We start from the raw sequence: 115,343 nt of genomic DNA, 5'->3' as shown, positions 1-115,343 counted from the left end.
GGTGCATATCTTAATCCACCAACTCTTAATAACAATTCTTTAAACTCTTTTGAACCATGACTATGTCTTCTAAGCCCAGAATAGTACAAATGATAGTGAACTAGTTCGTGCTTAATAATTCCCACTAAAGTATTTTCATTATATTTTTCAACAACCGCTGGATTTATATCAATATGTCCATCCTTTAAATGAAATCGACCACCAGTTGTTTTTAATCTAGCATTAAATTTGGCAACATTCTCAAATTCTTTGCCAAAATATACCGATGAAATTTCCTTAACAAGATCAGTTAATTCTTTATCAGTCATTATCCTTGAAAAATCTTTTGAATATATTTAGAGATTTTATCCGTAGCTTCTTCTTGCTTTAATTCAGCATTATTAAAAGCTTCAATATCCACATCCCTATTGTCTTTCATGCTATCAACCATATCTTGACAAGCAGCAGCATATTCGTCATATGTAACAGCTAAATTATGTTGAATTCCCATTAATCTTGCTGGAGCTTTTACTTCATGCATTACTTTAGCAATTTTTTTATATTCATCTGTTCCCTTTTGAAAATCGCCTTGTATTTCAAGATAATCAGATGACTTCATGTCTTTTAATTTATTGTTGTCGATTGCTTTTTTAATTTCTTCAAATTTAGGATTGAGTCGTTCTTGCACTTCTTGTGTTTTTTGAATCATGTCATTGATTGTGTTGGCATATGCCATTGCTTTTTTTTGCATTTGATTCATTAATCTTACACTCTCTTTCTTTGAAACATTTTAACTAATTCTACAACTAGAACCATAATTATGCCACCTGATAATACAGTTATCCATTGTATAAAATTCAATTCAGTCACATGAAAAACTCCGTTTAATCCAGGAACCATAATAGTTACTGCTAATGAAATCACTGAAATAATAATTGACCAATTAAACACTCTATTTTCAAATGGATTATTTGTGAATAACGATCCATGAATATATTTGACATTAAAAGCCTGAAACAATTGTATCAAACCTAACGTTGCATAAGCCATTGTTAAAGCATCTGCATGTATTAAATCATTTCCTGCATGAAAAGGATATGTTATTCCAATAAAATATACTCCCAAGGTAATCACTCCCTCAAGAATTCCTTGATATATTATTGAAAGCCCTACTCCATTAGAAAAGAAGTTAGAATCCCTTCCTCTTGGCTTTTGTTTCATAATATCTTTTTCACTTGGTTCTACTCCAAGAGCAATAGCTGGTAAAGTATCTGTAACTAAATTTATCCATAATAATTGAACTGGTTTTAATATATCCCAACTAAGTAAAGTCATCATAAACAATGTCAAAACCTCACCCAAATTAGCAGATAATAAATATTGAATAGATTTTTGAATATTACTAAATACTTTTCTACCTTCTTTAATAGCATTAACAATAGTAGCAAAGTTATCATCAGCTAAAATCATATCGCTTGCTCCCTTAGAAACTTCAGTACCAGTAATACCCATACCAATTCCAATATCTGCTGTTTTCAAGGCTGGCGCATCATTTACTCCATCTCCAGTCATTGCTACTACCTTGTTTTTTTTCTGCCAAGCTTTCACTATCCTGACCTTATGTTCAGGAGAAACTCTTGCATAAACTGAATATTTTTCTATATTTTGATCAAATGTTTCTTCATCAATTTTATCCAGTTCATCACCAGTTAGCACTATTTCATCATTAGTAGAATCTATTATACCTAATCTTTTAGCGATAGCTTTTGCAGTAATAGGATGATCCCCAGTTATCATTATTGGTTTTATTCCCGCTGATTTTGCCTCTTGCACTGCTATTTTTGCTTCTGGACGTTCTGGATCTATCATTCCAACTAATCCTACAAAAATTAAATCTTTTTCAATATTTTCACTATCTACAACATCTACAAGATCATCGATTTCTTTATATGCAAAAGCTAAAACTCGCATTGCCTTTTGGGCAAGTTTTTCATTTTCTTGTAATATTTGTTTTACGTCAATTTCATTGATACTTCTTATTTTGCCATTATTATTAATTCTAGTAACTCTTTTTAACAATTGATCTGGTGCACCTTTGGTGGATATCATATAAGTGTTTTCAAACTCATTAACCGTACTCATTAGCTTTCTATCTGAATCAAAGGGTACTTCTTGAACTCGTTTATGAATATCCAAAAAGTCATCCACATCGATGTTTTTATCTAATGCAAATTGAATTAAGGCCGTTTCGGTTGGATCTCCTAGTAACGAATTATTTGCTCTTTTTGTGTCATTAGCTAGCATCATTATTTGAAGTAGTTTGTTATTTTCATCAGCTAAAACCTTTTTGTCAAATAACTCCATATTATCAAGTATATATTCAACAGTCATTTTATTAACAGTAAGAGTTCCTGTCTTATCAGATGCAATTATATCAGTGCTACCTAACGTTTCCACAGCTGGTAATTTTCTAATTAGTGATTTGTATTTAGCCATTTTCTGCGTTCCTAATGCTAAAATTATGGTCACTATTGCCGGTAATCCTTCTGGAATTGCAGCAACTGCAAGAGATATTGACGTTAATAACATCTCACTGATTCTTTGTAAGATTGGTAATTTGTCCGGATTATTAATTATTCCAACCGCAAATATTATTACAGCAATAATTAAAATTAATACAGTTATTATTTTGCCAAGTGATTTGAGATTATCTTGCAGTGGTGTATTAATTTCTTTAGATTGATTTAACATCCCAGCAATTTTTCCAACTTCAGTATCCATCCCAGTAGCAACAACAATTCCACTACCTCTACCATAAGTTACATTAGTATTCATAAAAGCCATATTAGTTCTATCACCTAGTGGAACCTCACCACTTAATTGTTGTGTAATCTTATCAGTTGGTACAGATTCACCGGTTAAACTAGATTCTTCAATTTTTAGAGATTGGCTATCAAGAATCCTTAAATCAGCAGCTACAATATCTCCAGCTTCTAAAAGTACAATATCACCAACGACTAATTTTGAACTAGATATTTTTTCTATCTTCCCATCTCTCAATACCGTCGCTTTGGGTGTAGTCATTTTCTGCAATTCATCAATAGCGTTTTCCGCCTTGGATTCTTGAATTATTCCCATTAACGCATTTAATATAACTACAACTAAAATAATTAGTGCATCAGTCCATTCTTTAAGTAAAAGTCCTGAAACTATAGCGGCGATGATCAAAATAATAATCATAAAATCTTTAAATTGATTTATAAATTTCTCAATTAAAGTCGATTTTCTTTTTTCTTGAAGTTTATTCTCACCATTTTTGTTTAAAATTTCTTCTGCTTGAATTTCACTAATTCCATACTTACTGGAATTAAATTTTTCAATCACTCGTTCTTTTTCTAAGTTATAAATATTCTTTTTCATCTTCTTTCCTCCATGAATGTATAAAAAAAGACCTACACACAAAATAAAGTGTGTAAGTCTCACAATTTAATACAAATCCAGATTCATTCTTGTTGATGGATTTGTAACACTAGGGCCTGTTACTCCCTTACAATTATAGTATATCATATAGAATCAAAAACTGTATAAGGTAAACGTCTTTTATGCTCAGTTTTTATAAACCAATTTTCAATTTTCTCAGCTGAATCTTCAGAAATTTCTTTTCCTTCTAAATAGTCATCAATTTCTTCATATGTTACTCCTAATGCTTTCTCATCAGGAAGAGAAGGTCGATCTTCTTCTAGATCTGCAGTAGGAATTTTTTCAAATAAATGTGAAGGCGCACCAAGTTTTTTTAACATTAATCTTCCTTGACGCTTATTCAGTCTAAATAACGGCGTAATATCAGCAGCTCCATCACCAAATTTTGTATAAAATCCAGTTATATTTTCTGCAGAATGATCTGTTCCTACAACAATTCCATTATTATCACCAGCAATTCCAAACTGTACCGTCATTCTTACTCGAGCTTTTATATTACCTTTATTAAAATCTGTTATTTTAATATCATTATTTTGAATTGCTTTAACCAATTCATCAACAGAATTTTTGATGTTCACCGTGAAAATTTCGTCTGCATTCATCCATTTGATTGCTTCTTGTGCATCTTTTTCATCTGCTTGAGTTCCATAGGGCAATCTTACTGCTATAAATTTATATTCTTTATTCCCAGTTTCTTCTCTTAATTCGTTAATTGCCATTTGCGAAAGTTTTCCTGCTAAAGTTGAATCTTGTCCACCAGAAATTCCAAGTACCAGTGTTTTTAAAAACGGACGATTTAATAAATATGATTTTATAAAATTTATAGAACGTCGAATTTCCTCTTCAGGATTAATGAAAGGTTTTGTCATTTCAAAATCAATAATTTTTTTTTGCAATTCTCTCATTGTTATTCTCCATAGTGTAGCCCATTAACATAGTTTCTTACTTCAGCAATATATTCCATTTTATGGTCATATAATTTTTGTGATAAATCCACTGGGTATATTTGTGGGTTCAAATCTCTTTTATATTCTTCCCACAATGAGCTTAAGTTATTAATTGCATTATCACGTGCTTGTGTTGCTGTTGGTAAGTCGTATACTAATTCACCGTTTACAAAAATATCTTTTAATAATGGAATAGCTGTAAAGTTCTTCACAGTCTTGTTGATATAAGTATATTGAGGATGGAACATATAGAGCTCGCTTTTTTTTCTAGGATCATCGTCAAAAAGCGTTACATAATCACCTTCGGATTTTCCATTTTTATCATCATTAGTAATTCGCCAAACTTGTTTCTTGCCTGGAGTTGTAACTTTTTCGGCGTTACTTGATAATTTGATGGTATCATCCATTTGTCCATCATTATTTTCGATAGATACTAATTTATAAACAGCTCCTAGAGCTGGTTGATCGTAAGCTGTAATTACTTTAGTACCTATACCCCAAATATCAATTTTTGCATCTTGCATTTTAAGATTTAAGATAGTTTTTTCATCTAAATCATTTGATGCATATATTTTGGCATTCACAAATCCTGCATCATCCAATTGTTTTCTTACACGTTTAGAAATGTAAGCCATATCACCTGAATCAATCCGCACACCTTGAAAGTTTATTTTATCGCCAAATTCTTTAGCAACTTTTATAGCTGAAGGAACTCCACTTCTTAAGGTGTCATATGTATCAACAAGAAACACACAATCTTTGTGTGTTTGTGCATAGGCTTTGAATGCTTCATAGTCATTTTTATATGCTTGAACAAGAGAATGAGCATGTGTTCCACTTACTGGAATTCCAAAAATTTTTGCAGCACGAACGTTACTTGTCGCATCAAATCCGCCTATATAAGCTGCGCGAGTGCCCCAAATAGCAGCCTCCATTTCCTGAGCCCTTCTAGTACCAAATTCTAAAAGCAAATCTCCATTAGCTACTGACTTAATTCTAGCAGCTTTTGTTGCAATTAAAATTTGATAATTTAAAATGTTTAAAATTGCAGTCTCAACAAGCTGACATTGAGCTAGAGGACCTTCAATTTGCATGATTGGTTCATTAGCAAAAACTAAGTCTCCCTCATATGCAGAGCGTACAGTTAGTTCCGATTTAAAGTTTTTTAAATATTTTAAAAAGTCTTCTGGGTAGCCAACTTCATCTCTTAAATATTGAATATCAGTTTCTGAAAATTGTAAATTATTTAAATAATTTACAACATGCTCAAGCCCAGCAAAAATAGCATATCCATTTTCAAAAGGAAGATTTCTAAAAAAACATTCAAATATAGCTTTTTTATTATGAATTCCTTTTTTGAAATAAGTTAACATCATATTTAACTGATATAAGTCTGTATGCAATAACAAACTATCATCAGCATATTGATTTTTCATGATTACCCCTCGTGTAATTAATATTAATAAGAAAACTATATCATAAATATAAAAAAAAGGGGAAGCGCTTAGAAAAAACGCCATCCCCATTTATTAAAATATTGAAACATGGATTTTATGAAGACTTTAAATCCCTTCAAACTTCTATGAGATTCCATCCCGTAATAATGAGTTACAATTGCAGAAGGAATATAATAAATTTTATTTCCATTTTCTCTAATTCGGTCACACAAATCATTATCTTCAAAATACATAAAGAATCTTTCATCAAATCCTTTAATATCCCTAATTACTTTTGTTCTTAAAAACATAAAAGCACCTGAACCATAATTTATACTTTGAATATTATCTTTTAAATTGCGACACTCATATTTACTTAAGCGTTTATCAAATATTCTTTTTATAAATTTAAACGGAATAAATCTCAACATATAATCAAATACATCTAATTTTTCTCTAATTAGATATTGTGTTTTACCATCTGGTCCAACAATTTTAGGTGTCAACATGCCTATTTTAAAATCTTGTGAATTCAAAAAACTATACATTTTTTCAAATGATTCTTTAGTTATCAAAATATCTGGATTACAAATAATAAAAAAATCTGTAGAAATTTGATTGAGAACATTATTATGCCCATGACCGAAGCCTTCGTTAGGACCTTTTAAAATCCTGACATCCTTATTTTCATAAGCTTCAAGCTTTTCTATATACTCAGCTTCAGAACCGTTATCATGCACAATAATATCAATATCATAATTGGGTCTAACATTATCAATCCAACTATCTAAAGTTTTAAAAATGTAGGGACTATTATAAGTGACAATACTAACAGTAACACTTGGTTTCATATATTTATCCTAATCAATTTCTTCCATAAATTTAGATAGCGCTTCTTGCCATGTAGGAATTTTAAATCCTGTTGATTTTGCTTTACTTAGATCCATAATTGAATGTTTTGGCCTATATGCTTTTTGTGGAAATTCTTCAGAAGTAACTGGCTTAACTTCAACATTTTTATTTCTTAAAATCTCAGATGCAAATTCGTACCATGTACACGAGTTATCATTAGATAATTGATACAATCCATATTCAACTTCATTTTCTACAACATAAGTCATAAACTCTGCTAATGTCCTTGTCCACGTTGGCCTTCCAACTTGATCATTAACAACTGTCAACCGACTATGATTTTCTGCTAATTTCAACATTGTATATACAAAGTTTTTGCCAAATTCACCAAAAACCCACGATGTGCGAATAATGTAATACTTATCCAATATTGATGAAACCAATTGTTCCCCGGCTAATTTAGTTTTTCCATACTCATTTTTTGGATTTGCTGGAGAGTCTTCTGTATACATTTTTTCATTTTTTCCATCAAAAACATAATCAGTACTTACATAAATCAAAGTAGCTCCTACATTTTGCGCAGCTTGAGCAATATTTTTGGTTCCTTCAATATTAACCTTTTCGTTAATTAATTTTCCTGGCTCCTCTTCGGCAGCATCAACAGCTGTATATGCGGCACAATGATAAACTATTTCAGGTTTATTTTCTAAGAAATAGTTATTGACTGCTTGTTCATTGGTAATATCTAATTCTTTAGAATCAGTAGCTGTATATATTTCATTTTTTTCATCTAGTAATTTTTTCAATTCTGTTCCTAGTTGCCCATTACCACCTGTTATTAAAGTTTTCATACATTATACTTCTCTTTCTAATATTCATTATTCTTTGAAATAGTTAATAATTTGCTTTTTGCTTTGTTATGTATAAAAGGAATTTTAAAAAGAATTTTCCCTATTACATCTTCAATCGTAAAATATTTTTTTATATTATTCAATTGTGTATTATTAATTTTATTCTGTTCAAACAATAAATAAGTAATAATTACTTTTTTTATATCACTTAAAAATATTTTAAAAGATTTTACATTATATTTTATCTTCACCATACCTCGAATTAAAACTTCATAATACATCATTTTTGCAGTGTCACTCATTGTATTTTCGCCAGTTATATATACACTACACCCCACCTGCTCATCAATAAACCATTTAAACTTTTCTTTATAAAATAGCTCTATCCAAAACAACCAGTCTTCATCGTATTCAATAGTTTTATCAAATCTTAGTTTATTTGCTTTGAACACAAATGAATTTATTGGAAAAACATTATGTTCAAGCAACTCATCTTTATACCTAATAGTAGGAGTATATTTTCTTTTTTTATTTTCTTTTACATACTCTGCTGACATAGCATAGGCATCAATTTTTTTGTTTTGTATAAAAAAATTAATTGACTTCTCTATTTTATCTATACTTAATGTATCATCAGCATCTAAAAATTGTATATATTTTCCCTTTGCAGTATCTAATCCATAATTACGGGCATTACTCCTACCCTTTTTTTCTAGTCTCACTAAAATGATCCTATCATCTTCTTTAGCTAAATCACTAACTTGTTTATTAGTTTTATCAATTGACCCATTATCTACTACAATAATTTCTATATCTTTATAGGTTTGAGATTGACATGATTTAACAGCTCTTCTAATAGTTTCTTCGTTATTATAAGTGGGGATAATTATTGAAACTTTAATGTCGTTATTCATATCTTCTCCTAATTAGATTTGTAAATATTTATATTTATTAATTCCAAATAATCCATCAATGTAATATTTCAAAAATCGAATTCCATTTTTTTTAGTAAAAATACTTTTAATGCAGAACAATAAAAAATATGTATTAAATATTAGTTTATTTTTCACGGTACCATTTTTTTTAATAAAAATCACAAGATTTCTATACATAAAATATTCCGATAAACCTGTAATTTGATTAATAGTATGAGATCCTCGATGCCAAACAATTATATTAGTAATACATCTTACTTTATATTTTTTCTTTCTTGCATTCATACACCACTCATTTTCCTCATAAAATAAAAAATATTCTTCAGGAATATACCCTACATCTTCTACTATTTCCTTCTTAAAAAAGAGACATGATCCGCTAACATAATCACAGTCAACATACTTACTTGTTAGACTGGCTATATCCATACCCTTATATAGTTCTTCAGCCCTACCATAGTTCATATTCACTTTTGATCCTGCTGATTGAATTAAATTTCTTTTATCATAGTCACAAACAACAGGTCCGGCAATTCCCAATTCATTTTCAGTTGTAAAAGCCGATACAAAATCTAATATTAAATTCGGAGTTATATCAACATCATTATTTAATACACAAATATAATCACTATTAATTTCTAGTGCATATTTAATACCTAAATTATTTCCTTTTGCGTAACCACCATTTACTGGCGACTTTATTAAATATTCTTTATCAATAGCTTTTTCTATTTTGCTTAAAGATTCATCTGTAGAATGATTATCGACAACAATAACTTTATAATTTTTGTAATTGATTTTTCTTAACTTTTTTAAACAATTTATTGTATCCAAAGCATTATTATAATTTAAAACTATTATACTAACTTTAGGATCTTGCATGTTTATACCTTACCTTTTTAAAAAGTTTTTCCCTCTATTAATTATCTCATATAAAATTGGCGTCTTAAATATTATCAGTACTGTAAAATATATCACTGCTCCTACTAAAACTTCAATTATCAAGTGAACTATTGATATAGATAGTATGTGATTCATAATAAACAAAAGAATAAACATTATTAACCCTGATATTACATATCGATAACATCCTTTAAATAATTGGAAAACTGAAAAATCCTTGTTAACGTAATACAACTGAATAGCAGTTACTATAAACTCAGACAATATTGTAGATAAAGCGGCTCCAATTGCTCCTAAATAGACAATTAGAGGAATATTTAATATAAGATTAAATATTGCACCAATAATAACTGAGGACGTATACTCTTTATTATGATTTGTTGGTAATAAATATTGATTACCTGTTATACTTGCCCACGCTATTAATGGAATTACTAGTGATTCTACAAGTAATATATTACCAACACTACTAAATTTTGGACCAAAAAATAATATTGAAAACTCTTGAGAAACACCTGCAATTCCAAACATAAGAGGAATAGAAACAAATGATATATAATCAAAACTTTTTGTTAATAGTTTTTTTACCTGTTGATGGTTACCATTCATAAAATTACTAGCAACTCTCGGCATTACGACAGTTGCTAATGAGGTTAACAGTGCAACTAGTAGTTTAATAATTTTATCTGAACTATCAAAAAATCCTGCACTTTCTACAGAACTAAATATCTTTAACATAGGCTTATTCAGTACAGAATAAATATTAATAGCTATCTGTGGAATAAACAAGGCAATTGCAGGTAATAAATGCCTTGTAGGATGTAATTCTTTTATCTGAATCATATCTACTTTACCTTTTAGATATGGCCAAAGTGTTATATTACCGAACAATACAGATAATGAAGTAATTAATATATAAATAAATAGATCGTTTTTACTTTTCACAAAAATAAATATACAAGCTAATGAAATAGCTTTAACTAAGATATTTCTAGTAACTGTTACTTTAAAATTTTCTAAGCCCATAAAAAACCATGAAATATCAAAAGCTACTGCTACAATAGAAATCCCTTGTGCGAGATAGTAAGAATGATACTCTCGATTTATATTAATAAATATAAGAAACAATACTGTTGACATTATGACTGTCATAATAAGTAAAGATTCAATTTCCCAAAATGTTTTACTTAACTTTTTTTTATTATCTCGCCTATATGCAATTTCTCTACCACCATATAGATTGACTCCAAGAGTTGCTAACAAAATAAAATATTGTGTAATTGCATAAGTATACGTATTAATTCCAATGCCTGTTGGTCCAATCACTCTGGAAATATAAGGTATGGTAACCAAAGGAATAATTAAAATAAATACTTGATACAACATATTATATAGATAATTAAATATCAAAAGTAGTTCCTCACAATTCTGAATACATATAAAGGCAATGCATAATTGCATTGCCTAATAAATTATTACTGACCATTTTTTGAATAAGTTTCTTCAACCAATTCCTTATCCTTTTTCCACCAGTCTTGATTTTCTGTATACCATTTTATTGTGCTCTCTAAGCCACTTCTAAAATCAGTAAACTGTGGTTTCCAACCTAGTTCTTCTCGTAATTTTGTAGAATCTATTGCATATCTTAAATCATGTCCAGGACGGTCTTTTACAACATCATATGCATCACTTGGTTGACCCATTAATTCTAATATTAATTCTAATACGTCTTTATTATTTTGTTCCCCATCTGCACCAATTAAATACGTCTCTCCAATCTTACCCTTAGTTAAGATTGTCCAAACTGCACTTGAATGATCTTCAGTATGAATCCAATCACGCACATTTTTACCAGTTCCGTATAACTTAGGTTTTATTCCACTTAATACATTAGTTATCTGTCTTGGAATAAACTTTTCAATATATTGATATGGCCCATAATTATTAGAACAATTAGAAATTGTAGCTTGCAAGTTAAATGATCTAACCCATGCCTTGACTAATAAATCAGAACTTGCCTTTGACGATGAATAAGGGCTACTTGGATTATATCTACTTTCAGACGTAAACTTTTCACCAATACCCTCTCCATGCCCTGGTAAGTCCTCTCTCAACGGTAAATCACCATATACTTCATCAGTGGATACATGATGAAAACGTACGTTATATTTACGACATGCTTCTATTAATGTATATGTACCTATGATATTAGTTTGAATAAATGGTGAGGGATCTTTTAATGAATTATCATTATGACTTTCAGCTGCATAGTGAACCACAGCATCAGCGTCTTTTACTAATTCATTAACTAGTTTTTCATCAGCTATATCTCCAACAACAAGTTCTACTTGACTCTTGTCAAGTCCAGCAAGGTTTTCTTTATTACCAGCATAAGTTAACTTATCTAGTACAGTTATATGAACTTCGGGATGATTTTTAGCAACATAGTGAACAAAGTTAGATCCAATAAAACCCGCTCCACCAGTTACAATAATGTTTTTATATTCCATACTTATCACCTATATTTCTCCATAAACAAATGGATTGTCTTTTTCAAACTCTGTTAGTGTAGGTTGTTTAGCATCTTTTTCAGATGTAATAGCAGTTTCAAAATCTATTGGCCAATTAATATCTAATTCAGGTGTCTTAAATGATATTCCACCGTCCGCTTGTGCATCATAGTAGTTATCACATTTATATAAAAAGTTAACATTATCAGTTAGTGTGACAAAGCCATGTGCAAAACCCTTAGGTACTAAAAGTTGACGATGGTTACTTTCTGAAAGAATGTAGCCTTCCCATTGTTTGTAAGTGGGAGAACCTTTTCTTAAATCAACTATTACATCTAAAACAGCTCCTGTTACAACCCTAATAAGTTTTGTTTGAGCAGCTTTTCCACGTTGAAAATGCAACCCTCTCAATACACCAGCTTGTGTAGAAAGTGAGTGATTATCTTGTATAAATTCGTAATCAATACCAGCATCTTTAAAATCTTTATCTGAGTAAGATTCAGTAAAAAATCCTCTATGATCTCCAAATACAGCAGGTTCAATTATTTTAACATCTTGTAGTTTTGTTGTTGTTACCTTTAATTTGCCCAATAGTTCTTACCTAATCCTTTTCCACTAATCTTAATAGATACTGACCATAATCATTCTTTTTTAATGGCTGAGCTAACTTAATAACATCTTCTTTAGAAATATAACCCATTCTATATGAGATTTCTTCTAAGCAAGCGACTTTAAGATTTTGGTTCTTTTGTATAGCTGATATAAAACTCCCCGCCTCTTGTAATGACTCGTGTGTACCTGTATCTAACCAAGCAAAGCCTCGACGCATGATTTCAACATCAAGTTGATTATTTTTTAAATAAGCTTTATTGATATCTGTTATTTCTAATTCGCCTCTATCAGATGGTTTAATATTTTTAGCAATATCAACAACTTGATTATCATAAAAATATAGACCAGTAACAGCATAATTACTTGCAGGATTTTCTGGTTTTTCCACAATTGATTTTGCATGCATATTCTCATCAAAGTCAACAACTCCAAACCTCTCTGGATCGTTCACATGATATCCAAATACTGTTGCTCCTGATTCTTTATTTGAAGCACGTTGAAGCATTTCTGATAAGCCACTTCCATAAAAAATATTGTCACCTAAAACTAAACATACTGAATCATCACCAATAAAATCTTCACCGATAATAAAAGCTTCAGCAAGTCCATTAGGTTTATCCTGTACAGCATATGAAATATCAAGTCCTAAATCATGTCCGTTTCCAAACAATTCTTCAAATCTTGGAGTATCACTTGGTGTTGAAATAATTAAAATATCTTTTATTCCCGCTAACATCAAAACAGACATTGGATAGTAAATCATTGGTTTATCATAAACTGGAATTAGTTGTTTTGATACTGCTTTTGTAATCGGATATAGTCTAGTTCCTGATCCTCCGGCTAAAATTATTCCTTTCATATTTCACCTCGTTTTTTAATTATTATATAATACTTTTTTCCTTAATAAATGAATATCTATTACTTTAATTTAATAATATATTTTATAAGTTCTACTATTAACTTAAATCTATCTGTAAACATTGGTATAAATTTTCTCTTGGACATACCCGTAACATTATTCCCATGGCGCACATATTTCATTAAAGGCTTATTTATAATTGATATTTTAAATTTTTTCATTTTTGCTACATCAAAAATCCATTGATCATGCATAGGAATATTATTAGGAAACGGGATAGCTGCATCTAGTAAGTCTCTACTAATTGCCATCATAGCCCCAGTATAGCTATTACTAACTATATTTCCAAATATTCCTTGATTTAAATTGTTCTTATTATAATGATTCCAAGAATTATCTATTACATTAAAATGACCATCAACTACTTCACTATCATGTACAACTAATTTAGCACCTGTCTTAAATTCATTCATAACTTCATGTACCTTTGTAGGTAACCACATGTCATCTTGATCAGAAAAAAATATATATTCTCCACTAGAATTTTCCATGCTTTTTTCAAAGCTTTTAATTGGGCCTAAATTTCTATTATTTTTTATTATTTTAAAATTGATTTTTGATTTATTTGAAATAGATTCAATGATTTCTAAAGTATTATCACTGGACATATCGTCCACTATTACTATTTCATCTTCAGATGAAAGTTGTTGTAAAATTGAATTCAATTGGTTAAAGATTGTATTCTTTCCATTATAAGTTGCCATACATACAGAAATCATATTACAATTTCCCTTTTTTTAATTTTAGATAACTACTGAGTGTTAATTTCCAAAATGTTCTATTTTTAACAAAAATAAATTGTTTAAAACTTCTCAGTAATAGATTTTTAACGAAGTTATCTAGTTGATCCTTATTATATTCTGTATAAAATAATATTTCAGAATTTAAAATGCTCTCATATCTACTGTAAGATACTGAATTAATGTTTTGAACTGACAAGCTATGCATTATTTGCTCGGGAACAATAATATATTTCTTGCTTTTAATTTTATTAAATTCCCAAAATAACCAATGGTCTAAAAAGTCTAAGCTGAATTTTTCATTAAATCCACCTATTTTAAATAATTGATCTATCGACAATACACTTGCTGAATTAATTGCCATAATTGAATCATTTGTTAAACCTTGCTTAGGAACTTCTTTTTTTCTCAATGAAATGTAATTATTCGCAGATAAAGGAGATATTATAGTGTCATTACTTTTAATTATTGGAAGTATTGCCTTTATTTTTTCAGTATTTGTTGACATTACTTTTTTTAGATAGGTTTCAGTTATCTGAGTATCATGGTCTAATAGCATTAACCATTTTGCATTATTGTCTATTGCATATTTTAAAGCTGTGTTATATGGCTTTGCTAGCCCATGATTTTCAGTTGTTTGAATATTTATGACATTCCTATTGCTAATTTTAGGCGCAACAGCTTTATTATCATAAATAATTAATTTAATTTTGTTCTTTTTCGCATAATCCAATAATATCTTTGAACTTGGAGTATTTAAAAAATCTGTTTTATAAGTTACAACTACTACTGCTAATTCAGTCATTTGAAACCTCAATCAATATATACAAGATATATATTTACATTAGGAATATATTTAACTTCATTTAAAAATTGGAGTAATTGTTTTTTTGTTGTTATAGATTCTTTTACAAATACAATTTGTGATAAATCATTAGTTGTGTTCATTGCTTTGCCGGAATCTATTGTACTTATCTTAAATTCACTTTTATTTTCATTCAAAAAGAAATCATTCAATTTTTCTTCTAAATTTTCCTCAAAAAAATTAACCGAAATATTTAGATTATCAGAATCACTAAAAGCTTTTATTTTTTTAAATAATTTTCCTAAAGTATTAACTAAATTTACTTCTTTTGTATGGTAAAGCTCAACTCCCTTTACCGAATCAGATAAAATATTTATATCATAAATTCTAGGGTCATAATAAGCCTTAATAACTACGGCTATTACAGAAATTATTAAGGAAACAACAAGAGACATTGCATAATATTTTTTATAGCTTTTATTCCCTTGAATCTCTGAATTTTTTGCTTTTCCAATCACTTTTGCAGATGTTTTTTTTGAAATATCTGAATTATTCTTTACAACAAAATTTGAAATATAATTACTTAGTTTTATGGCTTTAGAAGAAGTATCAGCGCTTGCGCTAATTGTTAATACTGACGTCCCGTTTTCTACAGAAAGTTGATAAGAATTTATTTCGTCCGCACTCATTTTTAAATCTTTTTTTGCTGCACTATCTAACTTGCTTTCAAATCTTTCAGAATTTAATATTTCTTTTTCTGTATTTATATAGTACTGAATTCCAGTACCGTCAATTTTCTCATAGTTAGGGAGAATAGCAACTTGGGACTTAGCTGTATAACTTACTTCAGATGTACCTTTTTTACTATAAAGATAAGTTCCCGCTATCATTACTCCTGTTAAAATTAAAAAAGTCAACAAAAAAAACTTCCATTTTGTTTTCATACTTTTTAATAGAGACTTAATTGTATGTGTATAGTTTATTTGATTCATTATTTTTTTCCGCCTTATTTCCTAATAAATATTCCATAATGTATATAATTACAAATAGATAAAAAATTCTTTGTGAATCTATTAACGACAAAGTTGGAGCCATCAGTATTAAGTAAATCACTATATTCAGTGCAATTATTTTTTTAGTACTATTGATAAAAAAGTAAAAAACTTTATGCATAAAAAACAGAATACCTATTATTCCAAAAATACCAAAAATAACTGGAATTTCCAAAACACCCATATCTTCTAAAAAATATTTAGCATTGGCTAATGCAATATGCCCAGATATTGGCCCATGTATTAACTGTCCAAATCTTTTAGAGTCAGGGAATCCAATTCCAAACCAGTTATTATTAAAAATTTTCCCAAGATAATACATGAACTCATTAATTCTTATATTTAGGCTTTCTTTTCTACTGCCTGAAGTAAACATATTTATTAATAGTGGAAAAATTGCAATACTACCAATACCTCCAAAAACTGCTCCTAAATAAATCATTAATGGGGTTCTTTTTTTTGCCATATATCCGATAAATACCAAAAATAGTACTATATCAATAATCATATACATTCGTGTTCCTGAAACAAAAATAATATACATAAGATCTATGCCAATAATAATCAAGTCCAAAATAAAGTGATTTCTTTCATTGTAATTAGAATAAATAATAGTAACTAATATCGAAAATGATATGAAATCGGCTGGTCCTGCTATTCTTACAAAATGAAAAATCGGACCAAAACTGTCATATATCGGATTTAGTCCATATTGACCTAAATCAAGAAAAAAAATATTCTGACTAATTAATACTGATTGTAGCAATAACAATAAAGAGTAAAAAAGTCCAATTAGCTTTATTGAATTTAGTATAAAATTAAAATCTGCTCTCTTTTTTAAAAAAATTGCTAAGTAAAAATACAAAAGAAACATGAAGTAAACATAGCTATTTTTTAAAGTCACAACTAAACTTTGGTTATAAACTACTTGAGAACCCCATAAGATTAGTAAATATATTATTATCCAAAAAAATATCACTGGCATAAATTCATAATTTCTTTTTTGGGAAAATTCTTTAAAATTAAAAATAAAATTTAATACTAAAAGCAAAAAAATAAGAATTATTATAAGTGGCTTATATACATACGAATTTACTAAAAAAAGTTTAGCAGAGGTCGTAAATAATGAAAAAAAGGAGGTCTGTAATAATAAGATGATTAAAATTGAAATTCTATTTATTTTTGACACTCATATATCCTCTACTTTATTATCTAAATAATTTTTATTATTCTTAAAGACTACATTTTTAAATCTTTATTAAACCAATAATCAACATATTTGGAATTGCCATCAGAAGATCCTGAATATCTACTAATTACCTTTATATCTTTGCTGAGAAATTTATCACTCATTATTTTTTCTTCAAAACCACTATTTAAAGAATTGTAAACATTTGGATAAGCATTAGCGACATCCGTGCGTAAAACATTTTTTATTTGTTTTCTGTATACTTCCAGACCTGTTTTTTTATTTAGAAAAATAAGATAATGATACGGTTTATCAATACTTTCACTAGTTGCATGCCATCCTCTAAGATAAATGGTATTCCTATTTACTTTATTAAAGTCATTTAAGTCTGCTCTATTTCCCGATTGTAATTGAGGAGTAGTAATTCCCTGATTAACAAATGTATAGTCTGTAACATCATAATCACCATTGGGATCAGACGAATATCTTGACATCAATACATATTTTTTCCCATACATATTTTTATCTAGTTTAAATTGATTATCAAACCCAGAATCCTTAGAATTTCTTATATTTGAATATGTACTTCCAACATCATTTCTTACTGTCCTATCAATTTTTAAACGTTTTACTTCTTTTCCTGTTTTAGCATCTAATAAGAATAAATAACTATATTTTTTATTATTGCTTTCACTAGTTGCATGCCATCCTCTTACTTTGATTGAGGTTGTATCTACTGAAATTCCATCAAGATTAGCATGGTTCCCATTTTCCCATCCTGGAACTGATAATTCATTATCAAACCGTACTTCCGATACATCACCTTCCCCACTTGGATTTGATGAATATCTTGAAATAAATTTATATGTATGTCCCTTCATAAAATCTTCTATAGGAATATCAAGAGAAAAACCACTATTTTCAGCATTATAAATATATGGATAACTATCTTTTACATCATTTCTTTTCTGCCTGTTAATCTTAAATCTTTTAACTTCTTTGCCTGTATTTTTATCAAGCATAATTATATAACTATATGGCTTATTTTTACTGGTTTCATCTATCTGCCAACCATCCAAGTGAATCTTATTCTTTTGAATATTTAAATGATCCATACTTGAAGCCTTTGTAACAGCATTAGGCATTGAAATCACTTGGTCATAGTAGTGATCATTTGCATCATTATTTCCATTAGGATCAGATGTATACCTTGACATTAATATATACTTTTTACCATACATATTTTTATCAAGTTTAATATTAGTGTTAAATCCAGAAATATCTGATGTTTTTATATCTGAAAAAAGATTCTTAACATCCGGACGACTAGTCCTATTAATTTTTATTCGTTTTACTTCTTTTTTAGTGTTTGGATCCATTAAAAATAGGTATGTATATTTTTTTTGATCCATATCTTGAGAAATATGCCATCCTCTTACACTAAATTCACTTGGTGAAATTTTAACTTCATCTAATCTTCCATTATCTGGTAGTGAAATTTCATCACTAAATATATGGTCAGCAGTATCGTAATCCCCATTAACATCTGAAGTATATCTTGACATCAAGATATACTTTTTACCATACATATTCGGAGTCACTTTAAAATTAGCACTAAAACCGGAATTCCCAGAATTGTAAATATTTGGATATGCATTCTTAACATCTGTTCTTGATTCGCGATTTATCTTAACTCTTTGAACTTCTTTTTTTGTTGATGCATCAAGCAAGAAAACATAACTATAATTTTTACCCTTGCTATCATCAGCAGCATTCCACCCTCTTACATGTAAAGAACTACCAGTGAATTTTTTTTCGTCTAAAGAACCTATATTGGAGTTCAATGCCTGTCCATCATATCTAGTAAGTCCATTAGATTCAATTATACTATTTAGCAATCTAGGGTAATTAGGGTCTGTAGCATAACCATCTTGTTGAAGCAAGCTTGTTACCTTTTTATAATCAGTAACCCCAAGTAAATTATGATATCTTGAATTGACAACCAAAAAGTTTCCATGGTCTTCAACACTTTCATTTCTACTTGGATATTTTCTGAACTCGGCATTTACAGTCACCCAATTACCATTTATATATTCTTGTGTTGGCATTAAGACATACTGTCCATTGTAACGTCCTTTAATTCCAAAAAGATTATTAGCCTTTTGAGTTAGTCCAGACTGGCCCCAGCCACTTTCTATAATTGCTTGAGCTATAGTTACTGATGGTAATACTTTATAATTTTTCCAACCATTAATTGCACCTGATGCAACACTATTAATAAAGTCTTGGCCACTAAAAGTTGTAATTCCACCATTAATTGCTGTTTCATCAATAAGCGATTTAGTAGCAATTACTAGAGAACGATTATTATAGTATCCAGGTCCTATTGAATTATCAGATGAAACCTTGTTTTCCTCTTTTTTATCTACTACTTCATTTTTAGAACTGGTATTATCTACATCATTGTTACTATTATCATTTTTATCTGATGACTGTTTTTTATCATCATTTTCTTTTTGATCTGGTGTACTAATATTGTTAGAGCTATTGACAGTTTGAGCCATGGCATCACTGATTAATGCTGGTGTATTAAACATTGATGCACTTAGAGCACTTGTCAAAAGCAAACCATTTTTTAATTTTTTCTTCATAATATATACTCCTCAAAATAATCAAACTACCCATACATGATAAAGATATCATATAGATATTAATACATGTCTTTTTTAACATTTTCTTAATAAAAAGAAATATAATTTTTATACTATAACATTAATAAAACTCATATATTGAAAAATTCCAATGAAACAAATCATTAACAACATAGTAAATTTCAACTTATCATAATTCATTTTAGAAATTATATACATGATAGAAATTATTATAGTTTCATACATAAACATAAAGGTTCTTGGACCTGAAGCCCAAATAGTAGGTGAAAAGCCCATAATAATTCTCGATAAAAATCCCACTACAAGTAAGCCTACTATAAAAAATGAAGTTAAAGACTTTTCACCAATAATACATATTCCAAAGATCAATATAATTGAAAGCAATAATAAAACTATATCAGGAATCCAAGTAACAATATTATTTTTTACTAAATTCGTTCCATACTCATGTACTGAATTAACAAAAAAATAATTAATCGGAAGAATATGGTTAAATATTTCATTTTTACCAAAAAGAACAACAAAAATTGCAGGTAAAGCGAATAGAGAAGTGGTCCATATATTTTTTAAAAGTTTTTTTTGCAATATAGCCAAAAATACACAGATAGTTAAAACAAAAAACAACACTTGAAAATTAAATAAAAAATGACTAATTGTTGAAGAAAATCCTAATTCAATTTTCTTCAACAATGATACTTTATCCAATAAAGGCATTCTGCTCATTTCAACACTATTTCTGACTTTATTTCCTTTTGAAAGTAGTATAAATATAATAGAACCCAGTGTAATAAGTAATTGAAAAAATTCAAATTTAAAATCCATCTTATTTAGGAATTTATAGCATACAATACTAGCTAAAATCAAAAACATTATCCCTGCCATTTGCTCTTGATTTACAGCATAAATTAAGAATAAAATTGATAAGATATAAATTAAGATGTTATTTTTTTGATTGAAATATTTTCTAATTATTGGGATAAGAGATAATTCTCCACATGCTAGAACCCATAAATAATTTGTAGTCGTCGCAACCCACCCAGCTTGATTAAACATTTCTACTCTAATCATAAAGAACAAAGAAAATGATGATATAAGATATAAAAAATTCTTTTTATCGTCTTCAGTTCTTAGTAGATATCGATAAGGAATATATACGACAGTAAACATAGCCATGGTATCCAAAATTCTCCACATAAAAGATAAATGAACCATCAAAGACAAAACTAATTCTATCAACACTCTAGAAGACCAACCATCATACCTGTATTTCATGAAATTAAAAATTCCATATTCAGATAGCATATGTCCAAAACCTTTGTCGTCTCCTCCTACTGGAATAACCTCATGTCCACCATAAATATTAAGAATAATATTTAAAAAAAATAATAAAAAGATAATTAAAACAATTGCAACTGTTTCATAGTTTACTTTCTTTATATATTTTTTCATCATAAAAGAATTTTTATCCTCTCTCTAAATAAAATTCAAATCTATCACTTGCATATTGTGTTCTTACATATTCAAAGGGCAAGCCATCTTCTAAAAATGTTAATTGTCTTAGTCTCAAAATAGCAGATGATCTTTTAACATCTAACAAATTAGCAATTTTTTCTGATGCTAATGTCGCTGTTACCGTTTGATTAGAATTACCTATTTTATATCCACCCTTATTTTCAAGAGCATTATAAAATGAAGTTGTTATATCCTTTTTACTCAAATTAGAAATCAAATTGGCTGGTACAGTGGTTGTCTCAAAACATATAGGTTGTCCATCTGCATATCGTATTCTTTCCATCCTCAAAACTTGTTGTTCGGATTCTAAATTTAGATTTTCCATTTCACTAATAGATGGATCTGATAGATAATAACTTACAGTTTTACTTGAGGGTACTCTACCTTGAGATTTCATTATTTCAGTAAAACTTGTAGTTCCAGTCATTTTTTCTTGGACTCTACTGCTTGCTACATAAGTTCCTGAACCAACTTTTCGCTGTAGAATACCTTCATCAACTAACGTTTGTACAGCCTGTCTTAAAGTCATTCTGCTCACATGAAACGTTTGAGAAAGCGATCTTTCAGATGGAATTCTTTCTCCTATTTTCCACTTCCCTGACTCTACTTCTTTTTTTATTTGATTATGTATTTGGATATATACCGGTACATTCATAAAAGGTTCCTCTTTGTAATTTATTAACACATTTAAAAGCACAAAACTAATATACCAATTATAACAAAAAAACAGGACCTACGGTCCTGCTTTTCAACTTATTGGGCTAGTTGGATTCGAACCAACGCATCACGGGATCAAAACCCGTTGCCTTACCGCTTGGCTATAGCCCAATGTTATGGAGGGGAGAGGATTCGAACCTCCGAACCCGAAGGAGCGGATTTACAGTCCGCCGCGTTTAGCCAGACTTCGCTACCCCTCCAAAACAATAAATATATTACAGAAAATACCTAACTAATGCAATAGTTTTTTTTAAAAATTGAATAATAAAAAACCACTAAACAAATTTAGTGGTTTAATTTCTAATTTACACCCTTCATTAAAGGTTTAATTTTTGGAGTTAATAATGCCAAAATTATAGCAAATACTATAATTAAAACACCTATAACACTAAAGTACATAACATCATTAACTTCATAAAACTTAACTATTTGAGCATTTATCGCTTGTCCAGCAGCATCTGCTAAGAACCACATACTCATCATCTGTGCACCAAATGCTTTTGGAGCTAATTTAGTTGTTACTGATAATCCAACCGGTGAAATCAATAACTCACCAAACATTACTAAGGCCCAACTTAACACAAGCCATAATGGACTAATTTTACCTGGTGTTGCTAAAGGTAGTGCCAGTACTAAGAATGATATACCTGTAAAAATTAAACCTAACCAAAACTTAGTTGGTGAACTTGGTTGTTTCTTGCCTAATTTTGTCCACATCCAAGCAAAGAATGGTGTATATAAAACAATGAAGAATGGATTTAACATTTGAAATTGTGGTACTTGTAGATTCATGCCACCAAAATGAAGTTGTGTTCTATTTGCAACAACTAAAGCAAGAACAGATGATCCTTGTTCTTCAATTGCCCAAAAAATAACAGCTGCAATAAATAATAATATATATGCTCTGACACGAGATTTTTCAACTTTTGTAACTTTTTCACTTCTAAGCATAATTACAAAATAAATAACTGGAATTAATACACCTAAGATACTTAAAATCCAAATAACATTACTAATATTTAATGTATGAGTAAATACCATTAATGCTACTAATACAGCAACTATAACTGCTCCGATTCCAATATACTTAATTACTGAAGATCTTTCTTCGTCAGTAATTGGATTAGGTACTTTTAAACTATCTTCATGAAGATTTCTTTTTCCATCAAGAACATAAAAAATTAAACCTAAAAACATACCAATTGCTGCAAGTGAAAATCCTGCGTGATAGTTATATTTTCCTTGAACATATCCAACTGCGAGAGGAGCCAATAATGAACCAAAGTTAATACCTAAAACAAAAATACTAAATCCTGCATCACGACGTGTGTCTTCTGGTGAATATAGTCCACCGACCATTTCGGAAACATTTGGTTTTAACATACCTGTACCAACAGTAATTAATAATATTGATACGTATAATGCGGGAGCACCAAATGGTAATGCTAAAACAATATGACCAAACATGATTAGCACTCCACCCCAAAACACAGTGCGACGACTTCCTAAAATACGGTCACTAACAAATCCACCTAAAACACTACTCATATAAACTAGGGAACCGTAAATTGACATAATGGAAGCAGCAGTTGCCTGAGGAAATCCAAGACCGCCATTCATCGTCTTATCAAACATGTAAAGCAATAGGATGGCACGCATCCCATAGTAACTAAATCTTTCCCAGAATTCTGTTAGAAATAAAGTTCTTAAACCTTTCGGTTGCCCAAAGAATCCCTTATCTTGTTTTGAGTCCATAATCTTACCTCTCAAACTATAAATTAAAATTTCTCTAATAATTGTCTAATATCATAATATTAAAATTCTTTGATGTCAAAGGATTTCTAAAAAAATAAACAGATTTTTTTAATTTAAGAAAATAAAAAAAGGCCTAAAGGCCTTTTATACTGGCAATAACATGAATAAATATGCAGCTACCACAGCACCAGCTGTTGGTGCTACAACCGGAATCCATCCATAGCTCCAGTCTGATGTTCCTTTGTTTTTAATAGGTAAAATTGTATGCATAATTCTTGGTCCCAAATCACGTGCAGGATTCAAAGCATAACCAGTTGTTCCACCTAAAGCAATAACAATTGCAAAAATTAATAGACCAATTAATACGGGCTTGAACGGACCAAAATTATTGTGTCCAGTCATTTCTAATAAAACAAACATTAAAGTAAATGTACCTACAAACTCACTAATGAAGTTTGCAATTGGATTCTTAATAGCAGGTACAGTGGCAAAAGATGAAAGAATTTCTGTAGAATCATCTGTCTCTTCCCAGTGTGGTAAAAATTGTAACCATACTATTAACGAACCAAACATTGCGCCTAATAATTGCGCAATAATATAGAGAATAAATAGTGAGAAGTTGAGCTCACCTGTAACAACCATTCCTAATGAAACGGCCGGGTTTAATAACGCCATACTCATAAAATTAGATGCGAATACACCAAATGTCACAGCAAGTCCCCATCCCAAAGCGATAGTCATCCAACCATCATTAAATGATTTTGTTTTTTTCAATAAAACACCAGCAATCACACCATCACCAAGTAAAACCATGATAGCTGTTCCAATAAATTCACCCAATAATTGAGTCATTGTACTTGTTCCCATTTATATTTTCTCCTAATAAAAAAATAGATGCTGTTTTCAAACAACATCTACATATTTTATCATTTAATTAATATAGAACAACTAATTATATTTGCATAATTATTTTTTAAACGCCTTTGTTGCTTCAATAGCATTTTGCCAACCTTCATATAAATAACTTGCCCTATTTGACTTCATTTTGGGTTTTACAAGAGTTCCTTCATGATAGTCCTTTTTTATATCTTCTGTTGAGTTCCATACGCCAACACCCAGTCCTGCAAAAAAGGCTGCTCCTAATGCAGTTGTCGTATCTAATTCATTAGCAACCTGTACATTAGTCTGTAAAATATCTGATTGAAATTGAACTAAATACTTATTTGCCGCAGCACCACCGTCAACTTTTACCAAAGGTATGTCTAATCCTGAATCATTTTTCATAGTATCAACAATATCTTTAAATTGATAAGAAAGTGACTGCAAAGTGGCTTTTACTAAATCCTTATCCGTTGTTCCCCTTGTAATTCCAAAAATACTTCCTCTAGCATTCAAATCCCAATAAGGAGCGCCTAGACCAGAAAATGCTGGAACAACATATAATTCATCATCATTAGCTGATTCTTTTGCAATTTTTTCAGTTGAAGGTGTATCTTTAATAATTTTTAAGCCATCACGTAACCACTGTAATGCTCCACCCGCTACAAATATTGTCCCTTCAAGAGCATAATTAATTTTTCCATTAATTCCGTAGCCGATAGTCGTTAATAATTCATTATTAGAAATAATTGGCTTATCTCCAGTGTTCATAACTACAAAGGCACCTGTTCCAAGATTTCCTTTTGTCATACCTTTTTCAAAAGCCATTTGGCCAAATAATGCTGCTTGTTGTGAACCCGCCATTCCTGTTATTGGTACTTGGCTACCAAAGAAATGATAATTTACTGTTTTGCCAAAAATTTCTGAATTACTTTTCACTTCAGGTAACATTGCCATTGGAATGTCTAAAAGATCTAACAATTCTTTATCCCAAGTCAAGTCATATATATTAAATAACATAGTACGACTAGCATTGGAGTAATCTGTATAAAATGATTGTCCTCCAGTTAGTTTCCATAAAATCCAAGTATTAACAGTTCCGAATAATAGTTCACCTTTTTCTGCTTTTTCCTGTGCACCAGGTACTTTGTCTAATATCCAGCGAATTTTTGTAGCAGAAAAATAAGGACTGATTGTAAGACCTGTTTTATTTCTAATCATGTCTTGTTGATTATCATTAATTAGCTTATTAACTAAATCAGTAGTCTGTCTTGATTGCCAAGCTATTGCATTATATATAGGAAGTCCAGTGCTTTTATCCCAAACAATAGTTGTTTCACGTTGATTAGCAATCCCTATTGTTTTTATTTCGTCGGGCTTTATTCCTGATTCAATAAAAACTGTTGCAATTGTTGATAATACGGAGTTCCAAATATCTATAGCGTTTTGTTCAACCCATCCTTCTTTGGGATATGTTAAATCAATTCTTTTTCTATTCATGGCAATTCTATTGCCTTTTAAATCAAAAATAACTGCTCTGGTGCTTGTAGTTCCTTCATCAATTGATAATATATACTTCTTCATTTAAATACTTCTCCAACAATAATTAAGGTATTAATAAATATAATCCTGCTCCCAAAATTCCTCCTACAATCGGTCCTAAAACCGGAATCCAACTATAAGACCAATCTGATCCGCCTTTATTTGCAATAGGTAATATTTGATGGGCGATTCTTGGTCCTAAATCTCTGGCAGGGTTAATTGCATATCCTGTTGTTCCACCTAATGACAAACCAATCGATGTAATTAAAACACCAACAGCCATTGGATTTAGTCCATCAGTAAATTTTCCTCTAGTAAATGCTAATAAACCAAATACCAAAACTACTGTTCCTATAACTTCAGATACAAAGTTTGCTCCATAGCTCCTAATTGCTGGTCCAGTAGCAAATGTTCCTAAAATGACTGATTGATCGTCAGTTTCTTTCCAATGTGGTAAATATTGTATCCAAACTAAAATAGCCCCAAATATACCACCTAATGTTTGTGCAATAATATATGGTAGGACATATGCCCAATCAAAATTACCAGCAACCGCCATTCCAATTGTTACAGCTGGATTCAAATGTGCTGGGCTCAAAAAGCTTGATGAATATACACCTAAGATTACAGCAAATCCCCATCCTAAAGTTATTGCAATCCAGCCTGCACCTTCTGCTTTTGTTTTCTTCAAACTAACTCCCGCAACTACACCATCACCAAGCAAAACTAAGACTGTGGTACCAATGAATTCACCAACTAATTGCATAAATAAGCTATTATCCATTATTATTACCTTCTTTATCTTGAGATTTGTGTGTGAAGACTCTAGTAGCTTTTACCGCCTGAGTCCATCCTTCATATAACTCAGAAGCACGTTTTTTATCCATTTTAGGTTTAAAGATTTCGCCATCTGCATATTCTGCTTTAAGTTCATCAATATCTTTCCAAAAACCAACACCTAGTCCAGCAAGAAATGCTGCTCCTAAGGCTGTCGTTTCAAGGTCATGAGCTTTTTGAATTGGAATTTGTAAAATATCAGATTGAAATTGTAGTAAATAATCATTATTAGCAGCTCCACCATCGACTTTTAACAATGGAATATCAATACCTGTGTCTTTTTTCATAGTATCAATAACATCACGTGATTGATAAGCCAATGATTGCAAGGTGGCCTTAATAAAATCTTCTCTCGTTGTTCCTCTAGTTAATCCAAATACTGCACCACGAGCTTGAGAATCCCAATATGGTGCACCTAATCCAGTAAACGCTGGAACAACATAGACTTCATCATCATTTTTTGATGCAATCGCTGCCTCGTAAGAATCAGGTGCATGTTCCACCATATGCATTGCATCACGTAACCATTGAATTGCAGAACCAGCCACAAAAACACTACCTTCAAGTGCGTAGTATACTTTTCCATTTATTCCGTAACCAATTGTTGTTAGTAAATTATTATTAGATATTTGTGGCTTTTCACCAGTATTCATGACAACAAAGGCACCAGTTCCATAAGTATTCTTTACCATACCTTTTTCAAATGCCATTTGCCCAAATAACGCTGCTTGCTGGTCTCCAGCCATTCCTGAAATTGGAGCTTCTGTTCCATAAAAATGAAAATCCTTTGTTTTCCCGTATATTTCAGAGTTAGATCTTACTTCAGGAAGAATTTTATTTGGAATATTTAATATTTTTAGAATTTCTTCATCCCATTTCAATTCATTTATATTAAATAACATGGTACGACTAGCATTAGAATAATCCGTTATATGCGAATCTCCACCGGTTAGTTTCCATACAAGCCACGTGTCAATGGTTCCAAAAAGCAATTCTCCTTTTTCAGCACGCTCTTGTGCACCTTCAACATGATCTAATATCCACCTAATTTTCGTTGCTGAAAAATATGCGTCTATAATCAAACCAGTTTTTTCATGTATTAAATCAGAATAACCATCATCTATTAATTTTTGAGCAATATCTGCAGTCTGCCTTGATTGCCAAACAATTGCATTGTAAATTGGAAGACCTGTTTTTTTATCCCATATTATTGTGGTTTCACGTTGGTTTGTTACACCAATACCAGCAATTTGGTTCGGTTTAATTTCCGATTCAATAAACACGTTTGCTACAGTTGATAAAACAGCATTCCAAATTTCATTAGCATCATGTTCTACCCAACCTGGTTTTGGAAAATACTGTGTAAACTCTTTTTGCGCATCAGCTAATTGATGTCCTTTTTTGTCAAAAATAATTGCACGTGTACTAGTTGTACCCTCATCAATTGCCATAATATATTTCTCTGCCATAATTTCCTCCTTTTTATGAAACCCTTTACATTCAAACTTTATAACATCTTTGCATCACTTGTAAACAAAAATGAAGCGACATAATTTTATTGTAATTTCTCTCACAGATAATTATGTTTGTTATTCAGTGTTTTTTATTAAAAAAGTATAAATTTGTGAAAAAAATAATCTAAAAAAATAAGATTGCAATAGTAGCAATCTTATTCAAAATCATCAGGATAAGAAACAATTTTTACATTTATGTTAGGAGATATAACTCCACTTTTTTTGGCTACATCCAACTGATCTTTCATATAATCTACTGCGACAAAATCAGATGAATGAATCCAAAGATTATCAACATACCATTGGTTATTGATAAAATCATCTACAAACGTCTTGCCCTGAGGAACTCCCCAGCCAAGACTATTATCAAGTGAAATGTGTGTGACCTTAGACTTATTTTTTATAAAAACTTCTTCTAATTCTTTAACCGTATTAACTAATTGCCAATTTTTTGGTTCATAACGTAAATCATCTAAAAAAAGTTTCATATTTAACATCTCCCTCAAACTAATGTTATCATATCAAAATAGTCTTTATCATTAAAAAATATATTTTAATATATATTATCAGCAATCAAGAGGTGTTTTATGTTCTACTTATTTATTATATGTGTAATTATTCCACTACTTATTTTAATGCTCATTAAAAAAAATAATTTTTTAAAAATTTTAATTGGCGCATATTTAAATTTATTTTTTTCGTTTTTTGTTAGTCTTAAAGTAACAGAAATATATCTGAATAAAAAAATATCAACTGTTGAAATTTTCAAAAATAATATTACATCAATCAAGTTTATATTTTTAATAGCAATTATTTTTCTTACTACTTTATTTATAGTACTTTTAATTATAAAAAAATTCTTTTCTGTTAAGTTTATAAAATTCAACAATCAAAAACATATAAGATATATAATTCCTATATTACTATTCACTTTAGGCTTTTTCTTATTATTATCAGCATTATGGGAAAATAGAACTTTTGGGTTACTCACACCTGAGCAAATCATTTATAATTTAACTCAACCAATGGAGGGTGCTGACAATAGCTTTTTGATTTCTTTTCTCAAAGGTCCACTACTTAAATCTATCATATTCTTGTTTGTTGTATCCTTTTTTTATTTATATTTCAAAAATTTCAAAGTTTTTATTGGCTTCGCTAATAAAAAAATATTAATAAAAATTTCAACTGTTTTAAGTGTCTTAAGTATAATTTTGTCACTATGTTTTACAGCTATCGCCGCAAAAAAAGCTGACGCTTTTGCCTTTTATTCTTATCTAACGTCAGATTCTACGTACATAAAAAATAATTACGTAAAACCTGATTTTCAAAAACTAAAGTTTCCTAAGAAAAAAAGAAATCTAATATATATTTATTGTGAATCGTTAGAGTCAACAACTATCTCTAAAGAATTAGGTGGTCAATGGACTACAAATCTAATGCCTGAACTAACAACCTTATCACGTCAATCCGATAGTTTACATTTTTCCGATACTGATAAGGAATTTGGAGGCGCTCAACAACTTCCTGGAACAGGATGGACTGTTGCAGGAATGGTTGCACAATCATCCGGCCTACCTCTAAAAGTACCAACAGCATCTGGAAATGATTATTCAAAAACAAAAGGATCAAAATTTTTGCCAGGAGTTATTTCACTAAATGATATTTTATCTAAGGAAGGCTATAACCAGACACTCCTTTTAGGTTCTGACTCAACATTTGGTGGGAGAAAAAATTATTTCCAACAACATGGAATTAAAAAAATTGATGATTTAAATCAAGTAAAAAAAGAAAAAAGACTTCCTAAAAAATATCATGTATATTGGGGGTTTGAAGACTCCAAATTATTTAATTTTGCAAAAGAAGATCTTACAACTTTGAGTCAGTCTGACAAACCATTTAACTTAACTATGCTAACAGAAAATACTCATTTTATTGGTGGATATGCCGAAAAAGATATGCCCAAAATATACAATGATCAATATTCAAATGTCGTATCTTATTCAGACCATCAATTAGTTGAATTCGTAAATTGGATAAAAACCCAACCATTTTATCAAAATACTACAATCGTTATACACGGCGATCACTTATCTATGGATCCATATTTCTATCAAGGAGTTGAAAATAGGCGAACTTTTAATCTAATTATTAATGGTAGTGAGTCGGCTGCCACTGTTAATACCAAGAATAGAGAATTTAGTACCTTAGACATGTTCCCTACGACTTTAGCAGAGCTAAACGTCGAAATCCCAGGTGATAGATTAGGACTAGGTACTAATCTTTTATCTAATAAAAAAACTTTGATAGAGAGGGATGGATTTGCAAAAGTTAATAAGGAACTTTCAAAACGATCCACTTTCTATAACAAAACATTCATGAATAATAAATAATAGTATTTATAAATATTCAAGCAAAAAATCCATAAAGACTATTTAAAATCTTTATGGATTTTTATTTATGCCAGTTGCAGGATTCGAACCTGTGACCGCCGGTTTACGATACCGATGCTCTACCAACTGAGCTAAACTGGCATAATAAATACTTTTAATCAAAGTACTTATTTAAAAACTTACCTATTTTATTTTGATATAACTTAGGATTTTTTGCAAATGATTTCGCATGACTTGCGCCCTTAACTAACCAAAGTTCTTTTGGACCTTTAGTTGCTTTATAATTTTCATATACCATTTTCGTTGGGACAAAATCATCTTTATCGCCATGAATAAAAAATGTTGGTAAATGATTATTATTTAGCTGTTTAACACTACTTGCTTCATAAGGGTCATATCCGCCTTTTATCTTAGTTACCCAACTAAGTGTTTTTACTAAAGGTATCGGTGGAATTTTATAAAGATTACCAGCTTCATAAAATAATTCGTCTTTTAATGACGTATATCCGCAGTCTTCCACAATTGCTTTTACTTGTGATGGCAAATTGATTCCACTTGTCATCATGACTGTCGCTCCACCCATACTTATTCCATACAATCCTATTTGTGAATTTTTTCCATCTTTTTTTATTACTTTATTTATCCATTTTAAATAGTCGTCTTTATCCAACCACCCATATCCAATAACATTACCCTGACTTTGACCGTGAGCTCGATCATCAGGAGCTAAGACATTATATCCCATATCATGAAACATCTTTATTTGTTGAGCCATGTCTTCTTTTTTGCCCATAAATCCATGAGCAATTATTATGGTTTTTTTAGTTGTATTCTTCGCTGGAACATAATCTGCAACTAATTTTAAATCATCTGTTGCTGAAAGTTGTTTCCAAGTTATTTTATTTTTTTCTAACCATTTTTTTGCCTTATACATACTTTGTGTTGTTTTTTCGGACTTTAAAAAAGTTTTTTGTCCTGGTACAAAAGCAACATCATAAAAATACAAACTTGCAGCAGTAAATACACTTGTCAATAATACAATAATCACTATAATACTAATAATTATTTTCTTTTTCATATTTTCACCTAAGAATAGTTTGTATAAAAAAAACCAGCAAAAGCTGGCTTTTTACTCCGGTTGTCAGACTCGAACTGACGACAACCTGATTAACAGTCAGGTGCTCTACCAACTGAGCTAAACCGGAATATAACTTGACGACTATTAAATAATATCTTTTTTAAAAATATCAGTCAAGTTATTTTTTTCTATTTTGTAATTTTTGTAACTCCACCCATGTATGGAACTAATGCTTCTGGAATTGTTACTGATCCATCTTCATTTTGATAGTTTTCCAAAATAGCAGCCACCGTTCTACCAACAGCCAAGCCGGATCCATTCAAAGTATGTAATAGCTTAACTTTTCCATCTGAATCACGATATCTTATTTGAGCTCTACGTGCTTGGAAGTCAATACAATCTGAACAACTAGATATTTCTCTATACATATCTTGTGCTGGCAACCATACTTCTAAATCATAAGTTTTTGCTGCTGAAAAGCTTGCATCACCACTAGCTAAAACTATCCTATGATATGGAAGATTTAATTTTTCTAAAATATTTTCAGCATTCCTTGTCATTTTTTCTAGTTCATCATATGAACTTTCTGGCGTTGTAAATTTAACCATTTCAACTTTGTTAAATTGATGCATTCTAATTAAACCACGTGTATCACGCCCAGCACTTCCAGCTTCAGATCTAAAACTTGGACTTAGCGCTGTAAATTTTTGTGGAAGTTGATCTTCATCTAAAATTTCACCACGATAAAAGTTAGTTAAAGGAACTTCTGCTGTAGGAATTAGGGTTAATGGGTCTTCTTCATTAAGTACTGTATAGACATCTTCAGTGAATTTAGGGAATTGAGACGTACCAAACATTGAATCGTTATTTACTAAATAAGGAGTAATCATTTCTTTATATCCTTCTTGGGCGTGTTGATCCAACATAAAACTATACACCGCACGTTCAAGTCTTGCACCAAGTCCCACATAATAAACAAATCTACTTCCAGAAACTTTTGCTGCACGTTCAAAATCTAATATTCCAAGTTCTTCTCCAATTTCAAAATGTGCTTTAGGTTCAAAATCAAATTTTCTAATATCTCCCCATTTTTTAACTTCTTCATTAAAACTTTCATCAGGTCCTACAGGAACAGAATCATCTGGAAAATTAGGTAGTCTAACTAATATATAATTCATTTTTTCGTCAACATCATTTAATTGATTGTCTAGATCTTTAATTTGGGCAGATACATCTTGCATAGATTTGATTTGTGAAGAAGCATCTTCTTTATTTCTCTTAGCCTGAGCTATTTTTTGAGATACTTCATTTCTTTGTGCTTTTAAATTTTCTGTTTCTACTAAAATTTCTCGACGCTTAGAGTCTAGTTCTACAACTTCGTCAATTTGTTGTGCAGTAACTCCTCTTGAAGCTAGTTTATCTTTTGCCCATTGTGGGTCTTTTCTGATTTGTTTTATGTCTAACATAATTTTCTCCTTTTTATTTTGCTAATAAAAAAATCGACTCATCCCTGCAAAGGGACGAATCGATTTATTCGCGGTACCACCCAAATTCAGATACAAATATATCTGCTCTTTGAGGATGATATCGATATCCAACCGATGGTTATTAGCCATAAGCTCGAATACTGGAATATGACTTTGCTAATTCTCACCAACCACTAGCTCTCTGAAAAGTCTGATAGGTATTCTTATCGCTTGTTGATTTAATAATAATGCATAAGAAATATTATTTCAACTTAATCATTTAAAGTTTGTTGATTTGTCCAAATTTCGTGAATTAAACTATATAATTCGCCATATTGTCCTTCAAGGCCGCCATAAACCCATTGAAACATAAATGCTTTTTCATTTATTCCATTAGGTATCAATTTTTCACTTTCAGCAATTACAAGATCTGCGTTTTCTATTTCCTCAGTTATATCTACAAAAGGTATTGACTCAAGCATTTGCATTAAATCACTGTGTATCATGAAGAACCTCTCCATTCCAACGAATACTTGAACTCTATTTTCAACTCGATTTAATATTACTCTTCTACTAATTAAATCATACATCCCCTCAGCAATATTAACTGTATCGTTACTAAATATTTGAAATTCATCTCTCATAGCAACTTGCTGAACTGTATCTAGCGTCATTTTCTTTAATTCAGGATAGTCTAATTTTGACATTGACAATTGATAATTTAAATAAAAGTCAGACAGCCCCATATAATTACCCTTAAAGGCAACACTTGCTACCGTTGAAGCAATAAAGTTATTTTTGAATTGCTTCATTGCATTGTCATCATAATCCATGGCATCTTGCAAATCTAAAGGAAATTTAGAAATTATTTCTTCCACAAAATTATAAACATCAGGATTAGATTTTCTAAATAATTTTAAAACTCTATTAATTGCCTCATCATCTTGGGGCATGAAAGTTGGCATACATGTGATATATAAATAATAATGTGCAGACTCTAATAGCTCTTGTTCTGAATTTAAAGGAGACTTTTCGTTTCTTGCCTCTAAATAATTTTTTACAACATTAGGATACGGATAGCGTAGTAAGACAATTGATAAGTCATCATTTGTGATTACTCTTCCTCTACTAGTATTATTCGTATTAATAGCAACAAAGGTTGCATAAAACTCTAAAGTTGTTTTATCAGGTACAGGTATATTAAATTCATTAAGAGCATATTCAACAAAATCTAAGCATCTATCGTGCGATATGTTCTTAAAAGGCCACTCGTATCCACGTGTTGCATTCCAAATCAATCCAGTCAATCCTAGTCTTACCATCTTTTCATCACCAATAATTTTTATTGGTTCATAGGTTAAACGCAAATTAAACTTTTTCATGATTGTTCTAATGGGTTTTAAGTGCCTTAAAACTGTAGCTTTACTACTATTTTCTTCCTCATAAAAAGTTTGAAACGAACTACATTTTTCATTAATAATACAGTTCATAATAAATTTATAAGGATGAGAATTTTTTACCAAATAAAAATGGTACTTATCCGGATCTACATTAAATATTTCAGAAATACTAGGATTCTTTTTTCCCAATATTTCTTCCATATCATTTAGAATTCCTAAATAAGTGTTGTAAATACTTCCATAACTTTTTTTAAGTAAGATAGCGATTTGTCTTAAGTTCACTTCTTCTATTTTATAGTCAAGTGCTCTATAAGTGCTTAATCTGTCAGTATCTGCCATCTCTCTGACTTTGATTTGAGCAATTTTAATAAATAAACTTAACTTTTCTGAATCTGAAGAAGTTAAAAATAAATCGTTTGATTTTTCCAAGACAATTCCTCCGACATTAATATTCATTTTAACGTTAATTTATTTTACTTTTTTAAACACATATTTACAACTCAATATCTTCTAATTTTATAAATTTAGTTTTATATTTTACTTTATAATAAATAAAAAATATCACAAATAATGGAATACTCATATAACTAATCATTAAATTAAACCAATTTAATGATAATACAGAGTTGATATCTTGACCGAAAATTACAATGACTCCTAAAAAAATAGCTAACAATGGACCAAATGGATAAAGTGGAGCCTTATATTTTAAAATTCCTAGGTCCTTTTTTTGTACAATAAATGCTTTTCTAAACCTATAATGCGACCAAGCAATACCTAACCAAGCAATAAATCCAGTCAATCCACTTGCTGCAACTAATAATTGATAAACATTACTACCAACGATGCTTAACATTAAAACTGCTAAACCAAATATCCCCGTTACTAATAATGCAAAGACTGGTATACCATTATTATTCGTCTTTGAAAAAATTCTCGGTGCAAAGTTTGTCTCTCCCATTGACCATAGCATTCTCGTTGCTGCATACATTCCTGAATTTGCAGCAGATAATACTGCTATCAATATTACTACGTTAATAATATCAGCAGCTCCAACTAATCCAATCTTGTCAAACACCAATGTAAAAGGACTTATCGCAATATCTTTTACACTTGAGCCTAATAATTTTGGTGAGGTGTATGGTATCAAAGCTCCAATCACAAAAATAGCTAATACATAAAAAATTAATATACGCCAAAAAACTTGTTTGATTGCTTTAGGGATACTTTTTTCAGGAGTCTTTGATTCTCCAGCTGTTATTCCAATAAGTTCAGTACCTTGAAACGAAAATCCTGCAACAACAAAGACACTCAACATTGAGGGAAGGCCTCCAACAAATGGAGCTTTTTTATAGTGAAAATTCGTCAATCCAACACTAGATTTGCCATTAAATCCAAAGAAAATCATCAATCCACCAACAATTAAAAATGCAATAACTGTAACAACTTTTATCATTGACATCCAATATTCAGATTCCGCAAAAGTCTTAACAGAAATGATATTAATAAAAAAAATCACTATTAAAAAAAACAAACTAATTAGCCATCCTGGAATTGAGGGCAACCAATAATGAACAATAATTGCGGTTGTTGATAAATCAACGGCTAAGGTAATAGCCCAGTTAAACCAATAATTCCAACCTAATGCAAATCCAACAGCTGGGTCAATAAACTTATTTGCATATGTCGAAAACGATCCTGAAACTGGCATATAAGTGGCCATTTCGCCCAAACTAGTCATTAAAAAATATACCATAATACCAATTGCTGTATAAGCAACCATCGCTCCACCTGGTCCAGCAGTTGAAATCGCCGACCCACTGGCAACAAATAATCCTGTTCCAATACTTCCACCTAACGCTATCATCGATAGATGTCTTGTCTTAAGTGACCTATTCACTTTTGTATTCTTACTCATATTCTTACCTACTTATAAAGTATTACAAATAGTCGAATAATAACTAAAAAACTCTTTATTATGCATTGCGCATAACAAAGAGTTTAATTTCACTTATCTCAGTTATTAATAGCGCACCGCAGTTTTCTGCGACAGTATATTACCTATTAAGCAATATCCCAACAGATACTTTTCATAGAAAATATCCATTTCGGCATCTCATCCTTTCAATAAAAACTATAGCTGCTATGTCAGCAGTTTTTATTTACTAATAATCAATGCACCTCTATTTGTTAGAGACATTGTAATATATACAAATTCTTAATTCAATAAAAATATAACTATTAGAGCTTTTTCATATAATATTGTTGATTTTGCAATCCCAATATACTCATATCCGCTTCATACTTATATTCAAAACCATTTTTTAACAAAACTTTTTTTGATGCCTCATTTTGTTTGGTAGTAGACGCCCACAACTCAGTAATATTGAGTTTTTTTGAATATACAATAGCTAGCTCAACAGCATCTGTGACAATACCTTTATTTCTATAATTTTTATCAATTGCAAAACCTAGTTCCCTTGTATTAACTAAATCTTTTGATTGCCCTCTCTGGTTTAAAAATAACAATCCTACAAATTTATTATTATATAATATCTTGTTATACCAAGGATTATTTACTATTTCATTAAACATTGCTCTTGCTACATTTTCCGTTAAATTTTGAGGAAATCCTGCACTTTTTATACTTGGATCAGATATCAACTCAAAAAAATCACTAAAATCATTAGTATTAAATTGTTCCAGTTCAATTTTAGTCATTTTTCATTACCCCATAAAAAAATAAATCAATGAGTTCAATCATATCAAAAGAATTTTTTTGTTCATCATTTACAACATAGTTAATTAACATATTAATAAATACCAATATCGTTTTATTTGATACTTCTGGCCGAAGTTCCCCACTTTTTCTTCCTTCACGGAAAAAATTATTCCAAAATTCTTTTTTGCCTTTATTATACTCATCTAAAATTTCATTTTTACCTTTATTATCTTGCATTTCTTCTAACATAAAATTGCGGAAATTCTCATTTATTTCTTCAGCTCCTTTATATTTTGCCTCAATCATTTGCTTAACTTTTTCTTTAAAATCCAACGAGTCATTATTCACAATTTTATTAAAATCTATATATCCATCCCTAATAGCTTTAATCACAACTTTGTGAGCTAATTTTTTCTTACTTTCAAAATACTTAAAAATAGTCACTTTTGACACATTTGCTTCTTTAGCAATATCTTCAACTTTAGCTTTGTTATATCCTTTTTTATAAAACAACTTCTGAGCTGAATCTAATATTAATTCATCTTTTTTCATCTACATTTCTCCTAAGTGAACTAATCTACTTACAAAGTTCATATTACAATTTAATCGCTTATTTTTCAAAATAAATAACTGAACTTTTTAGGTTTTAATAGTTCATTTATTTATTGACTTTTATTTTTTTTAGTATTAATATTCAGCTTAATTAGGAGGTTGCGCGATGACAATTCAATTAAAAATTGAACACTTAACAAAAAAATTCAAATCCTTTAAAGCACTAGATGATATTAATATAACGCTCAATAGTGGGGAAGTGCTTGGATATATTGGTCCCAATGGTGCTGGAAAATCTACAACTATTAGATCAATACTTGGTATTCTTAATCCCACTTCAGGAAAAGTTGAAATATTTGGCCAAGATGCATTTACAAATGCAGCAAAGATTCATGAAAAAATTGCTTATGTGCCAGGAGATGTCTATCTTTGGCCTAATCTCACTGGTGGAGAAACTATAGATCTTTTATTAAAAATGAATAATCAAAAACATACCTCACTAACTGATGATTTGATTAATGATTTTGATTTAGATACTTCAAAAAAGAACAAAACTTATTCAAAAGGAAATAGACAAAAGGTCGCCCTAATAGCCGCTTTTTCTACAGATGCAGAAATCTATATTTTTGATGAGCCCACATCTGGCCTTGACCCATTAAATGAAGAAATATTCAAAAAACATCTAAAAGCTCTTAAAAAAAGTGGAAAAAGTATACTCCTTTCAAGCCACATCTTAAGTGAAGTTGAAGAAGTTGCCGATCGTATTTCTATTATCCGAGAAGGAAAAATAATTGAGACAGGTACTCTTGAACAAATGCAATATTTAACAAACACTCTTATTGAAGCTAATGTTAAAAATTCACCAACAGAGATCAAAAATATTAAAGGAATTACCAATCTAGTTATTAAGAACAATAAAGTTAGTTTTCAAGTTAATGCGGATAATTTGAATAATGCCATCAATTATCTCACTTCTCTTGGATTAGTTAGTTTAAGAAGTACTAAGCCAACACTTGAACAAATATTTTTACAATATTATAAAATGAGTGGTGATAATAATGAGTAATTTATTTAAAAAAACTGGTTATTTAACACGCACATATCTAAAAAAAGATTCACTTTTAATTGTTGGAGCTATTTTATCTTTATTTATACTAATAACCGGAGTTGCAGCAGTATTACCAGCAGTTTTTAAAAGTTACAGTTCCAGAGTAGCGATTGTTGAAACAATAAAACAGCCGGCAATGAAAGCAATTATTGGCCCTTTCCATGGTAATTATTCTGTTGGTAGTATTTACTCTTCGATGATGATTGTTTGGAGTAGTATTTTAGCAATTATTTTTTCAATTATCATCGCAATTAAAAATACTCGCAGTCAAGAAGACTCAAACTTAAGTGAATTATTATTATCAAAAAGTATAGGTAGATTATCATTGCCGATGGCAAGTTTTTTTGAACTAAGTATATTATTTACTATTACTTTTTTGTTCAACTTTATAAGTCTTACATTTTTAAATATTTCTGGATTAAGTATTGAATCAAGTTTTGTCTTCTCTTTAGGAATAAGTTTAATTGGACTCTTTTTTGGGACACTAACAATATTATTTGCACAATTAGCTAATACTTCTAGTGGTACTAATATTTTATCTTACGCAACATTTCTTGTTTTTTATGTACTTTTAATAAATGGCTCTCAAAATAAAAAGGACTTTTTACTTTGGTCCACTCCTTTTGGATGGTTAACCAAACTTAGTGTCACAGATAAAAACTATCTAAGTCCACTATTTATTACTATATTATTCACTATAATCATTTTAGTAATCAGTTTTTCTCTTCAACTAAAAAGAGATATTGGTACAGGAATTTTGCCTACTTTAAAAGGAAGAAAATCGGCTTCTGCTTTATTATCAGGATTTTCATCTTTAATATTTAGAAATCAATTAACTTCAATGTTAGTATGGATATTTATTTTATTTTGTGCTGGATTAGCCTACGGTTCTGCCTTTAAAGATATTGGAAAAATTGCTTCCAGTAATCCACTACTTATGCAAATGATTGCCAAGCAGCAGAATAAAATGATTATTAATTTTTCATTTATGATATTAGGGATTTTCTCTGTTATTTCTACTATTCCAGGATTATTAACTATATTTAGAATCAAAACAGATGAAACTAAGGGATTTCTTGAACTCATTCACAGCAAAAAAACATCTCGTACTAAAATCTTTTCGACCTACTTTTTTATTGGTATTTTAAATACTTTATTAACATTTTTTTCAGGAACATTGGGACTATTTTATGCCCAAAATAGCACTTTAAAAAATCCAATTTCTTTTGATCATTTTTTTAATGCATTTATTTCATACCTTCCAATAATGTTGTTTATTTTAACTATAGGTGCTTTTTTAATTACATTCTTATCTAAATTTAATAATTTAATATGGTTGATACTCTACTATGCATTCTTTGTAAATTATTTTGGAAAATTGTTTAAAATGCCTAAATGGTCGATAGATATTTCACTTTTTGGACTAATAAAAAGAACTTGGATAACTCCATTAGATAATAAATATATAATTGCTTTTCTTATTGGTTCACTTCTCTTATGGATCAGCAGTTTGATGAAATACAATAAGAGAGATCTCGTATTTTAACAGCATATAAATTGTAGAGTAGTAGTTTTTAACGTATGATTGAATTAAATAATGAAAGGTCGTGATTTTATGAGTTTTTCTTTTCATGGAAAAGAAGTAAGAGTTCCGGGAAATAGACCCGAAATAGGTTCAAAAATGCCATCTTTTAGTGTCTTTGATAAGAATAATAATCTTGTTTCACTGAACAGCTTGCTCAGTGATAAACCGCTATTAATAAGTGTCGTTCCTGATATTGATACAAGAGTATGTAGCATCCAGACCAAGCATTTCAATCAAGAAGTTGATAATCATAACGAAATTAATTTTGTTACAATCTCAACTAATACAATTGAACAACAGAATAATTGGTGTGCTGCTGAGAACGTTCAAAATATGCGAATGCTTTCTGATAAAAATCAGAATTTCGGTAAAGCGCTGAGTATATTCATTCCTGAATTAAACCTTGATTTACGCTCAGTTTGGGTAGTAAATTCTGAGGGTGTAATAACTTATAAAGAAGTATTAGAGAACCAATCAGATGAGCCAAATTATTCAATGGTTTTAGATCATATTGATCAGATGTATACAAAATAAAAAAGAATTCCAATTGGAATTCTTTTTTATTTTGCAGGCTGTCTTCTAATTATTGCCCAGGAAATAACATTACATAGCATATATAAAACAGTTACCGTGCCTATTAAAGCCCATATGTTTGGACCTTGAACACCTGAAATTACTTTTAATAACCTTACAATTGTGTTTTGCATTTCATTAGATAAATTTCTGAATATATAAATTATAAGCATAGGTGAAAACACCAAACATGCTGCAATGATTACTAAATATTCTTTTTTGTATCTTTTTAGAATTAATCCTGCTATCATCCCTAAACTCAAAACTAAAATTATTAATAAAAAATCTAATAAGTTATTCTCAAATGAATAGTTACTAACTTTAAATAAAATGTCTGCCACTTTTGTATTTGCACCATTACCAATTTTATCTAATATTAATGAATAAATATCATTAACCACAGTCATTACAAAAGAGATAATAACAGAAGATACAACATAAGACTTAAATATAGTACTTCTTTTTGAACCAAATTGAATTGCCATATTAAACCCAGCATTTATCATTATCACTCCAACAAATAACGAATAAAATAATGTTGGAACAATTATATACATGGTATCACTTACTACAATAGGTTCATCATTTAATAAACTTACTATAAAGGGAATTATCAAAGTAAACGTAACTAGAAATGCATAAAAAGTAATTATACTATAGCCTGTTCTTCTTATTCTTTCTTTAATATTTGCCATTAATTTCATTGATTTGTCCTCCCAACAAAATATTCTTGCAAGTTTAATCTCTTAATTCTAATTTCATCCGGTAATTCCTCATTCATAGAGATATTTTTTATGTATATTTGTTTTATTTCAGAAAAACTATGAGAATAAAAAACATCGTATTTGTTTTCAATATCGGTTATCAACTCTGCTCTACCTTCTAAAATCACAGCTGAATTCAATAAATTATCGATATCATCGTCAACAATCTCACCATTTTTTATAATAATAATATGTTCAAATAACTGTTCCATCTCTTCTATGATATGTGTAGCAACAATAAATGTTCTTGGCCTTTTTGTATAAGTTTCCATCATAAATTCATAAAATAAATCTCGGTGATTTGCATCTAGTCCTAAAATGGGTTCATCCAAAAGAACATATTTTACAGGAGCACAAAGAGCAATTATTAGTTTGGTAATTGAACTATAACCTGTGGATAGTCCGCCTATTCTCAGATTTGTATCTAATTCAAATTTTGAAATCATTTGATTTGCTAGCTCCCAATCAAAATCTCCAAAAAATAACTCTGCCGTTTTTAAAATTCTTTTTACCTTTGAATCCTTATTAAAAAAATTCTTTTCACTGCTTAAATATATTTGTGATTGTGCATTTTCATTTTCTGTTACAATTTCACCATTTAAAGTAATCGTTCCATCGGTCGGGAATTCTCTATTACTTATTAAATTCATCAAAGTCGATTTGCCCGCACCATTTCTCCCCAATAATCCATATATCTTATTTTCATTGAATATTGTATTTATATTTTTTAAAACTTTCTTCTTTTTATAACTTTTTTCTATATTTTTTATCTTTAATTCACTCATCTTCATACCCCTTTTTAATAAGTTTTTGGAGTTCTTCTAAACCGATATCTAATTCTTTAGCCATTTTGGTAGTCTTAATAACATAGTTGTCATAAAACTGTTCTTGATGCGTAGTTTTAATCTGTGTTTGAGAATTTTTAGTTACAAACATCCCTAAACCACGTTTTTTTTCAATCAAGCCTTTATTTACAAGAATATTCATCCCTTTTAAAACTGTTGCCGGATTAATTCTGTACTCCTTAGAAATTTCAGTCGTAGAAGGAATCTGTTCTCCACTTTTATAAATTCCTTTAAGAATTGAATCTTCTATTTGTTGAGCGATCTGTTGATATATAGGTGTTGAGTCATTAAATTTAAAATACACAAAATCATTCCTTTCAAAGTAAAATAACATTCCTAGCTAGTTGGTTAGTTACTTATGCAATTAACCGTATACCCGTAAATGATTTTTGTCAATTTTATTTTATAGACGAAATAAATATCAACATGTTATATTGAAAAAAGAGGACACTATTATGAATAAAAAATATGAAACAATTATAATTGGATCAGGCCCTGGGGGTTTAGCTTCGGCTTACGCTCTCAACCAAAAACAAGCAGTGCTTGTTGTCGAAAATAATCTTTGGGGTGGAACTTGTCCAAATTATGGATGTGATCCAAAAAAAATGTTGTATTCTGCAATACAAGCAAAAAATCAGTCGAAAAATCTGAATGGATTTGGATTAGATAGTACTCCAAAAATTATTTGGAAAGATCTTATGAAGTTCAAATCTTCTTATACAAACAAAATTCCTATTGAAACTAAAAATAGTTTGACTTCTAATAATATTGATACTGTTTATGGAGAAGCTTCATTTATTTCGAAAAATTCTATATCTGTTAATAACGAAATTTACACAGCTGATAATTTTATTATTGCTACTGGACAATCACCAATTATTCCTGATATTCCAGGAAAAGAGTATTTCAATACAAGTACTGATTTTCTTTCATTTGAAAATCTCCCTTCAAAAATCGCATTTGTTGGTGCTGGATATGTTTCAATTGAGTTAGCAAATATCGCTGCTGAATCTGGCGCTGAAGTTCATATAATTCAACACAATGATAAAATCTTAAGAGATTTTCCTGAATCCTATTCGAAAAAAATAATATCCGATTTAGAGAATAAAGGGATTATTTTTCACTTTAATACCTCTGTAACAGAATTAACCAACGATACTATTTTAGGAACTGATAATCTAAATTTAAAAGTTAATAAGACTATTTCCGCCTTAGGTCGACGTCCTAATATTGATAATCTTAATCTGGAAATAGCTGGAGTAGATTTTGATAAAAAAGGGATTTTGACAAACGAATTCTTACAAACAACTAATGATAATATTTATGCCATCGGTGATGTATTAAGCAAGACCGTTCCAAAATTGACACCTGTTGCAACCTTTGAGGGTTCTTATGTAGCAAATCATATTCTTGGTGATCAAAAAGCAGTATCATATCCTAAAATACCTCAGACGGCCTTTGTTAATAAAGAAATCTCAAAATTTGGTATTTCCATTGAAGAAGCAAAAAAAAATCCCGATCAATATGAAATTATTGATCAGGACGTAACAAATTGGTATTCCTTTAATAGAATCAAGGAAAGTGACGCTAGAGTTACTACTATTTTTGAAAAAAATATATTTGTAGGCGCTGTTGTTTATTCATCTATAAGTGATGAGATAATTAACTATCTCACTTTTATTTCAGACCACAATATTGATAAAGAGCAATTGAGTAGAATGATTTTTTCCTACCCATCTCCTGCTAGTGACTTAAAATATTATTTTTAATCAAATACTGTCTAGCTACGACATCTGCTTTTTTATGCTTTACTGTGACTTGATAATTCATTTCTCTCATATCAGCATCAGTTATTTTACCCGAAAGTTTGTTTAATTGACTAACAACTTTGGGGTTTTTATTTGCAAAATCTTGATTCATTAAAGGAGCTCCTTGATATGGAGGAAACATTTGTTTATCATCATTTAACACCACTAAATTATATTCTTTTATTTCAGCATCTGTTGTAAAACCATCAACAATATTTACTTTTCCTTGTATTAATGCCTTGTACCTAAAACTTGGATCTAAAGTTTTTATATCACTTATTCTTATTCCATATAGTTTTTTGAGTCCTTTGTAGCCATCTTTTTGATGGTAAAAATCATTGTCAAATCCTGCTTTTAAACTGTACAATACATTATTCAAATCACTAATATTTTTCAGATTATATTTTTGTGCAAAATCTTTTTTAACCACCAGTGCAAATCCATTTTGATATTTCATTGGTGACAAATATGCCATGCTATATTTCTTTTTTAATCCTTCTTTTGCAAGTTTATAAGTCTTATCCTGATTGTGATTTACTTTAGAAGTTTTTATTAACGATTCCATTACTGTCCCTGTAAATTCGGGATATAAATCTATTTGGTTGGTTTTTAATGCATTAAATAAAAAAATAGTTCCGCCAAAGTTACTCTTTAAAATAACTCGAGTTTTAGGTGATTTTTCCTGAATCAAGTCTTTATACATATTTATTAATATCTCAGGTTCACTCCCCATTTTACCTGCTATAACTATATTTTTATTATCTGATTTTTCCAAATTAAACATTGTTGTACCTGTAATAACTATTAACAATGATACTAATATAATAAATATTTTTTTTAATGACAATTTACTTACCAGCTTAATTAAAAAACTAAATATCATTGCTAATAATGCGGCTGCAACAGCACCTATAATTAATAAAGCATTATTATTTGTTTGTATTCCTAATAGTATATAAGATCCTAATCCACCTGCTCCTATAAGTGCTGCTAGTGTTGCTGTTCCAACAACTGATACCGTTGCTATTCTAATACCTGAGATTATCATATTTTTTGATAGTGGTAATTGTATCTTTACTAATTTTTTAAATTCCGTTAATCCAAATGCTTCCGCAGCTTCATTAAGTGAAGGATCTATTGAAACTAGCCCCAAATAAGAATTCTGAAATATAGGTAAAATAGCATATACAACAAGTGCAATAATAGCCGGTATCGTCCCTATTCCAACAAAGGGAATTAACAATCCTAACAAAGCTAAACTAGGAATTGTTTGAAAAATACCTGTTATTTGTAATATGATTTCTGCTATTTTTTTATGTTTTCTAAGTAAAATTGCTAATGGAACTGCAATAAGTATTGCAATAAAAATTGAAACTAGTGATATTTCTATATGTTGAAAAATAGCCTTTATTATTTGACCTCTTTCCGTTTGGAAAGTTCTAATTATTTCATTCATACTAATTTATAATTTGTTCATCACTGATAAAACTCAAAAAATTATCGATTGTGATAAAACATTCCCCAACTTTGATATTTTTATTTTCCTTAAAAATTTGAGCAAGTTCAAAAACGGGTGTTTCGTTACTTACCTCTATAAACTTCTCATTCTCAGGAATTTTCTTTTGTGCATAATCAATAGTCACCAAATACTGAGCCGTTATATTTTTAAGGTTATGACTATCTTTAAAAAAACTTTTCACAAAATCATTAACTGGTGTATTAAGAATTTCTTTCGTTGTTCCGACCTGTTGAATAGCACCATCTTTCATAACGGCTATCTTTGTTCCAACTTTAAGTGCTTCTTGCATATCATGAGTAACAAAAACAAAGGTAGATTTTATATCTTGGTGCAATTTAATAATTATATCTTGTAATTGTCTTCTTGATATGGGATCTAATGCACTAAAAGGCTCGTCCATCAAAATAATTTTAGGTCCTGTTGATATTGCTCGAATGATTCCTACTCTCTGCTGCTCTCCTCCCGATAATTCACTGGGATATCTATCAGCATAAATTTTATGGTCTAAACCTACCTGATCTAATAAATTATTTACACGATCTTTTATATCTCTTTTTTTCCATTTTAGTTGTTCTAATTGGATTGCAACATTTTCGCAAATAGTCATATTAGGAAATAACGCAATATTTTGTAATACATATCCTGTATGTAATCTAAATTCACGTAAATCAAAATCAGTTATATCTTTACCATCAACTAATATATTTCCACTATTTGGTTTAATCAATCTATTAATCATTTTTAGAGTGGTTGTTTTCCCACTCCCACTTGGGCCAACTAATACAAACAACTCATTGTCATCTATTTTTAAATTCAAGTCACTTATTACTGAATTATCATCGTAATTTTTAGAAATATTTTTAAATTCAATCATATTTAATCTCTACTTTTTAACTTTATAAACATATATTAATTAATCCCAAAATAAAAGTACATCATACGATGTACTTTTTAAAATTATATTTTTATCTTCTTCTATGTTTCATAAAAGTCACAAAGTGTAAAATAATAGCCAATAAAATAAAGAATATTATAGTAAAACTAACATAATTTATCCAAAAATTATTCATTGATACTACACTACCTAATCCTGCTTGAATTCCCATAGTTAATAATGCCATTATTGCTATCATAAAAAATAATTGTATATATCTTTTCAAAGTAGAATCATCCTTTCGTATTTTATTGGAAATTTTTTCTCCATATTTTTTACAAATTTTTTTCTTATTTTCAGGTAATTCCTTCATACCAAATGTACCAGGCAAAACAATCTCACCAACTTTTATAACACCAGCAGTACTCATAACTCTATCAATTGTTTTAAAACTCTCGTCAGTAACTCCAGTTATAAAATTCTCTGTTTTACTTGCATAACAACTAGTTAGGCTCAAATAATGTTTATTTTTAAATGGTCCGGGTATTGTATCTCCATTTTGTTTAAAATAAACAAACTTCGGTCTCATGCAATCAAAAAAGTTTTTTAATACACCTGATAATTCACGCCAATAAGTTGGAGCAGCAAATACCCAAACATCCGCTTGCATTAACTTTTCACTTAATTCTTCTAATACAAGATTTTTCTCACCACGTTTTCTTGGGGTGATTTTATAATCTTCTAGAAATATTGTTTCTTGTTCACAACTTTCATTCACATTTTTCATTACTTCTGCTAAGAGCTGGGCATTTATACCATTTCTTTGATGGCTAGCCAAAATCCCCAATATTTTCATATAATCAACTCCTTCAACTTAATTATAACTATAATACTTTTTGGTTTCTATTTTATTTTTTATAGCTACAATAAAGATATAAATTAATAAAAGGGGGAATCTTATGGAGATAAAGATCACTACTGATTTAAATTCCCAGATTTATAAAGATGCATTACAGATAAGAAAAAATGTATTTGTTAAAGAACAAAATGTGCCTGAAGATATGGAAATCGATGAATTTGAAAGCAACTCAACATATTTAGTCGGCTACAAAGACTCCATACCAATCGTTACTGCTAGGTTTTACAATACAGCTGATAACGGCTGGCATATTCAAAGAGTAGCTACCGTCAAAGAATTTAGAAAAAAAGGATTAGCTAAACAATTACTAAAACATATCGAAAACATGGCCCAAAATAAGCATATTAATTATTTGATTTTAGGTGCTCAAGATCAGGCACAAGAATTTTATTTAAAACTGGGATATCATGTGATTGGTGAACAATATATTGATGCAGGAATTAATCATCATGACATGAAAAAGGAGATATAACATGGAAAACACGTTTATTATTGGTGCAAACGGACAAATTGGCCAACTACTAGTTAAAAAATTACAAAGTAAAAATATTAATTTTACTGCCGGTGTTAGGAAAAAGGAACAGCTTGAAAATCTCCAAGAAAAAAATATACCTTCTAAATTAATTGATCTTCAATCATCAGTTGAAGAAATTGCCAAAGCACTGGAAGGTAGCGACAGTATTATTTTCACCGCAGGTTCTGGTGGTAAAACAGGCGATGATATGACTTTAGAAATCGATCTAGATGGTGCTGTTAAAACAATGGAAGCAGCCCAAAGAGCTGGTATCAAGCGTTACATAATGGTGAGTTCTGCTCAAGCTGATGACAGAGAAAAATATAAAGACTCACCAATAAAACCATATATGATAGCAAAATTTTATGCGGATCGTGAGTTAAGACGTTCAAATCTTGACTATACAATCATACATCCCGGTGTATTAACCAATGATCAACCAACAGGAAAAATCTCGGTTGATGACTTTAGTAAAAACACCAAAATTTCTCGTTTTGATGTAGCCGATGTATTGTCCTCATTAATTGATAATAAAAAATCTATTCGTAAAGATTACTCTATTGTAAATGGTGATACTGATATTAATACTGCTTTTTAATTTTATAAAAGGAGAATTATCATGAAAACAATTGGATTTATTGGTACTGGTGTTATGGGAACTGGGATAATTAATAATCTATTAAAAGCTAATTATCCCATTAATATATATACTCGCACAAAATCAAAAGCAGAACCTCTACTTTCAAAAGGTGCTAATTGGTTTGATTCACCTAAAAGTGTAACCGAAAGTTCAGATATTATCATGAGTATGGTTGGTTTTCCAAAAGATGTAGAGGATATATATTTTTCTAATTCAGGAATATTTGCTGGTGCAACTTCAGATAAAATCTTAGTTGATATGACAACAAGTACACCCACTCTGGCAAAAAAAATTGGTGAATTTGCTGAAAAAAATAATATTAAAGCAATAGACGCACCCGTTTCTGGTGGAGATTTAGGAGCTAAAAACGGAACTCTAACAATTATGGTTGGAGGAGATGAAGAAGCTTATGGCGAATTATTACCAATTTTTGAAGTTATTGGTGGAACATTTAATTACTTTGGATCATACGGTGCTGGTCAAAATGCTAAGATGGCAAATCAAATTATGATTGCTGGAACCATGACAGGAATGACCGAGCTACTAGTTTATGCCAAAGCAGCTAACTTAGATTTGAATAAAATTGTTGACACTGTTAAAGGTGGCTCAGCCGCTAATTGGAGTCTTTCTAACTATGCGCCAAGAGTATTAAAGGATGATTTTACTCCTGGATTTTTTGCTAAACATTTTCTAAAAGATTTACGAATTGCTCTTGATGAAGCAGCAAAAATGAATATAGACTTACCCGCTACTAAAGTTGCTACTCAATTATATGAAACACTAGTTGACGAAAAAAATCTCGGTGATGATGGTACTCAGGCATTAATTAAATTATGGTGGAATTAAAAAGACATTTATATGTCTTTTTTTGTTCTATAATGTATATATGAAAAAAAATAAATTACTCAACAATACAAATATTTTATTTATTCTAAAAGGCGCCTTAATCGGAACAATGACTGGAATAGTCGTCAGTCTATTTAGATTAGCTATTCAAAAAATGTTATTTATTATTATATCTTTTTTTAGTCTTGCTCATTCAAATCACATATATCTATTTATACTCATTTTTATATTTTTAATAATTGGAGTAATAGCTTCTTTATTGATTAAATCTGATCAAAATATTAAAGGTTCTGGTATTCCTGAAATTGAAGGCCAACTTATGGGAGAATTAAATGTTTCTTGGTTTTCAGTACTTTGGAAAAAATTTATTGCTGGTATTTTAAGTATTGGATCTGGATTGTTTTTAGGACGTGAAGGACCATCAATTCAATTAGGTGGAGTAATTGGACAAGGAACTTCAGAAATAATTAATTCCAACCCTTCCGAGAAAAGAATATTAATTGCAAGTGGTGCAGCGGCAGGACTATCCGCTGCATTTAATGCTCCTATTGCGGGCACTTTATTTATTTTAGAGGAAGTCTATCACAATTTTTCTCCTTTAGTTTGGATAAGTGCGTTATCAAGTTCTTTATTTTCTGATTTTATTTCATCTAATTTTTTTGGTTTAACACCCGTTTTAAATATTCACTATACAAAAAGTTTCCCATTAAATTATTATTGGATTTTAATAATCTTAGGGATAATTCTCGGATTACTTGGCTTTATATATCAAAAATCAACATTAATAATGCCAAATATCTATGAAAAATTATTTGCTAATATTCCAAATTATTTTTATGGATTTATTCCATTACTTATTTTAGTTCCTATTGGTTACTATGCCCCTAAATTTTTAGGTGGCGGAAATTCCTTAATTCTGGATCTTTCCCAGCAACACATCACTCTTTTTTTAATAATCTTTATTTTTCTACTTAGATTTAGTTTTTCCATCATTTCTTATGGATCAGGTTTACCAGGTGGTATTTTTCTTCCTATCTTAACATTAGGTGCACTAATAGGAGGAATTTTAGGACTAATTTTGAATCAGTTTCACTTGCTTCCTACTGAGTATATTTCTAATCTCTTAATATTTTCTATGGCCGGTTATTTTTCAGGAATAGGAAAAGCTCCTTTTTCAGCAATTATTTTAATAACAGAAATGGTTGGTAATTTGTCCCATTTATTGCCACTTGCTGTAGTTTCTTTAGTAGCTTATATAACAGTTGATGTATTAGGAGGTGCTCCTATCTATGAGTCTTTACTCCAAAAGAAAATATCAATCAACAAAGTTAATCAACTAAGTAGTGATATTGATCAACTTGAATTTCCAATATACGAAAACAGTTCATTTACGCAGCAAAGAGTTAGAAATATAAAATGGCCTCAAAAGACTTTGTTAAGCTATATTAGACATGGGGATAACAACATTATTCCAAATGGGGATACAGTTATTAGACCAGGAGATACACTTATAGTTTTAATTGATAGTAAAAAAAGAGCAGAAGTTAAAAAAGAATTAGATATTCTATCTAAAAGAGAATAGCAAAAAACCAACCTATAAAGGTTGGTTTTTTTATTCAGTCACTCTGAATTTATATATTCTTACTCTAACTAAACTTTCCCCTTAAGTTTTCCCCAAAACCGCTGGTCCCCAAAAATTCTTTTCCCCAAAAGAATTTACATTTAAAGACGTATTTTTATACTACGTCGTTAACAGTTCCTAGTATAACGAATAGTTTTTTTGAATTCATACCAAGTATGTTCATTTAAATAGTTTTTTTTGATAATTTCTACTATTTGTCCCATATATTTACTTTTAATAGGAAAAAAATGATATTTTTTGATAAAATACGAGTAATAGAATTATATTGTCTATATGATGGGGAGAAATTTATGTATAGGAATAAATTTTTAGATTCTTGGGACGAAAAAAAATTTGAACTACTACTATATTTGAATAGTCATAACAACAACTGTACAAAAGAGGCTTGTTATACTTATTTAGGTATTACACCAAAAACTCTTTTTAAAATTTGTCAATCTTTAGATGATGTTTCAAAAGAAACCGATTTTTTCACCTTAGATATTACACAAAACAGACTATTGTTAAAAATAAATGATCAAAAAAATCTATCGAATATCTTTTTTTATTTTCTTTCTAAATCAACTAATTATGCTGTGATTTCACAACTTTTTTATAAGAAAGAAATTAACATGTTAGATTTACAAGATGAATTAGGTATTAGTCACTCAACTCTGTATAGAAAACTTGATGAATTAAATGAATTATTATCAGTTTTTAAGCTCAAAATTTCTAATAAATCCTTAAAAGGTCCTGAACTACAGATACGTCATTTCTTCGTTGATTATTCCATCAATTTTATCCCACATGATTATCTATTAGAGAATTTAACCAATACAAAAATCAATGATTCAGTTGATTTTTTTGAAGAGTCTTTTAATCTTAAACTTTCCCCAGAAGCAAATTTACTATTAAAAATCTATCTATCAATAGTAAAAAAACGCTATGAAAAAGATAAAATTGATACATCATCTTTAATGAATGAATTTCCATTTACTGCAACTAATTATACTTTTTCAACCCAGCTGAGTTTTATGAATGTTTATCAAAAATCATTTATTTATAAAGACTTATCTGAATATCTAGATACTTTTTTTAATAAATTTAACCTAAAAAATTCTCCCGAAGAAACAATAATGTTCTTATTGTTTTTAATGGGAAATAATATCGTCCCTATAAACTCTAAAATATTTAATGCTATAATGACAATTCAAGATTCTTCTAATTCACCAATTACAGGAATTGTGGGAAGAATTTTAGATTTATTAATTTCAAATCAATTACTAAATAGTGATGACTTATTTTTACAAAAAGAGATTTCTGATTATATTAATATAATTTGTTGGAACCAAAGCATTTACTATGGTGGTATTTATATGTATGAAGATTCTAGCTTTGAAAATTTTATTGACTTACGAAAATTCAAACCAATAAGAGAATTTATCAATAATTTTTTCACGTCTGAATATCCTGAAATGGCTAACTATGAGTCACAAAATAAAAGTTTCATTACTAATCTACTTCTAATTTTTTTGTTTGCATCAAATCACAGTTCGAAATCATATAAAATCGGCGTAGATATACAGGGAGAAATGATGCACAGTAAATTAATTCAAATGAGATTAATTAATCGTATCAATTCTTTAGGTTATGTTGTAGCAACAAAGGTTCAACCACTTTCACAATATGATTTAATAGTCAGCAACATTGACTCACCAGCATTTAGAAAACAATCCAAAGATTACTACCTTTTAAATCATCAGTTTACACCTGAAGACTTTAATATAATCGAAGAAGTTATTCGAAAAAAAGTAGAATAATATACTTTCCAGCAAAAAAGCGTCTTTTCTAATCAGGAAAAGACGCTTTTTGATATCAGAAAATAAAACTATCATAGTTTTTAATAAAGTCATTTATCTGTTCAAATGAATCTGAAAATAGAAGCATTTTTCTATGTTCCTTCGTCAAAAATCCTAAATCAACCATTTGATCATACATTTTTTCAAGAGAATCATAGTAACCAGCTTGGTTAAAAATAATATTAGGTTTAGCATTTTGACCTACTCTAGCCCAAGAATAGGATTGACTGATTTCCTCAATTGTTCCAGGACCTCCTGGTAAGGCTAAAAAAGCATCAGCTAAATTCATCATTTTTTCTTTTCTTTGATCCATTGTATCAACTATCTCTAAAGAAGTTAGATTTTCATGTGCTTGCTCATCATCAACTAAAAAAGTTGGAATTACGCCATATACTTTGCCTCCTAAATCTAAAACAGTGTCTGCAAGTATCCCCATTAGCCCTCTATTACCACCACCATAAACTAAGTCGTAGTTATTTTTAACTATCCATTTTCCTACTTCAACTGTATTTTTTAAATATTTCTTATCAAATCCTTTTGAAGCTCCACAGTACACAGCAATTTTAGTCATTTTTTCTCCTCTAGGTAAGGTCTTATAGAATTATTTATTAAAGAAGTCATCATTTCTATAGTATTCTCATCAAAATTATTTCTTGATTTTATGAGAGTGTGCATAAATCCAATCATTCCCCAACATGTATAGCTTAAAATATAATTACCATCATCATTATTTTTAAAAGGGAGTATTTCAATCCCTCTTTTTATTGTTAATTTAAGAAGATTATTCATTAAATTTGAATCTTTATTTCTACATAAAATCCCCAGCTCTTTCATATTATCAAAAACATAGTTTAATACATGTGTGAAGTATTTGATACTCTTCTCATTGGCATTGTACGCCTCTACCATTTTTGAGAATTCGGTTAAAGCATGTTTTTCTGTTTTGTTTTGTAAATCATAAATATCCTTATAATGTATATAAAAAGTTCTACGATTTAAGTCCGCTTTTTTTGTGATTTCTGTGACTGAAATTTCATTAATTGGTTTTGCTTCTAAAAAGTATATAAAACTTTTTTCAATACTTCGTTGTGTTTTCAATGATCTTCTATCCATAATGGTCCCCCTGATAATTTATACATAATTATACATCAAGTGTGTATTAATTCACACTATAAGTTATATTGCCTATTGTGAGTTGATTTATAAGTATTAGTATTAACCACAGTAATCAAAAAGGAGATAATTATGTTTTTAGCACTTAAAGAAATCAAACACAGTAAAATCAAATTCAGTTTATTGACTTTAATAATATTTTTAATAATTTTTTTAGTTATGTTTATAACCGGATTGGCAAATGGACTTTCTAATGATGGAAAATCCGCAATTAGTTCTAGCAAAATTCAGAGCTTCGTTTTAGAAAAAAATTCTAGTAATAGAATTAGTCGTTCAAATTTAACCAATGACGATATAAAAAAAATTAAACAAAAAAATAATAACCTTACACCTTTAACCGTATCTCAAAGAACAATTCAAAGTTCTAATAATAAAAACAATAAAAACGATATATCTTTTTTTGCAATTGATATGAATGCCTTTTTAAAGCCTGAAATAAGTGAAGGTAAAAATATATCGAATTCAGATATGTCAAATATTGTTGCAAGTAAAAAACTTAAAAAATTAGGATATCATATTGGAGATAAGGTTAAAGAAACAATCACCAATAAGGAATTTAAAATAGTCGGGTTTACCGCTGATAAATCCTATTCTCATACTCCAGTTATTTATATTAACAACAATGAAAACAGCAAAATATCCACCTTAGGTATTAATACTCTTGTAAGCAAGAAAAAAATTTCTAACATCAATAATTTTGATGTTGTTAATACCTCAACAATCATAAAAAATATTCCTGGTTACTCTGAAGAGCAAGGCTCATTATTAATGATGATTGGATTTTTATTTGCAATTTCTGTAGTTGTTTTAGGTGTGTTTTTCTACATAATAACTCTTGAGAAACTTCCTCAATTAGGAACGCTAAGAGCTCTTGGTACATCTACTAAATATCTAAGCTTCAGTCTAATATCTCAAGTTTCAATTATTACTATACTTGCATTAATTATTTCAGACATACTTATACTTGTGATGAAAGCTTCATTGCCTACCTCTATGCCATTTGAATTAAATTCATTAACACTAATTGGCACAAATCTATTATTTATTATAATCTCAATAATCAGTACATCCCTTTCACTAGTAAAAATTACAAAAGTTGATCCAATCTCTGCAATCGGAGGAAGCAAATAATGGAAGTTTTAAATCTAAAAAATATTTCTAAAATATATAAAGACGGTAATGAAAATATTGAAGTCTTAAAAGATATAAATTTAAGTGTTAATTCAGGAGAATTCGTAGCCATAATTGGTCCTAGTGGTTCTGGTAAAAGTACTTTTTTAACAATGGCAGGAGCTTTACTTCACCCAACAAGTGGTTCTATTGTTATTGATAAAGAAGATATCACTAAAGTTACAGACAAACAATTAACAAATATCCGCTTAAATAAAATAGGATTTATTTTTCAAAATGCTGAGCTAATACCATATTTAAGTGTTGTAGATCAATTAAATTTCATTTCTAAGATTGCCCATATTAAAGAATATGAAACAAATAACTTTAAAATTTTAAAATCTGTCGGTTTAGAAAAACATTTAAAAAAATTCCCAAATCAATTATCTGGTGGTCAAAGACAACGTGTCGCAATTGCGAGAAGTTTAGTAAATAACCCTACTTTATTGCTAGCCGATGAACCTACTGCAAGTCTTGACTCTAAACGAGGTATTGAAATTGTCAAAATGCTACAAACCATTAGCCATCAACAAAATAAAGCTGTCGTAATGGTTACTCATGATGAGAGAATATTAGAATTTGTGGATAAAATTTACAAAATTGATGACGGTAATATGACTCAAGAAATGTGAACTCAATATTTCTTGAGTTTTTTATTTTCAGAAAATAAATATTTTTTCAAAATTATGTTCTCAAATACATCTTTAACCCTTATAATAGTATCTGCATGTTGTTTGTAAATAAGAGGATATGAAATGGCCGTAATTATCAAAAAAATTATCAGTGATAAGGTTCTTTTAATCGCCTTCATCGCTGCCGTTGTAACTAGTTTCTTAACTGCTCCACATATTATTTCTGATATAAATTGGCACACTATAGCATCACTTTTATCTATGATGTTGCTAGTTCAAGTGTATGAATATCTTGATTTTTTAGAATTTATTGCTGCTAGTCTAACAAAAAGAGCTAAGACCGTCCGCCAATTAATGATGGCAATTGTCTGCTTAGCTTTTTTTGGAGCGTCAGTTTTAACCAATGATATCGCCATTCTTACTATGGTTCCACTTTTTCACAAGATGGCAAAAAATCTTAAGATAAGTCCGGTTATGCCTGTTATTTTGATTGCGGTATCTGCTAATTTAGGGAGTATTTTGACACCTTTTGGTAATCCTCATAATTTGTATGTTTTAACTTATTACAATTTATCTATGGGACAATTTTTCAAGATGTCAGTTCCAATAACAATAATCAGTTTCATCGTTTTATTGTTACTAACTTTAACGTTTCCTAAACAAGAGATACATGCTCGCAAACTAAAAAATATTGTATTAAATAAATCAGCACTTTCAATAACTTTTTTTATAACTATATTATTTTTTCTAAGTATTTTTTCAATAATTTCCGTTTGGATTCCGCTAGTTGCAGCTATTATTTGGACCATCTTTTTAAATTATCACGTAATAGAAACCGTCGACTATTCACTATTATTAATCTTTATGTGTTTTGCAGTTGCAGTTGGAAATGCTGGTAGAATCCCTTCTGTCGTAAATTTATTTAAATTTTTAGAACAGGATCAAATGAGTACCTATTTGACAAGCATTGTCACAAGTCAATTCATGAGTAATGTTCCTTCTACTATTCTAGTAGCTCAATTCACTAAAGAAGTTTCTGCTGTATTCTTAGGTACTAATATTGGAGGTCTTGGAACGGTAATTGCTTCAATGGCTAATTTATTAACATTTAAGCAGTATAATTTTTTCTTCAAGGTCAAACCCCTAAGATTTTTGATAATATTTTTTGTAGTAGATGTGTTGTTATTAATTTTGTTTGGAGTAATTGGCGCATTATTATTAAATATTTAAAAAAAGCTGGAAAATTCCAGCTTTTTTTATTTAACTATATTGCTATCAGGATCTGTATCTGGGAGTTTCTCTAATCTTTTCATATCTTCTGGAAGAATTGTAAAGTCAACTTTTGCATTTTCTTCGATATGCTCTTTACCGATAGCCTTAGGTAAAGGTAGTGTGCCATGTTGAATACAATATCTTATTGCTATCTGTGCGGGAGTAACTTGATATTTATTTGCAATTTCTTCAATTACTGAATGAGTTAATAAATTTCCTGTTGCTAAAGGTGAATAAGCTTCCATCAAAATATTATTTTCAACACAAAAATTCATAATTTTAGGTTGAGTAAATCCTACAAAGTGCCTGATTTGATTTACCATAGGACTAATTTCAGAGTCTTTTATAACATTTTCTAAATCCAACACACCAAAATTGGCTACACCAATAGCTCTTACTTTTTTATCTTTATATAATTTTTCAAATGCTTTCCATACTTCCATGTTATCTCTATCATGAATATTTCCCATGTCATTCCATGGCCAAGGAGCTTGTAATAAATATAAATCAATATAATCAGTTTTTAAATTTTCAATAGATTTTTCAAATTCATCTAAAACCTCTTGGAAAGTCATCACTTCAGGAGGCAACTTTGATGATATGAATATATCTTTTCTTTTTATTCTTGAATCTTTTATTGCCTGTCCAATACTACTCTCGTTTTCATATTTTTTTGCTGTGTCAAAATTTCTATATCCTAAATCTATTGCCTGCTTAGTAGCATCATAGGCTAATTGTCCACCAGGGATTTTCCATGTTCCAAACCCTAACTTAGGTATACTTACTCCATTAGAAAGTTCATAAAATTCGTTTATAATACTCATAAAAAAACCTCCTTTGTATATTAATTTCATTATGTCATGCTGCGATTCACTTTACTAATAAAAGACTCATTGAATGTTTTATTTTATTCAATTATGATATTAATAATACTTATTGGAGGAAAATAATGACAAAAAACATTTATCTAGCAGGTCCATTTTTTGATGAACAAAACGAACAAAGAAATCGTGCTCAAAAAGCTTTTGAGGCTCTACAAAAAAACCCAACAGTCGGTGATATATATCTCCCAATGAACAATCAAGAAGCTAATTACCCTGAATTAACTCTTGAATGGAGTAAAGAAGTCTACCATAGAGATATCAATGCCATGCAAGAAGCAGATGCTATAGTTGCCATTCATGACTTTGAAGGTCACGGTATGGATGAAGGAACAGCATTCGAAGTTGGTTGGGCTGTTGGAAAAAAATATATCGTAGTATTCCAAGAAAAGAAAAATCCTGTTAATGTTATGATTTTACAAGCTGCCGACTATTTCACCGATTCTTTTGAAGAATTAAGCAAAATTGATTTTGACAATGAACAAAAAAAAGAATATAACGGCGAAATTATATAAAAAACGATTCTCCTCTGAGAATCGTTTTTTTAGTATTCATCTTTAAATTCTTTTAAGAATTTTTCCATATAGTTATGACGACTTTGGGCTATCCTTTTTCCCTCAGTGGTATTCATTTGATCTTTTAGTAACAATAATTTCTCATAAAAGTGATTAATAACTGTTCCTTCATTTCTATATGTTTCATGCGTTAATTCTTCTCTTGGTTTAATTTTTGAATCGTAAATTTTGTTTCCTTTACTTCCACCGTAGTAAAAAGCTCTTGCGATTCCTATCGCTCCCATTGCATCTAATCTATCAGCATCTTGAACAATTTGTCCTTCAATAGGTAACTGAATTTTATTATCAAGATTTTTAGAATACGACATATTATTAATGATAAACAATATTTTTTCTATATTATCTTCATTGATACCCTGCTTTTTCAAAAAAAGAACTAATTCTTCTTTTGATTTATTTACATCGTTAACAATTTTTTCATCGATTGTATCATGTATATTTGCCGCAATTAAAGTAATCTCAATATCAGCAGTTGGTTCAGTTTCTAAAATTTTCTTTGATAATTCAACAACCCGATCAATATGATCAATAGAGTGTCCTGTTTCATCATTTTTGAGAATTTCATTTCTATAATTAATAATTCTTTTATTCATTTTAGATTTCCGTTCTAATTATTATTAAATCAATTACCTGCATAACAGAATCAATCATTTAATCAAATGTAATTCTGTTAGTTCACCAAGAGGTGTTACTTCTTTTAATTTAAATCTTTGACGATAACTGCCCTCTTCAAATAATCTTTTACCATGTCCAAGTAAAACCGGTACTATTTGTATCCATAATTCATCTATAAGATTTTCTTCAAGAAGTGGTTTAATTATTGATCCACCACCAATAACCCATATCCACTTACCTTCTTTTTTTGCTAATTGCTTAATTATTGTGGCAGGATTTTCAGATACAAATTTAGTATTATTATATTTCATAGTTAAATCATGAGTAAAAACTATTTTTTCTTTTCCAGGATATAATTCTTTAGTATTAAGATAATTTTGTGTTTCTTCAAAAGTGGTTTTTCCCATTACAAATGTATCTACGTTTTTTTCGAACTCTTCATACGTAGATTTGCCATTTAAATTACTTTCAAATAACCAACTTAAATCATCACTATTATCAGATAAAAAGCCATCCAAAGTTACAGCTCCATAAAATACAACTTTTCTCATTTCAGTTACACTCCAATAGCTGTAATTAAACACTTGTAGTATACTTTCTAAGCCACCTAACGGATTTGAACCGTCGACCCCCACCTTACCATGGTGATGCTCTACCTCCTGAGCTAAGGTGGCATATATACTTAATATAACAATTGTTATTAATTCTCTCAATACTAAATTTACTTTATTTGTTTTGTACTCTATACTCTAATTATTAAAGGAGCAAAAAAATGTCACCTAACAAAGAAAACTATCTAAAAGTTGTCTACGAGTTAACTTTAGATTTTAGAAAAGTTACTAATAAAAACATATCTTTAATTATGAATGTTAGTGCTGCTTCTGTTACTGAAATGCTAGCTTCACTAGCCAAAGATGGTTTAATTGAACATAAGCCTTACAATGAAATAACTTTGACAACTTCAGGAAAGAAAGTTGCTAAAGAATTAGTAAAACGTCATAGAATTTGGGAAGTTTTTTTATCTGAAAAACTACACTATGAAATCGACACTCTTCATGAAGCTTCAGATCAACTTGAACATACTTCAGATAATGAATTAAGCGAGCGATTAAATGAATTCTTAGGCTATCCGCCTCGCTGTCCACACGGCGGCATAATTCCTGGAAATATTAAAAGTAGTCTAAATTCTGACACTCCTCTTACAGAATTTGCAACAGGAGCTATTAAAAAAATTCACCGAGTAGTAGATAATCATGAGTTTTTGAAAAAATTTAAGACTACTGGATTAACAATTGGTGAAGAAATAAAAATTCTTGAAAAAAATGATAAGAATATTATTGTTGAATCAAAAGAAGATGGAGCCGTAGAAATTCCTATTTCAGATGCAGCATTTATTTTTCTCAAATAAAAAAAGGGATAAAATTTATCCCTTTTTGTGTGCTATTAGATCCTTGTAAAAAATAGTATATGCCGAATTTTTGTAAGGAAATAGCCAAAATGACAATAATCCACCAGTTAGTACATTTAATATATTCCAACCAACAAAACTCAGTTCCAGCATGAAATAGTCCCATTTATGATTTTGTAAAATTCTATAACTATTAAACATACTTGAAATTATACCTAGTTTTCTTCCATTTGAATTTGCTTCTTTATAAATGAAATATTGCTGAGAAAATACTACTTGTAAGTATAATCCAGGTATAATCAAATAACTCAACCCTATTTGAATAAGAAAATTAGAAATAATCCACATACAAATAATTTGAAAAAAGTAATCTGGTTTAAATACTCTAAATGCACTCTTAATTGGAGTAGCTAAACTTTCATTGTTTTCACTTCTTAGCCAATCCAACAGTGTATATTGTGAACCAACAACAATCATAGCTATAAACAGCTGAAATCCTAACAAAAGAATAGACTGACTAGCTGAAAAACCAATAATTTTTTGGCTCGTTATCATTTTTGATATTTCATCTACACTATATTGAGATACAACATACGACGAATAGTAGTAAATCATTGTAAAATAAATAACCGTCAAAACAGCAGCTGGAAGATTTAATAATGTAAGTCTTTTTCTTTCAACTTTTAACAACATCTTTGCTTGTAACTTTACTTCTTTTGGGCTTAAAATTCTTGGCCTCATTTAACATGCCTCTCATTTCTTAACTTATAATATACTAACATAGTTGACTTTATTAAAAAAATTAACTATAATTCATTTCAACTTATCAAAGGAGAAAAAGATTATGCAAAAAACAATTGTAATATTAACAAATATTCGTTGGCAAAGCCTACACTAACCGTGTTGGCTGATTTTGCGTAATCAATTTGCCCACACGGAAAATTTCTGTGTGGGTTTTTTCTTTGTCTAAAGACAACTCCCACTAAAACTGGAAGTTGTCTTTTTTTTACGCAAAATTTCAACAATTTATTTATTTTAACTAAAAAAGGAGAAAAATAATATGAAAAAATTATATGGAGCAATTTCAATAATCATCATTTTTTTAATCTTTTCATTTTTTAATGAATCACAAAAACTATCAAAAAATACCATTCCTCGAGTGGGTATTCTTCAATTAATGTCTCATCCAGCTTTAGACGAAATCAATAAGGGTATTAACGATAGTTTAAAAAAAGCAGGATATGTAAATGGAAAAAATATACATATTGACTATTTAAATGCTGAGAATGATCAAAGTAACTTAAGTACAATGAGTAATCAATTAATTCAAAAAAACTCTGATGTCGTGGTTGGAATAGCTACTCCAGCAGCACAAGCGTTAGCAAATGTAACTAAAAAAACACCTATAGTATTAAGTGGTGTAACAGATCCCAAAGGTTCTGGATTGGTTAAAAATAATTTGCATTCTGGAAATAATATAACTGGTGTCTCCGATCAAGCTCCGATAAAAAAACAATTTGAATTAATAAAAGAAATAATGCCGAATATTCATGATATTGGACTTATTTATACATCAAGCGATCCTTCTGCAACTACCCAAATGAAACAATTCAAAAAAATTGCAACTGCTTCACATGTGAACGTCCACGTTTCAAGCATAAGTTCATTAAATGATTTAACCCAAGTTACACAATCGTTAATTCCAAATGTTCAAGCAATATATATTCCAACAGATAATACAGTAGCCAGTGGTTTAAATAATATTAAGTCATTAACAACACAAGCAAAGATTCCTGTGTTTCCAGCTGCTGAAACCATGATGAAAGATGGCGGATTAGCTACAGTTGGCTTAAGCCAATACGAAATAGGAAAACAATCAGGAAAAATGATTATTGATATTTTAAAACACAAATCTACTCCATCAAATACCCCAATAAAATTCATAAGAACTGGTAAAACAATTATCAACTTAAATCAAGCCGAGAAATTACACATTACCATACCTGAAAAATTAATTAAAGAAGCAAAAGAAAAAGGAGAAATTTTACAATGAATATTTTAATATCAACGATTGGTCAAGGAATCATCTGGAGCTTACTGGCAATAGGTCTTTATATTACATTTAGAATTTTAAATTTCCCAGACATGACTGTAGAAGGAAGTTTTCCACTTGGAGCTTCAATAGCAGCTATCAGTATTTATTCTGGACATTCAATATTTTACTCATTATCCATATCGTTTATTGGAGGTAGCTTAGCAGGTCTTACTACGGCCATTTTATATACAAAATTAAAAATTCCCATTCTCTTATCAGGAATTTTGACCATGACTGCTTTGTACTCAATAAATTTAAGAATACTAAAAAAAGCAAACTTATCCTTACTTGATAAAAAAACAATTTTTTCATATTTCAGAGATTTACCAGCAAATTTCAATATAATCTTGGTAGGTATAATCGTTATATTTATTACTATTATTTTATTAATTCTATTTTTAAATACGGAAATGGGACAAGCTTTAATAGCAACTGGTGACAACGAAATTATGGCAGAATCTTTAGGAATTTCTATAGACAATATGAAAATATTAGGCTTAATGGTTTCAAATGGTTTGATTGCCTTAACTGGAGCCTTTGTCGCACAACAAAGTGGATACGCAGATATAACAATGGGAATTGGAGTTATTGTTATTGGATTAGCTGCAATAATAATTGGCGAAGTGGCTTTTGGAGAATTATCCTTAACTAACAGAATAATCGCAATAGTTGTTGGTAGTATAATTTATAGATTAATTTTACTCGCAGTCTTACAACTTGGCTTCAATCCTAATGATTTAAAGCTAATTTCAGCAATAATTTTAGCAATCTGTTTAGCTTTACCTAAATTTCGCGAAACGACTAAATTTTTATTAAAAAGAGGTATTAAATAATGACACCAAAATTAATTTTTGACAATGTTTCAAAAATAGTTACAACCACTGTCAATCAAAATACAATATTAAAAAAAACTGATATTAAAATTAATAATCAAGATTTTGTTGTAATTCTAGGTACAAACGGAGCTGGTAAATCAACTTTTATGAATTTAATTGCCGGCAATTTACAACCATCTAGTGGTACAATTTTTCTAGAAGATAAAAATATTACTAATCTAAAAAAACAAAAACGTGCTAAATATATTAGTAGAGTTTTTCAAGATCCAAAATTAGGAACAGCCCCAAGAATGACTGTCGCAGAAAACTTACTGTTAGCTCAAAAAAGAGGGGCACATCATAAACTCGTCCCTAGAAGATTAACTACTCAAATGAAATATTTTAAAGAGCTAACACAAAAACTTCCAAATAATCTAAATGAACATTTAAATACTCCAACCCAAAACTTATCTGGAGGACAAAGACAAACTTTGAGTTTCTTAATGTCTGTTTTAAAAAAGCCTGAGATATTGCTGCTAGATGAACATACAGCGGCATTGGATCCTCAAACAAGTAATGAATTGATGAAATTAACTGATAAGACAGTTACTGAAGAAAAAATAACTTGCCTTATGGTAACCCACAATATTGATGATGCCCTCAAATACGGAAATCGACTACTTGTTTTCAATAACGGACAAATAGTTTTAGATTTGGATAAAGAATCGAAAGAAAGTTTCACTAAAGAAAAACTATTAACATATTTCAATTAAGTTAAACCCCCGACATTAGATCTGATGTCGGGGGTTTTGTTTTAGTTAACGTTAATTTGTCCATCTTTTGAAGAAATATTTAATAAGTTAGTATTAGTCTCATCGTTTTTAAATTCTTTTTTATAGGATTTTCCTTGAACAATGATTGAATCATCATCACTATTATTACTTATATTTAATCCAGAATTCTTTAGCTGATTAATTTTAATATCTCCATCATTATTGAAAATTTTATTGTCCTTACCATTGACATTTACTTGATACATTTCAATAGTTCCATCACTAACAAAAATATCGGCATTTTGAAGACTAGAATTGGTCAACCTAAAGTTATCATCAGATTCAGTTTTTATATCCTTCAACTGTGAATTTTCAATATTTATGCCTTCAGACTTAACGCCACCTCTAATAATTGAGTTTGTAATTTCTATTTGTCCATCATCTGCTTCAATATATGATTCATTATTTATATCACTACCGTTCAAATAAACGTTACTGTCCTTAGAATTTATTGTCATTTTAGAAGTAATATCATCACTTATTTCAACTCTGCCATCAGAATTTTTTATATTTATTTCATCGAGTTTTTTATTGTTAGGTATAGTTATTTCAATCAAATTGTCATACTTATTATTAAAAAAACCAATTGTTGTATCTAATTTTGTACTTTCTCCGTTTACATTTAAAACGTCATCTGTTTGTTTATAAGTAGACATTTCTTTATTATTACCACTTCTTTTTATTGAAAACTGTTTTCCATAAGAAACTTTTACATTTGTATCTGAAGTATTAATGTTAATTTTCTTAAATTCTTTCAAGTTATTTTTAATTTCTTTTGAATTATTTTCAAATACTTCAGTATGACCATTTTTTACTATTAAGTTTTTTGCGCCACCTAAAGCAGCTCCTACTACCACCATAATCATAGCAATGAAAAGTAATATGGAAGTAATAATATAATATTTTTTCATTATTTTTCCTCCTTTGCTTTATAGTATTGTTTATTGAAGAATTTTTTCCCAACATATTTAGCAAAAGAAGTAACGGCATCAACTAATATTTTGATAATGTAATACGCTCCAGGTGCGATCATTAGACCTAAGATCAATGTTCCTATTCCAATTCCTAAATAGAATAGACCTACAGACCAAGTTATAAATAAGACAGTAGCTCCTTTAGTTAAAATCCAAATTCCTCCAACAATCAGCCCAAAAATTAAGCCCAAAAACCCAATAAATAATCCAAAAACAATTGCAAAAAATCCAATTAAAATTGCTAATAACCCTAACCCAGCAGGTATCGCTGTTGGTATAGCAAGCAGTCCCAAAATAATAATCCAGACAATTTTCATCTGATTATTTTTTTTAGGTTTTTCATTTTTTACAGTTTTAACTTCATCATTATCAATCACTGAATAGTCAGCCAAAATTTTTCTTGCTAGTTTTTTGGGTGTTCCAAGTTCTGCAACAATTGCATCAGGAGTATTTAACTTAGAATCTAAAATGAACTCCTTATAAAATTCCAAGATATCTTTTTGCTCATCTTCATTTAGACTAGTTATATTTAATCTCAATTCTTCAATATATTTATTTACCATCTCATCTCTAGTCATTATTTACCTCCAATATTTCATTAACCGTAATCATAAAACCGAGCCAATCTTTTTGTATGTCTTCTAATCTTTTTTTTCCTAAATCTGTAATTTTATAGTATCTACGGTTACGCCCTTGATAAGGTTGATCATACGTTGTTAAGTAGTCATTTTTTTTGAGTCTTCTTAAAACAGGATAAATAGTAGACTCAGAAATATCAAAATTTTCTTGAAATCTTTGAGTTAGCGTGTATCCATATAAATCTTCTTTTAACAAAAAAGCAAGCATCGCTCCATCTAAAACTTCACTCGGAATTTGAATTGCCATCACTTTATCCTTTCTAATATTATATATCGTATAGTATTATATTAAATAAAAAAAGATGTTTGTCAACATCTTTTAATTTAAGATAATTTTTTTCTTAATATTCCAGATATGAAGTCAATTAGTGTCACAGTAATTATTATTCCGATCAAAATTATACCAACTCTATTCCAAGATCTTGTTTGTATTGCAAAAATAAGTGGTGTTCCTATTCCACCTGCACCAACCATTCCTAGTATCGAAGCAGAGCGAACTGCAATTTCAAATCTATACAAAGTTAGTGACAAGAACTCAGGTAATACTGTTGGTAGTGTTGCAAAGAACAATACTTGAGACTTATTTGCACCTACACTTGTTATGGCTTCACTAGGACCGAAATCTGCATTTTCCAACGTCTCAGAAAATAATTTCCCCAACATTCCAATAGAATGAATACTTAACGCTAAAACCCCCGCGAAAGCCCCCGGTCCAACCGCTTTAATAAACATGATTGCTAAAACTATCTCTGGAAATGTTCTAATAATTATTAAAATAACTTTACCAGTTTGACTTTTAAATTTTCTACCACCTTTTTTAATATGAGCAGAAAGAAATGCAAAGGGCACACTCAAAATTGCTGAAATAAAAGTTCCTAAAAATGCTATTGCTAACGTTTGTATAATCAAAGAAACTAAGTCTTCCCCACTTCCATTATATACATAGCTCCAGTCAGGGTTAAAAAGTCCACTAAATATTGACTTACTTACTTCTTTAGCAGAATCTTTTATCCCGATATTTCCTATACCAGAAATACTCCAAATATAAATTATTACAATAACAATTGCCCAAATAATCCAATTGTATTTAGGGTTTTTTAATATTTTTTTAGTCATACTAATTTCTCCCTTAATACATTACTTAAAGTATCAATGATTAGAACAACAATAAAAATAGCAATAATAATAACTGCCGTTTGGTCATATCTAAACGAGGCCAGTGATCTTTGAAGATAAACTCCAATACCACCTGCACCCAAGTAACCAAGAACAGTTGAAGCACGTACGTTAATTTCAAAAGTGTACAAGAAATAACTGACAAATTGATTTAATACTTGAGGAATTATCGCAAATACAATTACTTGCATTTTGTTTGCGCCACTGGATATTACTGACTCAACTGGTCCTAAATCGATAGTTTCGACAGTTTCATAAAATAGTTTTGATATCATAGCAAACGAAAAAATAGTTAACGTTGCCACACCTGCTACCGGACCTATTCCGACTACTGCAACAAACAAAGCTGCTAGTAACAAGTCAGGTAGTGTCCTAACTAAGTTCAAAATAAATCTTATTATTCCAGTTATATATTTATTTTTGATTACAGTTCTTGCAGCAATAAAAGAAAATGGCAATGCAATTATAGTACCTAAACTAGTTCCTATAATTGCCATTTGTACGGTTTCTAGCAAAGGTTTTATAACATAGTTACTATAGGTCCAGTCAGGATTAGCCATTTGCTTTAATAATTCAAAGAATTGAGAAATATTAGTAATAAGCAGATTAAGATTTACACCTGTAATAATAGAACTGGCTATCAAACAAAGTATGAAGATAATAATCCAAAATACAGACACCAAATGTAATTTTTGGACTATATTTCTTTTAGGAATATCATTCATTTGTTATCTCCTTTTGCAAAATATTACCGTTATAAATTTCATCTAGTTGGCTTTCAGTTACATCTTCTATTTTTTTGTCATAAATAAGCTCTCCAGATCTTAATCCTATAATTCTAGAAGCATATTTTCTAGCTAACTCTTTAGAATGTAAATTAATCATTATCGTGATTTTTAATTCATCATTTATCTTTTTTAAATCATCAAGAACTAGTTTTGTCGTCATAGGATCTAAGGAAGCAATTGGCTCATCAGCTAATATTATCTTTGGATCTTGAATTAATGTTCTTGCTATTGCAACTCTTTGTTGCTGTCCTCCAGACAATTCATCAGCTCTTGTATATACTTTTTCAGCCAAATTAACTCTTTTCAAAGCTTCGATAGCTTTTCTTTTATCAGTACTAGAAAATAAACCTAGAATACTCCTAAGTGTTGAATAATATCCAATTCTACCTGATAAGACATTTCTCAATACTGATGATTGTTTTACTAAATTAAAATTCTGAAAAATCATTCCTATACTTCTTCGTATAGTTCTTAGTTTTTTCCCTCTGGCCTTTACTATTGACTCTCCATCAATTAAGACATCGCCTTCACTTATTGTTTGTAATTGATTTATAGAACGTAACAATGTACTTTTTCCAGCTCCTGATAATCCTACAACAGCAATGAATTCGCCAGAATTTACTTCTAAATTTATATTTTTAAGACCTAACGTACCATTATCATAAATTTTTGAAACATTTTTAAACTTAATCACAGGTTCATTCATTTAATAAAGCCACCTTTTCAGAAAAAAAGTCGTTTATTTTTATAAACGGCTTTAATCATTCTTAGATTTTGATTTATAAAATTATTTTGTTAATTTTTTAGCGTCATTACTATACTGTCTAATCAAATCAAAGTTACTGTCTTTAGACTTCTTATATCCTTCATGAGAATAAATTTCGGATATAATCTTATGACCATCTTTTGTTTTTGCAATTTTAATAAATGCATTTTGAATTTTCTTTTGCCATTCTAGTGATATATCTTTTCTCACAGAAACTGTGTCATTTGGTATAGGTTTTGTAAAGTAAATTGGTTCTACTTTATTCATAACATCTGGTACATCTTTTTTAACAATATTTCTGGCATCTTCAAAGACAAATGCAGCATCCGTATCACCATTCAATACAGACATTATTCCTTGATCATGTCCTTTAACTTGGACAGTCTTTATTCCATCTTTGTTAATATTAATTCCTTTATTCATTAACTCAACAGCAGGGAATATATATCCAGATGCTGAAGTTGTATCTTGAACGGCAATCTTTTTACCTTTCAAGTCTTTGATACTTTTAATATTGCTACCTTTTTTAACAACAATCATAGATCTGTATTTATCAACCAATTCATTACTATTCTTACCACCTGGTTGAACTATTTTGTAACGTTGAGCTTGAAGTAGCACTTTTGTACCATTTTGTTTATGTGCCATTACGTATGCATCAGGAGGTAATAACCCAACATCAACTTGTTTTGATCCCATTGCTTCTACGATGGTATTGTAATCTGTCGATACACTTACCTTAACTGGAATACCTAATTCTTTAGATAGTAATTTTGCCAAAGGTTTCGCTTTTGCTTCCATGGTATCTGCTTGAGATGACGGAACAAATTGAACCTTTAATTCCTTTAAGTCCTGAGAAGCCTCTTTTTTATTTTTTGAGCCACAAGCTGCCAAACCAACCCCTAAAATCAATACAAAAACTGCTAGTAGAATTTTTTTCCAATTTTTCATCTACTTCATTCCTCCTTTACATTATGAATTAACATTATTACAAAAAACGAACTTTATCAACTCAAAATAATCAAAAGTTTGTTTTTTATTGGTACGAACCAATTTAAAACCTTTATATCATAGGTTTTTGTAATTAAAATCAATAAAACACGAACATTACACAAGAAATAACAGTTGACTTTCGCAAAAATATATTCTATATATAGATATGCATCATATCTTTAGCACAATATGATGTATGACTTTAATAAGTTGGTTTATTAACATTCGCTTTTTAGGAGAAGTTCAAATGCAAACTTTTGATTACAATGATATACAGCTCATACCAAATAAATGTATTGTCGATAGTCGTTCACAATGTGTTACCAGTGTAACTCTTGGAAATCACACCTTCAAAATTCCTGTCGTTCCAGCAAATATGCAGACTGTTATAGATGAAACATTAGCAAAGCAACTTGCTAACAACGGGTATTTTTATGTAATGCATAGATTTGAACCAGAAAAAAGATTATCATTCGTTGAAGAAATGAATAAAAGTAATTTGATTAGTTCAATTAGTGTTGGTATCAAAGATACTGAGTTTTCTTTTATTGAAGAACTAGCAAATAAAAAAGCAATTCCTGACTACATTACAATTGATGTTGCTCACGGTCATAGTGACGCAGTTATTAATTTGATTAAACATATCAAAAAAACATTACCAAAATCATTTGTTATTGCAGGTAATGTTGCCACTCCGCAAGCGGTTAGAGATTTAGAAAATGCCGGTGCTGATGCCACAAAGGTTGGAGTAGGACCTGGTCGTGCATGCATTACAAAATTAAAAACTGGCTTTGGAACTGGCGGATGGCAGTTATACGCTATTAATTTATGCTCAAAAGCTGCAAGAAAGCCAATTATTGCTGATGGTGGAATTAGATATAATGGTGATATAGCCAAATCAATTCGATTTGGAGCAACTATGGTAATGATTGGCTCACTGTTAGCTGGACATAAAGAATCTCCAGGTGAATTGATTGAAAAAGACGGTGTTAAACAAAAAGAATATTTCGGATCAGCTTCTCAATATCAAAAAAATGAATATAAAAATGTTGAAGGAAAAAAATTATTTATTAACTATCGCGGTAGTATTTTTGATACACTTAAAGAAATGCAGGAAGATTTACAATCTGCAATATCTTACGCTGGAGGAAATGATCTTAAGGCAATTACTAAAGTTGATTATGTAATTGTTAAGAGCTCAATTCTAAATGGCGATATCAATATTTAGGAGATTTTAATGAAAAATATTTACCTTGCCGCACCTTTTTTTGATAAAGAACAAATTTCAAAGCGTGATAAACTTGCAGCTTTACTTTCATCAAATCCAACTGTTGATAAAGTATTTCTACCAGGAGAACACGAAGACGATCCAGAATCGGAATTCGGTTCAATTGAATGGCAACTTGCAACTTTTAAATTAGATATTAATCAAATAAACCAAAACGACGTTGTGGTTGCTATCCTTGATTACGATAAACCTGATTCTTCAGATCCAGGAACAATTTGGGAATGCGGATATGCTTTTGCAAATAATATTCCTGTTATTGGTGTTCAATTTGACAGTTCTAATAAACTTAACTTAATGCTTTCAATGAGTCTTACAGCTTTTTTCAATCCTGAAAAAGACATTGAAGATATTAAAAATTATAATTTTGATTTACTTCAAACAAGATTTTCTGATTACGAAGTATTTTAGTCAAAAAAAGAGTTACTTAATATATAAGTAACTCTTTTTTTGACTATGTATAAATTGGGGTGGGTATTAATACCCACAAACAGTATTACACATCAATTTAATAATTAAAATAGACAGCATCAACTTTGAACAAGGTTAAATAAATTACTTTAAAAATTTAGCGTCATGTTTTAAATCTTTAAAAACGATTTTATCTGCTATACCTATAAATACACCTTGAAACAATAATGCAATGACTGTTCCAACATTTACAGCAACTATATTTCCCTCAATCAGATAGCAAATTAATATCAAAATAATCGGAGGAATAAAACTCACAATTTGTGCAATTTCAGGATTTCCTTTGAAATATTTGAATCTTAAAATATACGACAAATCATCATTTGGATGTAAAACCAAATTCACTCTTTGGTATATGGATATAGCTACAGCAATAAGGACTATTCCAATAATATCAAGGAACAAACGCCAACCAATTGGTAAATTTATAATATGCAAATTATTTAAAATAAATGTAAAAAATTGAACAAGATAACTAAACGGAATTATAAAAATAAAGTTACCAAGCATTCTAGCCCAGTCCATTTCTTTCAATAATATAGAATTAAGTACAATTACCACAATCCCATATACAAAAAGGATATTACCCAAGTTTATACCTAACATCTTTGACAAATTAGCAGCTGATGCAGTCCATAATGCACTGCCTAGATTAGTCGATATAGTCAAGGCATTAGCAAATGAATTTAAAAAAATCGAAAATATAAAATACAAAAACATTTTATTCATAAAATATCTCATCAGCTATTTTCCTTTATTATTAACTTTAACGCTTCTTTTTTTGCTAAGCTGGATAATTCATTATCTTTAACAAATTTTTTAACCCACTTTGGATCAATTTTTCCATAATCTCTAAGTGCCCAACCTATAGCTTTTTGAATAAAAAATTCATCTGTATTTATATCATTAGTAATCATTTTTGATAGGTAGTCAGTATCAACTTTTTGTTTAAAGCCTAACTGCAAAATTATACCCATTCTTCGAACCCAAAATATTTCATGCTCATAAAAAAGTTTACCAACCCAGTTAAAATCTTCAGGATGTAACTTTACATATTCGCTAAACAATTTTCTCCAGACATCAATCGTATCCCACCACATTTTTGATTGTGACATTTCTAAAAATTTAAGCAAATAATCTTTATTCCATCTTTTCTTTGCTCTAACTGCTAAATCAATTGCCAGATACTGGTATTCTCTTGTATCTTGGTCATAATATTTTTTTATTTCATTAAATAATTCTTCTGTTAATAACTGCTTTATTTCTTTCCAAGCTTCTTTTTCGAGTGTATGTCTTTGAGTCGCATCCACTCCACTGAACTTAAATTGATTTCTCATATAAGAAGCCATTTTTTCACTCTTTTTAGAGTCAAACGGTAATTGTATCATGGCAAACCTCTTTTTTATTGGTCTTCTTCTGGCTGTGCAGTCTTTTTATCTAACTGTTTGAGCATAATTCTTGTTCCAATATTTTGAATACCTTCAATCTTCAAATTTTTACGAATACCATCATTCATCTTATCAAGAATTTTTGCTAGTTGTGTCCATTCTTCAGGTTCTAAATAATCAATATACTCTGGAATATAAAAGAGACTTTTTTCTGCTTCATGGCGGCCTTTTTCAGTTAATTTTACTAGTTGAACTCGTCCATCTTTTAAAGATTTATTTTTTGTAACAAGTCCCTTTTTTATAAGCTTATTTACAAATTCCGCCGTTGATTGAACGCTCATATTTAATTCTTCTGCCAATTTTTTTTGTGATATATTATCTTCTTCACTCAGTGCAACAAGAATCTTATTTTGTCCTCTAAAAACTGGAGAGTGGCGCTCAACTTGTTCATTTGCCATATTTTGTAATGCAGTAAATTCATATAACTTTGCCGCTAATTCATGTTTCTCAATTAAATCAACCATATATCCTGTAAGTCCTTTGTTTTATTAACATAAGTATAACAGGTATTTTTGCTAAATTATAGCAAAATAATAAGGGCACCTTAATAAAATTGTTGACAATATACTCAGGTACCCTTATTATATTTTTTGTCAGGTACCCTGAACAAAATACAAGGAAGTTTTATTTATGGAAAATGATTACGCTATTGAAATCAATGAACTAACAAAAAATTTTGATCAGCAAACTGTTGTTGATCATATATCACTTAATATTAAACGTGGTGAAGTTTTTGGTCTACTAGGACCTAACGGAGCTGGCAAAACCACAATGCTTCGCATGATGACAACTCTATTAAAACCAACTAGTGGTTCAATCCATATTTTGAGTCATGATGTAAAAAAAGATCCTCAATTAATACGCTCAACATTTGGCTTAACAGGACAATATGCATCCGTTGATGAAGATTTATCCGCTCATGAAAATTTGATGATTTTTTCAAGATTAAACGGATTATCACGCATAGAATCAAAAAAACGAACCGCTGAATTACTTGAAGAATTTTCCTTAGTTAAATCAGCTGATAAGTCAGTTTTAAATTTTTCTGGAGGTATGCGTCGCCGATTAGACTTAGCAATTAGTCTAATTACACAACCTCCGTTAATATTTTTAGATGAGCCAACTACTGGACTAGACCCACGAACACGTACTCAAATGTGGACCACTATTAAAACTCTAACTGCAAAAGGATCAACAGTAATTTTAACCACTCAATATTTAGAAGAAGCAGATAAATTAGCTGACAGAATTGCTGTTATTGATCACGGAAAACTTATAAGTACTGGTACACCAACAGAACTTAAATCTAAAGTTGGTGGCACCAAATTTAAAATTGAAATAAAAAATGACAAAAAAATAATTCTAGCAACAGACATTATCAAAAGGAACTTGTCAGCAATACCTCAAATAGATCACAACACAATAAAAACAACGTTTAATAATTTAAAATTAGTTGGCTCTACACTAGAATCACTAACTAAAAATGGCATATCTATAACAAGTATGTCTATATCTCAGCCATCTATGGACGATGTTTTCTTTTCACTAACAGTCGGCAAAAATTAAAAGAAGGTAAATACTTATGATGAACTTACAAAAAACAAATATTTTTTCTAATATTACAACAATGACCTATAGAAATTTATTAAAGACACTGCATAATCCAGATAAAATTTTGGACGTGATTTTTCAACCTATTATATTTATGTTAATGTTTGGCTACTTATTTGGAGGTGCCATTGCTGGCAACGTACATGCATATTTACCAACAATTGTACCCGGAATTTTAATGCAAGCATTAATATCAGCTGCTTCTGGTTCAGGCAGTCAGATCAGTGATGACTTTCATTCTGGAATTTATGATAGATTAAAATCTCTACCAATCGCTAACATCACTCCATTAGCAGGTCAACTATTAGCTGATATATTAAGATTATTTATTGCAGCTATCGCTTCTTTAACCACAGGATTTTTAATGGGTTGGAGACCTGGTGCAGGGTTTGGGTGGGTAGTTTTAGTAGTACTACTTGATATATTTTTAGGTTGGTCATTAAGCTGGATTTTTGCACTATATGGAATACTAGCAAAGGGTTCGACAATGGTTGAAAGTGTATCATTAATAACTATGCTTTTATTAACATTTCTTTCCAGCGCTTTTGTTCCTGTTAGTACTTTGCCCCACCCAATGAAAATCTTAGTTAGTTTTAACCCTGTATCATACGTTATCCAAGCATCACGATTAATGCTGAATCAAGGCGTATGGTCTTCACAAGCTTGGGTTGTATTGATTTCTGGTATATTGGTAATTTCAGTTTTTGCACCATTAACAGTTTTTACTTACACTCATAAAAGCTAAAGAACTTTATTTTAAAATTACAAAACAAATAAAAAATCAGTCTAATAATTAGACTGATTTTTTATTATTTATTCTTTATATACTTGGTTCCACTGGCCATGTCGACTAATCCACTGGCTGATGTAATTTCAAATGATTTTCTGTCTTTAGATAAGTCTGCATTAATTCGCGTACCATCTTTGAATTTCATTTTCAATTCATCTTTATCAATTTCGTAAGTCCCTTTATTGCTACCGTCTTTAAAAGTCTTATCTTTTGAAAAAGTCATAGTATCTTTTGTTGACGTGAAAAGAACTGTGACTTTTCCTGTGTAAGAACCTTCCAGACGACTTGCATTATAGTTGTGCCATACAAAACCAATAATAATTAGTAATATAACTGCCACCCCAATTACTATTGATTTGTGTTTATTAATAATTTCTTTCATTTATATATTCCTCATTAAAATTAATTTCTATAATATGCTTGGTCTGCAAATCCACTTTGACCCCCGCCAAGAATTATACGATCTTTACTCATATCCGAATCATCAACTGATCCGGCCTTTGTTCCTTTAGGAATAAATAATAACGGGCTCATTTGTGACATTCCTTCTTGGAATCTACCAATAGTTCCCAGCATTGCACCATTTTCAGTCATATCACCCTTAGCAATGACTTCAGGAACTCCATCTTCTTCAGTACCGGAAATTATGGCACCTTTGTTGACAGATATATTTAAACCAGCAGGTCTATTCATTATCTTATTAGTGATATTCATAGATTTTCCATCTGCCGGATTAGTCCAAGTACCAACTAAACTTTCATAATTATCAGATTGAATTTGTGTTAAATTCATTTTTGAAGAACTTTTATCCTTATTAACAGATCCTTTAGGCTGTCTCTCATATACTTGCAAGTAAGGTTGATCCCCTACCCAAAAAGTTATATGTTCTTTTGTTCCATCAATAGTGGATGGAAGTCCTTGTTTCATACCATCCATATCATCTAAAGAAACATTTTTAGGATAGAAATCAATAGAATACTCATGAGCACCTAGTGTTCCAACTACATTTAAATGACCATTTTTCATATTAAATCTAGCATTCGAACTATTATTTTCACTATCACTCATGGTAGAACCAACTAATTGAGCTGAATTATTTGTAACTTTGTCAGCTGTAATAGCAATACTATCCTCTGGACTAGGAGCTTGCCACACACTCCCTTTTCCATCTAAATGGTTCACAGAGACCGCAACTTCTTTCCAGTCACCAACAATGCTCTTATAATTTCCCTTTTGAATTTGATCAACGTTCATAGTTAATTCAGAATGTTTAACATTATTCTTTTTATGAGAAACGACTTTTTCGCTTCTAGAATCACTACTATGTTTTGCAGTTGGTTTATCCAAATTACTACAAGCTGTTAGTAGTAAAACAGACATAAAACCCACTATTGTATAGGAAATTTTTTTCATCTTTAATTCTCCTATTACTTGCGAAGTGCATTAAAAGTTGAAGCAGCGGCTGCAATACCAGCACTAGTAGCTGCTGACTTAGTATTATCCGCAATATCTTGTTGCATAGCTTTAATTTCTTCTTGAATAGACATTTGGTCTTCTTGGAAGTGCTGTGTTTCTAATAGATTAAATGCCTCTTGTAAATCGCGAGCACGATTTTCTTCAACTAATTTATAAAGTCGGTAAGCGTCTGTATAGTTGTAAAATTTCTCTGGAAAACCTTTTGAGCCATTTTGGTATACAGGATTATCAATCTCAACTTGTAATTCTTCTTTCTTTTTTCCAACTAATTCGTTAGCTGGCATAATATAGAAGAAATATTTAATTGCCATTAATATCAAAGCTGGTATTGCAAAAACCCACGCATATTGTTTAATATCAGTTAACAAATATATACCTGCAAGTATCCATAAAGTAATAATAGTTCTATGAAATTTCCTTTTACCTTTTGTAAGTTTTCTTTCAGCAATATTTAAATTTTGTTGAGCATTTGCTACCCCAACAGTTTGGCTTCTTTTTTCGTGTAGATAATTTAGTAATTCTTCTTTAGTCATTTTATTTTCTCCTAATTCTACTCATAAAAAGACACTCACTCACATGTGAGTAAGTGTCCGTTTAGAATTTATTATATTTAGTTATTAACATCCAAACCATAGAATGGGTCGCCATACCATTGGATTGTCATATCACTTACAGTAATCATACCTTTGTGAGTTGTCTTATCAACAGAACCCGTTACTGTGAGATTAGAAATATAGGCAGAAACATAAGAAGGGTCTGTTAAGTTGTCTTGTATAAATGTTGAATACAATTCTTTTGCCACACCCATATCTGAGGTGTATTCATCCATATTGCCAGAAGCACTTAGATGTTGTGAAGTGAAAGTCCAGTCAGCACCTGAAGGAGCTTTGCCCGTTGGGATACCCCAATATTTGCCATTAGCTGACATATTAACTAAACTCATAAAATCAGCTTTAATGGCTTCAGCGTTTGGTGTGTAAATATTGTTTGTTGGAGGATTTGTATTTCCACCATTGTTATTGTCGCCACCATTATCTGGAGGAGTTACGTTTCCACCATTATTGCCGTTATCATTTCCGCCTGGATTAGTGTTTGAACCACCACCATTGTTGTTTGATCCACCATTATTTGGAGGTGTTACTTTACCATTGTTATTACCGTTGTTTGAACCAGTATTATTTCCAGTTGAACCATTGTTCTTTGGAGAAGTTGGTGTGGCCGGTTTAGCAGGTGTCTTTGTTCCTGAGTTGTTGTCAGTCACTGGCTTGTTAGGATTCAAATTATAAGTATGGTTATTACCATTTGTATCCTTACCTGTTACAGTTTCGTTTGACGCATTAAACCACAACTTGTTTCCTGCATAGATTAAATCTGCATTGGCTATTTTGTTGATTTCAGTTAAACGTGCTACTGAAGTATTGATACCATTTTTGTTTGCAGCTTCTGCAATTGTTGAAAGTGTATCTCCCCATTTAATTGTGTAAGGAGTTGTTCCACTCGTTTTTAGTGCTGATTGAATTGATTCCACAGAATTAGCTGTCCATGTTGCAGCATCTACTTTATTAGAACTTATAGCTGTTAAGCCAAGTCCTACCCCTAAAGCCAAAGCACTAGTAGTGATGGCCTTTTTTGCCTTATTATTGTGTTTCATTTTTCTAATTTGCTTTCTTGTAAGCATAATTCCCTCCATAATTTAATTATACGTATATAAGAACTACTGTATTTTAACACAAAACAAGCATTATATTCCATTGTTTTTTAAAAACAAAGCATTTTGTTCTCTTTAGCCTCTATTCAATACAGATTAAGATTAGATAATAACCTTAATCGAATTGGAGCAAAGTTTATGCCCGACATTTCAAAAATTATTAGAGAACGTAGAATTGCCTTGAAGTTGTCCATACCTAAGGCTGCTGAAAAAGCTGATTTAAGTGAGAGTTTTCTCTCAAAATTCGAACGTAATGTAATTCCAAACATTAGCTTGGATAAGTTTTTAAAACTTTGTGATGCATTAGACTTAAAAATCACCGATATTTTTGACGAAAATAATCTTTTTGACCCTTCGGAAATAAATACTCCCGAATTATTTAAATATTTAAAGGCTTTACCTTTAGAGACACGAGAAGAAATTTCAAAAAACTTTTTGAACATACTTAAAAAATCTAACGAAATAAATAAAGATTAATCCTCTATAAAAAAATGCCCTAGGTAGCTATTGCTACTTAAGGCATTTTTTATATTCTTGGCGACATTTCTGGCGACCAATTTTATAAATCTGACTAATTTTAGGTTATGAAAACTCACTTATACTGCTATTAAATCCACATAAATCCTGATAAGTCACATTTATAGTCTATTCCCACTCAACTGTTGCTGGTGGCTTACTTGTAATATCGTAAACTATACGGTTAACGTGATCCACTTCATTTACAATTCTTACTGAAACTTGTTGTAATACATCCCAAGGTAATTTTGTGAAATCTGCCGTCATTCCATCTACAGAATTTACCGCACGAATTCCAACCGTATAGTCATAGGTTCTTCCATCACCCATAACACCTACTGAACGAATCCCTGGCAACACTGTGAAATATTGCCATACTTCTTTATCTAATCCTGCTTTAGCGAATTCTTCTCTTAGAATATAATCACTATCACGAACTATTTTTAGTTTATCTTCAGTTACTTCACCAAGTACTCGAATTCCTAATCCTGGTCCTGGGAATGGTTGACGCCATACTAATTCATGTGGCATTCCCAATTTTTCACCTAATTCTCTTACTTCGTCTTTGAATAATGTATTCAAAGGTTCAATCAAACTAAATTGCATATCTTCTGGAAGTCCACCAACATTATGATGTGACTTAATTGTTGTTGCTGTACTTGTTCCACTTTCGATAATGTCAGTGTACAAAGTACCTTGTGCTAAGAAATCAATTCCGTTCAACTTAGTTGCTTCTTCATCGAACACTTGAATGAATTCATTTCCGATAATCTTACGTTTTCTTTCTGGATCTGATACTCCTGAAAGCTTATCTAAGAAACGTTTCTTAGCATCTACTTGAATAATATTTAGTCCAAATTTACCACCTAGACTATCCATTACTTGTTCTACTTCACCCTTACGAAGCAATCCATGGTCAACAAAGATGCTTACTAATTGGTCTCCTATTGCTTGATGTAATAATACACCTACGACTGATGAGTCAACTCCGCCTGAAAGTCCTAGAAGAACTTTTTTATCGCCAACTTTCTCTCTGATTTTTTTTATTTGCATTTCAATGAAATCATCCATTGTCCAATTATCAGATGCTTGGCACACGTTATATGCAAAGTTCTTTAGTATTTCCATTCCATATTCTGTATTTCTTACTTCTGTATGGAATTGAATTCCATAGATTTTTTTCTCACGATTTTCAATTGCTGTAAATGGTGTATTATCACTTTCTGCTACTGTCACAAATCCTTCAGGAATTGCTGTAACTTTGTCTCCATGACTCATCCATACTGTTTGTTTTTCTGGAAGTCCTTTAAATAAGTCTGTGTCTTTGTCAGTGATTGTGATTTCAGCTTTACCGTATTCACGTTCGTTAGAAGCTTCTACATTGCCACCATTCTTGAAACTTATTAATTGCATACCGTAACAAATTCCTAAAATTGGAATTCCCAATTCAAAAATCTCTTGGTCAATAGTAAATGCACCGTCATCATAAACACTCATTGGTCCACCTGAAAGAATAATTCCTTTAGGTGCCATTTTTTTGATTTCTTCTGCACTTGTTGTGTTAGGAAGAAGAACTGAATAAATACCCAACTCACGAATTCTACGAGTAATCAATTGATTATATTGACTACCATAGTCTAGAACAATAATACTATCAGCATTAACTTGATCTGCCACCACATTCACCTCGTCTAAATTTATATTTATATAATTGTACATAAAAAACACCAATGTGTACATAGGTACGCACCAGTGTTTTTCAGAAAACAATTTTTATATTAAATCACATAACCTGTAAATGCTTTTGCAAAGTCTTCATACATATCATCATCAGTATCAACTTTCCACTTGTTGCCATCTTTTGTAAGTTTAACAGTCATATCTGTTTCTTTCTTCATATCTGTAGTTTTTAAATAACTTGATATGTTATTAGCAACTTCGTCATTTGCTTCTTTATCTGTATTACCAACATCTGAATCAGAATCTAATGCATCATCAAATTTCTTCTGTTCTAAATCATTAATCTTGTCACCAACAGATTCTAAGTTAATAGTATTTGTTTTGACTTCTACTTCTGCTTCGTTGTCACTAATTTTTTTTATTTTTGTATCTATTGTTCCGTGATCCAAATTGAATTTTTGAACTGCATCAGCAACTTTTTTATTTGTTTCATCACTTATATCTCCCGTGTCGCCAGAAAATACTTGTTCTTTTAATTCGTCTTTCATAATATCTGAAAAATTATTCTTTTCATCATCTTTATCATTAGCAACATATTTATCATAATTTTTGTCATCTTTGTTTAAATAAATGGTATTAACAAAGGCTTGCACTGCTGCTTGAGGTCCTTTGGATCCATCTTTATATTTCTTAGTATCAATGTTAATTGTATTAGCTTTTACTTCATCATCATATGATGTGTATTTCAAAGTATATTTTGTGTTTTTCTTAGCTTTAAAGTAAACATATCCTTGCGATTTGTCACCTTTTTCTAACTTAGAATCGTCTAAATCTCCATCTTCATATGAAGAAAAGCCTTTTACCTTATTACCATCTTTATCTACTAAGACAAAATCACTAGCCATCGCCGTAATACTATCTTTGTAATTATCGTTTGATATTTTTATTTTTAACCCCAAAGCATCTTTATCATCGGCAACTGTAAACTTACCTGACAAATTCTTTATCGTAACATTTTATCCAGATACTGACTTACTTCCGTCACTTTGTTTGGAACAAGCCACTACCAACAACAATAATGGTAATAGTAATAAACCTAATAAAAACTTCTTTTTCATAATTTCCCCCTTAAATTAAATATTGTTATGCTGAATCAATATATCATATAAAAAAAACAAAAAAAATATGCAACCCCAACAGTAGACGTTGCACATAATTTCATTATTTAATATTTCTTTAGGTATATTTTATCTATTTGGTGATCACTTGACTTATGTATTATTAAATCCGCCCTATTCTTAGTTGGTTCAATAAATTCAACTAGATTCTTATAATTGACCTTTTCCCAGGTCTCACTTCCTAATTTTAGAGCTTCTTGCCTACTTCCCATTGCCCATTTATGATAATAGCTAGATTCGTCTGTAAATGCCGAATCAAGCAATGTTTCAAACCTATGTAAGTACCAATTCTTGATATCGCTACTTTTTGCATCGATATATATTGAAAAATCAAAAAAATCACTTACATATATTCTTTGATTGTCAGGCAACTGCAAAGTATTAATTCCTTCCATTATCAATATATCTGGTTGATTAATTTGATAATGTTCATTTTCGACAACGTCGTATATTTGATGAGAATATTTTGGATACTTGACAGGTCCTAAATTTGCTTTAGTATCATCTAAGAATTTTAAAAGTTTAGGCATATCGTAGCTTTCTGGAAAACCTTTTTTATCTAGTATTTGCTTTTCTTCGAGAATTTTATTGGGATACAAAAATCCATCAGTTGTAATCTGTTCAACTTTATATTGTGGATAGGCTTTTTGAAGCATTAACTTTAAAAGTCTTGCCGTAGTACTCTTGCCTACCGCAACACTTCCGGATATTCCAATAATAAATGGAATCTTTTCAACTTTTCTATTTAAAAAATGTGCTTTAGATTTTTGTAAATCTTTAAATCTATGCATAAAAATGTGCAATAAATGCCTAATTGGAGCATAAACTACACGCACATCATCTATTGAGATTTCATCATCTAATGATTTTAATTTTTCTAATTCTGCATCAGTAATTGCAACTGGTGATTTTTCACCATGAAACTTTTGCCATTCTTGGCGACTAAACTCATCATAGTTCATCAATTCATCCATAATTATTTACCTAAATCCCAAAAGATTTTTGATACTCAATTTCTCCACTAATATTTTGCAGAGCATTTTTCTTAAGTTCTTTTATCATAAAATATTTTTCATTAACTGAATAACTAGGCCTTATGTTAAACTTGCTCGCCGGTTCATATCCAAACTTACCATAAAATTTGGGATCTCCTAGTATATGTATTGCAGTATATCCGAGCTTTAAAGCTTTATTTTCTGAATAATTTATTAGTTCTTTACCAATTCCTCTTTTTTGAAAACTAGATTTTACACTTAAAGGTGCTAAACAAAGGCCCTTTTTGTATGTACCTATCTTAATCGGCGTTAACATAACGTGACCTATAATCTCTTTATTCTCTACGGCAACTAAATCAAGCTCTGGTATATAGTTAGTTTCTTTCCTAAGATTTTGTATTAAAATGTACTCATCACCAGAATGCTCAGCATTTTCAAACGCAGATTTTACTAACTCTTGAGTCTGAACATATTCATCAATTTGTGTCATTTTAATAATCATAATTTCTTCTCACTTTAATAAATGTTATTCTTATTATAATAGAAAAAAGCAATAAAGGTGCACATATGACAAAAATAGTTTTATTCGGAGATTCAATTCTTGCTGGATCTTTTCATGGAAAAACATCAGATATTTTTACTGACCGTATTAAAAATAATTTTCCAAATTCTGAAGTAATTAACGTTTCAATTCCTGGCCACAAAACTAGTGATGCTATAACACATGTAGATAGAGATGTGGCTAAATTAGACGCAGACGCAGTGGTTATTTTTTTTGGTGCAAATGATGTATCAACCATAAACGAAATGAAACCGGGATATTTCACTGCAAACTTAGATTATATAATAGAAAGCGTTGGAGCTGATAAAATAGTTTTGGTTTCTCCTCCATATATTGATTATAAGCGTCAGCTTCATCGTTCTTGGCCTCGCCAAATTCAATTTCAGTTAGCTGTTGAGCATATTGCGCAAAAAAATAACATCCCTTATGTAGATATAATGTCTAAAATGCGAGAAAATGAAAATCCTAATTCTTTATTACAACCAGATGGACTACATTTCACAGACGAAGCATATGATATGTTAGAAAAAGAACTAGTCGCAAAATTAAAAATAGTATTAGATAGAAATGGAATTAAATAATGAAACCTGGACTAATAAATTCAACAAAACTAGCTTTTAAAAAATCATTTACTATTAACGAATCAACCGGTAGAGCTGATTATTGGTGGTTTTACTTAGGTTACTTACTCATCAAAATATTCTTATTCATAATGGCTAGCTTTGCAGTTTTGCCATTAATTGGTAGTTTTCTTATTATGGATAGTAATTTATTGATCACGACATTTTCTTTTTTTATGTTATCAATGATAATAACTTTATATTTATTATTAAAAATTCCATACATTACAATCACTATCAGACGATATAAAGATATAAATATGAGTGGATGGTTTACAGCACTATTAATATTTTCAACAATTGGCTTTATTATCAATTTTATTTTTATGTGTATGCCAAGTAAAAATAATAACAATCGTCAAGAAACATCCTCTAATAAAACAATAAAAAGAAGCTCTGACAATTCAAAGAAGTATTTACAAAGAAGATCTATAATGCGAAATCAATTGTATAAAAAATAATTAAACAAATAAAATATTAATTTTTTTAGGATACAAACTTCGGTAAGAAACTGAAATTTGTATCCTTTTTAATAATTTTAGTTTTAAAAAAACTAACATTAAGATTAAATATTGGTTTAAAGATTTATTCCTTGTATACCATACTCATAAGTCCATTTTTTTATATTTTCCATATTTCCAGATTTATAAAATTCTGTAATCTTTGTATTCCATTCTTCCCATTTATTTAGTGGAACATTTATTAAACCAGCACCACCATCAATCATAATTTTATTTGCTGCAAGGGTGGCAGTCCTTTTGTTTCCATCCCAAAATAATTGTCCCCTCATATTATGATACATAAGTGTCAATGCCTTTTCTGTGGTTGAAATATCAGAAAGCATTAACTTATCAAAATAGTTTTTCTCTTTTTCTTCATTAAATGGAGGTGGGGTAAAATCATCAGATCCAATATTAACTCCACCCTCTGCATCCTCGGATCTAAATTGCCCAGGATCAAGTGAATCTCTTGCGGCTACAATTTTATTTATATTTTTTTGAAATTCGATAGTAAATGGTTCTTTACTTTCAGTAACATATTGCCAACCACGTTTCAAATTTACAATAGTTTCAATATCATCTGTAGAAACACCTGAGACTCCCAAGCCATCCATTATAGTTTGTGTTTGAGGAAGAGTTGTATTAACTCCTTCAAAACGTGAATTCGTGTGTACTAGTTTGGTAAAGTTAGACCTAGCAAATCGTTTATTTTGCTCTGGGGTCATTTCATATTTATCTTTTAAATCCATCATTTTCCCTCACTCTAATTTCAACGCTACGTTTAATAACAATCTTTTATTACATTAATAATACCATGTATCTTATTTTTAATATATTTTGCAAAAACAAACTGTGGCAGAAGTCGTTTAGCAATTAAACATAAATAAGCCCATAATCAAATTTATGATTATGGACCATTCTTTAAACAAAATTAACTGACTAATAAAATGTGTTGAATAAAAACGTTTTTTTTATTTATTTGTTCTTTTATACTCTGAATCAAAATACTTACCATTTCTAATATCATCTACAATTCCATCGTAGGGTTCTTCAGAAATTACATCTTCATTATTTTGCCCAGCATCACCCATATATGTTATGTTGGCGAATTCAGGTACGACTAGTTTTGGATAAGTTTCGTACTTCTCACGGGATTCTTCCATCAAATCAATGTGGTCATTTTGATAAGTAACAGTGATTTCGGGATGTTCTTCAACCCACTTAGGAAAGAAAATCGTTCCGTGTAATTTTTTCTCATTTGGCATAAAATCAAGCGCAACGTCTGTACCTGTTGGTTCAGTCCAAGTTATTTTATATACACCAGGTGTTAACATTATAATATCGGCTTCTTGGTCAGTAACCCATCTTCCAGCAACCATTCCACCATGAATTCTATAGTCTACTGTATGATCATTTTTTGCATACCACTCATATTCCCATCCATTATCATAAGTGTAGATAAAATGAGTTCCTAAAAAATCTTCTAAAGTTTCAAATTTCTTTTCCATAATATTCCTCCATTAAAATCATGTAATTAATTACATATTTTATTTAACTTGATTATGTTAATATTTACATGATTAAAAGTCAAGGAGTAAACAATGGCACAAAAAAATATTCTTCAATATATTATTTTAGGACTTCTAAAGCAACATCCCAAAACAGGTTACGAACTTAAACAATCGTTTGAAAATGATATTGGCGAATTTTGGCAAGCAAAGCACAGCCAAATATATCCAGAACTTAAAAAACTTGAACAAAAAAAATTAATCCATCATGAAATAGAGATTGTTGGAACAAAGATGGAAACAAAAAAATATTATATAACCACTGCAGGAAAAGATTATTTTTTAAAGTGGCAATTTCTTGAATCAACAGATATAAATCCGCACAAAGATGAGTTCACTTTGAAACTATACTTCATTGAAGATAAATCCGATCCCCATATAAAAACAATGGTAGAAAACCAGTTAAAACTCCATATTGATAAACTTAATCACCTTAATGAAAGAGAAACTATTCTATTCAGTGACAAAGAAGATATAAATAACGCTTATGGACATTACCTAATACTAAAAAAAGCTATTAGCCGTGAAAAAGATTATATTGACTGGCTTGGGGAAATATAAAAAAACACACTTCTTGGTGTGTTTTTTCCGTTCTTACATCTCATAAAATTCTTCTGGTACTCTTTTAACTAATTGATTTAATTCTCCAATTGCTGATATTGTCAACTTATGCATTGCTCTTGAAGTAATTGTATATATTAATTGTTGTTCGTCTTCAGTAAATTTGTCTTTTGAAGCATCCCAAACAACTACTGCATCAAATTCCAATCCTTTTGCAAGGTACGAAGGAATTACAAGGTTTCCTTCTGCGAGTCTTTGATTCTCTGATTTTATGAGCGTGACTTTTTCACCCATTTTTTGCAATTTTTCTGTTAAAGAGACACTATCCTCTAAGTTTTTAGCAATTATTGCAGTTGTATCATTTTGTTCATCATTTTTATGCAATTGTTTTATTACTGAATTAAGTGCGTTTCTTTCATCTACATCCACAATAACGTTTGGCAAATCACCTTGTCGATTAAATGGTTCAATTTTTTGACCATTTGTCAAAAGTGCTCGGGTAAATTCAGTAATTTGTCGAGTCGATCTGTATGAATGTGTTAATTGCACAACTTTGGTAGATTCAGATTTAAACATTTTTTGAACTTGAGATAATAGGCTTTGACTATTATTCTTAGTAAAAATTGACTGATTCAAATCTCCAAGCATAGTATATCTTGCTCTTGGAAAATTGAATTTCAGATATGCCAATTGAAACGGAGTATAGTCTTGTATCTCATCAATAAATACAAATCTCATATCTAAATCTCCATGTTTTCCAAGTAATAAGTCATATAGATAAAGATATGGAGTGATATTGGCTATTGACATTTTTTTGTTTCTTAGATTCTCATTAAAGTCAGATACAAATTCTTGCCATTCCATATTCGAAATATCATATTTTGATAAATCAACTAGTTTAGGAACCATATTTAAAAAATTAATATAGTTATTTGAAATATTGAAAAATCTATTTCGTAATACTTTTTTTCGCACATTTTTATATGCATATGTAACTATTTTTCTTGCTAAAAATTTCTGCTCTGAATCATTTGATTTAAATTCTTGGTCTGCTGTTGCATATAGGGTTTGTAACTCTTCTTTACTTAAACTTTCAATTGCTTCTGATACCCATTTAGACCGCATTTCTGAACCGATTTTTGTATTCAAAATCTTTAATAATCTTTCTCTTGTTGCATCAAGTCGATTACTCAACTTGTATTGATCACCAAAACTATAATAAATTTCTTCAATTTTTTCTTTGGTAATTACTACTTGTCCATCACGCTTGATATCTCTGAAACTAACTCCTGATTTTCCAAGTAACTCACTATACTTAGTAATTAAATTAAAAAATCTAATATCAGATACGAATTGATTTATTTTTTTCTTTGATTGATTGTCATTATCAACAAACTGTTGATTCAAGTTTTCAACTGTTACGTTAGGTAAACGGCGTGCGACATATTGTAAATAAGTCATCTGAACCATATTTTGTTCACCCATTTCGGGCAAAACATCTTCAATATAGTCATTAAATAGTTGATTAGGTGAAAACATAACGACTTGACTTGAATTTAAGTTTTTTCGATATCTATATAATAAAAACGCAACTCTTTGAAGTATTGCTGAAGTTTTTCCTGATCCTGCTGCTCCTTGAACAAATAATAAATGAGAATCTGTATCTCTAATAATCTTATTTTGTTCACGTTGAATAGTAGTTACAATGCTTTTCATATGAGTTGAAGATTTATCATCTAAAACTTCTAACAGCATTTGATCTCCGATTGTTTCTTGAGTATCAAAATAATTTTTGATTTTTCCATTTTCGATCAAAAACTGTCGCTTCAAAAATAAATCAACGTTTTGTTTCCCATCAGGCGTATCATACTCAACTTGACCTAAATTACCATCATAGTAAATAGATGAAATGGGTGCTCGCCAATCATAAATCAAGAAATTATCTTGATTATCTATATCAGTAAAAGAACTCATTCCAATATAAACAGTTTCTTTTCTTCCCTCACCCGACTCTTCAAAATCTAAGCGGGCAAAATAAGGTGTTTTTTCTAGTCTTTTTAAAACACCAAGTCTTTGTTTTGATTGTTGCCAACTATTGTTACGTTCATTTAACATTTGCTGTTGCTGATGAATTGATAAAGCCGAATCCATCGATATGTAATCGTCGCCTAATCCGACATGGACATCATCATGAAAAGTATCGTTGATTCCTTCAATATCTTCTTTAGCACGTTGGATATTTTCTTCCATACGATTTTGACTAATCTTTATTTTAGAAACGACTTCATCAAGGCGTTTCTGCTCTAATTGCTTTTGGCTGTCTTCAGTCACGATAACTCCCCACTAATTAAAAATACGATATATAATCATATCATTTCTAAGATGAAAACGCAAACAAGTATTCAATAAAAACAGCGGCTATTCCAGTCATGTAACTGAAAAATGCATACATGCTAAAAACAAAAAACTTACGTTCATACATTAGTCCAATTAATTCAGAATTGAATGTCGAAAAAGTAGTAAATCCTCCACAAAATCCTGTACCTAACAATAGATACAATAAGGAATTGGACCCATAAGTTTTATAAAACATTCCTAACAATAAGCTGCCTAAAACATTAATTAAAAATGTAGCACCTATTTTGTAATTATAATTAAAAAAATTTACATGTTTTGTTAATAAATAACGACCAATTGCCCCTATAGCGGTACCTAAAAAAATCACTGTTAATATTTTCATTTTATTGGCTCCTTACTTAATGAAGTTGCACATTTCATGCCTAAAATTGCCGCGAAGAAACCTAAAATAATTGAACAAATAGTGTACAAAATCATTCCAGAATAATTATTAGTTAGATACATCTTTAAAATATCTAACATTAAACCTGAAAAAGTTGTAAAAGAACCTATGAATCCTGTCCCAATTGCTAAAGTCCAAATATTTTTGAATTTTAGACCAAAATAATTATTCCAAATTGGTAATAAAAAACTACCTAAACTATTAATAATTAATGTAGCAACTGGTACTCCCATAAAACTCGGAATACTTAGTCCTAATAAATATCGGCAAATTCCGCCAAAACCACCAAAGATTGCTATTGCAAAAACTGTCATGCTACCCTCACATAAATACTTTTTATTACTAATTTAATTAGTATACTTTATTTAAAAAACACATGCATTTTTTATTAAAAGGTATACAATTAAACAAAAATGGAGGTGTAATTATGAAACAAGGAACAACAATTATTACATTGGATAATGGATACCATCTTTGGACTAGGACTGTTGGTAAAGGTGATATTCAATTATTATGTTTACACGGTGGCCCTGGTGGAACGCATGAATATTGGGAAAATTTTGGTGATGAACTTGCTGATTTAGGAGTGCAAGTATCAATGTATGATCAATTAGGTTCTTTTTATTCTGATCAACCAGACTACTCTGACCCTGAAATTGCCGACAAATATTTAACTTACGATTATTATTTGGACGAAATTGAAGAAGTTCGTCAAAAACTTGGACTAGATAATTTTTATTTGATTGGACAATCATGGGGTGGCGCACTAGTTCAAATGTATGCAGAAAAATATGGTGACCATTTAAAAGGTGCCATCATATCAAGTATGGTCGATGAAATTGACGAGTATGTTACAAACATCAACAAATGCAGAATGGATGCTTTAGGACCAGAAAAAGTTAAGTACATGGAAGAAATAGAAGCAAAAAACACTTTAGATGATACTACTTATCAAAGCTATGTTGATATTTTGAATGCTGAATATGTAGACAGAAAACAACCTCTAGCAATTCAACACTTAGTATCTACAATGGCAACTGATGTTTATAACGTATTTCAAGGAGACAACGAATTTGTTGTTACTGGAAAATTAAAAGACTGGCATTTTAGAGAACATCTAAAAAATATCAACGTACCAACTTTAATAACATTTGGCGAACATGAAACAATGCCAATTTCAACAGCTAAAATAATGGCTGAAAAAATACCACACGCAAGACTTGTAACTACACCAAACGGCGGACATCATCATATGATTGATAATGCTCCTGTTTATTTCAAAAACTTAAAACAATTCATAAAAGATGTGGAATCTAACAATTTTAATGACTAATAAAAAGGATTGAGCTCTTGCTCAATCCTTTATTTTTACTACCAATTTATAATTTGTTAGCATTATAACTATAATAACAAATACATAAATAGGCAGACTCAATATTGTTCCATCATGGAAAACACTCATTAAATATGTAAACAAACTAACCACTATATAGTAACCAAAACTAAAAATACCACTAGCAGTTCCAATATCGTCTTCATAACCAATTAATGCGATGTTCAAAACATTTGGTAAAGCAATATTTAAACCCAAAAACATCCCAAATATCGTCATTAATATTAACCATAATACATTAATTAGTGAACTTACAATAAATAACGTTGCAAATATAACACTAACAATTAGTCCTATATAAATAACTTGTTCAGACGATTTTTTATTAACTAAATAACTGGATATCATCGCACCTACTATACTAGAAATCGCTAATATCATTCCCAAAGTACCATATATTGCTGCACTCATATTAAAATGATTAATGAATATAAATGGAGCTTCTGCATAGTAGCTAAATAACACTCCATTTATACCACCAATTAACAATCCATAAGTTAGTATTTTGGGATCTTTTAATAATCTTTTTGTTACTTTGATATAAGACACTTCCTTGTTTTGTACTTGCACTATTCTTGTTTCAGGAAGTCTGAAATAAGAATATAACAAAACAAGAATTGACATACCAATCAATATTGAAAAAACACTTTTATAACCAAAATAAGTTTGAGCTATGCCTCCAATTAAAGGACCTATTGCAGGAGAAAGCGACATTGCCGCTCCAACAATAGAAAAAACTTTTACACCACGTTTGCCTTCAAAGGACTCACGCATGATTGTTTGTGTAACGACTGAACCAACACTTGCGCCAAATGCTTGAATAAATCTTGCAAGTAATAACATATAAAAATTAGTCGCTATAAACAAAAAAATGTTACCTATTAAGTCGATCCAGCACTTTGACCAGCAGCAAATACCGGTGCGACCATAGAGCTAGTAATCAGTGCTGTTAGTACTGAAGTTGTTACTTTAATACTTTTTTTCATAATGCAATCCCCCCATTCCCCATTAAGCTGTTGGTGCATTGTTCAACGTCCACATTAAGTTAGCCGAGTAACTTCCTGCTAACGTTGTTGCTGAAGGAGCTGATAGTGAAACGTCTTGTGCACTATTAGGTAAAGTGGCTGTCCACTCGCCTAATCCAGCACCTTCTTTAGCAGTTAAATATGGTATGTCTGTTTCTGATACTGTAATACTTGATCCGTTTAAAGTTGGTTGTTCTTCTGGTTTAAAATCGGATCCATTATCGTGTGTAAAGGCGGCATTCTTAAAATTAAATTGAAGTTGTGCACCTTTCATAAAATTATTCTTGGTAGTTTCTTTCCACGCTTGATCCGCAGAACTAATAGCACTTCCATCAGAATTTACGTATTTAACCGTTAAATTCCAACCAGCGCCACTACCTCGAGTATCAATAATACTTGTTCTGAAATCGTCTGTTTTTTGGTATGTTGTCGTTGTTTGCTTACTTGTATCAAGTACTAAATCATTAAAACTAATTGTTGGTGTTACGTCATTAATTTTTAAAGTTCCATTTGGATCAGCTTTTACGTTGACATCCGCTTGAGTTGTTTTATCTTCTGCATTTACTTTGTTAGTTATTAGCATACCCATCGATGATAGTACTAATAATGATAAAATCATGTTTTTTTTCATATTCCCCATCCCCTAAAAAACTACTATATATTTTTATTTCTTTTCTTATATAGTAAAAATGTTATTCCCAATAACATTGTAAAACCTATTATTGTGCTTAAGCTCGATAAACTATTAGACTCACCAGTTAGTGGTAATTGCGAACCGCTTATATTTGAAGCAGTCTGTGTTGTAACTGAGTTTGTACCATTATTGCCAGGTTTTGAATCTGGTTTACCATAAAATTCAACTGTTGCATCACTATTTCCAACTGAATCAGCTTTTACTAAATTAGGTTGAATAAGCACAATACTTGTAAACAAAAATACAATAATAAAACATTTTTTAATATTGCCTGTCATTTTGTTTCCTCCCCATATATCTTATGTAGGTAAGTACCTACCCCCAAAAACTTGCGCACGGTAAATATGTTACGGCGTTAACAATTCTTAATTCACGTAGTAATATATTCCCAAGAATATTACAACTATTTTTTCTTGTAATCAAAATAATTATATTTTACTTATTTATATTTATAATCACATAAGAAAATGTTTTTACACTTTGCTCATAATTTCGTTTAGTATTCCTTTTATAAATTTGTATATATAATAGGAAGAGAAATTTATATATTGTGAAATATATTTTTTGTACTCACAAATAATTAAACCAATTTTAATAAATTAAAGTATAATAGATTAATAGTATTAAAATTTGAAAGGAAGTATCTAAGCTATGGAGAAGGAAAAACAAACTCTTAGAAAACTTCACACCAAAGGTTTTCTTTTGGCACTAATTGCCTCATCTCTTTGGGGTGTTTCTGGTACTGTATTGCAATTCGTCTCAAAAGATAAAGCAATTCCTGCCGAATGGTTTATTGGCGTTAGAACCATTACAGCTGGAACATTGATTTTACTAGTTGCCTTAATAACAATGCCTAAAGGTAAAAAATCTAAAATATTTGATATATTTAAAAGTTGGAAAAACATACTTTTATTAGTTTCATTTTCTTTATTTGGACTAATTGGTAATATGTATACTTTTTTCTTAAGTATTCAACACGGTAATGCCGCTTCGGCAACTATCCTTCAATACTTAAGTCCATTGTTCATCGTATTAGGTAGTATTATATTTTTAAGACAAAAGCCTACAAAAGTTGATGTAATCACATTTTTCTTAGCCTTATTTGGTATTTTATTACTTATCACTAAGGGAAATATTAATCATTTAAGCATTCCTTTGGATTCATTGATTTGGGGAATTTTTTCTGGTGTTACTGCAGCCTTATATATCGTAATTCCAAAACAGCTTATTAGTGAATTTTCACCTCTTGTTGTTACTGGATGGGGATTTTTTGTTAGTGGTATTTTATTTAATATATACCATCCTTTTTGGATCAATCCTCCTAAACTAGATACTGGATCAATCCTTGGTGTTGGAACTGTTATTTTAATTGGTACTGTGGCTGCATTTTTAATTATGGTTATGAGTTTACAGTACACAACCTCAACCATTGTTGGAATCACCGATGCAGTTCAGCCTATCATAACTTTCATACTAAGCATTTTCTTCCTTGGTTCAAGTTTTTCTTTTATAGAAATTATTGGTTCTTTAATCGTTATCGTCGCTATTTATATTTTAAATAGATATAACGAATAAATATTATTGCTTAGCTAACCTCCTTGATTTACACTTATGTAAAAAGGGAGGTTTTTTATTATGAAAATTTTGGTTTATTCTGTTAGACAAGATGAATTACCTGTTTTAAATGATTGGATACAAAAGCATCCTGATATTCAAGTGGATCAAACAACTGAATTATTTACTGAAGATACGGTTGAAAAAGCATCCGGATATGATGGTGTAGTGTTGTTCCAGCAACAACCATATACTGATAAAGCTGTTAATAGACTAAATGAATTAGGTGTTAAAAATATTTCACTTAGAAATGTTGGTGTAGACAACATAAACTTAGACTTAGTAAAACAAAATGGTATGAAGATTACTAATGTTCCTGTCTATTCGCCAAATGCTATTGCTGAGCATGCAACATTTTTAATGGGACGTATTTTAAGACGCGTTCCTGAATATGACAAGAAAATCGCTCGTGGTGATCTACGTTGGGCTCCAGAAATTGGGCGTGAAATTCGTAATCAAACAGTAGGCGTTATTGGTACAGGTCATATTGGTAGAGTTGTTATCAATATAATGAAGGGATTTGGAGCTAAAGTTATTGCCTATGATATTTTTAAAAATCCTGAATTAGAAAAAATGGGACTCTATGTTGATACACTAGATGAATTGTATGCACAGTCAGACATCATTACTTTGCACGTGCCTGCAGTTGCTGACAACATTCATATGATTAATGAAGAATCTATCAGCAAAATGAAAGATGACGTTGTTATTATAAACGTTGCCCGTGGTTCATTAGTTGATACTGATGCGTTAATTACTGGTCTTGATAGCAAAAAAATCAGTGGTGCTGGACTAGATGTTTACGAAGATGAAGTTGGAGTATTCAATGCTGATTGGGAAGGAAAAGAATTCCCTGACAAACGTCTAAAAAACTTGATGGATCGTGATAATGTTATTGTGACTCCGCATACAGCATTTTACACAGACATGGCAGTACATAACATGGTAACAGTCTCAATTGAATCAAACATAAAATTAATTAATGGTGAAGAACCTGATACATTGGTTAAATAAAAGGGATACGAACTGTGACAGAAGTCGCAGCTCTTTTTTCTTACAATTTTGTAAGATAGTTGTAAGTATATTCGATGTCTGTAATTCTTTGTTTTGGTTATGATTATTTCATAAACAAACAAGGAGAATCATTAGAATGAAAAGAACTATCGAAATTATCATTGGTATCGTATTATTTTTTGGAATAGTCGTTGGATTTGCGACAATATATTGTAAAGATAAATCAGATGATATTTCTATGACAATAAATCAAGCAAATCCATTTTTAAAAGAACAACCCGTCTATGTGAAAATAGATAATACTAAAGGTGCTGATGAAGATGGATATGGTAACTACGTATATACTTTAACAGGCTACAAAAAAGATGGGTCAGCTATAAAGGTTAAATTCGTCGGTATGGGTAAACTAAAACAAGATCATTATTTGAAACTTAGTGCCAAAGGAACTTCGACCCAAACTTATAATGAAACTTTCATTAAGGATATGCCTAGCAAAGTCCAAGACAAATTTAAAAGTCAGGAGGCGGCAAAATAATGGATAAAATATTATCAATTATATCTCTAGCCTTCATGACTGTTCTTGCACTAATTCTTACTTGTGCTTATTACTTTAAAGGTCAAGCAGTAGTTATCTTAAATAAAATAAAAAATAAGCAATTTTAAAATTGCTTATTTTTTATTTGCTAATTCATAACTCTTAGTAATAAATTTAATGATTTCTTGATTATCTGATCTTTCATCAAGAACAATTGAAATCCAGTGTTTTTTATTCATATGATATCCTGGAAATATTTTTTGATTATCGATAACCTCAATATTTTCAACATGCAGATCTATAACTTCTAATGGCTGAGTCCCTTTTAATCCTATTTTTTCAGGTTTTACAGTTAATATTCCGGCATACCATTTTTTGGTATCTTTTCTTCTAAAAATAGCATTATTAGGAAATTTTTCCCACAAGAATTCTATCTCATCATTATATTTCTTAGTTATGTAATCAATAATTTGCTTCGTTTGATTGCTTTGAAAAACTTCCTTATCAAAACATTTGTCTTCTATATCTTCAATGACTTTCTCATAATCACTTCTAACTTGACCTACGAACTCTCCTTGGATACTCTCATCTAGATGAAGAACATACTCTTCTTGAGTAGTATTGTCTATCATTCTTGTTTTGATATCACCTTTATCATTAATATTTATTGTCAATTCAAATTGGTTATCAAAAATATTTATTTTATAAATATATTTTTCGTCTGTTTTTTTAAATCCATATTTCAATAGTTTATCAAAATTAACTTTTTTCATAATTTTCCTAAAATAAAAAGCTGAAGATTACTTATCTTCAGCTTTTTTTGTAGTCTTTTTTGTTGTAGTTTTCTTTGCAGTTGATTTCTTAGGTGCTGTGGCAACATTGTCTTCACGTCCTTTTAGAAAAGCTAATACATCTGCAGCATGCTTAACACGGTCTAAACCATTTTTCTTAGGGCGGCGGCGGCCACTAATACCTGTATGTAAATTTCTTGTCATGTGATTCCCTCCTCCCTATTTCACTATCTTCTATATTTTAAGAGAAAATCACTAAATATTCAAGATTTTGTTGCAAATTAATACCAAGAAGGTTTATCTCCATCTGTATTAGGTTTATTAACACCAATAGATTCCTTATTATAGAAAGATTCATCTTGAGATATTTTAACTACAATATCTGCAATACTTCTTCTTGAGACTTCTGTTCCCTTAAATTTCTCATTTTTTGTTGTTATTTCATACTCAATTTCATCATTATTAGTCAACCAAGCAGGACGGATAACAGTATAATCAAGTCCAGAATTTTCGACAACATCTGCTGCAGATCTATAGTTAGTAATATAACTACCGAGTGTTGCATTGTTCCATTCACCAAACTTACCCGGAACTTCATCATAGATTCCTAACGTGGAAATCCAGATTAGTCTTTTTACGTTATTTTCTTCCATTACTTTTCTTAAATCATCTTTTGAAGATGCATCTCCTTCAAATAAAGTAACTCTATTCGATAACATATTGTTAAGTCGCTGAGAATTTCTCAAAAATAGTGTAAGACTAAAATCTGTTCTTTCTAAAAATTCTTGCTCTGCTAATCTAGCAATCTTACCATTTGCTCCTAATACTAATATTTTTTTCATAATACTTACCTCCAATACACATCTAACATAGTAGTTATTATTAAATAATGCAAAGAAAGGTTCTCATAAATTTATTAATTGTTAAATTCTGAAACTTTATTAGCTATCTCTTTGTAAATTACTGATCTAATTGCAACAACCTGAGCGATTTTTAATTGATCTTCATTCATTGTAAGATTGCTAATTGAATTTTTCCCATCTAATATTTCCATTTCCTTATTGAACAAAGAAACAAAATTATCATACCCAATTTCTGGATTATCCAATTCAAATACTCTATTAATGCCTTTTTTAATAACATCCAGTGAAAATACCTGTTTCATTATGCTAACCACAATAATTGAAGCAAGATGTTTTTTACTATATTTTTTCTTCTCAGGTTTATCTATCACTTGCATTTTTACATAACTATTAATCATTGATTTTGTAATTGGTTTTTCAAGAATAAATGACACATTTTTTTCAATCTCGAGTGTCACTTGATCCATATATAACTCTAAATCAGGTAATTCTGACCATTTTGGTAAACGATTTTCGCCAAATTCTTTTAACCATACATTAAATTCTTTATTATTCATAATTTCTACTCCTTACTAACAATACAAATTTTAACTTTATTTTAAGTAAAATTCAATTCTAAATGTTATTGACTCGATATTTATTTATTGTATAATCAATTTACATTTTATTATAAGAGGTTAATACTATGACAATTCATTTAGTAACTGATTCTACAGCACAGCTAACACAAGAAGAAATAAAAAAATATAGTATTCACGTCATTCCACTAATTATAAATAACGGCAAAACTTCTTTAAAAGACGGTATAGACATTTCTAGTAATGATTTTTTAAATCAAATTAAATCTGACAAGGCATTTTCTTCAACAACCAGTCAGCCAGCCGTTGGAGATTTTGCTGAATTATACGAAAGTTTAGGAAATCCAGAAGATGAAATAATATCAATCCATCTAACTAATTTACTTAGTGGCACAGTTGATGGTGCCTTTAGCGCAGCTAGTCTTTGTGATAAAAAAGTAACCGTTATAGATAGTAAGTTAATGGATCGCGCTTTAGGAGAACAAGTATTGTTAGCAGCCGAATTGATAAGTCAAGGTGAAAATACTGAGGAAATAATTTCAGCTTTGGAATCCTCAAAGACAAAAAAAGACACTTTTATTTTTTTTAATTCCTTAGATGCTCTTCAACGTGGTGGGAGAATAAGTAAGACTTCTGGATTAATTTCAAAATTTTTAAAAATAAAAGTTTTACTCAAACTCGAAGATAATAATTTAAAACTGGTGACTAAAGGGCACGGTAAAAAATTCATCTCTAAATCTGTTAGTGACCTACTAGATGATTTAAAGAACGAAGAATTAAAAACTTTTTCTTTGATACACGTTGGCATTAATGAAGAAGATATTGAATTAATAAAACAGCAAGTTCTAAAAGATCATCCACAAGTGATTTTTAAAGACTTACTAACAAGTCCTATAATTATGAATCATGTTGGTCTTGGCACTTTTGCATTCATATTTAGCAAACAATAATATTAGTCTTCAAACAACCCTCTTTTTACGTTAAAATAATACTAATAATCAATAGAAAGAGGATGATATTTTGGAAGAAAGTATTTCACATTTAATAAAAGTCTTAAGTAACCAAATCTCACGTGATATCAACACATTTGCTTTACAATTTAAGTTAACAGGAACTCAGATACAAATTCTAGATTTTTTAAATAATTATTCTGCAAATGAACATGTTTTTCAAAAAGATGTAGAAAAAGAATTCAACATTCGTAGATCAACTGCTACAAATATTTTGAAAAATATGGAAGAAAAAAATCTTATAAAAAGAACAACATATTCTAGAGACTCTCGTCTAAAAATTATTGAAGTACAAAAATCTGGAAAAGATATTCAAAAAGAAATTTCAAAATTCTTATCAGATACTGATTCAAAAATTTTAAATAGTCTTGGGGCATTTGAAAGAAGAAGTTTCATAAAATCCCTTCGTAAAATACCTGAAAAAATTAGTAATGAGGCTAAATAACAATGGTTAGAAACGTATTAATGGATTGTGATCCTGGTATTGACGATGCAGTTGCCATTACAGAGTTAATTGCTAATCAAGAAAACTTGAATATTTTAGGGATAACTACTGTCGGAGGCAATCAAACACTTGATTATGTTACTAACAATTTAAAAAAATTGTTAACTTTTTTTAATGAGAATATTGATATTGCTTCTGGACAAGACAAGCCGTTAATTAAAGATTTATTTACTGCTGGCGAAATACACGGTGAAACTGGAATGGACGGATACGATTTTCCAAACACTTATGAGCAATATCCTCTCAAAAGTACAAATGCAGTAGATTTTATGAAAACAAAAATCGACTCCGTAGATTCTGTTGAAATAATTGCTACCGCACCATTAACAAATATTGCACTTTTATTCAAAACATATCCACAAGTACTCAAAAAAATCACTCGTCTTTACATAATGGGAGGTTCTTTAGAGCAAGGAAATATTACACCTGCTGCTGAATTTAATTTTTTTGTAGATCCTGACGCTGCCAAAATTGTCTTTAATTCTGGTGTTTCCATTACAATGAGTGGTCTACATATGACAGAAAACAAAGCATTTTTTAGTAGCGAAGATATTAATAACTTCAAAAATCATGGACGTGTTGGACAAATGTGTTATTCTCTTATGAGTTTTTACCATAATGCAGAAAAAGAAAATGGATTAAAGACATCCCCAATGCATGATATCTGTGCTGTCACTAGTTTTTTAAAGCCTGAACTTTTTACTAAAAAAACATATTCCATTGATATAATCACCGAATCTAATCTTCGTGGAATGTCTTTAGCCGATAAAAGACTTCAGTCTGAGCAAAAAAATTCAATTGATGTTCTAATGGATGTTGATAGAATTGCTTTTAGAGATTACTTATACCAATCTATTGATAAATTAAATTAAAAAAATAAGCCTGACGGCTTATTTTTTATGCATTAATTTCTATTATTTTAAATCTAGTTACATCTACTATTCCCTTATCAGTTAATCTCAATTTAGGAATAACATCTAATGGTAAAGCTCCTAATTTCATTATAGGGTCAAATTTTTTATTAACAAATAACTCTTCATGACATATTTGATTAAATTTTCGCTGATTTTTTATTAATTCATTAACTGACTCTACACTTATTAATCCGCCCAATTTAAAAGATATTTCGGCTAACTTCTTTCTTTTTTTAACTGCTACTGCTCCTCCTTGTATTCTTATTAGTTCATTAACGGCAAACTCCATATCTTTATTATTTGTGCCAACAACAACTATATTATGCGAATCATGTCCAATACTAGTAGCTATTGCCCCATCTTTTATACCGAATCCTTTTAATAATCCAAGGCCAACATTTCCTGTCTTATGATGTCGCTCAATAACTGCAGCTTTAATTACATCTTTTGACTCTTCATAATCAAAATCATTGTCTTTTGTATGTTTTATTACTTCAGTTAAATGCAATGTTCTACTAGTATCTTTTAGTCCTATTACATTAGCTTTTTCACTTGTAATATTCATTTTTAATTGTTGAGAATTAAATTTATCTAGATGTACCGTTTCTAATAAATCAGAAAAGCCATGCATTTCATTTTTTACTTCTAATAAATACTCTCCCTTTTGTGCAACTAAAATTCCATCTATATAGGTTTTATTTACATTAAAATCCTTCAAATTATCTACTAATATGAAATCGGCTTTTAATCCTGGGGCTATTGCTCCACGATCTTTAAGTCCACAACATTGTGCTGTATTTATTGTTGCCATTTGAATAGCCGTTATGGAATCCAATCCTTCTTTTACAGCAACACGAATACTTTCATCTAAATGACCATTTTCTTTTAAGGTTACAGATTGTATATCATCTCCGCAAAAACAACAAAATCTTGAATTTCTCAACGTGACACCTTTTAGTAAATCAGGCATATTCTTTGATACTGTTCCATATCTTAAATATACATACATCCCTCTTGAAATTCTTTGAAGCATTTCATCAACTCGTGTACACTCATGATCATTTTTTATTCCTGCAGCTATATACGCATTAAGATTTTCGTCTAATAAGGAAGGGGAGTGACCATCAATCTGCTTATTATTATTTATTGAAACCAATAATTCATCTAATACGTTATCCTCGGCATTAATTACACCATCATAATTCATAAACTCTGCTAAACCATAAGTCATGTTTTCTTCATATGATTCTTTTATTTCTTTTGCGGTTATTACAGCTCCAGAAGTTTCCAATTTAGAACTAGCTGCGGGCACACAAGAAGGCATCGTATATTTAATATCTAGCATTGTATTTTTTGCTGATTCAATCATATAATCCAATCCACGCATACCAGCTACATTAACAATTTCGTGAGGATCAGCTAAGATTGTAGTTGTTCCATGAGGCGTTGCCAATTGTCCAAATACTTCTGGTGTCACATTCGCAGATTCAATATGAATATGAGGATCTATTAGTCCAGGAACTATAAATTGTCCTTGTCCATCAATTACTTTTTTACCTTTATAATTGCCAAAACCCAAAATTTTGCCATTAGAGATTGCTAAACTTGATTCTATTATCTGTCCATTATAAACATCAACTATTTTTACATTTTGAAAAACTATATCAGCTAATTCTTTTTTATTTGCTTTATTAATTAAGTTTTTTAATTCTTCTTTTTTCATATACATCCCCTATTTAGCTGGCATTTGATGCATTGTATACAATAATGCTAAGAACAACAAAGCAATCACGTACATAATTGGATGTACTTTTTTTGCCTTGCCAGAAGCAATCATTGTTATTGGATAAGAAATCAATCCAAAGGCTAAACCATAAGAAATATTGTACGTTAGTGGTATACATAAAATAATCAAGAATGCAGGAAATGAAGTTTCAAATTCATCCCAATTTATTTTGGATATAGTTTTAATCATAAAAGAACCTACAATAATTAATACAGGAGCAGTAACCTCAGAAGTAACTATTGATAATAAAGGTGAAAAAAACAAACTAAGAAAAAACATTACCGCTATTATTAATGATGAAAATCCAGTACGACCTCCAACAGCAATACCTGTCGAAGACTCTACATAACAAGCAGTTGGTGTAGATCCAAAAATTGATCCTGCTATCATTGAAGTTGAATCAGCAAATAGTGCTTTACCGACTTCTTTAGGTATTTTATTATTTTTTATAAATCCTGCTTGCTCAGCTAAACCAATAACTGTACCAGTTGTATCAAAGAATACACTTAAGAAAAAGACCAATATAACAACAACCATTTGAATAGAATTAATATAATGTAAATTCATTATGGCTGCACCAAAAGTTGGTTTTAAGCTCGGTATCGTTGAAACAATACTTGATGGCATAGAAATTAATCCAGTTATCATTCCCATCACTGCTGTACCTGCTATGCCAATGAATAATGCACCAGTTACATTTCTTGATAATAATATCATTGTTAGAATTAAACCAAATACTGTTAACCATACGTGAGGATTTGACCAATTAGTTATCGTAACCAAAGATGAATTACTATTTACAATTATTCCTCCTTGTTTCAAACCTGTGAAAGCAATAAACAATCCTATCCCAACTGCCATCGCCGATTTTAAATTTGCAGGTATTGCATTGATAACTACTTCTCTTACCTTAAATACAGTCGCTAACATAAATATTAAAGATGCCACAAAAACTCCAGATAAAGCAGTTTGCCAAGGAATTCCCATTCCTAAAACAACTGAATAAGCAAAAAAAGCATTACTTCCTAATCCTGGAGCAACAGCAATTGGATAGTTAGCTATGAATGCCATTGCTATACAACCAACAATTCCTGCAAGAGCTGTTGCTACAAACACAGCTCCTTTATTTAACCCTGCATCTCCTAATATTGTAGGATTAACAAATAAAATATATGACATAGAAATAAATGTCGTAATTCCCGCAATAATTTCTGTTTTAACAGTTGAACCCTTTTTACTTATTTTGAATTGCTTTTCTATCCAATTCGTTCGTGTTTTATCAAAATCATTTTGTATATTCTCCATTTTTCCACCTTTTTATATTTATTCATTAACAATAAAACAATTATATACTATAATTATTAATTTTTAAAGTGAAAATACAGACAATACCATTACAAATTATTCTATTGTTCGCTTTTTATAATTTATGTAAAAAAATAAGCCTTTCGGCTTATTTTAATGCTATATTTCTCCATCAGCAATCTGTTCTAACATTGTTCTAGATGGAATAAAGAATAATTGCCCCGATAGTATGTCAGAAAATGTTAACAAGAAATCAGTTGTATCCATCATTTGTTGTAACATCATCTTTGTAACTGTCCAATGTCTTGCATACCCCATAAAGTATGTTCCTGTATTACTTGAAGCAGGGTCGGAATATGGCACATTCATACGAACTATTTTTTGTTCCACTCCATCTATCTCAAGTTTAGAACTAACATTATGTGCATTATGATACTTATCTTCATCTTCTAGCTCTAAATCAGAAAATTTTTCTCTACCAACTGCTTTTTCTTGCTCTTCAGTTTTTAAGTTTTCCCAGAATTTCATATTATGACGCCACTTTTGTGCAAAAGCATATGATCCGTTAATAAAGTCAGGATCTTCATCACCAATAATTGCATAATCAGCGGCATCTTCTAAGGCAGGTGCCTCAGTTCCATCAATAAAGCCTATTATTGCGCGACCTTCAAAATATCTAAATCCCTTGGTTTCATCAACTACTTCTGTGATATCTGATAAGAATTTCATAAATTGTGTTTGAGCTTCATAAACTACTGCTTCATTACTTGCTCTTATGTGGAAGAAAATATCGCCTGGTGTTGAAGGCATTACATACTTATCACTTCTTATTTCTTCAAATGTTTCTAACTCTTTTGGTTTTTTAGCATTGGGAAATAAATAGTCCCACGCATTATTACTAAAACCAATTGCAACTTTTAATCCTGCATCTGCATCTCTAATTTTTAATGACCTAATTATTGCTTGAGATCTATCTGCAAACTCAGATATTGCTTCTTTTTCTTTATTTAAGTCTTCGCGCTTTAATTTTAATACTGTAAATTGAACATGCTCACCGATATCCTTCCAAACATCTTGTGCTAAAGCTGGATTCATTTTTGTCATAATTTTTCCTCCCAATTCTAACTTGGAATCATTCTAATTATAACCCGTAATTAACTTTAAAAAAAGCCATTCTCTAAAAAATATTAAAAAAATCTGTCTATACCAATAAAACGCTTGCATTATACATTAGTTATATGATTAACTAATAGTTGGAATTTTAATTATATTATATTTATAAGGAGTAAATTTATGAAAGATTATTTACAACGTATGGGTAGATCCCTACAGCTACCAGTAGCTGTCCTACCTGCCGCTGCCTTATTACAAGGTATTGGTCACATGTTACCTCAAAATTGGGCATTCTCAATTTACTTACAAAATGGTGGAACTGCCATTTTAGGTAGTTTAGCTATTTTATTTGCAGTCGGATTATCTTTTGGTATGTCAGAAGATCAAAATGGTGCTGCTGCTTTAGCTGGTTTAGTTGCTTATCTTGTTCCTACAAAAGTACTAGCACCTACTGCTATTGCAGGTCTTTGGGGCATTAAAGAGACTTCTGTTAATCCTGCTTTTGGTGCAATAGACGGAAATGTCCTTATTGGTATTGTTGCTGGTTTAATTGCTGCTGCAATGTACAATAAGTTCCATAAAACTAAATTACCAATGGCATTATCATTCTTTAGTGGTAAAAGATCTGTTCCTATTATCACAGCTGTCGTTATGTTAGTATTTTCTGGTTTAATGATGTTGATTTGGCCACCTGTTTATGATGCTTTAGTTGTATTTGGTAAATCAATCGTTGGTTTAGGTGCAATTGGTGCCGGAATTTATGGATTCTTTAACCGTCTTTTGATTCCTACTGGTCTTCATCAAGCTTTGAATTCAGTATTCTGGTTTGATGTTGCTGGTATCAATGATATTGCTAAGTTCTGGTCAGGTCACGGTGTTAAAGGTGTTACAGGAATGTTCCAAGCCGGTTTCTTCCCAGTTATGATGTTTGGTTTACCAGCTGGAGCATTTGTAATTTATAAAAATGCTCGTCCTGAAAAGAAAAAAGAAGTTGCATCATTGATGATGGCTGCTGGTTTTGCTTCATTTTTCACTGGAGTTACTGAACCTCTTGAGTTCTCATTTATGTTTGTTGCTTGGCCTTTATATGTATTACACGCACTATTTACAGGTTTATCTTTAGCATTTGCCGCCTTTATGCATTGGACAGCTGGTTTTTCTTTCTCAGCTGGGTTAGTTGATTATATTTTAAGTTTCAACTTACCTCTTGCTAACAAGCCTTATATGTTAATTATTCAAGGTCTTGTTATGGCAGTTATTTATTACTTTGGATTTAACTTTGCAATTAAAAAATTCAACTTAATGACTCCTGGTCGCGAAGAAACAAGTGAAGGTGATCAAGAAGTTACAGTTGATACTGATAGCAGTGACGATAAATATACTGCTCAAGCTAAAAAAATCTATGCTGCTATTGGTGGATACGATAATATTGACATTGTTGATAACTGTACAACACGTCTTAGATTAACAATGAAAGATACTGATAAAATTAACGAACCTGCAATTAAATCTTCAGGTGCTGCTGGTGTAAGTAAAATCAGTAAGACTAACTTACAAATTATCATTGGTACGGAAGTTGAATTTGTTGCTGATGCATTGAAAAAACTATTTAAAGAAAAAGCTCCAATATCTTCTGTAGCAACAAATGTTAAAAATGATGCTCCAGCAGAAGAAAAAACTGTTAATCCACATTCTGGTCAAACAGATGAATTTTACACAGTTGCTGATGGTAAATTAGTTGATATTGAGTCTGTAAATGACGCAACATTCTCACAAAAAATGTTAGGTGATGGATATGCGGTTATTCCTACAAATGGTAAAATCGTTGCACCTGTTGATGGTGAAGTTGTTACTGTTTTTCCAACGAAACATGCAGTTGGATTTAAGACTGAAAATGGCCTAGAAGTGTTATTACATATGGGAATTGATACGGTCGAATTAAATGGAGAACCTTTTGACATAGCTGTTGAGGCAGGTCAAAAAGTAAAACATGGTGACGTTGTTGCTAATGTTGATCTAGATAAGATTAAAAAAGCCAAAAAAGATACAGCAATGATGGTAATCGTTACAAATATGTCTGAAGTTTCATATATGAAATTCTCAGCAACAGATACTGATGCAAAATTAGGTACTCTAGCTGTTAAAGCAACTATTAAATAAATAAAAACCGTAGTCTTAAGACTACGGTTTTTTTATTTTAAAAAATCTATAATTTTAGAAAATGAAGAATCATATAAGTCAACTGACAATAGTTCTAAATATTTTAAATTATTTTTTTCTAGCGCCTCTTTTAATTGCGGGTGCCATAATCCTGGAGCAAATATATAGTGACTGTAATTTCTAGATATCAGCTCTTCTATATTATTCTTTGTATTATCTAACTCTATTTCTTCATTGATTCCCTTTTGCTTTAATGCTGCATTCACTTTTTTAATATAGGGTATTGGACGTGTTTGATAAATTCCTGAAGGTAAAAACTCAGTGAATTCACTTGGTTCTGATTGCCATATATATACAACTTTTCCCATTTTATTTACCTATTTTCCTTATATCAATATTCCATCACAGTGGTCTATTTCGTGTTGAATTATTTGAGCTACAAAACCGTCAAAATTTTGCTTATGATGCTTAAATTTATTATCATAATAGCTTAATTCAATATTCTCATATCTTGTAGTTGGTCTTTGACCTGATAATGATAAACAGCCTTCTTCTGTTTGAAAAGGTTTATTTTTAGATATGATCTTTGGATTATACATAACTACTTGGAGTATACCCATTTGCACTACAATGATTCTTTTATTTATAGCAATCATATTAGCAGCCATCCCAACACAAATCTCACTATTTGCTTTAAGAGTATCTAACAAGTCATTACCAATAGTCAAGTCATTAATCGTCGCCTGTTTTGACTTCTTTTTTAAAATGATTGTATCTTTATTAATAGGTCTAATCATTATTTGTGATATGTCCTTCCTGCTTCTATCATAAAAGCTCGATATATTTGTTCAGTTAACACTAATCTCATTAATTGATGAGGTAGTGTAAATCTCCCAAATGAAATAGAAAAATCCGCACGATTTGATACTTCTTCACTTGTTCCTAAAGAACCACCAATAATAAATGTAATATCACTTTTTCCATAAGTGGTTAAATCAGCAACTTTTTTTGCTAATTCTTCTGAACTAAGCTCTTTACCCTTAATAGCCAATAAAAAAACATATTCTTTATCTTTAATCTTTTCTAAAATACGTCTTCCCTCTACCTGCTTAATCTTTTCCATTTCTATTTGGCTTAATGTTTCCGGCGCTTTTTCATCGGGCACCTCTACTATTTCAAATTTTCCAAATGCCGATAGTCTTTTAGTATACTCAGCAATTCCTTGTTTTAAATATTTTTCTTTAAGCTTTCCAACACCTACTATTTTTATATTCATATTTTCTCTTTTCCACAAATAATACACAACCATTGTCAAAAACTATCAAGTTTTCCACAATCTAATAATTTCTATTTCTATATATTGTACTTCATTTTTTTATAACCACTAAATATTCTATCAAAAAATATTTTTTAAAAATAGACCACTTTTTTATCCACATTTAACTAATTAATTTTCACATGTTTGTGGAACAAGTCTAGTCCCCTTTATATCAACGTTTAGAACACATGTTTTGTTTGTGGAATCAGCACTTTTGCACAGACCAATTTTTGTTGTGCATAACTTTTCAATAAATAATTTGTTTAATTCACAGTATTCACAGAGTTTTCCACAGAAAAACCTAATCATCTATTTCTTTTTTTCACAACTTGACAAAAAAATAACAAAAAAAATCTGTGAAACAGTAACGATTCACAGATTCTTTATTGTGGTACATCCCTTATATCCCAACGTATTTGGGTACTATAGTCATCAGCTCTTACACCTCCAGCAGGTACTTGTAAATATAACCCAGCATTATTTCCCCAATTGTTAGATACCGTATAATCATTCTCAGTATTCTTATTCTTTTCCACAATTATTGGTGCACTATTGAGTGTTTGATCACCTAATGATGACTTATACTTCAACATATCTTTCATAATATATCCTGTATTTTTTCCTTTTAAATCTTGAAGCATACTTACACTTAGCTCCCAGTTGCCTTTGTTTGCCCTTGTATCGGTAACTTTTAAGGCACCTGTAATTGATTGTATCGGATAATTAGTCAATTTTGTTGGAACTGTTAGGTTTGAACCAAAACTTATATTTGTTGGAAATTCACTTATTGACAAAGTTCCACTTTCTACATATTTTGTAGCAAATCTTTGTACTTTAGCTGCATTCAAAGCTGTCGCAACTTCTGGAGGTTCACTACTCCATTTATTTACAATCTTACTACTTATTTTTTTCACTCCTGTAAAACTTCCAGTGGGATTGGCATCATTATCAATGTCACTACTCCAATATGAAACATCTGTATTTTCAATTGTAAAATCGGTCAATGCTCCTATTGTTGTGGTTAACGCCTTGTAATTAGTTCTTCGATTTTTTAAGTCAACTAACTTAGGTTGATTAGCATAAAAAGTACTAGCCGTCCCACCATCAAAAGCTAACGCTCCATAAATTCCATCTGACACTGCTTTTAATGTTGCACCCGGTTCCATATTTATTGAGTTTACTCCCAAGTCAATATTTATTGCTGGCAAGTCATGATCGTCAACATTATCTAAATCCATTACAGATCCTGATTTCAGATTAATTGTTAAACCCAATGGGTATTCGCCTATTGATGCTGCCGTATCTCCATTTGCTCTAAAAATGTCATGTCCCCATTTTACTTTCAGATTAGCATTGACTCCTAAGTTAACTACCTTATAAAATCCCCATACTGTTGGCCATCCTGATTGACCACTAGTTGCATATGATGTTTTGAAATTGGCAGTAGCACCATCTTCCATAGTGAATTGACGTTTAAATCCTGTATCTGTTATTAAGCTAGCAGTTGTATAATCTAAAATTGCCCAATCAGTTCCATAATTATCTCCTAAATAAGTAGAATTTTTAGTAAGAATAAACGATCCTAACTCAAAATTTTCATAAGCTGTTGAAATATCATTATTCCCACTCATTTTCACTTCACATTTATGTGCTTGAGCAACTCTATTAACTGAGTTTTTTTCAGCTGTAATTCCACTAAATTCAAGATTCCATCTTCCTTGGGCTACAGTGCCTACAACAACAAATCCTTCACCATTTTTGTTATTTGAAATATTAGCATTACTAAGTTTGAATGTATGACTAGTAGCCAAATCATTATATGTTAAAGGAATATATTGACTGCCTATATTCAACTTATGATTGTTAGCGTTGATGGACAAGTCTCGTCCTATTGCGGCTATCTTAGTAGTACTTGTTCCCATACCATTAATATCAGCAGTAATCTCAATTTCTGTTACATCTTTATTATTCATAGCAGCTACAAATTTTTCATATGTATCTACAGTTGCAATAGTTTGGGCTTGTTTGTCAGATTTTATTTTCTCAGGAGCTACTTTTTCGTTTACCTTAGTATTATCACTGTCAATTTTTTCAATATTTTTTTCTATTTTAGGCTCTATTTTTTCTTCAGTTATATTTTCTTTTCCTGCAACTTCTTCAATTGAATTTGCATAAACAGCAGAAACAAAAAAGAAGATAAAGAAAGTCAAAACAATACTAAATGCTATTAATAATTGTTTTTTCATAACTTTACCTCCTATTTTTTATGCTGGTGTATCATTTAATGTCCAAACTAGCGATCCTGTATATTTTGTTGCTTGTGCTGCACCAGATGGTACCATTAATTGCACTCCATCATTTACATTGGCTTTTCCTGATCCATCATCGATTAATGATCCATATTTTTGTATCCAAGTTAGATACCCTTGACCAGCTGCGGCTGTCATTACAGTAACATCACTTCCCGGAGTTAAATCTAATTTGCCAGTAAATCCTGTTGGTGCCACTTCTGTAGATGGTGATGAGATTGTTTGTTTATTCAAACTCATTACAGCACCTGTTAGATCAACTCCTCCAGTACTTTTTAGTTGCGCAGTTTGTCTAACTGTTAGTTTCCAACCTAATCTACCACCACGTTTATCAGTAACTTGTACATAATGTGGTACTTCTTTTTGAGTGTCATCTTGATGAGTAACTTTCATCGGTTTTGCTAGAAGAGTAAGATTTTGGCCAGCTTTTAATTCATTTGTCCCAAAATCTATCCCTGTTGGTACAGCATCTAAAGATAATGGACCTGTAGTTCCTGGTCTTTCTGGTTTTACTGGTTTTGTAGGATCTGTTGGGTCTAGTGGAACAGCAGGCGTTTTATCTTCTGTAAAACTCGCAGTTACATTAGTATCCAAATTCCCTACTGGAGCAGCTAATACTGCTGTGTTTGTTCCAAGTAATGTTAACCCTGTTAGTATTGCCAGTGAATGAATTTTCTTATTCATAATTACACCTCTTTTCATTTTTATTAGTAAGAGTTTTGTTCACCCTCTATACTATTTTCTTAATCTTATCAAGTAGAAAAATGTTATGCAAGAAATAACATCATAATTATATTTATAATAAAAAAGATGCTAGACAAATGTCTAGCATCTAAGAATGTATATTTAATTTTGGGTTGTCGCTTGTAACTTAACGTCAGTTTCTTTAACTTTTCCATCACGATAATATTTAACTTTGACAGAATCTCCAATTGAATGTGCATATATTTCTGTATGTAAAGTTGCAATTCCATCTACTTTTTTACCATCTATTTCTGTAATTACATCATATTTTTCAATACCAGCAGCATTTGCTGATGTTCCTTTTGAAACTGAAGCAACTAATACTCCTTTTGTTACTGAAGATGGTAGCTTTAATGTTGCAGACTGATCTGCGCTTGAAACTTGATCTAAATCAATAGCTTTAATACCAAGTGATGGGCGTTTTACTTTTCCATCATTTACTAAAACATTGATAATTTTTACTACTTCATTACTTGGAATGGCAAATCCCATACCTTCAACAGCTGTACCATCTCCACTTGAGGCAAGTTTCATTGAGTTTATTCCAATAATTTGTCCTGAAGCATTTACTAGTGGTCCACCTGAATTACCTTGATTAATAGCAGCATCGGTTTGAATAACATTAGCTTGTCCAATATCCTGTCCTGTAGTTGCATCTTGAGTCGCTACGGTTCTACTCTTAGAAGAAATAATTCCTTCTGTTACAGAAGTAGCATAGTCACTTCCAAGTGGAGAGCCAATGGCTATAACAGGATCTCCTTCAGAAATATTACTTGAGTTTCCAAAACTTGCAGTTGCAGGAACTTTGGAACCATCGATTTGGATTACTGCTAAATCGGTAACTTTATCGGTACCTATTAATTTACCTGTTACTTTTGAGCCATCCTTAAATATCACTTCTAACTTATCGGCCCCAGATACAACGTGATTGTTTGTTACAATATATCCCTTACCGTCTTTTTTAGAATATATCACCCCAGAACCTTCACCATATTTTTCGAGTGAATTACTTGAGCTATTTTGCTCAGAGTTACCAAATAATGAGTCTAATAAGTCATTTGAATTTTTTGTCGGTTTTTGGTAGTTAATAACTGATACAACAGCTCCAGATACTTTTTTAAATGCCGAACCCATTTGTGTATTAGATTTAACATTTACATTACTAACTTTTGTAGTTCCACTTTTTGCAGTACTATCATCAGTTGAATTTGCATTCATTTTACTTACTACTACGCCAGATACGACACCACCAATTACTGCAGAAACTAAAGCTACTATAATTATTTTCCATAATGAATTATTTTTTTCCATATTTAACATCTCCATAAATAAATTGAGATTATTGTAAAATTATTATTTGAATAATTTATGAATAACTTTTGATATTTTTATATATTATACAAAGGCTGTGCAATTTTAGGGTCTGTGTCACTAATATGAAAATCGTGTTCTACACCAAAATCGTGTTGCATCATATCTTCGGCAACAGTTTTATGTGCCAAATCTTTCAAATTATTCTCAGGACTTAAATGACCTAAAAATATTTGTTTAGTATTATCTCCCATGATATCCATTAAGGTATTAGCTCCATCTAAATTAGACAAATGTCCCTTATCGCCTAATATTCTTTGTTTTAAAGGCCATGCATATCTTCCATTTCTTAGCATATCAATATCATGATTACATTCCATTAAATATGCATCTGCTTTTGAAATAATTCCTTTTACTCTTTGAGATACATAACCTGTATCTGTCAAGATTGCAAAACTCTTATTATCATAGTGAAATTGATAAAATTGCGGTTGTGCTGCATCATGAGACACTCCAAAGCTTTCAACATCCAAATCTTTAAAGGATAATGTAGTACCCATATCAAAAATATGTTTATTTTCATTATCAACTTTTCCAATTTTAGAATTCATAGCTTCCCAAGTACCTTGATTGGCATATACTTGTATTCCATATTTCCTTGCTAAAACACCAACACCTTGAATATGATCGCTGTGCTCATGGGTTACTAATATAGAATCAATATCTTCTATATTTTTTCCAATACTTTTTAAAGACTCTTGTATTTTTTTACCAGATAATCCAGCATCCACTAAAATTTTACTTTCAGGCGTTTCTATATATGTTGAGTTTCCTTGACTACTACTTGCTAGAACACTAACTTTAAATTCTGAACTCAATTTACGACCTCTTATTGATTCTTCATTATTGTTCCGTTAAACGCATTTACAATTTTTATTGTCTTTGTTTCGGAACTTTTATTTTTAATTTGAACATACCAAGCTGGAATATATATAGAATTTCCTTTTGCTGTTAACAGTTTTTTATATGCATACTTCGTCCATACTATTTTGGAATTATCTGGTATTTCTGAAGCTGTATATAGTTTTTCAACTGCTTCTTTTTCTGAAATAGCGTCTTGCTCTTCACGAAGAACAGAAATTTTATTTATATTAGTTTGTTTATACATTAAGATACTACTATTTTTTTTAGTAAATTCAACTTGTGCATCATCATCAAATATTTCACCATAAGAAGTCATTTGTGAATAAACATAATTTTTATCATTAGATAAATAAGGATTATATTTGTAAGATGTTCCTAACAAAACATTATTAGGATTACTTATATACTTATCTAATACTTTTTTTACATCTTTATCTTCAATATAAATAGTATCTTTTAAATGAACTACTAATGAATTACCTGATTGAATTGCATCTTGTGCTTTAATTTGATTTGATTTATCAATAAGCTTGGTATTGGGTCTTCCTGCAAGATAATATCCTTTTTGCTTTTTGTTAGATAGCTTACCACTGACAATGTTTGCACTTTTCATTTCTTGTGCAATTGACGTTATATCTGACTTATTACTATTAACAACAACATTTTGAGATTGATGATAAGAAGCAAATAAAAAAATATCTAGCGCAACAAAAACAACAAGAAAAATCATTTCTATTCGTCTAAAATCCATAATTATTTACCTCCCACTTTATCAGATACACCTATTAGTTCTTCTAAGGAACTCCAGGTATTTCCAATTCTTATAAAGTAAGAAGGTATTAAATCTACAATGTCATCATTGTCATCATCTTTTTCCCATTTATAGCCTAAATCAATATAAGATATTTTATTTGTATCATATCCATGCGTCTTCAAATCATTCATTATTTCAGCTGTACTCTTCAAAGTTATTGGCTTTTGATCTGAAGGAACCGGTACTTGAATTACACTATTAGAAAACTGCGTTACCTGTTCAGATTTGTTAAAAGTTATTTTAACTGCACCAAAATCACTTTTTTCAAATGTTGGGAATCCTTCAACATATTCTCTATATACTAATACTCTATTCTTCCAATCAACGTG

121 protein-coding genes, 5 tRNA genes and 1 riboswitch (2 of these 127 cut by a window edge) are annotated in these 115,343 nt (G+C 30.2%); of the genes, 35 read left to right on the top strand and 91 right to left on the bottom strand.

What is annotated here, in order from left to right:
- The 28 genes from ACUV9F_RS00925 to ACUV9F_RS00790 form a co-directional block, all read right to left on the bottom strand.
- Window positions 1–308: the 5' portion of a SprT family protein gene (locus ACUV9F_RS00925; protein ID WP_446183819.1), read on the bottom strand. It extends 154 nt beyond the left edge of the window; only the first 308 of its 462 coding nucleotides appear in the window; it begins with the start codon at window positions 306–308; its stop codon lies off the left edge, out of view.
- Window positions 308–739, bottom strand: a complete 432-nt coding sequence (locus tag ACUV9F_RS00920; protein ID WP_446183818.1) for a hypothetical protein — start codon at window positions 737–739, stop codon at window positions 308–310. Before ACUV9F_RS00920 ends, ACUV9F_RS00925 begins: the two co-directional genes overlap by 1 nt.
- Window positions 740–744: 5 nt before the next feature.
- On the bottom strand, window positions 745–3,399 hold the full coding sequence (locus tag ACUV9F_RS00915) for a calcium-translocating P-type ATPase, PMCA-type (RefSeq protein ID WP_446183817.1): 2,655 nt from the start codon (window positions 3,397–3,399) through the stop codon (window positions 745–747).
- Between the two features lie 143 nt (window positions 3,400–3,542).
- Window positions 3,543–4,364 carry an NAD(+) synthase gene (gene nadE, locus ACUV9F_RS00910; RefSeq protein ID WP_446183816.1) on the bottom strand — a complete coding sequence of 274 codons (822 nt, stop codon included), beginning with the start codon at window positions 4,362–4,364 and terminating at the stop codon, window positions 3,543–3,545.
- Between the two features lie 2 nt (window positions 4,365–4,366).
- Complete coding sequence (locus ACUV9F_RS00905) at window positions 4,367–5,842, bottom strand: nicotinate phosphoribosyltransferase (protein ID WP_446183815.1); 1,476 nt, start codon at window positions 5,840–5,842, stop codon at window positions 4,367–4,369.
- A 68-nt stretch (window positions 5,843–5,910) separates the two neighbouring features.
- Window positions 5,911–6,693, bottom strand: a complete 783-nt coding sequence (locus tag ACUV9F_RS00900; protein ID WP_446183814.1) for a glycosyltransferase family 2 protein — start codon at window positions 6,691–6,693, stop codon at window positions 5,911–5,913.
- Between the two features lie 9 nt (window positions 6,694–6,702).
- A complete protein-coding gene (gene rfbD, locus ACUV9F_RS00895; protein WP_446183813.1) occupies window positions 6,703–7,545 on the bottom strand; it encodes a dTDP-4-dehydrorhamnose reductase in 843 nt (280 codons plus the stop codon).
- Between the two features lie 17 nt (window positions 7,546–7,562).
- Window positions 7,563–8,459: a glycosyltransferase family 2 protein gene (locus ACUV9F_RS00890; protein WP_446183812.1), complete on the bottom strand. Its 897-nt coding sequence runs from the start codon at window positions 8,457–8,459 to the stop codon at window positions 7,563–7,565.
- Between the two features lie 12 nt (window positions 8,460–8,471).
- On the bottom strand, window positions 8,472–9,362 hold the full coding sequence (locus ACUV9F_RS00885; protein ID WP_446183811.1) for a glycosyltransferase family 2 protein: 891 nt from the start codon (window positions 9,360–9,362) through the stop codon (window positions 8,472–8,474).
- Window positions 9,363–9,371: 9 nt separating this feature from the next.
- Entirely contained in the window at window positions 9,372–10,793 is a 1,422-nt protein-coding gene (locus tag ACUV9F_RS00880) for a flippase (RefSeq protein WP_446183810.1), read from the bottom strand.
- A gap of 65 nt (window positions 10,794–10,858) precedes the next feature.
- Entirely contained in the window at window positions 10,859–11,893 is a 1,035-nt protein-coding gene (gene rfbB / locus ACUV9F_RS00875) for a dTDP-glucose 4,6-dehydratase (RefSeq protein WP_446183809.1), read from the bottom strand.
- Window positions 11,894–11,902: 9 nt separating this feature from the next.
- Window positions 11,903–12,484 carry a dTDP-4-dehydrorhamnose 3,5-epimerase gene (gene rfbC, locus ACUV9F_RS00870; RefSeq protein WP_446183808.1) on the bottom strand — a complete coding sequence of 194 codons (582 nt, stop codon included), beginning with the start codon at window positions 12,482–12,484 and terminating at the stop codon, window positions 11,903–11,905.
- Between the two features lie 10 nt (window positions 12,485–12,494).
- Window positions 12,495–13,364: a glucose-1-phosphate thymidylyltransferase RfbA gene (rfbA, locus tag ACUV9F_RS00865; protein WP_446183807.1), complete on the bottom strand. Its 870-nt coding sequence runs from the start codon at window positions 13,362–13,364 to the stop codon at window positions 12,495–12,497.
- A gap of 59 nt (window positions 13,365–13,423) precedes the next feature.
- Window positions 13,424–14,143 carry a glycosyltransferase gene (locus ACUV9F_RS00860; RefSeq protein ID WP_446183806.1) on the bottom strand — a complete coding sequence of 240 codons (720 nt, stop codon included), beginning with the start codon at window positions 14,141–14,143 and terminating at the stop codon, window positions 13,424–13,426.
- Window position 14,144: 1 nt separating this feature from the next.
- Window positions 14,145–14,969 carry a glycosyltransferase family protein gene (locus ACUV9F_RS00855; RefSeq protein WP_446183805.1) on the bottom strand — a complete coding sequence of 275 codons (825 nt, stop codon included), beginning with the start codon at window positions 14,967–14,969 and terminating at the stop codon, window positions 14,145–14,147.
- A gap of 8 nt (window positions 14,970–14,977) precedes the next feature.
- Entirely contained in the window at window positions 14,978–15,961 is a 984-nt protein-coding gene (locus ACUV9F_RS00850) for a GumC domain-containing protein (protein WP_446183804.1), read from the bottom strand.
- Window positions 15,930–17,006, bottom strand: a complete 1,077-nt coding sequence (locus ACUV9F_RS00845; RefSeq protein ID WP_446183803.1) for a hypothetical protein — start codon at window positions 17,004–17,006, stop codon at window positions 15,930–15,932. Before ACUV9F_RS00845 ends, ACUV9F_RS00850 begins: the two co-directional genes overlap by 32 nt.
- A gap of 254 nt (window positions 17,007–17,260) precedes the next feature.
- Window positions 17,261–19,861, bottom strand: coding sequence for a glycoside hydrolase family 73 protein (locus tag ACUV9F_RS00840; RefSeq protein WP_446183802.1), 2,601 nt, complete (start codon window positions 19,859–19,861; stop codon window positions 17,261–17,263).
- A gap of 108 nt (window positions 19,862–19,969) precedes the next feature.
- Window positions 19,970–21,334, bottom strand: coding sequence for a DUF6056 family protein (locus tag ACUV9F_RS00835; RefSeq protein ID WP_446183801.1), 1,365 nt, complete (start codon window positions 21,332–21,334; stop codon window positions 19,970–19,972).
- Window positions 21,335–21,344: 10 nt separating this feature from the next.
- Window positions 21,345–22,049, bottom strand: coding sequence for a GntR family transcriptional regulator (locus tag ACUV9F_RS00830; protein WP_446183800.1), 705 nt, complete (start codon window positions 22,047–22,049; stop codon window positions 21,345–21,347).
- A gap of 101 nt (window positions 22,050–22,150) precedes the next feature.
- Window positions 22,151–22,222, bottom strand: a tRNA-Gln gene (locus ACUV9F_RS00825).
- Between the two features lie 6 nt (window positions 22,223–22,228).
- Window positions 22,229–22,311 (bottom strand) — tRNA-Tyr (locus tag ACUV9F_RS00820).
- A gap of 100 nt (window positions 22,312–22,411) precedes the next feature.
- Window positions 22,412–23,866 (bottom strand): peptide MFS transporter, encoded by a 1,455-nt coding sequence (locus tag ACUV9F_RS00815; RefSeq protein ID WP_446183799.1) that lies wholly within the window; start codon window positions 23,864–23,866, stop codon window positions 22,412–22,414.
- 144 nt (window positions 23,867–24,010) lie between these two features.
- A complete protein-coding gene (locus tag ACUV9F_RS00810) occupies window positions 24,011–24,733 on the bottom strand; it encodes an MIP/aquaporin family protein (RefSeq protein ID WP_446183798.1) in 723 nt (240 codons plus the stop codon).
- A 99-nt stretch (window positions 24,734–24,832) separates the two neighbouring features.
- Window positions 24,833–26,329 (bottom strand): glycerol kinase GlpK, encoded by a 1,497-nt coding sequence (gene glpK / locus ACUV9F_RS00805; RefSeq protein WP_446183797.1) that lies wholly within the window; start codon window positions 26,327–26,329, stop codon window positions 24,833–24,835.
- A 22-nt stretch (window positions 26,330–26,351) separates the two neighbouring features.
- The gene (locus ACUV9F_RS00800; protein ID WP_446183796.1) at window positions 26,352–27,071 is read right to left on the bottom strand and encodes an MIP/aquaporin family protein; all 720 of its coding nucleotides are present in this window, start codon (window positions 27,069–27,071) and stop codon (window positions 26,352–26,354) included.
- Entirely contained in the window at window positions 27,064–28,593 is a 1,530-nt protein-coding gene (glpK, locus tag ACUV9F_RS00795; protein ID WP_446183795.1) for a glycerol kinase GlpK, read from the bottom strand. Before glpK (ACUV9F_RS00795) ends, ACUV9F_RS00800 begins: the two co-directional genes overlap by 8 nt.
- A 200-nt stretch (window positions 28,594–28,793) precedes the next feature.
- Window positions 28,794–29,126: a cyclic-phosphate processing receiver domain-containing protein gene (locus ACUV9F_RS00790; protein ID WP_446183794.1), complete on the bottom strand. Its 333-nt coding sequence runs from the start codon at window positions 29,124–29,126 to the stop codon at window positions 28,794–28,796.
- Window positions 29,127–29,225: 99 nt separating this feature from the next.
- On the opposite strand from ACUV9F_RS00790, the gene ACUV9F_RS00785 reads away from it, so the two are divergent.
- Entirely contained in the window at window positions 29,226–31,028 is a 1,803-nt protein-coding gene (locus ACUV9F_RS00785) for a sulfatase-like hydrolase/transferase (protein WP_446183793.1), read from the top strand.
- A 68-nt stretch (window positions 31,029–31,096) separates the two neighbouring features.
- On the opposite strand, the gene ACUV9F_RS00780 is transcribed toward ACUV9F_RS00785, so the two are convergent.
- The 8 genes from ACUV9F_RS00780 to ACUV9F_RS00745 all read right to left on the bottom strand — a co-directional run bounded on the left by ACUV9F_RS00780 (window position 31,097) and on the right by ACUV9F_RS00745 (window position 38,246).
- Window positions 31,097–31,169, bottom strand: a tRNA-Thr gene (locus ACUV9F_RS00780).
- Between the two features lie 13 nt (window positions 31,170–31,182).
- Complete coding sequence (locus tag ACUV9F_RS00775; RefSeq protein ID WP_446183792.1) at window positions 31,183–32,106, bottom strand: alpha/beta hydrolase; 924 nt, start codon at window positions 32,104–32,106, stop codon at window positions 31,183–31,185.
- A 54-nt stretch (window positions 32,107–32,160) separates the two neighbouring features.
- Window positions 32,161–32,233, bottom strand: a tRNA-Asn gene (locus tag ACUV9F_RS00770).
- 61 nt (window positions 32,234–32,294) lie between these two features.
- Window positions 32,295–33,572 (bottom strand): serine--tRNA ligase, encoded by a 1,278-nt coding sequence (gene serS / locus ACUV9F_RS00765; RefSeq protein ID WP_446183791.1) that lies wholly within the window; start codon window positions 33,570–33,572, stop codon window positions 32,295–32,297.
- Window positions 33,573–33,844: 272 nt separating this feature from the next.
- The gene (locus ACUV9F_RS00760) at window positions 33,845–35,401 is read right to left on the bottom strand and encodes a helix-turn-helix domain-containing protein (RefSeq protein ID WP_446183790.1); all 1,557 of its coding nucleotides are present in this window, start codon (window positions 35,399–35,401) and stop codon (window positions 33,845–33,847) included.
- A gap of 64 nt (window positions 35,402–35,465) precedes the next feature.
- Window positions 35,466–36,890, bottom strand: a complete 1,425-nt coding sequence (locus ACUV9F_RS00755) for an amino acid permease (protein WP_446183789.1) — start codon at window positions 36,888–36,890, stop codon at window positions 35,466–35,468.
- Between the two features lie 101 nt (window positions 36,891–36,991).
- Window positions 36,992–37,166: riboswitch (Lysine riboswitch) on the bottom strand.
- A gap of 47 nt (window positions 37,167–37,213) precedes the next feature.
- Window positions 37,214–37,693, bottom strand: a complete 480-nt coding sequence (locus ACUV9F_RS00750) for a GNAT family N-acetyltransferase (RefSeq protein WP_446183788.1) — start codon at window positions 37,691–37,693, stop codon at window positions 37,214–37,216.
- A complete protein-coding gene (locus ACUV9F_RS00745) occupies window positions 37,686–38,246 on the bottom strand; it encodes a TetR/AcrR family transcriptional regulator (RefSeq protein WP_446183787.1) in 561 nt (186 codons plus the stop codon). Before ACUV9F_RS00745 ends, ACUV9F_RS00750 begins: the two co-directional genes overlap by 8 nt.
- A gap of 166 nt (window positions 38,247–38,412) precedes the next feature.
- Between ACUV9F_RS00745 and ACUV9F_RS00740 the strand changes: the two genes are divergently transcribed.
- From ACUV9F_RS00740 to ACUV9F_RS00730, 3 genes are all read left to right on the top strand, one after another.
- Entirely contained in the window at window positions 38,413–39,312 is a 900-nt protein-coding gene (locus tag ACUV9F_RS00740; protein WP_446183786.1) for an ABC transporter ATP-binding protein, read from the top strand.
- A complete protein-coding gene (locus tag ACUV9F_RS00735) occupies window positions 39,305–40,900 on the top strand; it encodes an ABC transporter permease (RefSeq protein WP_446183785.1) in 1,596 nt (531 codons plus the stop codon). The genes ACUV9F_RS00740 and ACUV9F_RS00735 overlap by 8 nt, the downstream gene beginning before the upstream one ends.
- Window positions 40,901–40,969: 69 nt before the next feature.
- Window positions 40,970–41,473: a thiol peroxidase gene (locus ACUV9F_RS00730; protein ID WP_446183784.1), complete on the top strand. Its 504-nt coding sequence runs from the start codon at window positions 40,970–40,972 to the stop codon at window positions 41,471–41,473.
- A 26-nt stretch (window positions 41,474–41,499) separates the two neighbouring features.
- On the opposite strand, the gene ACUV9F_RS00725 is transcribed toward ACUV9F_RS00730, so the two are convergent.
- The 3 genes from ACUV9F_RS00725 to ACUV9F_RS00715 are packed head-to-tail and all read right to left on the bottom strand — an operon-like array spanning window position 41,500 to window position 43,425.
- Entirely contained in the window at window positions 41,500–42,216 is a 717-nt protein-coding gene (locus ACUV9F_RS00725) for a hypothetical protein (protein ID WP_446183783.1), read from the bottom strand.
- Complete coding sequence (locus ACUV9F_RS00720; RefSeq protein WP_446183782.1) at window positions 42,213–43,061, bottom strand: ATP-binding cassette domain-containing protein; 849 nt, start codon at window positions 43,059–43,061, stop codon at window positions 42,213–42,215. The genes ACUV9F_RS00725 and ACUV9F_RS00720 overlap by 4 nt, the downstream gene beginning before the upstream one ends.
- Window positions 43,054–43,425 carry a GntR family transcriptional regulator gene (locus tag ACUV9F_RS00715; RefSeq protein WP_446183781.1) on the bottom strand — a complete coding sequence of 124 codons (372 nt, stop codon included), beginning with the start codon at window positions 43,423–43,425 and terminating at the stop codon, window positions 43,054–43,056. The genes ACUV9F_RS00720 and ACUV9F_RS00715 overlap by 8 nt, the downstream gene beginning before the upstream one ends.
- A gap of 151 nt (window positions 43,426–43,576) precedes the next feature.
- Between ACUV9F_RS00715 and ACUV9F_RS00710 the strand changes: the two genes are divergently transcribed.
- Entirely contained in the window at window positions 43,577–44,890 is a 1,314-nt protein-coding gene (locus ACUV9F_RS00710) for a dihydrolipoyl dehydrogenase family protein (protein WP_446183780.1), read from the top strand.
- On the opposite strand, the gene ACUV9F_RS00705 is transcribed toward ACUV9F_RS00710, so the two are convergent.
- From ACUV9F_RS00705 to ACUV9F_RS00695, 3 genes are all read right to left on the bottom strand, one after another.
- Window positions 44,865–46,385 carry an ABC transporter permease/substrate-binding protein gene (locus tag ACUV9F_RS00705; protein ID WP_446183779.1) on the bottom strand — a complete coding sequence of 507 codons (1,521 nt, stop codon included), beginning with the start codon at window positions 46,383–46,385 and terminating at the stop codon, window positions 44,865–44,867. The two genes, ACUV9F_RS00710 and ACUV9F_RS00705, sit on opposite strands and share 26 nt — an antisense overlap.
- A 1-nt stretch (window position 46,386) precedes the next feature.
- The gene (locus ACUV9F_RS00700; protein ID WP_446183778.1) at window positions 46,387–47,322 is read right to left on the bottom strand and encodes an ABC transporter ATP-binding protein; all 936 of its coding nucleotides are present in this window, start codon (window positions 47,320–47,322) and stop codon (window positions 46,387–46,389) included.
- Window positions 47,323–47,413: 91 nt separating this feature from the next.
- Complete coding sequence (locus ACUV9F_RS00695; RefSeq protein ID WP_446183777.1) at window positions 47,414–48,178, bottom strand: flavodoxin family protein; 765 nt, start codon at window positions 48,176–48,178, stop codon at window positions 47,414–47,416.
- A 103-nt stretch (window positions 48,179–48,281) separates the two neighbouring features.
- On the opposite strand from ACUV9F_RS00695, the gene ACUV9F_RS00690 reads away from it, so the two are divergent.
- From ACUV9F_RS00690 to ACUV9F_RS00670, 5 genes are all read left to right on the top strand, one after another.
- Window positions 48,282–48,713 (top strand): GNAT family N-acetyltransferase, encoded by a 432-nt coding sequence (locus ACUV9F_RS00690; protein ID WP_446183776.1) that lies wholly within the window; start codon window positions 48,282–48,284, stop codon window positions 48,711–48,713.
- 1 nt (window position 48,714) lies between these two features.
- Window positions 48,715–49,353, top strand: coding sequence for an SDR family oxidoreductase (locus tag ACUV9F_RS00685; protein ID WP_446183775.1), 639 nt, complete (start codon window positions 48,715–48,717; stop codon window positions 49,351–49,353).
- Between the two features lie 21 nt (window positions 49,354–49,374).
- Window positions 49,375–50,241, top strand: a complete 867-nt coding sequence (locus tag ACUV9F_RS00680) for an NAD(P)-dependent oxidoreductase (protein WP_446183774.1) — start codon at window positions 49,375–49,377, stop codon at window positions 50,239–50,241.
- A 40-nt stretch (window positions 50,242–50,281) separates the two neighbouring features.
- Window positions 50,282–51,823 (top strand): ClC family H(+)/Cl(-) exchange transporter, encoded by a 1,542-nt coding sequence (locus ACUV9F_RS00675; protein WP_446183773.1) that lies wholly within the window; start codon window positions 50,282–50,284, stop codon window positions 51,821–51,823.
- Between the two features lie 350 nt (window positions 51,824–52,173).
- On the top strand, window positions 52,174–53,682 hold the full coding sequence (locus tag ACUV9F_RS00670; protein WP_446183772.1) for an AcpB/EbpR/MafR family transcriptional regulator: 1,509 nt from the start codon (window positions 52,174–52,176) through the stop codon (window positions 53,680–53,682).
- Between the two features lie 55 nt (window positions 53,683–53,737).
- Here the strand turns inward: ACUV9F_RS00670 and ACUV9F_RS00665 are convergent, their stop codons facing one another.
- Both ACUV9F_RS00665 and ACUV9F_RS00660 read right to left on the bottom strand, forming a co-directional pair.
- A complete protein-coding gene (locus ACUV9F_RS00665; RefSeq protein WP_446183771.1) occupies window positions 53,738–54,292 on the bottom strand; it encodes an LOG family protein in 555 nt (184 codons plus the stop codon).
- A complete protein-coding gene (locus ACUV9F_RS00660; protein WP_446183770.1) occupies window positions 54,289–54,834 on the bottom strand; it encodes a TetR/AcrR family transcriptional regulator in 546 nt (181 codons plus the stop codon). The genes ACUV9F_RS00665 and ACUV9F_RS00660 overlap by 4 nt, the downstream gene beginning before the upstream one ends.
- Before the next feature lie 132 nt (window positions 54,835–54,966).
- Here ACUV9F_RS00660 and ACUV9F_RS00655 point away from each other — a divergent pair, with 132 nt between their 5' ends.
- The 3 genes from ACUV9F_RS00655 (at window position 54,967) to ACUV9F_RS00645 (ending at window position 57,926) form a co-directional block, all read left to right on the top strand.
- On the top strand, window positions 54,967–56,025 hold the full coding sequence (locus tag ACUV9F_RS00655) for an ABC transporter permease (protein WP_446183769.1): 1,059 nt from the start codon (window positions 54,967–54,969) through the stop codon (window positions 56,023–56,025).
- On the top strand, window positions 56,025–56,696 hold the full coding sequence (locus ACUV9F_RS00650) for an ABC transporter ATP-binding protein (protein ID WP_446183768.1): 672 nt from the start codon (window positions 56,025–56,027) through the stop codon (window positions 56,694–56,696). The genes ACUV9F_RS00655 and ACUV9F_RS00650 overlap by 1 nt, the downstream gene beginning before the upstream one ends.
- A gap of 123 nt (window positions 56,697–56,819) precedes the next feature.
- Window positions 56,820–57,926 (top strand): SLC13 family permease, encoded by a 1,107-nt coding sequence (locus tag ACUV9F_RS00645; protein ID WP_446183767.1) that lies wholly within the window; start codon window positions 56,820–56,822, stop codon window positions 57,924–57,926.
- A 26-nt stretch (window positions 57,927–57,952) separates the two neighbouring features.
- Here the strand turns inward: ACUV9F_RS00645 and ACUV9F_RS00640 are convergent, their stop codons facing one another.
- Window positions 57,953–58,792 (bottom strand): aldo/keto reductase, encoded by an 840-nt coding sequence (locus ACUV9F_RS00640; RefSeq protein ID WP_446183766.1) that lies wholly within the window; start codon window positions 58,790–58,792, stop codon window positions 57,953–57,955.
- Between the two features lie 125 nt (window positions 58,793–58,917).
- On the opposite strand from ACUV9F_RS00640, the gene ACUV9F_RS00635 reads away from it, so the two are divergent.
- Window positions 58,918–59,364: a nucleoside 2-deoxyribosyltransferase gene (locus ACUV9F_RS00635; RefSeq protein ID WP_446183765.1), complete on the top strand. Its 447-nt coding sequence runs from the start codon at window positions 58,918–58,920 to the stop codon at window positions 59,362–59,364.
- A gap of 29 nt (window positions 59,365–59,393) precedes the next feature.
- Here the strand turns inward: ACUV9F_RS00635 and ACUV9F_RS00630 are convergent, their stop codons facing one another.
- From ACUV9F_RS00630 to ACUV9F_RS00620, 3 genes are all read right to left on the bottom strand, one after another.
- Window positions 59,394–60,017: an HD domain-containing protein gene (locus tag ACUV9F_RS00630; protein ID WP_446183764.1), complete on the bottom strand. Its 624-nt coding sequence runs from the start codon at window positions 60,015–60,017 to the stop codon at window positions 59,394–59,396.
- 54 nt (window positions 60,018–60,071) lie between these two features.
- Window positions 60,072–60,590, bottom strand: a complete 519-nt coding sequence (locus ACUV9F_RS00625) for a dihydrofolate reductase family protein (protein WP_446183763.1) — start codon at window positions 60,588–60,590, stop codon at window positions 60,072–60,074.
- A 50-nt stretch (window positions 60,591–60,640) separates the two neighbouring features.
- Window positions 60,641–60,713 (bottom strand) — tRNA-Thr (locus tag ACUV9F_RS00620).
- Between the two features lie 98 nt (window positions 60,714–60,811).
- Between ACUV9F_RS00620 and ACUV9F_RS00615 the strand changes: the two genes are divergently transcribed.
- Window positions 60,812–61,447, top strand: a complete 636-nt coding sequence (locus ACUV9F_RS00615) for a metal-dependent transcriptional regulator (RefSeq protein ID WP_446183762.1) — start codon at window positions 60,812–60,814, stop codon at window positions 61,445–61,447.
- 15 nt (window positions 61,448–61,462) lie between these two features.
- On the opposite strand, the gene ACUV9F_RS00610 is transcribed toward ACUV9F_RS00615, so the two are convergent.
- Window positions 61,463–62,188: a DUF975 family protein gene (locus ACUV9F_RS00610; protein WP_446183761.1), complete on the bottom strand. Its 726-nt coding sequence runs from the start codon at window positions 62,186–62,188 to the stop codon at window positions 61,463–61,465.
- A gap of 319 nt (window positions 62,189–62,507) precedes the next feature.
- Between ACUV9F_RS00610 and trpX the strand changes: the two genes are divergently transcribed.
- From trpX to ACUV9F_RS00595, 3 genes are read left to right on the top strand one after another with little or no spacing between them, the layout of a single operon-like run.
- Window positions 62,508–63,500 carry a tryptophan ABC transporter substrate-binding protein gene (gene trpX / locus ACUV9F_RS00605; RefSeq protein WP_446183760.1) on the top strand — a complete coding sequence of 331 codons (993 nt, stop codon included), beginning with the start codon at window positions 62,508–62,510 and terminating at the stop codon, window positions 63,498–63,500.
- Window positions 63,497–64,375, top strand: a complete 879-nt coding sequence (locus ACUV9F_RS00600; RefSeq protein ID WP_446183759.1) for an ABC transporter permease — start codon at window positions 63,497–63,499, stop codon at window positions 64,373–64,375. The genes trpX and ACUV9F_RS00600 overlap by 4 nt, the downstream gene beginning before the upstream one ends.
- Entirely contained in the window at window positions 64,375–65,130 is a 756-nt protein-coding gene (locus ACUV9F_RS00595) for an ABC transporter ATP-binding protein (protein WP_446183758.1), read from the top strand. The genes ACUV9F_RS00600 and ACUV9F_RS00595 overlap by 1 nt, the downstream gene beginning before the upstream one ends.
- A gap of 41 nt (window positions 65,131–65,171) precedes the next feature.
- Here ACUV9F_RS00595 and ACUV9F_RS00590 read toward each other — a convergent pair whose 3' ends face one another.
- The 7 genes from ACUV9F_RS00590 to ACUV9F_RS00560 all read right to left on the bottom strand — a co-directional run bounded on the left by ACUV9F_RS00590 (window position 65,172) and on the right by ACUV9F_RS00560 (window position 70,483).
- On the bottom strand, window positions 65,172–66,101 hold the full coding sequence (locus ACUV9F_RS00590) for a DUF4097 family beta strand repeat-containing protein (RefSeq protein WP_446183757.1): 930 nt from the start codon (window positions 66,099–66,101) through the stop codon (window positions 65,172–65,174).
- Entirely contained in the window at window positions 66,101–66,742 is a 642-nt protein-coding gene (locus ACUV9F_RS00585; RefSeq protein ID WP_446183756.1) for a DUF1700 domain-containing protein, read from the bottom strand. The genes ACUV9F_RS00590 and ACUV9F_RS00585 overlap by 1 nt, the downstream gene beginning before the upstream one ends.
- Complete coding sequence (locus ACUV9F_RS00580) at window positions 66,735–67,049, bottom strand: PadR family transcriptional regulator (RefSeq protein ID WP_446183755.1); 315 nt, start codon at window positions 67,047–67,049, stop codon at window positions 66,735–66,737. Before ACUV9F_RS00580 ends, ACUV9F_RS00585 begins: the two co-directional genes overlap by 8 nt.
- A gap of 77 nt (window positions 67,050–67,126) precedes the next feature.
- Window positions 67,127–67,918, bottom strand: coding sequence for a phosphonate ABC transporter, permease protein PhnE (phnE, locus tag ACUV9F_RS00575; RefSeq protein WP_446183754.1), 792 nt, complete (start codon window positions 67,916–67,918; stop codon window positions 67,127–67,129).
- Entirely contained in the window at window positions 67,915–68,703 is a 789-nt protein-coding gene (phnE, locus tag ACUV9F_RS00570) for a phosphonate ABC transporter, permease protein PhnE (RefSeq protein WP_446183753.1), read from the bottom strand. The genes phnE (ACUV9F_RS00575) and phnE (ACUV9F_RS00570) overlap by 4 nt, the downstream gene beginning before the upstream one ends.
- Window positions 68,696–69,472 (bottom strand): phosphonate ABC transporter ATP-binding protein, encoded by a 777-nt coding sequence (gene phnC, locus ACUV9F_RS00565; RefSeq protein WP_446183752.1) that lies wholly within the window; start codon window positions 69,470–69,472, stop codon window positions 68,696–68,698. The genes phnE (ACUV9F_RS00570) and phnC overlap by 8 nt, the downstream gene beginning before the upstream one ends.
- Window positions 69,473–69,553: 81 nt before the next feature.
- On the bottom strand, window positions 69,554–70,483 hold the full coding sequence (locus ACUV9F_RS00560; protein WP_446183751.1) for a phosphate/phosphite/phosphonate ABC transporter substrate-binding protein: 930 nt from the start codon (window positions 70,481–70,483) through the stop codon (window positions 69,554–69,556).
- A 289-nt stretch (window positions 70,484–70,772) separates the two neighbouring features.
- On the opposite strand from ACUV9F_RS00560, the gene ACUV9F_RS00555 reads away from it, so the two are divergent.
- The gene (locus tag ACUV9F_RS00555) at window positions 70,773–71,753 is read left to right on the top strand and encodes a GMP reductase (protein ID WP_446183750.1); all 981 of its coding nucleotides are present in this window, start codon (window positions 70,773–70,775) and stop codon (window positions 71,751–71,753) included.
- 9 nt (window positions 71,754–71,762) lie between these two features.
- Entirely contained in the window at window positions 71,763–72,221 is a 459-nt protein-coding gene (locus tag ACUV9F_RS00550; RefSeq protein ID WP_446183749.1) for a nucleoside 2-deoxyribosyltransferase, read from the top strand.
- A gap of 144 nt (window positions 72,222–72,365) precedes the next feature.
- Here ACUV9F_RS00550 and ACUV9F_RS00545 read toward each other — a convergent pair whose 3' ends face one another.
- From ACUV9F_RS00545 to ACUV9F_RS00535, 3 genes are read right to left on the bottom strand one after another with little or no spacing between them, the layout of a single operon-like run.
- Window positions 72,366–73,010, bottom strand: coding sequence for a YczE/YyaS/YitT family protein (locus ACUV9F_RS00545; RefSeq protein WP_446183748.1), 645 nt, complete (start codon window positions 73,008–73,010; stop codon window positions 72,366–72,368).
- Window positions 73,011–73,021: 11 nt separating this feature from the next.
- Entirely contained in the window at window positions 73,022–73,669 is a 648-nt protein-coding gene (locus tag ACUV9F_RS00540) for a DNA alkylation repair protein (protein ID WP_446183747.1), read from the bottom strand.
- 14 nt (window positions 73,670–73,683) lie between these two features.
- Window positions 73,684–74,193, bottom strand: a complete 510-nt coding sequence (locus ACUV9F_RS00535) for a MarR family winged helix-turn-helix transcriptional regulator (protein WP_446183746.1) — start codon at window positions 74,191–74,193, stop codon at window positions 73,684–73,686.
- A 166-nt stretch (window positions 74,194–74,359) separates the two neighbouring features.
- Here ACUV9F_RS00535 and ACUV9F_RS00530 point away from each other — a divergent pair, with 166 nt between their 5' ends.
- Entirely contained in the window at window positions 74,360–75,295 is a 936-nt protein-coding gene (locus tag ACUV9F_RS00530; RefSeq protein WP_446183745.1) for an ATP-binding cassette domain-containing protein, read from the top strand.
- A 16-nt stretch (window positions 75,296–75,311) separates the two neighbouring features.
- A complete protein-coding gene (locus tag ACUV9F_RS00525) occupies window positions 75,312–76,085 on the top strand; it encodes an ABC transporter permease (protein ID WP_446183744.1) in 774 nt (257 codons plus the stop codon).
- Window positions 76,086–76,149: 64 nt separating this feature from the next.
- Here the strand turns inward: ACUV9F_RS00525 and ACUV9F_RS00520 are convergent, their stop codons facing one another.
- The 4 genes from ACUV9F_RS00520 to ACUV9F_RS00505 all read right to left on the bottom strand — a co-directional run bounded on the left by ACUV9F_RS00520 (window position 76,150) and on the right by ACUV9F_RS00505 (window position 79,284).
- A complete protein-coding gene (locus tag ACUV9F_RS00520; RefSeq protein ID WP_446183743.1) occupies window positions 76,150–76,512 on the bottom strand; it encodes a hypothetical protein in 363 nt (120 codons plus the stop codon).
- Window positions 76,513–76,532: 20 nt separating this feature from the next.
- Window positions 76,533–77,543: a DUF6287 domain-containing protein gene (locus ACUV9F_RS00515; RefSeq protein WP_446183742.1), complete on the bottom strand. Its 1,011-nt coding sequence runs from the start codon at window positions 77,541–77,543 to the stop codon at window positions 76,533–76,535.
- Window positions 77,544–77,557: 14 nt separating this feature from the next.
- A complete protein-coding gene (locus tag ACUV9F_RS00510) occupies window positions 77,558–78,139 on the bottom strand; it encodes a hypothetical protein (RefSeq protein WP_446183741.1) in 582 nt (193 codons plus the stop codon).
- A gap of 77 nt (window positions 78,140–78,216) precedes the next feature.
- Complete coding sequence (locus tag ACUV9F_RS00505) at window positions 78,217–79,284, bottom strand: LysM peptidoglycan-binding domain-containing protein (RefSeq protein WP_446183740.1); 1,068 nt, start codon at window positions 79,282–79,284, stop codon at window positions 78,217–78,219.
- 168 nt (window positions 79,285–79,452) lie between these two features.
- Between ACUV9F_RS00505 and ACUV9F_RS00500 the strand changes: the two genes are divergently transcribed.
- Window positions 79,453–79,791, top strand: coding sequence for a helix-turn-helix domain-containing protein (locus ACUV9F_RS00500; RefSeq protein ID WP_446183739.1), 339 nt, complete (start codon window positions 79,453–79,455; stop codon window positions 79,789–79,791).
- 168 nt (window positions 79,792–79,959) lie between these two features.
- Here ACUV9F_RS00500 and guaA read toward each other — a convergent pair whose 3' ends face one another.
- The 4 genes from guaA to ACUV9F_RS00480 all read right to left on the bottom strand — a co-directional run bounded on the left by guaA (window position 79,960) and on the right by ACUV9F_RS00480 (window position 84,185).
- The gene (gene guaA / locus ACUV9F_RS00495; RefSeq protein WP_446183738.1) at window positions 79,960–81,507 is read right to left on the bottom strand and encodes a glutamine-hydrolyzing GMP synthase; all 1,548 of its coding nucleotides are present in this window, start codon (window positions 81,505–81,507) and stop codon (window positions 79,960–79,962) included.
- A gap of 101 nt (window positions 81,508–81,608) precedes the next feature.
- Entirely contained in the window at window positions 81,609–82,508 is a 900-nt protein-coding gene (locus ACUV9F_RS00490; protein WP_446183737.1) for a DUF5105 domain-containing protein, read from the bottom strand.
- 227 nt (window positions 82,509–82,735) lie between these two features.
- Window positions 82,736–83,662 (bottom strand): type I pantothenate kinase, encoded by a 927-nt coding sequence (gene coaA / locus ACUV9F_RS00485; RefSeq protein ID WP_446183736.1) that lies wholly within the window; start codon window positions 83,660–83,662, stop codon window positions 82,736–82,738.
- 10 nt (window positions 83,663–83,672) lie between these two features.
- Window positions 83,673–84,185, bottom strand: coding sequence for a GNAT family N-acetyltransferase (locus tag ACUV9F_RS00480; protein ID WP_446183735.1), 513 nt, complete (start codon window positions 84,183–84,185; stop codon window positions 83,673–83,675).
- Between the two features lie 65 nt (window positions 84,186–84,250).
- On the opposite strand from ACUV9F_RS00480, the gene ACUV9F_RS00475 reads away from it, so the two are divergent.
- On the top strand, window positions 84,251–84,826 hold the full coding sequence (locus ACUV9F_RS00475; protein WP_446183734.1) for an SGNH/GDSL hydrolase family protein: 576 nt from the start codon (window positions 84,251–84,253) through the stop codon (window positions 84,824–84,826).
- Entirely contained in the window at window positions 84,826–85,326 is a 501-nt protein-coding gene (locus ACUV9F_RS00470; protein WP_446183733.1) for a DUF805 domain-containing protein, read from the top strand. The genes ACUV9F_RS00475 and ACUV9F_RS00470 overlap by 1 nt, the downstream gene beginning before the upstream one ends.
- A 116-nt stretch (window positions 85,327–85,442) precedes the next feature.
- Here the strand turns inward: ACUV9F_RS00470 and ACUV9F_RS00465 are convergent, their stop codons facing one another.
- Window positions 85,443–86,114 carry a Fic family protein gene (locus tag ACUV9F_RS00465; protein WP_446183732.1) on the bottom strand — a complete coding sequence of 224 codons (672 nt, stop codon included), beginning with the start codon at window positions 86,112–86,114 and terminating at the stop codon, window positions 85,443–85,445.
- 222 nt (window positions 86,115–86,336) lie between these two features.
- On the bottom strand, window positions 86,337–86,873 hold the full coding sequence (locus tag ACUV9F_RS00460; protein ID WP_446183731.1) for a phenolic acid decarboxylase: 537 nt from the start codon (window positions 86,871–86,873) through the stop codon (window positions 86,337–86,339).
- Window positions 86,874–86,966: 93 nt separating this feature from the next.
- On the opposite strand from ACUV9F_RS00460, the gene ACUV9F_RS00455 reads away from it, so the two are divergent.
- Window positions 86,967–87,494 carry a PadR family transcriptional regulator gene (locus ACUV9F_RS00455; protein WP_446183730.1) on the top strand — a complete coding sequence of 176 codons (528 nt, stop codon included), beginning with the start codon at window positions 86,967–86,969 and terminating at the stop codon, window positions 87,492–87,494.
- 33 nt (window positions 87,495–87,527) lie between these two features.
- Here ACUV9F_RS00455 and helD read toward each other — a convergent pair whose 3' ends face one another.
- Genes helD through ACUV9F_RS00440 form a run of 3 tightly spaced genes read right to left on the bottom strand, consistent with a single transcriptional unit; the run spans window position 87,528 to window position 90,608 of the window.
- A complete protein-coding gene (helD, locus tag ACUV9F_RS00450) occupies window positions 87,528–89,825 on the bottom strand; it encodes an RNA polymerase recycling motor HelD (protein ID WP_446183729.1) in 2,298 nt (765 codons plus the stop codon).
- Window positions 89,826–89,871: 46 nt separating this feature from the next.
- On the bottom strand, window positions 89,872–90,234 hold the full coding sequence (locus ACUV9F_RS00445; RefSeq protein ID WP_446183728.1) for a fluoride efflux transporter FluC: 363 nt from the start codon (window positions 90,232–90,234) through the stop codon (window positions 89,872–89,874).
- A complete protein-coding gene (locus ACUV9F_RS00440) occupies window positions 90,231–90,608 on the bottom strand; it encodes a fluoride efflux transporter FluC (protein WP_446183727.1) in 378 nt (125 codons plus the stop codon). Before ACUV9F_RS00440 ends, ACUV9F_RS00445 begins: the two co-directional genes overlap by 4 nt.
- A gap of 113 nt (window positions 90,609–90,721) precedes the next feature.
- Here ACUV9F_RS00440 and ACUV9F_RS00435 point away from each other — a divergent pair, with 113 nt between their 5' ends.
- Window positions 90,722–91,627 (top strand): proline-specific peptidase family protein, encoded by a 906-nt coding sequence (locus tag ACUV9F_RS00435; RefSeq protein WP_446183726.1) that lies wholly within the window; start codon window positions 90,722–90,724, stop codon window positions 91,625–91,627.
- 21 nt (window positions 91,628–91,648) lie between these two features.
- Here ACUV9F_RS00435 and ACUV9F_RS00430 read toward each other — a convergent pair whose 3' ends face one another.
- The 3 genes from ACUV9F_RS00430 to ACUV9F_RS00420 all read right to left on the bottom strand — a co-directional run bounded on the left by ACUV9F_RS00430 (window position 91,649) and on the right by ACUV9F_RS00420 (window position 93,684).
- On the bottom strand, window positions 91,649–92,554 hold the full coding sequence (locus ACUV9F_RS00430; RefSeq protein WP_446183725.1) for an MFS transporter: 906 nt from the start codon (window positions 92,552–92,554) through the stop codon (window positions 91,649–91,651).
- 141 nt (window positions 92,555–92,695) lie between these two features.
- The gene (locus ACUV9F_RS00425) at window positions 92,696–93,343 is read right to left on the bottom strand and encodes a WxL domain-containing protein (RefSeq protein ID WP_446183724.1); all 648 of its coding nucleotides are present in this window, start codon (window positions 93,341–93,343) and stop codon (window positions 92,696–92,698) included.
- Window positions 93,344–93,366: 23 nt separating this feature from the next.
- Window positions 93,367–93,684, bottom strand: a complete 318-nt coding sequence (locus ACUV9F_RS00420) for an LPXTG cell wall anchor domain-containing protein (protein WP_446183723.1) — start codon at window positions 93,682–93,684, stop codon at window positions 93,367–93,369.
- Between the two features lie 373 nt (window positions 93,685–94,057).
- Here ACUV9F_RS00420 and ACUV9F_RS00415 point away from each other — a divergent pair, with 373 nt between their 5' ends.
- The 4 genes from ACUV9F_RS00415 (at window position 94,058) to ACUV9F_RS00400 (ending at window position 96,697) form a co-directional block, all read left to right on the top strand.
- Window positions 94,058–94,981 carry a DMT family transporter gene (locus ACUV9F_RS00415; protein ID WP_446183722.1) on the top strand — a complete coding sequence of 308 codons (924 nt, stop codon included), beginning with the start codon at window positions 94,058–94,060 and terminating at the stop codon, window positions 94,979–94,981.
- Between the two features lie 57 nt (window positions 94,982–95,038).
- Entirely contained in the window at window positions 95,039–96,034 is a 996-nt protein-coding gene (locus tag ACUV9F_RS00410) for a D-2-hydroxyacid dehydrogenase (protein WP_446184371.1), read from the top strand.
- 136 nt (window positions 96,035–96,170) lie between these two features.
- Entirely contained in the window at window positions 96,171–96,569 is a 399-nt protein-coding gene (locus ACUV9F_RS00405; protein WP_446183721.1) for a YxeA family protein, read from the top strand.
- Complete coding sequence (locus ACUV9F_RS00400) at window positions 96,569–96,697, top strand: hypothetical protein (protein WP_446183720.1); 129 nt, start codon at window positions 96,569–96,571, stop codon at window positions 96,695–96,697. The genes ACUV9F_RS00405 and ACUV9F_RS00400 overlap by 1 nt, the downstream gene beginning before the upstream one ends.
- 6 nt (window positions 96,698–96,703) lie before the next feature.
- Here the strand turns inward: ACUV9F_RS00400 and ACUV9F_RS00395 are convergent, their stop codons facing one another.
- From ACUV9F_RS00395 to ACUV9F_RS00380, 4 genes are all read right to left on the bottom strand, one after another.
- On the bottom strand, window positions 96,704–97,342 hold the full coding sequence (locus ACUV9F_RS00395; protein WP_446183719.1) for an MmcQ/YjbR family DNA-binding protein: 639 nt from the start codon (window positions 97,340–97,342) through the stop codon (window positions 96,704–96,706).
- A 27-nt stretch (window positions 97,343–97,369) separates the two neighbouring features.
- Window positions 97,370–97,564: a hypothetical protein gene (locus tag ACUV9F_RS00390; RefSeq protein WP_446183718.1), complete on the bottom strand. Its 195-nt coding sequence runs from the start codon at window positions 97,562–97,564 to the stop codon at window positions 97,370–97,372.
- A gap of 77 nt (window positions 97,565–97,641) precedes the next feature.
- Window positions 97,642–98,202: an NAD(P)H-binding protein gene (locus ACUV9F_RS00385; protein WP_446183717.1), complete on the bottom strand. Its 561-nt coding sequence runs from the start codon at window positions 98,200–98,202 to the stop codon at window positions 97,642–97,644.
- Between the two features lie 74 nt (window positions 98,203–98,276).
- Window positions 98,277–98,780 (bottom strand): DUF1836 domain-containing protein, encoded by a 504-nt coding sequence (locus tag ACUV9F_RS00380; RefSeq protein ID WP_446183716.1) that lies wholly within the window; start codon window positions 98,778–98,780, stop codon window positions 98,277–98,279.
- Window positions 98,781–98,908: 128 nt separating this feature from the next.
- On the opposite strand from ACUV9F_RS00380, the gene ACUV9F_RS00375 reads away from it, so the two are divergent.
- From ACUV9F_RS00375 to ACUV9F_RS00365, 3 genes are all read left to right on the top strand, one after another.
- Window positions 98,909–99,751, top strand: a complete 843-nt coding sequence (locus ACUV9F_RS00375) for a DegV family protein (protein WP_446183715.1) — start codon at window positions 98,909–98,911, stop codon at window positions 99,749–99,751.
- A 70-nt stretch (window positions 99,752–99,821) separates the two neighbouring features.
- Window positions 99,822–100,256: a MarR family winged helix-turn-helix transcriptional regulator gene (locus tag ACUV9F_RS00370; protein WP_446183714.1), complete on the top strand. Its 435-nt coding sequence runs from the start codon at window positions 99,822–99,824 to the stop codon at window positions 100,254–100,256.
- A gap of 2 nt (window positions 100,257–100,258) precedes the next feature.
- Complete coding sequence (locus ACUV9F_RS00365) at window positions 100,259–101,188, top strand: nucleoside hydrolase (protein WP_446183713.1); 930 nt, start codon at window positions 100,259–100,261, stop codon at window positions 101,186–101,188.
- A gap of 25 nt (window positions 101,189–101,213) precedes the next feature.
- Here ACUV9F_RS00365 and ade read toward each other — a convergent pair whose 3' ends face one another.
- From ade to ACUV9F_RS00350, 3 genes are all read right to left on the bottom strand, one after another.
- Complete coding sequence (ade, locus tag ACUV9F_RS00360; protein ID WP_446183712.1) at window positions 101,214–102,953, bottom strand: adenine deaminase; 1,740 nt, start codon at window positions 102,951–102,953, stop codon at window positions 101,214–101,216.
- Window positions 102,954–102,962: 9 nt separating this feature from the next.
- Window positions 102,963–104,321, bottom strand: coding sequence for an NCS2 family permease (locus ACUV9F_RS00355; protein WP_446183711.1), 1,359 nt, complete (start codon window positions 104,319–104,321; stop codon window positions 102,963–102,965).
- A gap of 159 nt (window positions 104,322–104,480) precedes the next feature.
- Complete coding sequence (locus ACUV9F_RS00350; protein WP_446183710.1) at window positions 104,481–105,425, bottom strand: Dyp-type peroxidase; 945 nt, start codon at window positions 105,423–105,425, stop codon at window positions 104,481–104,483.
- A 189-nt stretch (window positions 105,426–105,614) separates the two neighbouring features.
- Between ACUV9F_RS00350 and nagE the strand changes: the two genes are divergently transcribed.
- Complete coding sequence (gene nagE / locus ACUV9F_RS00345) at window positions 105,615–107,594, top strand: N-acetylglucosamine-specific PTS transporter subunit IIBC (protein WP_446183709.1); 1,980 nt, start codon at window positions 105,615–105,617, stop codon at window positions 107,592–107,594.
- A 32-nt stretch (window positions 107,595–107,626) separates the two neighbouring features.
- On the opposite strand, the gene ACUV9F_RS00340 is transcribed toward nagE, so the two are convergent.
- From ACUV9F_RS00340 to ACUV9F_RS00300, 9 genes are all read right to left on the bottom strand, one after another.
- Window positions 107,627–107,962 (bottom strand): hypothetical protein, encoded by a 336-nt coding sequence (locus ACUV9F_RS00340; protein WP_446183708.1) that lies wholly within the window; start codon window positions 107,960–107,962, stop codon window positions 107,627–107,629.
- Between the two features lie 18 nt (window positions 107,963–107,980).
- On the bottom strand, window positions 107,981–108,391 hold the full coding sequence (locus ACUV9F_RS00335; protein WP_446183707.1) for a peptide deformylase: 411 nt from the start codon (window positions 108,389–108,391) through the stop codon (window positions 107,981–107,983).
- Window positions 108,391–108,870 carry a 23S rRNA (pseudouridine(1915)-N(3))-methyltransferase RlmH gene (rlmH, locus tag ACUV9F_RS00330; RefSeq protein ID WP_446183706.1) on the bottom strand — a complete coding sequence of 160 codons (480 nt, stop codon included), beginning with the start codon at window positions 108,868–108,870 and terminating at the stop codon, window positions 108,391–108,393. The genes ACUV9F_RS00335 and rlmH overlap by 1 nt, the downstream gene beginning before the upstream one ends.
- 425 nt (window positions 108,871–109,295) lie before the next feature.
- Entirely contained in the window at window positions 109,296–111,158 is a 1,863-nt protein-coding gene (locus ACUV9F_RS00325; protein ID WP_446183705.1) for a pectate lyase-like adhesive domain-containing protein, read from the bottom strand.
- A gap of 18 nt (window positions 111,159–111,176) precedes the next feature.
- On the bottom strand, window positions 111,177–111,905 hold the full coding sequence (locus ACUV9F_RS00320) for a WxL domain-containing protein (RefSeq protein WP_446183704.1): 729 nt from the start codon (window positions 111,903–111,905) through the stop codon (window positions 111,177–111,179).
- Between the two features lie 162 nt (window positions 111,906–112,067).
- On the bottom strand, window positions 112,068–113,276 hold the full coding sequence (locus tag ACUV9F_RS00315; RefSeq protein WP_446183703.1) for a S1C family serine protease: 1,209 nt from the start codon (window positions 113,274–113,276) through the stop codon (window positions 112,068–112,070).
- A 77-nt stretch (window positions 113,277–113,353) separates the two neighbouring features.
- Window positions 113,354–114,154, bottom strand: coding sequence for an MBL fold metallo-hydrolase (locus ACUV9F_RS00310; RefSeq protein ID WP_446183702.1), 801 nt, complete (start codon window positions 114,152–114,154; stop codon window positions 113,354–113,356).
- A gap of 11 nt (window positions 114,155–114,165) precedes the next feature.
- Window positions 114,166–114,951: a two-component system regulatory protein YycI gene (locus ACUV9F_RS00305; RefSeq protein WP_446183701.1), complete on the bottom strand. Its 786-nt coding sequence runs from the start codon at window positions 114,949–114,951 to the stop codon at window positions 114,166–114,168.
- Window positions 114,952–114,953: 2 nt separating this feature from the next.
- Window positions 114,954–115,343, bottom strand: partial view of a YycH family regulatory protein gene (locus ACUV9F_RS00300; RefSeq protein ID WP_446183700.1) — the final stretch only. It continues 924 nt past the right edge of the window; 390 of the gene's 1,314 nt are visible here — the last part of the coding sequence; its start codon lies beyond the right edge, outside the window; the stop codon is at window positions 114,954–114,956.

The organism is Daquilactobacillus linshuiensis, from assembly GCF_052828685.1.
This window is presented reverse-complemented; position numbering and strand designations above follow the sequence as displayed.

What these genes read in the sequence shown, in the direction of transcription:
- ACUV9F_RS00595 (WP_446183758.1), top strand. Translation starts at nt 64,375, where the DNA reads ATGACACCAAAATTAATTTTTGACAATGTTTCAAAAATAGTTACAACC.
- ACUV9F_RS00545 (WP_446183748.1), bottom strand. Translation starts at nt 73,010, where the DNA reads ATGAATAAAATGTTTTTGTATTTTATATTTTCGATTTTTTTAAATTCA.
- ACUV9F_RS00745 (WP_446183787.1), bottom strand. Translation starts at nt 38,246, where the DNA reads ATGAAAAAAGATGAATTAATATTAGATTCAGCTCAGAAGTTGTTTTAT.
- ACUV9F_RS00680 (WP_446183774.1), top strand. Translation starts at nt 49,375, where the DNA reads ATGAAAACAATTGGATTTATTGGTACTGGTGTTATGGGAACTGGGATA.
- ACUV9F_RS00465 (WP_446183732.1), bottom strand. Translation starts at nt 86,114, where the DNA reads ATGGATTTAAAAGATAAATATGAAATGACCCCAGAGCAAAATAAACGA.
- ACUV9F_RS00375 (WP_446183715.1), top strand. Translation starts at nt 98,909, where the DNA reads ATGACAATTCATTTAGTAACTGATTCTACAGCACAGCTAACACAAGAA.
- ACUV9F_RS00615 (WP_446183762.1), top strand. Translation starts at nt 60,812, where the DNA reads ATGTCACCTAACAAAGAAAACTATCTAAAAGTTGTCTACGAGTTAACT.
- ACUV9F_RS00725 (WP_446183783.1), bottom strand. Translation starts at nt 42,216, where the DNA reads ATGAAATTAATGGCAAATATTAAAGAAAGAATAAGAAGAACAGGCTAT.
- ACUV9F_RS00470 (WP_446183733.1), top strand. Translation starts at nt 84,826, where the DNA reads ATGAAACCTGGACTAATAAATTCAACAAAACTAGCTTTTAAAAAATCA.
- ACUV9F_RS00425 (WP_446183724.1), bottom strand. Translation starts at nt 93,343, where the DNA reads ATGAAAAAAAACATGATTTTATCATTATTAGTACTATCATCGATGGGT.
- ACUV9F_RS00630 (WP_446183764.1), bottom strand. Translation starts at nt 60,017, where the DNA reads ATGAATAAAAGAATTATTAATTATAGAAATGAAATTCTCAAAAATGAT.
- ACUV9F_RS00435 (WP_446183726.1), top strand. Translation starts at nt 90,722, where the DNA reads ATGAAACAAGGAACAACAATTATTACATTGGATAATGGATACCATCTT.
- ACUV9F_RS00550 (WP_446183749.1), top strand. Translation starts at nt 71,763, where the DNA reads ATGAAAAATATTTACCTTGCCGCACCTTTTTTTGATAAAGAACAAATT.
- ACUV9F_RS00500 (WP_446183739.1), top strand. Translation starts at nt 79,453, where the DNA reads ATGCCCGACATTTCAAAAATTATTAGAGAACGTAGAATTGCCTTGAAG.
- ACUV9F_RS00790 (WP_446183794.1), bottom strand. Translation starts at nt 29,126, where the DNA reads ATGAAACTTTTTTTAGATGATTTACGTTATGAACCAAAAAATTGGCAA.
- ACUV9F_RS00625 (WP_446183763.1), bottom strand. Translation starts at nt 60,590, where the DNA reads ATGAGAAAAGTTGTATTTTATGGAGCTGTAACTTTGGATGGCTTTTTA.
- ade (WP_446183712.1), bottom strand. Translation starts at nt 102,953, where the DNA reads ATGAAAAAAGAAGAATTAAAAAACTTAATTAATAAAGCAAATAAAAAA.
- ACUV9F_RS00610 (WP_446183761.1), bottom strand. Translation starts at nt 62,188, where the DNA reads ATGAGGCCAAGAATTTTAAGCCCAAAAGAAGTAAAGTTACAAGCAAAG.
- ACUV9F_RS00655 (WP_446183769.1), top strand. Translation starts at nt 54,967, where the DNA reads ATGTTTTTAGCACTTAAAGAAATCAAACACAGTAAAATCAAATTCAGT.
- ACUV9F_RS00885 (WP_446183811.1), bottom strand. Translation starts at nt 9,362, where the DNA reads ATGCAAGATCCTAAAGTTAGTATAATAGTTTTAAATTATAATAATGCT.
- ACUV9F_RS00695 (WP_446183777.1), bottom strand. Translation starts at nt 48,178, where the DNA reads ATGAAAATATTGGGGATTTTGGCTAGCCATCAAAGAAATGGTATAAAT.
- ACUV9F_RS00390 (WP_446183718.1), bottom strand. Translation starts at nt 97,564, where the DNA reads ATGACAAGAAATTTACATACAGGTATTAGTGGCCGCCGCCGCCCTAAG.
- ACUV9F_RS00520 (WP_446183743.1), bottom strand. Translation starts at nt 76,512, where the DNA reads ATGAAAGAAATTATTAATAAACACAAATCAATAGTAATTGGGGTGGCA.
- ACUV9F_RS00395 (WP_446183719.1), bottom strand. Translation starts at nt 97,342, where the DNA reads ATGAAAAAAGTTAATTTTGATAAACTATTGAAATATGGATTTAAAAAA.
- ACUV9F_RS00685 (WP_446183775.1), top strand. Translation starts at nt 48,715, where the DNA reads ATGGAAAACACGTTTATTATTGGTGCAAACGGACAAATTGGCCAACTA.
- ACUV9F_RS00855 (WP_446183805.1), bottom strand. Translation starts at nt 14,969, where the DNA reads ATGACTGAATTAGCAGTAGTAGTTGTAACTTATAAAACAGATTTTTTA.
- ACUV9F_RS00325 (WP_446183705.1), bottom strand. Translation starts at nt 111,158, where the DNA reads ATGAAAAAACAATTATTAATAGCATTTAGTATTGTTTTGACTTTCTTT.
- nadE (WP_446183816.1), bottom strand. Translation starts at nt 4,364, where the DNA reads ATGAGAGAATTGCAAAAAAAAATTATTGATTTTGAAATGACAAAACCT.
- phnE (WP_446183753.1), bottom strand. Translation starts at nt 68,703, where the DNA reads ATGAATGATATTCCTAAAAGAAATATAGTCCAAAAATTACATTTGGTG.
- rfbA (WP_446183807.1), bottom strand. Translation starts at nt 13,364, where the DNA reads ATGAAAGGAATAATTTTAGCCGGAGGATCAGGAACTAGACTATATCCG.
- ACUV9F_RS00905 (WP_446183815.1), bottom strand. Translation starts at nt 5,842, where the DNA reads ATGAAAAATCAATATGCTGATGATAGTTTGTTATTGCATACAGACTTA.
- ACUV9F_RS00665 (WP_446183771.1), bottom strand. Translation starts at nt 54,292, where the DNA reads ATGACTAAAATTGCTGTGTACTGTGGAGCTTCAAAAGGATTTGATAAG.
- ACUV9F_RS00735 (WP_446183785.1), top strand. Translation starts at nt 39,305, where the DNA reads ATGAGTAATTTATTTAAAAAAACTGGTTATTTAACACGCACATATCTA.
- ACUV9F_RS00340 (WP_446183708.1), bottom strand. Translation starts at nt 107,962, where the DNA reads ATGGGAAAAGTTGTATATATATGGCAATCAGAACCAAGTGAATTCACT.
- ACUV9F_RS00720 (WP_446183782.1), bottom strand. Translation starts at nt 43,061, where the DNA reads ATGAGTGAATTAAAGATAAAAAATATAGAAAAAAGTTATAAAAAGAAG.
- ACUV9F_RS00740 (WP_446183786.1), top strand. Translation starts at nt 38,413, where the DNA reads ATGACAATTCAATTAAAAATTGAACACTTAACAAAAAAATTCAAATCC.
- ACUV9F_RS00445 (WP_446183728.1), bottom strand. Translation starts at nt 90,234, where the DNA reads ATGAAAATATTAACAGTGATTTTTTTAGGTACCGCTATAGGGGCAATT.
- ACUV9F_RS00750 (WP_446183788.1), bottom strand. Translation starts at nt 37,693, where the DNA reads ATGACTAAAATTGAACTGGAACAATTTAATACTAATGATTTTAGTGAT.
- ACUV9F_RS00600 (WP_446183759.1), top strand. Translation starts at nt 63,497, where the DNA reads ATGAATATTTTAATATCAACGATTGGTCAAGGAATCATCTGGAGCTTA.
- ACUV9F_RS00560 (WP_446183751.1), bottom strand. Translation starts at nt 70,483, where the DNA reads ATGAAAAATTGGAAAAAAATTCTACTAGCAGTTTTTGTATTGATTTTA.
- ACUV9F_RS00800 (WP_446183796.1), bottom strand. Translation starts at nt 27,071, where the DNA reads ATGGATAATAGCTTATTTATGCAATTAGTTGGTGAATTCATTGGTACC.
- ACUV9F_RS00585 (WP_446183756.1), bottom strand. Translation starts at nt 66,742, where the DNA reads ATGACTAGAGATGAGATGGTAAATAAATATATTGAAGAATTGAGATTA.
- ACUV9F_RS00315 (WP_446183703.1), bottom strand. Translation starts at nt 113,276, where the DNA reads ATGGAAAAAAATAATTCATTATGGAAAATAATTATAGTAGCTTTAGTT.
- ACUV9F_RS00455 (WP_446183730.1), top strand. Translation starts at nt 86,967, where the DNA reads ATGGCACAAAAAAATATTCTTCAATATATTATTTTAGGACTTCTAAAG.
- ACUV9F_RS00755 (WP_446183789.1), bottom strand. Translation starts at nt 36,890, where the DNA reads ATGAGTAAGAATACAAAAGTGAATAGGTCACTTAAGACAAGACATCTA.
- ACUV9F_RS00525 (WP_446183744.1), top strand. Translation starts at nt 75,312, where the DNA reads ATGATGAACTTACAAAAAACAAATATTTTTTCTAATATTACAACAATG.
- ACUV9F_RS00645 (WP_446183767.1), top strand. Translation starts at nt 56,820, where the DNA reads ATGGCCGTAATTATCAAAAAAATTATCAGTGATAAGGTTCTTTTAATC.
- rfbD (WP_446183813.1), bottom strand. Translation starts at nt 7,545, where the DNA reads ATGAAAACTTTAATAACAGGTGGTAATGGGCAACTAGGAACAGAATTG.
- ACUV9F_RS00640 (WP_446183766.1), bottom strand. Translation starts at nt 58,792, where the DNA reads ATGAGTATTATAAACGAATTTTATGAACTTTCTAATGGAGTAAGTATA.
- ACUV9F_RS00580 (WP_446183755.1), bottom strand. Translation starts at nt 67,049, where the DNA reads ATGGCAATTCAAATTCCGAGTGAAGTTTTAGATGGAGCGATGCTTGCT.
- rfbB (WP_446183809.1), bottom strand. Translation starts at nt 11,893, where the DNA reads ATGGAATATAAAAACATTATTGTAACTGGTGGAGCGGGTTTTATTGGA.
- ACUV9F_RS00480 (WP_446183735.1), bottom strand. Translation starts at nt 84,185, where the DNA reads ATGATTATTAAAATGACACAAATTGATGAATATGTTCAGACTCAAGAG.
- ACUV9F_RS00650 (WP_446183768.1), top strand. Translation starts at nt 56,025, where the DNA reads ATGGAAGTTTTAAATCTAAAAAATATTTCTAAAATATATAAAGACGGT.
- ACUV9F_RS00335 (WP_446183707.1), bottom strand. Translation starts at nt 108,391, where the DNA reads ATGATTAGACCTATTAATAAAGATACAATCATTTTAAAAAAGAAGTCA.
- ACUV9F_RS00785 (WP_446183793.1), top strand. Translation starts at nt 29,226, where the DNA reads ATGTTCTACTTATTTATTATATGTGTAATTATTCCACTACTTATTTTA.
- ACUV9F_RS00810 (WP_446183798.1), bottom strand. Translation starts at nt 24,733, where the DNA reads ATGGGAACAAGTACAATGACTCAATTATTGGGTGAATTTATTGGAACA.
- ACUV9F_RS00530 (WP_446183745.1), top strand. Translation starts at nt 74,360, where the DNA reads ATGGAAAATGATTACGCTATTGAAATCAATGAACTAACAAAAAATTTT.
- ACUV9F_RS00835 (WP_446183801.1), bottom strand. Translation starts at nt 21,334, where the DNA reads ATGATGAAAAAATATATAAAGAAAGTAAACTATGAAACAGTTGCAATT.
- phnC (WP_446183752.1), bottom strand. Translation starts at nt 69,472, where the DNA reads ATGAATGAACCTGTGATTAAGTTTAAAAATGTTTCAAAAATTTATGAT.
- ACUV9F_RS00660 (WP_446183770.1), bottom strand. Translation starts at nt 54,834, where the DNA reads ATGGATAGAAGATCATTGAAAACACAACGAAGTATTGAAAAAAGTTTT.
- ACUV9F_RS00840 (WP_446183802.1), bottom strand. Translation starts at nt 19,861, where the DNA reads ATGAAGAAAAAATTAAAAAATGGTTTGCTTTTGACAAGTGCTCTAAGT.
- coaA (WP_446183736.1), bottom strand. Translation starts at nt 83,662, where the DNA reads ATGGATGAATTGATGAACTATGATGAGTTTAGTCGCCAAGAATGGCAA.
- ACUV9F_RS00555 (WP_446183750.1), top strand. Translation starts at nt 70,773, where the DNA reads ATGCAAACTTTTGATTACAATGATATACAGCTCATACCAAATAAATGT.
- ACUV9F_RS00535 (WP_446183746.1), bottom strand. Translation starts at nt 74,193, where the DNA reads ATGGTTGATTTAATTGAGAAACATGAATTAGCGGCAAAGTTATATGAA.
- ACUV9F_RS00540 (WP_446183747.1), bottom strand. Translation starts at nt 73,669, where the DNA reads ATGATACAATTACCGTTTGACTCTAAAAAGAGTGAAAAAATGGCTTCT.
- ACUV9F_RS00635 (WP_446183765.1), top strand. Translation starts at nt 58,918, where the DNA reads ATGACAAAAAACATTTATCTAGCAGGTCCATTTTTTGATGAACAAAAC.
- glpK (WP_446183795.1), bottom strand. Translation starts at nt 28,593, where the DNA reads ATGGCAGAGAAATATATTATGGCAATTGATGAGGGTACAACTAGTACA.
- ACUV9F_RS00915 (WP_446183817.1), bottom strand. Translation starts at nt 3,399, where the DNA reads ATGAAAAAGAATATTTATAACTTAGAAAAAGAACGAGTGATTGAAAAA.
- serS (WP_446183791.1), bottom strand. Translation starts at nt 33,572, where the DNA reads ATGTTAGACATAAAACAAATCAGAAAAGACCCACAATGGGCAAAAGAT.
- ACUV9F_RS00355 (WP_446183711.1), bottom strand. Translation starts at nt 104,321, where the DNA reads ATGGAGAATATACAAAATGATTTTGATAAAACACGAACGAATTGGATA.
- ACUV9F_RS00845 (WP_446183803.1), bottom strand. Translation starts at nt 17,006, where the DNA reads ATGCCAGTGATATTTTTTTGGATAATAATATATTTACTAATCTTATGG.
- ACUV9F_RS00510 (WP_446183741.1), bottom strand. Translation starts at nt 78,139, where the DNA reads ATGACTAAAGAAGAATTACTAAATTATCTACACGAAAAAAGAAGCCAA.
- ACUV9F_RS00405 (WP_446183721.1), top strand. Translation starts at nt 96,171, where the DNA reads ATGAAAAGAACTATCGAAATTATCATTGGTATCGTATTATTTTTTGGA.
- nagE (WP_446183709.1), top strand. Translation starts at nt 105,615, where the DNA reads ATGAAAGATTATTTACAACGTATGGGTAGATCCCTACAGCTACCAGTA.
- ACUV9F_RS00705 (WP_446183779.1), bottom strand. Translation starts at nt 46,385, where the DNA reads ATGAATGAAATAATTAGAACTTTCCAAACGGAAAGAGGTCAAATAATA.
- ACUV9F_RS00365 (WP_446183713.1), top strand. Translation starts at nt 100,259, where the DNA reads ATGGTTAGAAACGTATTAATGGATTGTGATCCTGGTATTGACGATGCA.
- ACUV9F_RS00385 (WP_446183717.1), bottom strand. Translation starts at nt 98,202, where the DNA reads ATGAAAAAAATATTAGTATTAGGAGCAAATGGTAAGATTGCTAGATTA.
- ACUV9F_RS00700 (WP_446183778.1), bottom strand. Translation starts at nt 47,322, where the DNA reads ATGATTGAATTTAAAAATATTTCTAAAAATTACGATGATAATTCAGTA.
- ACUV9F_RS00830 (WP_446183800.1), bottom strand. Translation starts at nt 22,049, where the DNA reads ATGAATGTACCGGTATATATCCAAATACATAATCAAATAAAAAAAGAA.
- ACUV9F_RS00690 (WP_446183776.1), top strand. Translation starts at nt 48,282, where the DNA reads ATGGAGATAAAGATCACTACTGATTTAAATTCCCAGATTTATAAAGAT.
- ACUV9F_RS00515 (WP_446183742.1), bottom strand. Translation starts at nt 77,543, where the DNA reads ATGAAAAAAATTTCCTATACAATAGTGGGTTTTATGTCTGTTTTACTA.
- ACUV9F_RS00400 (WP_446183720.1), top strand. Translation starts at nt 96,569, where the DNA reads ATGGATAAAATATTATCAATTATATCTCTAGCCTTCATGACTGTTCTT.
- ACUV9F_RS00590 (WP_446183757.1), bottom strand. Translation starts at nt 66,101, where the DNA reads ATGAAAAAATATTATATTATTACTTCCATATTACTTTTCATTGCTATG.
- ACUV9F_RS00710 (WP_446183780.1), top strand. Translation starts at nt 43,577, where the DNA reads ATGAATAAAAAATATGAAACAATTATAATTGGATCAGGCCCTGGGGGT.
- ACUV9F_RS00850 (WP_446183804.1), bottom strand. Translation starts at nt 15,961, where the DNA reads ATGAATCAAATAAACTATACACATACAATTAAGTCTCTATTAAAAAGT.
- rlmH (WP_446183706.1), bottom strand. Translation starts at nt 108,870, where the DNA reads ATGAATATAAAAATAGTAGGTGTTGGAAAGCTTAAAGAAAAATATTTA.
- ACUV9F_RS00440 (WP_446183727.1), bottom strand. Translation starts at nt 90,608, where the DNA reads ATGACAGTTTTTGCAATAGCAATCTTTGGTGGTTTTGGCGGAATTTGC.
- ACUV9F_RS00475 (WP_446183734.1), top strand. Translation starts at nt 84,251, where the DNA reads ATGACAAAAATAGTTTTATTCGGAGATTCAATTCTTGCTGGATCTTTT.
- ACUV9F_RS00730 (WP_446183784.1), top strand. Translation starts at nt 40,970, where the DNA reads ATGAGTTTTTCTTTTCATGGAAAAGAAGTAAGAGTTCCGGGAAATAGA.
- glpK (WP_446183797.1), bottom strand. Translation starts at nt 26,329, where the DNA reads ATGAAGAAGTATATATTATCAATTGATGAAGGAACTACAAGCACCAGA.
- ACUV9F_RS00380 (WP_446183716.1), bottom strand. Translation starts at nt 98,780, where the DNA reads ATGAATAATAAAGAATTTAATGTATGGTTAAAAGAATTTGGCGAAAAT.
- ACUV9F_RS00670 (WP_446183772.1), top strand. Translation starts at nt 52,174, where the DNA reads ATGTATAGGAATAAATTTTTAGATTCTTGGGACGAAAAAAAATTTGAA.
- ACUV9F_RS00860 (WP_446183806.1), bottom strand. Translation starts at nt 14,143, where the DNA reads ATGATTTCTGTATGTATGGCAACTTATAATGGAAAGAATACAATCTTT.
- ACUV9F_RS00505 (WP_446183740.1), bottom strand. Translation starts at nt 79,284, where the DNA reads ATGCTTACAAGAAAGCAAATTAGAAAAATGAAACACAATAATAAGGCA.
- ACUV9F_RS00890 (WP_446183812.1), bottom strand. Translation starts at nt 8,459, where the DNA reads ATGAATAACGACATTAAAGTTTCAATAATTATCCCCACTTATAATAAC.
- phnE (WP_446183754.1), bottom strand. Translation starts at nt 67,918, where the DNA reads ATGACTAAAAAAATATTAAAAAACCCTAAATACAATTGGATTATTTGG.
- ACUV9F_RS00320 (WP_446183704.1), bottom strand. Translation starts at nt 111,905, where the DNA reads ATGAATAAGAAAATTCATTCACTGGCAATACTAACAGGGTTAACATTA.
- ACUV9F_RS00350 (WP_446183710.1), bottom strand. Translation starts at nt 105,425, where the DNA reads ATGACAAAAATGAATCCAGCTTTAGCACAAGATGTTTGGAAGGATATC.
- ACUV9F_RS00675 (WP_446183773.1), top strand. Translation starts at nt 50,282, where the DNA reads ATGAAAAAAAATAAATTACTCAACAATACAAATATTTTATTTATTCTA.
- ACUV9F_RS00415 (WP_446183722.1), top strand. Translation starts at nt 94,058, where the DNA reads ATGGAGAAGGAAAAACAAACTCTTAGAAAACTTCACACCAAAGGTTTT.
- ACUV9F_RS00420 (WP_446183723.1), bottom strand. Translation starts at nt 93,684, where the DNA reads ATGACAGGCAATATTAAAAAATGTTTTATTATTGTATTTTTGTTTACA.
- ACUV9F_RS00900 (WP_446183814.1), bottom strand. Translation starts at nt 6,693, where the DNA reads ATGAAACCAAGTGTTACTGTTAGTATTGTCACTTATAATAGTCCCTAC.
- ACUV9F_RS00305 (WP_446183701.1), bottom strand. Translation starts at nt 114,951, where the DNA reads ATGGATTTTAGACGAATAGAAATGATTTTTCTTGTTGTTTTTGTTGCG.
- ACUV9F_RS00460 (WP_446183731.1), bottom strand. Translation starts at nt 86,873, where the DNA reads ATGGAAAAGAAATTTGAAACTTTAGAAGATTTTTTAGGAACTCATTTT.
- trpX (WP_446183760.1), top strand. Translation starts at nt 62,508, where the DNA reads ATGAAAAAATTATATGGAGCAATTTCAATAATCATCATTTTTTTAATC.
- ACUV9F_RS00815 (WP_446183799.1), bottom strand. Translation starts at nt 23,866, where the DNA reads ATGGACTCAAAACAAGATAAGGGATTCTTTGGGCAACCGAAAGGTTTA.
- ACUV9F_RS00775 (WP_446183792.1), bottom strand. Translation starts at nt 32,106, where the DNA reads ATGAAAAAGAAAATAATTATTAGTATTATAGTGATTATTGTATTATTG.
- ACUV9F_RS00920 (WP_446183818.1), bottom strand. Translation starts at nt 739, where the DNA reads ATGAATCAAATGCAAAAAAAAGCAATGGCATATGCCAACACAATCAAT.